This window comes from Pseudomonas sp. 14A, assembly GCF_018132745.1.
Taxonomy (GTDB): domain Bacteria; phylum Pseudomonadota; class Gammaproteobacteria; order Pseudomonadales; family Pseudomonadaceae; genus Aquipseudomonas; species Aquipseudomonas mercuritolerans.
Genome location: NZ_JAGRQJ010000009.1, coordinates 115,343 through 230,685, shown reverse-complemented (window position 1 = coordinate 230,685; position 115,343 = coordinate 115,343). Strand labels below are relative to the sequence as shown.

Sequence of the window (115,343 nt, the reverse complement as noted above, 5' to 3'; positions counted from 1 at the left end):
GCTACGATCCGGTGTATCAAAAGGCCGAAGCTGACTTGCATAACCTGGTACCGAGCATCGGTGAAGTCAACGGTGACCGCAGCAACTTCAGCTACGGCTGGTTGCCAGTGCAGTCCGGTCAGTACGGTTCCTGCCTGACGCAGGTCGACTTCAAGGCGAAGAAGGTCATGCCCCGCCCTTCGATTCGCGGCATGATCGCCCGCACATATTTTTATATGAGCAAACAATACGGACTGCGCCTGTCCAAACAGGATCGACAGTTGTACGAGGCGTGGGACAAGACCTATCCAGTGCAGGACTGGGAGCGTCAGCGCAACCAAAGCGTGGCATGTGTGATGGGGCGCGGCAACGAATTTGTCGGCTCGGTGAATCTGAAAGCCTGCGGCTGATTGCAGCATAAATAAAAAGGCCTCGAGCGTTATGCTCGAGGCCTTTTTCATGTCTCTTCAACCTGTTTTGAAGGCGCTTCGCTTATGGCGTGAGCGGATGCTCGATCACCACCGATTCGATATTTTGTTTCTTGGCTTTTACCAGCGCTGCATCGACCTGCACCTTTCGCGCCTCGGCGTCAGCCTGGGAATTGAACGGACCGATCAGAATTCGTGTTTTACCGCTGCCGTCCTTGACGACCGTCGGAACGAAAGCATGCTCGATCAACCAGCCGCTCAGGTCACTGACTGCCTGCGGAGTTTCGCCACGCACTTCCAGATCCCACTGTGGCGCGGCGGCCGCCGGCGCTGCCGCGACCTTCGTCTCAGGCTTCGGCGCATCTACATTCCTGCCTTCACCGCAGCCTGCCAATGCCAGTGCCGCTACCAGCCAAACCAATTTGCGCACAACGCTTTCCTCGGAATTCACAAAGCAGGGATCTTAGCATTCAAAAATACTTCGCGAGCCCCGCAAAATGGGCACAAAACAACGAGAATGATGATTGCAGCCTCTGTATAGTTACGCCCTGGGAATTAATGCCGCTTCTGCGCGTCAGAAAGAGGCACCCAAACCGTGAGACTTCGCACTAATCTATAGATACCACCGACCTCTGCACTGTCTGAATCAGGTGCCCTACAAAGCAATCAAGGAGAAGACCATGCTGATACTCACCCGCAAAGTCGGTGAAAGCATAAACATTGGTGATGACATCACGATCACCATCCTCGGAGTCAGCGGCCAACAGGTCCGCATCGGCATCAACGCTCCGAAAAACGTGGCAGTGCACCGTGAAGAAATTTACCAACGCATCCAGGCCGGCCTGACCGCTCCGGACAAGCCGCAAACGCCCTGAGCCACTTAGCATTACGTAGCCAGTCCTATTGCCGTCGCGCAAGACTGGCTAAAGATTCACGCGCCGTTTAGCCATCCGCATTTCACCCCGCTGGGCACGGCGCCTGAAGCATGCTGACTCCTTTCACTTGCCTCTCCCTCTTTTCTTGCGCCGATATTACCTTTCACTTCTGGAGCTGGCTGTCGGACGTTTCCGATAGAGCGCGGAGAATTTCGCCTTTTCTCGTACCCGCCAAACGCACGCATCGCTCCGGTGACCAGCAGCGTCAACGCCGAAAGCCCCCACAGGTTATCGGCGAGCAGAACGCGCTTGGCCGCTCCCGTACCCGACGCCAATAAGCTGGACGCTCTGCCACGCGCCAGCACTGCCCAAAAGGCCAAGGCAAACGCAAACAGGTGAATCGCCGCAAGAATCCACTGACTCAGCATCGACGCGCTCCTCTATAAAGAGTCGAAAATCGGCCAGTCATTAGTAGTCGAAAAAACGGCGCCTCGCTCGGAGGTGGTGGAGCGACGGATTGCCAAATGCCAAATCGCAGGCAAAAAAAATCCCAAGCAGCTGATGGAAGCTTGGGATTTAAAAATGCATAAACCGTGGTGGTGAACGCGAGGCAGATGTTACTTAAGTTCACAACCACCAACAAGGCTTTTTCGATAACCGGTTGGAGAAAAAAATCTGTAAGTCTTTCATTAGTCACATTTTTTTAACGAAAAATCAGAAAAACAACCGTCTGCCAGCCGATGAAAGCCGGAGTCGAATGCAATCCCCCCCCCGGGGACAACAGAAAATTGTTTCAGTTTTATGCTTCAGAAAATATTTTTCCCGTAGAATATCCACCTGAACAGAAACAGATCGAAAATCAGGTCAAGGAAGAATTCGTGGGACGCATTACCGCTGCTGTATGGCCTCTACTTTCCATCTTCGCTTTCTCCGCCAGTGCAATTGCTGCACAGGACGATTACTACGCGGGCTACTCTATCGTGAGTGTTGATGGCGACATGCCGATCCGCACCGTGATAGTGAAGCGGGTCAGTCAGGATTTCGTTTCCTATCGCGGCTTTCAATTCGATTGCACCAATCAGGCGCTGAGTCAGAGCGGATTCTATAACGCCCCTGATCTGGCTCTTGGCGAATTGGCCAAGGTTACCCCTTCGTCAGGCAACTACACATTCATGACTGACCGCGCCCGCGCTAAAGCTTGTGACATCGAGAGCTCGCAAACTCTAGGTGGACTGAATCAGCCGCAGCCTCAAGGACCTTCCTGAATCTGCTCGCAAATCCACCCCGGCGTGACATGAATCAGCACAGTTTGCTCGAGTGACTGCCCGGAATGGCTGATCAGGCCCAATCTGATCAGCCATTCGCCAAAATCAACAGCCAGACGAAACCGGAGCCATCGCCATTTTCCGCGCCATGGGCTTCGCCAAGTACGCCGCCGCTATCTAAGCCCCACCCCACCGAACCGATCAAATTATCATCTCAGCCAGTCGACCTTCTGACGACGCATGAAGGGCTGTTCCATGCCGTTTGCTGCAAATGAAAAAGGAACGCACTGAGCGGAAGATGTGTTCGTTGGTCGCCTGCTTGAAGTTTGCCCAAACATCAGACAACAAAAAAGGGCTCACCTTTCGGTGAGCCCTTCCAGACCGCCCAGCAGAGCGGATTTTGTTTGGTAGGCGCGATTGGACTCGAACCAACGACCCCCACCATGTCAAGGTGGTGCTCTAACCAACTGAGCTACGTGCCTGCTGTGAGGCGGCATTCTACGGAATTCCGGAGGGGTGTCAACACCTTTTTTTCACCTAACCCTATGAATATGCAAAATATTTAATTTCGCCTCAGCGACGAAGATTTTCCGGTGGCTGGCGGAGGTTTTTCAACTCGGGTAGGATCGACGCACTCGTAAAATATATTAAACAGAGGCGGCAGGATGGCGAACACCCAATACCCAGAGTCTTATTACGCTGCGTCGGCCAATGCCGTACCACCACGCCCTGTGCTGCAGGATGATGTGGAGACGGACGTCTGTGTGATCGGCGCCGGGTATACCGGGCTGTCGTCCGCCCTGTTCCTGTTGGAGAACGGTTTTCGCGTAACCGTGCTGGAAGCGGCGAAAGTCGGTTTTGGCGCCTCGGGCCGAAACGGCGGGCAGATCGTAAACAGCTATAGCCGCGACATTGATGTCATCGAACGCACGGTCGGCTCCAAGCAGGCGCAACTGCTCGGCGAAATGGCCTTTGAAGGCGGCCGGATCATTCGCGAGCGCGTGGCCAGATACAACATCCGGTGCGACCTGAAGGACGGCGGTGTATTCGCCGCCCTTTCCTCCAGACAAATGGGTCACCTGGAATCGCAAAAGCGCCTGTGGGAACGCTTCGGCCACACCCAGCTGGAATTGATGGATCAACGCCGCATCCGTGAAGTGGTGGGTTGCGATCAATACGTCGGTGGCATGCTCGATATGAGCGGCGGCCACATCCATCCGCTGAACCTGGCGCTCGGTGAAGCGGCGGCAGTCGAGTCTCTCGGCGGCACCATCTATGAGCAATCACCTGCCGTGCGCATCGAGCGCGGCGCCAATCCGATTGTGCATACGCCGCAGGGCAAGGTCAGGGCCAAGTTCATCATCGTCGCCGGCAACGCCTACCTCGGCAATCTGGTGCCGGAACTGGCGGCCAAATCGATGCCGTGCGGTACTCAGGTGATCACCACCGAGCCGCTGGGCGATGAGCTGGCAAAGGCGCTGTTGCCGCAGGATTATTGCGTGGAGGACTGCAACTATCTCCTCGACTACTATCGCCTGACCGCCGACAAGAGTTTGATCTTTGGTGGCGGCGTGGTTTACGGCGCTCGCGATCCGGCGAACATCGAAGCGATCATCCGCCCGAAGATGCTCAAGGCCTTCCCGCAACTCAAGGACGTGAAGATCGACTACGCCTGGACCGGCAACTTCCTGCTGACCCTGTCGCGCTTGCCGCAAGTCGGTCGCCTGGGCGACAACATCTATTACTCGCAGGGTTGTAGCGGTCACGGCGTCACCTACACGCACCTGGCGGGCAAGGTCCTCGCCGAAGCGTTGCGCGGTCAGGCCGAGCGTTTTGATGCCTTTGCCGACCTGCCGCACTACCCGTTCCCCGGCGGGCAGTTGCTGCGCACACCGTTTGCCGCGCTGGGGGCTTGGTATTACGGGTTGCGGGATAAGTACGGCCTATAAACACCATTGTGGCGAGGGGATTTATCCCCGTCGGGGGTGCGCAGCGCCCCTCTCTTGAGCAGGAGGGGACTGCTGCGCAGTCCAACGGGGATAAATCCCCTCGCCACAGTAGATTCAGCAAGGCTTTGGATCAGAGCTGATCCCGAGCGATCCCGCTGCGTATCCGCAGGATATCTGCCAGCACCGCCAGCGCAATTTCCGCCGGTGTCTTGCTGCCGAGGTTGAGGCCGATCGGCGCATGAATCCGCGCCAGCTCCGCCTCACTCAAGCCACCAATGCGGCGCAAACGCTCGAAGCGTTTTTGCGACGTTTGCAGCGATCCCATCACACCGATGTAAAACGCCTCGGTGCGCACCGCTTCCATCATTGCCAGATCGTCGATACGCGGATCGTGAGTCAGCGCCACCACCGCCGTGTCGCGATGGCAGCCACCATCGGCAATGAACACCGAAGGCAACTGCCGACGGATCTCCACGCCATTGAGCACCACACCTTCAAGCACTTCATCGCGCGGATCGCAGAGAATCACTTCAAAGCCAAGCCCCACCCCGAACTTGGCACAGGCCTGCGCCACACTGGAGTAGCCGGCGAGCAACAAACGCTGTGCTGCACCGACACGAATGCGCACCCGATCGATCTCACGCTCGATCCGCGCGCCCTGCTCGCGATCAGCAAACAGAGCGCGAGCACCGCTGGCCAGATCGACTTCGCGAAGCAGACGACGCTGACCCAGAAGCGCCGATTCCAGTTCACGCAGGTGCGCCTGCACCGCGCAGTCGGCGTCAAGTTTCTCAACCAGCACATCAAGAATGCCGCCACAAGGCAGGCTGACCCGCGAACGCGGATCATCCCCTTCGCCGTAACGCACGACGCTGACCGCTTCGTGAAATGCACCTTCGGCGACGCGCTGAAGAAAATCCTCCTCGACGCAACCGCCCGACAGCGAACCGATCCACTGTCCGCCTTCGTTCACCGCCAGCAGCGAACCCGGCGCGCGCGGCGCCGAGCCGTAGGTGCTCAGCACGGTGCACAGCCAGATTCGCTGTCCGGCCACCGACCATTCCAGCGCCCGACGCACCACTTGCAGATCGAGATGCTGCATATCAGTGGGCCCTGTGCTCGACGCTCGGTGCGTCGGCTTGAAGCTTCTGCACTTCGCTCACCGCCAGTTCAGCGCCCTGCCCGCCCCAACCCTGACGCAGGTAGTTGAGCAGATCGGTCAATTGCTCAGGACTGAGCTTTCCAGCAAAACCCGGCATCGGCTGCATGTGCTCGAACCCGGAGAACTTCTGTTCGCCGATGCCGTCCTCGATCACTCGCAACAGATTGCGCGGATCTTCCAGACGCAACGTCGTGTTGCCACGCATGGCCACGGCGATGTGCGGTTTGCCTTCACCGCCAGCCGCGTGACAACCGGCGCAGACGTTCAGGTATTCCTGACGGCCGCGCTGAGCACTCGGACTGAGCTTGTCCAGCGGCACTTCGACGAGCTCTTTGGCTGGCGGCGGTTGCTCGCCAAGGAGGAACGTCGCCATTGCCGCCAGATCCGTATCGCTCAGCCCCTGAGTGCTGTTGTGAAACACCGGGAACATCTCGTTGAACATCGTCCCTTGCGCGCTCATGCCGTGCTTGAGAAACGTGCTCAGATCCTGCTGATTCCAGCCGCGCGCGGCCAGGTCGGTGGCCAGCAGGCTTGGCGCCAGATAACCGTTGAGGATGCCGCCGGTCATGCGCTTGTCCAATTGCATCGCGCCGGGCAGGCCGCGTGGCGTATGGCATTCGCCGCAGTGACCGAGAACGTCGACCATGTACTGGCCGCGCTTCCACGCCGCACTTTTGCCTTCCGCCGATTCCAGCTTGACGTCTTTGCCGTAGAGCATGTTCCAGCCCGTCAGGCCCAGACGCACATTGAACGGAAAGCTCAGGCTGGTCACCGGCGCGGCGCGTTCGATCGGCTCGATGGTTTTCAGATACGCGTGAATCGCATCGGAATCGGCGCGCGGCATCAGGTGATAAGAGGTGTACGGCATCGCTGGATACAAATTCGCACCGTCGCGCCGCTTGCCTTCGGTCAGCGCAGCGAAGAACTCGTCATCGCTGTACAGACCGATGCCGTGCTCTTTGCTCGGGGTGATGTTGGTGCCGTAGATCGTGCCGAATGGCGAGACGATCGGCAGGCCGCCGGCATAGGGCGCGCCACCCGGTGCGGTGTGGCAGGCCATGCAGTCAGCGGCGCGGGCGAGGTATTCGCCGCGCTTGATCTGATCGTCGGCGTGGGCCGCCATAAGCGGCGCAGCCAGTCCGACCGCGAGGGCCAGGCGGGTCAGTAAACGCTTCATGCTCAACCCTCCTTGACCAGACCGAGATCGGTCAGCACGTTGCGCGTGGCGTTGTAATAACGCACGTAGCCGGTGCAGCGGCAGACGTGATGGCCGAGGCTGTCCTCGATCACCTGTTCCAGCTGACTTTTGACGATCGGCTGGCGCTGCAGCTTCTCGACCAACACCGTCGCGGCGTTGACGAAGCCTGGCGCGCAATAGCTGCACTGGAAGGCGAACTCGTCGACAAAGCGCTGCTGGATCGGATTGAGCTCGGTGACCTGACCCTGCTCGTCGCGAGTGGCGTGGCCTTCGATGGTGCGGACTTTCTTGCCCTCGAAGTAGTGCGCGCCGGTGATGCAGGTGCGCACTTCTTCGCTGGTACCGTCTGGGTTATCGACGATCACCACGCAGGCGTGGCAGATCCCCTGACCGCAGCCCAGCCGCGAGCCGGTGAGGTTTTTGTATTCGTGCAGGTAGTCGATCATCGGCAGGTCATCAGGGATGTCCACCGGGCCGACGGATTGACCATTGAGGGTCAGTTGAAGCGGACGGTTAGCCATTGAGGGCCTCCTTGATGCGCGCAGCAGTGATGGGCAGGTCGCGAACACGTTTACCGATGGCATGCGCCACGGCGTTACCGATGGCACCGACAATCGGGATCATCACCACTTCGGCGATGCCCTTGGACGGATCGCTCGGCGACAGGGGCGGCAGGATCTCCGCAGTCTGCTTCCACACCGCTACGTGACGCGCCATCGGCAGACGGTAACGGTTGAAGTTCCAGTCACCCTCCCCCGGCCCGCCTTCGTACAACGGCATTTCTTCCATCAGCGCATGGCCAATGCCCATGGCGATACCGCCTTCAAGCTGACCCTTGACCAACTCTTCAACCAGCACGCGACCGCACTCGATCCACGAATGGTGATTGAGCACCTGGACTTCCGCCGAGCCTTTATTGACCTTCAACTCGACCAGCGTCGCGACCGGGCTGTAATAGGTCACGGCAGCGTTGTTCAACTGCACTACCGGGTAGTTGACGTTCTGCCGATCGAGCAGGTGGAAACCGGCGCTGTTCATCTGCGCTTTCTTCGCTTGCGGCGCGCCATCGCCGTATTTCACCGCCAGACCGTCGAGCGGCAGGCGCTCGCGCACGCCGTCGATGCTGTATTCAGCCTCGGCCCAGCTCCAGCGGTTGAAACCGTGCACCGTGGCGCCTGTAACCAGACCGCGCTCGTGGGCGCGCTTGGCCAGCTCTTCGAAACTCAGCGGCTGCATGCCGTTGGCGGTCAGCTTGCCGTCGATCCAATGCGCATCTTCGCGGCGCACCACGTAAGGGTTGGCCTGACCGCCATACGGACCCTGACGCCAGATCTCCAGTGCCGCCGGCCACAAGCCGTGGTTGAACAGCACACGTGCCGCTTCCCGGGTTGCATGGCTGAAGTAATAGGCGGAGTTGGTCGCCGAGGACGCCGACGCCAGCTTGCCGACCCAGCGCGGATTGCGCAGCAGATTGTCCTGCTCGGCCTGGCTCATGATGTAAGGGTTGCCGCTGGTGATCAGCTGCATTTCCTGCCATTCGGTTTCGCCGGTCTTCACCTCATGCGCGGGGCTGCCGAGGAAATCGGCGACGACCAGGGCTTGCGAGGTGGACATGCCGGTACCGATTTCGATGCCGATGTGGCGCAGGGTGATGCGCCCGTCAGCGGTGAATTCGATGCTGGCCATCGGCGCTTCGGAGCCGGTGCCGAAGTCTTTCTGGCAGATGGCGAAACCGACGCCGTACCAGTTATCCGGGTCTGCCGCTTCACGTTGTTGCTTGATCGCGTCGCGGTTTTTCCAGACTTCGTGCACCGAGGCCTTGTCGAGAATTTCGTGCAGGCGCAGTGCACCGGCCGGGACTGCGCCCTGGGTGTTTTTCATGCCGGAACGCAGGGCATTCCTGCGGCGCAAGTCGATAGCGTCGACACCCAGGCGATTGGCGATCTCATCGACCATCATTTCGGTGGCCGCCATGCTTTGCAGGGTGCCATAACCGCGCATCGAACCCGCCTCGACCGCGCGCGAGTGATACGCGGTGACTTGCAGGTCGTTCTGCGGCATGTAGTAGATCGACTGCGCAGCCGTGGCGCCAACCGCCGCCACCGATGGGCTGTAGTTGACCCGACCGCCGCCGTCGACGCTCATTTCTGCACGGAAAATCTTGAAGGTGTAGTCGTTCTTGTCCACGGCCAACTGGTAGCGGATGTCGAACGGGTGACGCTTGATGCCGCTCTGGAATTGCTCATAGCGGTCGTTGGCCAGACGCACCGGCACACCGGCGCCGTACAGCGCGGCCAGGGCTGCGTAGTAGACGAAAATGTTGTGGTCTTTGGAGCCATACCCGACGGTGTAGCCAGGGTGCATGTTCAGGTTGGCCAGGCCGAAACGCGACGGCCCGATCATCTTCGCGGTCTCGGTCGCGACTTCCAGCGGGCATTGCGTCGCCACGACGAAATGCAGGGTTTTGGTTTTCGGGTCGTACCAGCCGTTGCCGTTGTCCGGCTCGAGGGCGGCCGGTTCGATCGACGGCGTCTTGTAGCGCTCATCGAACACCAGCCAGTTGTCTGGCGGCGTGTCGATTTCCTGCTTCATGCGGTCGGCGTAGAACAGGCCGCGCTCGGTGAGGTTGCCATGAAGGTTCGGCGATGCATTCCACACTGGACGGCGGTTCTTCAGCATCGGAAACAGGATCGAATCCTTGAGGCTGGCGAATTCGTCTTCGTCCGCCGAAGTCGCGCCGCCGACGCGCACGTAGCGGAAGCTGCCGTAGGGGTCGCCTTCGTAGAACGGCACTTTGGCGCCGTAACGAATCGCTTTGTCATTGAATTTGAGTTGATTCTTGGCCTGACGGAAACGCTCGAAGTCGTTCCAGATCAGAATCGCTACCGGGTGCCCGATGAACATCGGCACTTTGCCTTCTGGCAGCAATGGATCAGGCGCGTGCTCTTCGGGGAAGACGATACCGTCCTTGTCCAGATCGGCAGCGGTAACGATGTGGTCCGGCTGCAGATCAGCGCCGAGCCACGACAGGTCGTAACCTGCGTAGATACGGTCGGCCTTGATGGTTTTCAGCAGCATGGCGTGGCCTTGTTGTTCAGGCCAGCCGGGCATGTCCTTGGCGCGGATGTCGCGGGCAAACACTTTGCTGCCGCAGACCTTGGACAGAGCATCGTTGCGTTGCCGCGCCTTGCCGTTATTGCCGAGCCATTTCTCGGACGGCACGGTGACGCTGTTTTCCATCAAGGCAGCCAGCGCCTGACTGCTGAGCGGCGTAAGCGTAACGCTCACACCCGCCACCAGCCCGCCCTGGAGGAACGAGCGCCGGGATATTTCACGGTTGGACATGGATCATCCTCTGGGCGGTTATAGGTCCGCCCTTGTGGTTATCTACTGGGGATCTCGAGTCGTGCAGAAGCTCTTTCTGGCGAAGCAAAGAGCTGTATTGACAGTGCAAAGCTGACCGAAAGGTTAACTTTAAAGGTTTCTGCGCCCACAGCAAACAACCAGTTACAAAAACCTGACTAAATAATCAAAAAATCAATGCGACGTGGCACCGCACGCGTCTTGAAGGCTTTCTTGTAGGAGCTGTCGAGTAAAACGAGGCTGCGATCTTTTGATCTGGATTTTTTAAGAGCAAGATCAAAAGATCGCAGCGTGCCGCAGCTCCTACAGGAGGATTTGTGCAGGAGTTCGAGAGGGGAATAGCCAAATTTCAGACACAAAAAACCCCGGTCTTTCGACCAGGGTCTTTGCTATCGATCCGACTCAGCCGATGGCTGGTTTCGGCGCTTCAAGGCGTTCAGTGGTCCTTGAAACAGATATGGCGCAGCGGACGGGACTCGAACCCGCGACCCCCGGCGTGACAGGCCGGTATTCTAACCGACTGAACTACCGCTGCGTATCGCTTTGAGCTTGCGCTCAAGTAACTCGTTTTGATTGCCGGCTTCGGTGCCTGGCAATCGCGAATCAGATGAATCTGATTCGTAAAATATGGCGCAGCGGACGGGACTCGAACCCGCGACCCCCGGCGTGACAGGCCGGTATTCTAACCGACTGAACTACCGCTGCGCGTCGGTGCAGGCACTTTCAGCCTACTCTCTTGCTTGCGCAAGCTTCTCGGGAGTGGTGGGTGATGACGGGATCGAACCGCCGACATTCTGCTTGTAAGGCAGACGCTCTCCCAGCTGAGCTAATCACCCGTTTGCATCTCCGAGGCCGCGAAATTTACGCAGGTGGCGAAGCTAAGTCAATAGCAGGGTTGGAGTTTTTCTGAAAAAGACGAAATTGCTTCATTCCTGAAGAAGCCATCGACCGATGGACCGCATTCGCGAGCAGGCTCGCTCCCACAGCACGCGGCTTCGCTTGTTATTCCGTGTAGATCATTTTCTTGGTCATGCCGCCGTCGACGACAAATTCCTGCCCGGTGACAAACCCGGCATTCCTCGACAGCAACCACGCCACCATCGCCGCCACGTCTTCGACCGTCCCCACCCTGCCCGCCGGATGCTGAGCGTGATCGGCATCGGCCAAAGGCTCGGCGCGACGCACCGAGGGATCACGCGCATCAATCCAGCCAGGACTGACTGCGTTCACGCGGATTTCCGGTCCAAGGCTGATTGCCAGCGCATGGGTCAGCGCCAACAGCCCGCCCTTGCTCGCCGCATACGCCTCGGAGTCCGCCTCCGACTGTCGCGCACGGGTCGAGGCCAGATTGACGATCGAACCGTTGTGCGCACGCAGATACGGCGCACAGTGCTTGGCCAGCAACATCGGTCCGCTGAGGTTTACCGCCAGCACACGATTCCAGTACGCCAGATCGAGGCTTTCCAGGGTGATGTTGTGCGGATCGGCCACCGCCGCGTTGCAGACCAGCGCATCAAGGCGACCAAACTGCCCCAATACCTCGGCCACGCCCAGCGCGACCTGGTTTTCGTCGGCGACGTCCATGGCGATGAACCAGGCGTTCTCGCCGAGCACCTTCGCCACTTTCGAACCACGCACCCGATCAAGATCGGTCAGCACCACCTGCCAGCCTTCGCTGATCAGCCAGGCGGCAATTCCAAGGCCGATACCGCGCGCAGCCCCGGTGACCAGCGCCACGCGGCCATGGGTATTGGTCGCCGGTGTGGACAACTCGATCACAATGCCGCCAGACCGCGCGCCAGGTCAGCCTGCAGGTCAGCCACATCTTCCAGACCGACCGCGACGCGGATCAGACTGTCGCGAATCCCCGCCGCTTCACGCTCCTGTGGCGCCAGACGGCCGTGGGAGGTGGTGCTTGGATGGGTGATAGTGGTTTTGCTGTCGCCAAGGTTGGCGGTGATCGAAATCAACCGCGTGGCATCGATAAAGCGCCAGGCACCTTCTTTGCCGCCCTTGACCTCGAAGCTGACCACCGCACCGAAGCCCTTCTGCTGGCGCTGGGCCAACTCGTGCTGCGGGTGGCTCTTGAGGCCGGCGTAATGGACCTTCTCGATGCCGTCCTGCTGCTCCAGCCATTCGGCCAGCGCCTGAGCGTTGGCGCAATGCGCTTTCATGCGCAGGTTGAGGGTCTCGAGGCCTTTGAGGAAGATCCACGCATTGAACGGGCTGAGAGTCGGCCCGGCGGTCCGCAGAAAACCCACCACTTCTTTCATCTGTTCACCGCGACCGGCAACAACGCCGCCCATGCAGCGGCCCTGACCGTCGATGAACTTGGTCGCCGAGTGCACGACAATATCCGCGCCGAGCTTCAGCGGCTGCTGCAACGCTGGAGTGCAGAAGCAGTTGTCGACCACCAGCTGCGCGCCCTTGGCGTGCGCGATTTCTGCCAGTGCGGCGATATCCACCAGTTCGGCCAACGGATTGGACGGCGATTCGACAAAAAGCAGTTTGGTGTTGGATTTGATTGCCGCATCCCAGGCCAACAGATCGGCCAGCGGGACGTAATCGACTTCGACGCCGAAGCGCTTGAAATACTTCTCGAACAGGCTGATGGTCGAGCCGAACACGCTGCGCGATACCAGTACATGATCGCCAGCACTGCACAGGCTCATCACCACCGCCATGATCGCGGCCATGCCGGTGGCCGTGGCGACGGCCTGCTCGGCGCCTTCCAGCGCGGCGATGCGCTCTTCAAACGCACGCACGGTCGGGTTGGTATAACGCGAATAGACGTTGCCCGGCACTTCGCCGGCAAAGCGCGCCGCAGCATCGGCAGCGGTGCGGAACACGTAACTGGAGGTGAAGAACATCGGATCACCGTGTTCGCCTTCCGGCGTGCGGTGCTGACCGGCACGGACGGCCAGGGTATCGAACGCTACGCCTTCGAGGTCGCTGTCCAGCCGACCGGCATCCCATTCCTGACTCATGCTGTCTCTCCTTTGTTCACGAACAATAAATATCAGATACAAAACCGGCCCCTCAGGGCCGGTGGAAACTCAGTTGTTGTACAGATCGATGATCGCACTGACTGCCTGGGTCTTGACCTTCGAGGCATCGTTGCGCGCCTGTTCGATCTTGTTCAGGTAAGCCTCGTCGACGTCACCAGTCACGTACTTGCCGTCGAACACCGCGCAATCGAAGTGCTCGATCTTGATCTTGCCGCCACCGACCGCTTCGATCAAGTCAGGCAGGTCCTGATAGATCAGCCAGTCAGCGCCGATCAGGTCGGCCACGTCCTGGGTCGAACGGTTGTGCGCGATCAGTTCGTGAGCGCTCGGCATATCGATACCGTAGACGTTCGGGAAGCGCACCGCAGGTGCCGCCGAGCAGAAGTAGACGTTTTTCGCGCCGGCTTCGCGGGCCATCTGGATGATCTGCTTGCAAGTGGTGCCGCGCACGATCGAGTCATCGACCAGCATCACGTTCTTGCCACGGAATTCCAGCTCGATGGCATTGAGCTTCTGGCGTACCGACTTCTTGCGCGCAGCCTGGCCCGGCATGATGAAGGTGCGACCGATGTAACGGTTCTTGACGAAACCTTCGCGGAATTTCACACCCAGGTGATTGGCCAGCTCCAGCGCGGCAGTACGGCTGGTGTCCGGAATCGGGATGACCACGTCGATGTCGTGCTCAGGGCGCTCGCGCAGGATCTTCTCGGCGAGCTTCTCGCCCATGCGCAGACGCGCCTTGTACACCGACACGCCGTCGATGATCGAGTCCGGACGCGCGAGGTAGACGTGTTCGAAAATGCACGGGGTCAGGGACGGGTTGGTTGCGCACTGACGGGTGTGCAGCTTGCCATCTTCGGTGATGTACACCGCTTCGCCTGGCGCGAGATCGCGGATCAGGGTGAAACCGAGCACGTCCAGGGAAACGCTTTCCGAGGCGATCATGTACTCGACGCCTTCGTCAGTGTGACGCTGGCCGAACACGATCGGGCGAATGCCGTGCGGGTCGCGGAAACCAACGATGCCGTAACCGGTGACCATCGCCACAACGGCGTAACCACCCACGCAGCGGTTGTGCACGTCGGTCACGGCGGCGAACACGTCTTCTTCGGTCGGCTGCAGCTTGCCGCGCTGGGCCAGCTCGTGGGCGAACACGTTGAGCAGCACTTCCGAGTCGGAACTGGTGTTGACGTGACGCAGATCGGATTCGTAGATCTCTTTGGCCAACTGTTCGACGTTGGTCAGGTTACCGTTGTGCGCCAGGGTGATGCCGTACGGCGAGTTGACGTAGAACGGCTGGGCTTCGGCCGACGTCGAGCTGCCGGCAGTCGGGTAACGGACGTGGCCGATACCCATGTGGCCGACCAGACGCTGCATGTGACGCTGCTGGAACACGTCACGCACCAGGCCGTTATCCTTGCGCAGGAACAACCGGCCATCATGGCTGGTCACGATACCGGCAGCGTCCTGGCCGCGGTGCTGGAGCACGGTTAGCGCGTCATACAGCGCCTGATTGACGTTCGACTTACCGACGATACCGACGATGCCACACATGCGACGCAACCCCTACTTAATGGATCTGAACTGAACAACACTCACTGAGGCGTTTTCGCCGTCGGCAAGAGCTGCTCCTTGAACGGAATCTCAGCGGGTACGCTGATTCCGCTGGCAAGCCACTGACTGCTCCACCCGAGTATCAGGTTTTTGGACCAGTCGGCGACCAATAGAAACTTGGGCACGAGCTGTGATTCTTTCCACCACCCGTCCTGCTGTACCGGCCCCAGGCTCAACAGCCCGACCGCCACGACCACCAGCAACACGCCACGCGCTGCGCCGAAGGCCATGCCGAGGAATCGATCGGTCCCGGACAACCCGGTGACGCGAACCAACTCGCCGATAAGATAATTGATCATTGCGCCCACGATCAGTGTGGCGACAAACATGATGGCACAGCCCGCGATCACGCGAGCCGATGGGGTTTCGATGTATCCGGCGAGGTACTCGGACAGTGAGCCACCAAACATCCAGGCAACCGCTCCTGCGATGATCCAGGTTAGCAGCGATAACGCTTCCTTTACGAAGCCGCGGCTCAGACTGATCAATGCGGAGATGGCGATGATTGCAACGATCGCCCAGTCAACCCAGGTAAATGGCACAGTGCAGCCTACAGACGGATAAGGCGGCGCATTTTAGCAGAGCGCATGGCTGTCGGTAAGCTGCGATTGTCAGTGGTTTTCAATCGAGGTGATAGATTTCAGCCACGTTCAGGCTGAAAACGGACAACGAAGCCCTTGAGGTTCTGTTGACGGCTCAGCAGATCACGCAGACGATCGGCCTCGGCACGCTCGATCAGCGGACCGACGAACACCCGGTTCTTGCCATCGGCCGAACGAATGTAGGCGTTATAACCCTGGCTGCGCAGGTTCTTCTGCAGGCTTTCGGCGCTGGCGCGGCTCGACAGACTGGCCAGTTGCACCGACCAGCTCACCGACAGACCGTTGGCATCGACGCGGCTCTGCGTGGTGTCAGGCTTGCTGGTTGTGGAGGCGATTGGCTGAGCCGGCGCCGGAATCGGCTTGGCCACCGGTGGCGGCGTTGCCGGGCGGGCAATCTGCGCCGGGATGGTCGGTGCCGGGGCGGCCGGAGCAGCAGCCGGAGCAGCAGGCACCGTTTCTTCAACGACCTCTTCGTCCGTTGGCACCGGCTCTTGTGGCAAAGCCTGGGGCTCAGGCACGGCGACCGGTTCCATTTGCACTTGCGGCATGGCCGAAGGCTGAGGCGCAGCCGGGGCCTCGACGGTCACCTGACGCTGCTCGTCCTGACGGGAAAACAGCATCGGCAGGAAGATCACCGCCAGCGCCACCAGCACCAGCGCGCCAACCATGCGCTGCTTGTACGCTTTATCCAGCAAAGCCATTTGCCGCTTCCTCCGTGGAGCGCCGGGCCAGCCATTCAAGGGCCTCGGCGACACAATAAAATGATCCGAACAAGAGAATCTCGTCGTCGCTGGTTGCTATAGCGCACTGCCCTTCCAGAGCGGCCGCAACGCTGGCGTAAGACGTAACCGAAGCACCAAGGTTCTGCAGCGCTGCCTCAAGCTCAGCTACGGGACGCGCGCGCGGCGAATCCAGCGGCGCGACAGCCCAATGCGCGACACTAGCATTCAATTCGCCAACAACACCATCCAGATCCTTGTCCGCCAGCAACCCGAACACCGCCAGACGCTTGCCAACCGGCGGCCGCGCAGCCAGACGTCGCGCGAGATATTCAGCGGCATGCGGATTGTGACCAACATCCAGCAACAGGTTCACGCGCTTGCCGTTCCATTCGAACGAACGACGATCGAGGCGTCCGACCACGCGCGTCGCCTGCAAAGCAGGGACAATCTGTTCGGCATTCCACGGCAAACCGGTCAGCAGATAGGCTTGCAGCGCCAGCGCGGCGTTTTCCATCGGCAGATCGAGCAGCGGCAGGTCGCGCAATTCGACCGATTGGCCTTGGACATCGGTGCCGCGCCATTGCCAGTGTTGGTCAGTGATGCCGAGATCGAAATCGCGTCCACGCAGGAAGAACGGGCAAGCCAGTTCACGCGCCTTGTCGAGCAGCGGTTGCGGAGGATTCAGATCGCCACACAAGGCAGGTTTGCCCTGGCGAAAGATACCGGCCTTCTCGAAGGCGACGGATTCGCGGGTATCGCCCAGATAATCGGCGTGATCGACGCCAATGCTGGTGACCAGCGCAATATCGGCATCGACCACATTGACGGTATCCAGACGCCCGCCCAACCCGACTTCAAGCACCACAGCATCAAGCGCGGACTGTTGGAACAGCCAGAACGCCGCCAGGGTGCCCATTTCGAAGTAAGTCAGGGAAGTCTCGCCGCGGCCCGCCTCGACCGCAGCAAAGGCTTCGCACAGCTGGGCGTCAGTGGCTTCGACGCCATTGAGTTGCACCCGCTCGTTGTAACGCAGCAGGTGCGGAGAATTGTAGACACCAACGCTCAGGCCCTGCGCACGCAGCAAAGAAGCCACGAACGCGCAGGTCGAACCCTTGCCGTTGGTGCCGGTGACCGTGATCACCCGAGGCGCCGGCTGGCCCAGCCCCATGCGGGACGCTACCTGTTGCGAACGCTCCAGGCCCATGTCGATGGCCGACGGATGCAACTGCTCGAGGTAGGCGAGCCATTCACCAAGGGTGCGCTGGGTCATACGTTGGCAGGCACCGGCGGAACCACGATCGGCTCGATTGGCGCGGCGACGAACTTCGGCGTCGGCTTGCCGGTCATCTGCGCCAGCAGGTTGCCCAGACGCGGGCGCAGTTCCTGACGGTGGATGATCATGTCGATGGCGCCGTGCTCCAGCAGGAACTCGCTGCGCTGGAAGCCTTCCGGCAGTTTTTCGCGCACGGTCTGCTCGATCACCCGCGGACCGGCGAAGCCGATCAGAGCCTTCGGTTCGCCAACGATGACGTCACCGAGCATCGCCAGACTGGCGGAAACACCACCGTAGACCGGGTCGGTCAGTACGGAAATGAACGGAATGCCTTCTTCACGCAGACGCGCCAGCACGGCCGAAGTCTTGGCCATCTGCATCAGCGAGATCAGCGCTTCCTGCATGCGCGCGCCACCGGAAGCGGCGAAGCAGATCATCGGGCAGCGGTTTTCCAGCGCGTAGTTGGCAGCGCGCACGAAGCGCTCACCGACGATGGCGCCCATGGAACCGCCCATGAAGTTGAATTCGAATGCCGAAACCACTACCGGCATGCCCAGCAAGGTACCGCTGACCGAGATCAGCGCGTCTTTCTCGCCGGTCTGCTTCTGCGCAGCGACCAGGCGGTCCTTGTACTTCTTGCCGTCGCGGAATTTCAGACGGTCAACCGGCTCCAGGTCAGCACCCAGTTCGTTGCGACCTTCCGGGTCGAGGAAGATGTCGATGCGCGCACGTGCGCCGATGCGCATGTGGTGGTTGCACTTGGGGCAAACGTCCAGGGTCTTTTCCAGCTCCGGACGGTACAACACGGCCTCGCAGGACGGGCATTTGTGCCACAGACCTTCAGGCACCGAGCTCTTCTTGACCTCCGAGCGCATGATCGAAGGGATCAGTTTGTCTACTAACCAGTTGCTCATGCTTTCTTTCTCCAGTACCGGCGGCCCGAACGCTCTGGTTCGCAGCCCCGCGTATGCCCTTGAGCTAAATTCATGTGTGTGGCGATGATTGATGAACAGTCGCGGTCAGCGCGGAACATGACCTGCGTACGATTCAGCAACCCTCAGCCGCGCCTGCTTTGTGCAAGTGCATTGATGGACGGCGGCAGACTGCCAGCCGTCACATCGACGATGTATTGCCGCGCACCGCGTTGATGAATGCGCGAATCTTGTGGTGATCCTTGATGCCTTTGCTCGCCTCTACTCCGCCGCTGACATCCACCGCGTAAGGCTTGACCCGTGCCACCGCGTCGGCAACGTTCTGCGGCGTCAGGCCACCAGCCAGAATCAGCGGCTTGCTCAGGTGTGGCGGAATCAGTGACCAGTCAAACGCCTCGCCGGTTCCGCCGGGCACCCCTTCGACATAAGTGTCGAGCAGTACGCCACTGGCGCCGGGAAAGGCATCGCAGGCGGCGGCAATATCATCGCCAGCCTTGACCCGCAGCGCCTTGATGTACGGACGATGCCAGCCTTCGCACTCCTCCGCGCTTTCGTCGCCATGAAATTGCAGCAGATCCAGCGGCACCGCATCGAGGATTTCTCCCAGCTCGCAACGACTGGCATTGACGAACAGCCCCACGGTGGTGACAAACGGCGGCAGCGCCTTGATGATCGCCCGCGCCTGCTGCACGTTCACCGCTCGCGGGCTCTTGGCGTAAAACACCAGACCGATCGCATCGGCACCGCCTTCAACGGCGGCCAGCGCATCTTCGATGCGGGTAATGCCGCAGATCTTGCTGCGAACAGCTGACATGTCAGGAAAACCTCAAGGCAAAATCCGAAAACGTCCCGGATAGTAACAAAAGCGTCCGAGGGCGTCAGCCGTCAAGTTCGGAGAAACCCGTAAGGAAATGTGGCCCGATAAAGCGCTCGGGCAACGGGAATTCGTCGTGGTACTCAACCTGCACCAGATAGAGCCCATATGGATGCGCCGTCACCCCGCCGGAGCGACGCTCGCGACTCTCCAGCACTTCTTTCATCCACTCCACCGGGCGCTCCCCGGCACCGATGGTCATCAGCACACCGGCAATATTGCGCACCATGTGATGCAGGAAGGCATTGGCCCGAATGTCGAGCACGATCATCTTGCCGTGACGGGTCACGCGCAGGTGATGCATCTTTTTGATCGGCGACTTGGCCTGACATTGACCAGCCCGAAACGCGCTGAAGTCGTGCGTGCCGATCAGGTACTGCGCGGCTTCGGCCATGCGCTCGGCGTCGAGCGGGCGGTGATTCCAGGTGATTTCTTCGTTGAGGTGCGCCGGGCGAATCTGATCGTTGTAGATCACATAGCGATAACGCCGGGCGATGGCCTTGAAGCGCGCATGAAAATGCGCCGGCATGACCCTGGCCCAACTGACGCTGATGTCGTGAGGCAGATTGATGTTGGCGCCCATGACCCAGGCTTTCAGCGAGCGATCAACCTGGGTGTCGAAGTGCACCACTTGGCCGCAGGCATGCACGCCGGCGTCGGTACGCCCGGCGCATTGCAGGGAAACCGGTGAATTGGCGACTTTCGACAGGGCTTTTTCAAGCTCTTCCTGCACCGTCGCCACACCGGTCAACTGACGCTGCCAGCCGCTGTAGCGCGAGCCTTTGTACTCAACGCCCAGTGCGACGCGGTAAAAGCCGTCGGGCGCCATTTCGGCGACCGGGTTATCTATGTTTGCCAAGGTGGGACAGCCTGCTGATTTTGCAAAGGCGGGCATTATAAGGCGGTGGGCCGGGGATGCCAGAGTTCTCTATCGGCAGTACCGCCGCCTTCGCGAGCAGGCTCGCTCCCACATTTGCAATGCATCCCCCTGTGGGAGCGAGCCTGCTCGCGAAAGCAATCGATCAGACACCGCCGAATCCGGCACCAACAAAAACGGCAGCCCCACCGGGCTGCCGCTTGTTGTTTACCGCTGAACTTACGCCAGGTTGGAAAGCATTTCCTTGGCCTCGCCCCGCTGCTTCTCGTCACCCTCGGTCAACACTTCGTTGAGGATGTCACGGGCACCGTCGGCGTCGCCCATGTCGATGTAGGCCTGGGCCAGATCGAGCTTGGTCGCTGCTTCGTCAGTGCCGGCGAGGAAGTCGAAATCGTCTTCGCCCAAATCATCACCCAACGCTGCGTCCGCTTCGGTGAAGCTCGGTTCGGCCATGCTTTGCGACAGGCGATCCAGCTCGGCATTGACGTCGTCCAACTCGGCCGAGAAGGCATCCGGCTCAGCAGCCGGGTTGCTGTCCATTTCGTCCGCCAGCGACAGGTCGAAATCGGCTGGCAATTCCAGATCGTCCTGCGGCACGTCGGCGACTACCGGCGTCTCGACCGGCGGCAGATCTTTCACGCCGTCGTCCAGATCCAGCAGGAAGTCATCTTCAGCCAACGTGGCCGGCGATGGTTCGGCGCCGAGATCCATGTCCAGATCGAAGTCCGACAGATCGTCGAGATTGTCTTTCATCTCGGTCTGTTCCTGCAGCACCGAGGCGAAGCTCAGATCGTCTTCGGCCGGAAACGCGTCGAGCTCGACCGGCGCTTCTGGCTCGACCACTGGCGCAGGATCGACCGGGGTGATGTTGTCGAGATCGTCCAGGCTCAAATCGAACGCAGTGTCGAGGTCGTCAGCGGCAGTCTCGGGCGCTTGCGGCTCGTCTTGCAGCAGTTCCTTGACGTACTGCGCGTCCAGCTCGGCAGCGACGGCGGCAGCCGCCAGCCCACCGGCAGCAACCACGGCCATGGCCGGGAAGCGGCTTTTCAGCGCTTCGACCTTGGCGAAGTTATCGCCATTAGCCACCAGTTGACGCTCCTGCGCGACGAACGCATCGCGATCGCCCTGCTGGCCGTAGACTTCCATCAGCTTCAGGCGCAGATCGCTGCGCTCAGGCTCAAGGCTGACGCCCTCTTCCAGCAGCGCGGCGGCCTGATTCAGGCGACCGGCATTGATGTGCGACTGTGCCTTGTCGAGCACGTCATCAGAGCGTTCACCGGCCGGGGCCACCAGAGGTGCGGCAATCGGCGTGGCCATCACCACCGGAGCAACGACTGGCGCTGGAGTTGGCGCAGGTGCCGGAGCTGGCGTATTGAGTTTGACGCTGGCCGCTGGGGTTTCCAGGCCAGAGAAGCTGCTTTCCGGCAGATCCTGCTCAGCGGAGAACTCTTGCTCTTCAGCCAGAGCGCGGGCCATGCGCAGATGCTTTTCGGCTTCCTGCTGGGCTTTGCGACGACGCGCCAGCAGCAACAACAGAAGCAGCAGAACCACCGCACCGCCGCCGATCAGGCCGAGCAGGATCGGATTGGTCAGCAGTTCATTGAAGGCTTTGTCGTCATCGACGGCAGCAGGCGGCGTCGTTTCAACCACTGGCTCGACGACCGGCTCAACCGGGGATTCCGCTGGCGGCGCGATGGCCGACTCTGGAGTCGGCGAAGCCGCTGCGGCGTCGGCCGGAGTGGCTGGCGGTGTCGCAGCCAGATCGGCAGTGATCGCCGGCACCGGCGGCACAGCAGCAGTGGCGCCAGGCGCAGCGCCGGCGCCGGCGCCGTCGGCCTGCATCTTCGCCAATTGATTGTTCTTCAGCTCGATCAGCTTTTGCAGCTTGTCCAACTGGCTCTGCAGATCCGCCATGCGGCTTTTCAGTTCCTCATTGTCACGACGGGTCGTGTCGAGGTTTTCCTGAGTGATTGCCAGTTTGTTGCTCAGCGCCTTGGCGTCGCCGGCCGGGCCTTTCGCACCGGGCTTGGCGCTTTCCGCCGAGACCAGACTCAGGTTGTCCTGGGTGTTGGCCGCTGCACCGGTATTGCCACGACCACGATTGGTCGCATCCAGTTGCTGCTGACCGGTGCCAGGCTTGGCCACGTAGCGACGGCCCTGACGCCAGGCTTCGTTCTGCGCTGCTACTTCAGCGATGGCTGCCGACTGTGGCAGCGCCGTGCTTTGTACCGGATCCGGCAGGCGCAGCACCTGGCCGGTTTTCAGACGGTTGATGTTGCCGTCGATAAAGGCATTCGGATTGAGCGCCTGAATCGCCAGCATGGTTTGCTGCACCGAGCCGCCGTTGCGCGCCTTCGCGGCGATTTCCCACAGGGTGTCGCGCGGCGTGGTGGTGTACTGATTGCGATGGGTCGCGCCAGTGGTTGGCGCGGTGATGGTCTGCGACGGCGCCGGTTGCGCGGCGGCGTCTGCGGTCTGCGGCGAGAATTTCGACGGATCGAGCAGCACGCTGTAATCACGCAGCAGGCGGCCATTGGGCCACATCACCTGCACGAGGAACTTCACCATCGGTTCCGACAGCGGTTGGCTCGAGGTCACGCGCAACACGCTTTTGCCGCTGGCGTTGAGTACCGGGGTGAACGTCAGATCATTGAGAAAGGCCTGCCGATCGACGCCAGCCTTGGCGAAGTCTTCAGGGGAAGCCAGGCTCGGCACCACCTCGGCGGCGGTGAGATCCTTGACGTCGAGCAGCTCGATTTCAGCCACCAACGGCTGGTTCAGGGTCGACTTCAGGGTCAGCTCCCCGAGCCCGAGGGCATGCGCCATACCGGAGGACAGCGCCGAGGCGGCCGCTATTGCTAACACCAGTTTGCGAACTTGAACCATAGCCTCATCCTTTGTTTGAACGTTCCTCGGCCAGCGAGAAGCTTTTGAATACCGCTGCCGTAAGGCATTGCGCGCGACGACGGAAGTCGCCGCGCGCGATCATTTCTGTGCTGCCCCGGAAAGTCCCGGAGGGTGACTCGTCATCGACGCGCTTCGGGCAAGCATAGCGCTCACCTAGAATCAGTCGACAAATTGTTGCCAAGTATCTTTTACAGCAGGTCTTTTATCAACAACTCAGCCAATTGCACGGCATTGAGCGCCGCGCCTTTGCGTACGTTATCTGACGTCAGCCAAAGATTTAGTTCCGCCGGGTCGTCGACGCCACTGCGCACGCGACCGACGTAGACCACGTCCTGCCCCACCGCATCGCCGACAGCGGTCGGATAATCGCCGGCCTCGACCAGCTCGATGCCCGGTGCAGCCTCGAGCGCGGCGTTGACCTTTTCCAGGTCAACAGCGCTGCCTGACTGCAAGGTCACGCTAAAGCTATCGCCAAAAAACACCGGGGCTTGAACGCAAGTGGCAGAAATCTTCAATAAAGGTTTTGCCAGCACCTGGCGCAACTCGCGCACCAGACGCTTTTCCAGCAGCGTATGGCCTTGCGCATCAGGCGTACCGACTTGCGCCAGCAGGTTGAACGCCATCTGCCGGTCGAAGAACGTAGGCTCCAGCGGACGCATATTAAGCAGCTCGGCGGTCTGCCGCGCGAGCTCGGTTACCGCCTCGCGACCTTGCGCAGAAACGGCCAGGTTGGCGGTGACGTTGACGTATTGCAGATCGAGCAGATCAAGCAACGGCGCCAGCACCACGGCAAGCGTAGTGGCCGAGGGGCTTGGGCTGCTGACCTGGAACGGGCTTTTCAGACTGGCGAGAATATCGGCATTGGCCTCGGGCACCACTTGTGGCGCCTGCTCCGCAGGCAACGCGCCGGATAAATCGATCAGAGAGCAACCGGCAGCGTGGGCGCGACCGGCGTAGCTCAGCGACACCGCAGCGCCTGCGGCGAAGAACACCAGTCTGACCTTGCTGAAATCGAACTCGTCGACCTCGCGCACGCGGACGTTTTTGTTGCGGAACAGCACCGAGCTGCCGGCCGATTCGCTGCTGGCCAGCAGGTGCAGGTTGCCGACCGGGAAGTCGCGCTCTTCGAGAATCTGTACGAGGGTTTCGCCGACAGTACCGGTGGCGCCGATAACGGCGATATCGAAAGTCTGGGTCATGGAGCTACCTCTGGCAAAACGGGGGGAGCGGCACTTTACCGGGTGGGTGGCGCACAGGCAATTTCTGCGGGATTTGCGGCGGCTGTGCCGGCCCTTTCGCGAGCAGGCTCGCTCCCACAGGGACCGCATTTCAATGTGGGAGCGAGCCTGCTCGCGAAAAAGGCAGTACAGACACCCGAGAAATTCTTGGCATAAAAAAACCCGCACCCTCTCACAAGGCACGGGCTTCTTCATTGCTTCAAGCGATCAACGCTCCAGCAGGATCCGCAGCATGCGCCGCAGCGGTTCGGCCGCGCCCCACAGCAGTTGGTCGCCGACGGTGAAGGCGCCGACGAATTGCGAACCCATGTTCAACTTGCGCAGACGACCGACCGGTACGTTCAGGGTGCCGGTGACCTTGGTCGGGCTCAGCTCCTGCATGCTGATTTCGCGGTTGTTCGGTACCAGCTTGACCCACGGGTTGTGCTGGCTGATCAGCCCTTCGATATCGGCGATCGGTACGTCTTTGTTCAGCTTGATGGTCAGTGCCTGGCTATGGCAACGCATGGCGCCGATGCGCACGCAGATGCCGTCGACCGGGATCGGGCTCTTGAAGCGGCCAAGGATCTTGTTGGTCTCGGCCTGGGCCTTCCACTCTTCGCGGCTCTGGCCGTTCGGCAGTTCCTTGTCGATCCACGGGATCAGGCTGCCGGCCAGCGGTACACCGAAGTTTTCGGTTGGGTACGCTTCGCTGCGCATGGCCTCGGCCACGCGACGGTCGATGTCGAGGATCGCGCTGGCCGGGTCGGCCAGCTGATCGGCGACAGCGGCGTGGGTCGCACCCATCTGCTTGATCAGTTCACGCATGTTCTGCGCGCCGGCACCGGAGGCCGCCTGATAGGTCATGGCGCTCATCCACTCGACCAGACCGGCCTCGAACAGACCGCCCAGGCCCATCAGCATCAAGCTGACGGTGCAGTTGCCGCCGATGTAGTTCTTGGTGCCCGCGTCCAGCTGCTGGTCGATGACCTTGCGGTTGACCGGGTCGAGAATGATCACAGCGTCATCGTTCATGCGCAGGCTCGACGCCGCGTCGATCCAGTAACCCTGCCAGCCCGCTTCGCGCAGCTTGGGGAATACTTCGCTGGTGTAGTCGCCGCCCTGGCAGGTCAGGATCACGTCGAGGGTCTTCAGCTCGTCAATGCTGTAAGCGTCCTTGAGCGGAGCAATGTCCTTGCCCACGGACGGGCCTTGGCCACCGACATTGGACGTGGTGAAAAACACCGGCTCGATAAGATCGAAATCCTGCTCTTCCAGCATCCGCTGCATGAGCACGGAACCGACCATCCCGCGCCAACCGATCAGACCTACACGTTTCATCGCAACTACACCTTCTTGAAAAGTGGGCCGCTGCTTTGTATTGAATTTCGCAGCGGGCCCGAGAGATTACAGATTCCGCAGCGCGGCGACTACTGCGTCGCCCATTTCCTGCGTACCGACTTTGGTACAACCGGCCGAGTGGATGTCACCGGTGCGCAAGCCCTGATCGAGCACGACGCTGACGGCTTTTTCGATGGCATCGGCAGCGTCGTGCAGATTGAAGCTGTAACGCAGCATCATCGACACCGACAGGATCGTCGCCAGCGGGTTGGCAATGCCTTTACCGGCAATGTCCGGCGCCGAACCGTGGCACGGCTCGTACATGCCCTTGTTGTTGGAATCCAGCGAAGCCGACGGCAGCATGCCGATCGAACCGGTGAGCATCGACGCTTCGTCAGACAGGATGTCGCCGAACATGTTGTCGGTGACGATCACGTCGAACTGCTTGGGTGCGCGCACCAGTTGCATGGCGGCGTTGTCGACGTACATGTGGCTCAGTTCGACTTCCGGGTAATCCTTGGCCACCTGCTCGACCACTTCGCGCCACAACTGGCTGGATGCCAGGACGTTGGCCTTGTCCACCGAGCAGAGCTTCTTGCCACGAACCATGGCCATGTCGAAACCGACACGGGCGATGCGGCGGATTTCGCTTTCGCTGTACGGCAGGGTGTCGTAGGACTGACGCTCGCCGTTGTCCAGCGTACGGGTGCCACGCGGCGCGCCGAAGTAAATGCCGCCGGTCAGCTCCCGGACAATGAGGATGTCCAGACCGGCAACGATTTCCGGTTTCAGGCTCGAAGCGTCGGCCAGTTGCGGATACAGGATCGCCGGCCGCAGGTTGCCGAACAGGCCCAGTTGCGCGCGGATTTTCAGCAGGCCGCGCTCAGGGCGGATGTCACGCTCGATGGTGTCCCATTTCGGCCCACCGACAGCGCCCAGCAGCACAGCGTCGGCAGCGCGGGCGCGATCAAGGGTTTCGTCGGCCAGCGGCACGCCATGCTTGTCGATGGCCGCGCCACCGATCACGTCGTGGCTCAGCTCGAAGCCCAGGCTGTACTTGTCATTGGCCAATTCCAGCACCTTGACCGCTTCGGCCATGATTTCCGGACCAATACCGTCACCCGGGAGAATCAGAATCTGCTTGCTCATGCTTTCCTCGTGTCTTCAAGCGGTGCGCCAGTGAACGGCGCGCCGGGAAAAATTCTTATCGCTCAGCCATCAGTACGATCACATCGGTACTGAACGAGCCGTCGGCATCAATTTCGAAATATTCACCCACTTCGTTGCCCATCGACTGCTGCAACTGGCGGATCGCCGCGCGCATCACCTCAGGTGTGCGCATGCGCTCGACCCAACTGCTGTACTCCAGACGCAGGCGCTGACGGGTGGTACTGCGCACATGCAGACCGGCCTCGCTGACCTGACGCAGCCATTCGGCGGCGGAGTAGTCGCGGACATGGCTGGTGTCGCGCAACACCTCAACGCTTTGCAGGTAAGTGTCGAACAACGCACTGCCCGGTGACAACACATCAACGAACGCCGCCACCCCGCCCGGCTTCAGCACACGACGCACTTCGCGCAAGGCCAGACCGAGGTCGCTCCAGTGATGCGCCGAATAGCGGCTGAACACAAAATCGAACTCGCCATCGGCGAACGGCAAGCGCTCGGCAGCACCGTTGACGGTAATGATGTTGCTCAAGCCGCGATCGACGGCAGCGCCGGCAACCACATCAAGCATTTGCTGCGACAGGTCGTAAGCCACCACTTCCCTGACCAGCGGTGCCACATGAAAGCTGACGTGACCGGCGCCACAACCCAGATCCAGCACCCGTGCCGCGCCTTGCCCGGCCAGCTCAGCCTGCAGCAGCGCGAATTCACTGCCTTGGGCATGAACGGCGCTGCTCAGGTAAGCGGCGGCCTGTTCGCCGAATTGCTTCTGGACGACCTGAGTGTGCTGGGGGGTGCTGGTCATGGGTCACATCCTGTAAGCAGTGTTGTTTGAAATACATTCCCTGTGGGAGCGAGCCTGCTCGCGAAGAGGCCCGCCCTGACTACATCAATCTCGAATCACGCGTCGCGAAACAACCACGGCTGGCTAACTCGATGCTTGGCCTCGAACGTCGCGATCGCATCGCCGTCCTGCAAGGTCAGGCCGATATCGTCCAGACCATTGAGCAGGCAGTGCTTGCGGAACGCGTCGATCTCGAAGCTGTAGACCTTGCCATCCGGGCGGGTCACGGTCTGCGCTTGCAGGTCGACCTGCAATTGATAACCCGGCTCGGCTTCAACCTGCTTAAACAGTTCATCAACTTCTGCATCGCTGAGGATGATCGGCAGCAGGCCGTTCTTGAAACTGTTGTTGAAGAAGATGTCGGCGTAACTCGGCGCGATGATGCTGCGGAAACCGTACTCTTCCAGCGCCCACGGCGCGTGTTCACGGCTCGAACCGCAGCCGAAGTTCTCGCGGGCGAGCAATACGCTGGCACCTTGGTAACGCTCGGCGTTGAGGACGAAATCCTTGTTCAACGGGCGCTTGGAGTTGTCCTGATACGGCTGGCCAACATCCAGATAACGCCACTCGTCAAACAGATTCGGACCGAAACCGGTGCGCTTGATCGACTTCAAGAACTGCTTGGGAATGATCTGATCGGTGTCGACGTTGGCACGATCCAGAGGCGCGACAAGACCAGTGTGCTGGGTAAAAGCTTTCATGCTGCGCTCCTTTTAGATCAATTCACGAACGTCGATGAAACGGCCGTTCACCGCTGCCGCCGCTGCCATCGCCGGACTGACCAGGTGGGTACGGCCACCGGCACCCTGACGACCCTCGAAGTTACGGTTGGAAGTCGACGCACAATGCTCGCCGGACTCCAAACGGTCCGGGTTCATCGCCAGGCACATCGAGCAGCCCGGTTCACGCCATTCGAAACCGGCCTCGAGGAAAATCTTGTCGAGGCCTTCGGCTTCGGCCTGCGCCTTGACCAGACCCGAGCCCGGCACCACGATCGCCTGCTTGATGGTCGAGGCGACCTTGCGGCCCTTGGCGATCACCGCAGCGGCGCGCAAGTCTTCGATGCGCGAGTTGGTGCAGGAACCGATGAACACGCGATCGAGCTGAATGTCAGTGATCGCCTGATTGGCGGTCAAACCCATGTATTTCAAGGCGCGGACGATCGAGTCGCGCTTGACCAGATCCATTTCCTTGGCCGGGTCCGGCACGTTCTGATCCACGGCCAAGACCATTTCAGGCGAAGTGCCCCAGCTGACTTGCGGCTTGATCTGCGCGGCGTCGAGCTCGACCACGGTGTCGAATTTGGCATCGGCATCGGAAACCAGGTCTTTCCAGGCTTCGACGGCCATGTCCCACTGCTCGCCCTTCGGCGCGAATGGACGACCTTTGACGTAGTCGATGGTCTTCTGATCCGCCGCCACCAGGCCCACGCGGGCGCCGGCTTCGATGGACATGTTGCAGATGGTCATGCGGCCTTCGACGGACAGATCGCGGATCGCGCTGCCGGCAAATTCGATGGCGTGGCCGTTACCGCCGGCGGTGCCGATCTTGCCGATCACCGCAAGGACGATGTCCTTGGCGGTCACGCCGAACGGCAATTGGCCTTCGACGCGCACCAGCATGTTTTTCATTTTCTTGGCCACCAGGCACTGGGTGGCGAGCACGTGCTCGACCTCGGAGGTGCCGATGCCGTGGGCCAACGCACCGAATGCACCGTGGGTCGAAGTGTGCGAGTCGCCGCAGACTACGGTCATGCCCGGCAACGTCGCGCCCTGCTCCGGGCTGATCACGTGAACGATGCCCTGACGCACGTCGTTCATCTTGAACTCGACGATGCCGTATTCATCGCAGTTGTCGTCGAGGGTCTGCACCTGCAAACGCGAGACCTGGTCGGCAATGGCTTCGATGCCGCCCTTACGCTCAGGGGTGGTCGGTACGTTGTGGTCCGGGGTCGCGATGTTGGCATCGATGCGCCAAGGCTTGCGCCCGGCCAGACGCAAGCCTTCGAAAGCCTGCGGCGAAGTCACTTCGTGGATGATGTGACGATCGATGTAGATCAGCGCCGAGCCATCGTCGCGCTGCTTGACCAAATGCGAATCCCAGAGCTTGTCGTAGAGCGTTTTGCCGGCCATCAGACGGTTCCTCATCAGCTTGTTTCTATGCCCTGGGCTTATCAATAACCCTTTGGCTTGTGAGGCCGATCCTATGGGGTTAGATTAAATAACTCAAATTCATATTTTTTATGCTTTGGATAACCAACTGGAATGCGACATGGACTTGGCTAACCTCAACGCTTTTATTGCCATCGCCGAGACCGGCAGCTTCTCCGGCGCTGGCGAACGCCTGCACCTGACACAACCGGCGATCAGCAAGCGCATCGCCGGTCTTGAGCAGCAATTAAAGGTGCGCCTTTTCGATCGACTGGGCCGCGAAGTCGGCCTGACCGAGGCCGGTCGTGCCCTGCTGCCACGGGCTTATCAGATTCTTAACGTGCTCGACGACACCCGCCGCGCCCTGACCAACCTGACCGGTGAAGTCAGCGGCCGCCTGACCCTGGCCACCAGTCACCACATCGGCCTGCACCGCTTGCCGCCTCTATTAAGGGAGTTCACCCGCCGCTACCCACAGGTCGCGCTGGATATTCAGTTCCTTGATTCGGAAGTGGCCTACGAGGAAATTCTCCACGGCCGCGCCGAACTGGCGGTCATCACCCTCGCGCCGGAGCCGCATACCCTGGTCAAAGCCACGCCGGTATGGGACGACCCGCTGGATTTTGTTGTCGCCCCGGAGCATTCGCTGATCAATAACGGCGCCGTCAGTCTGGCGGACATCGCCGGTCATCCGGCGGTTTTCCCCGGCGGCAACACCTTTACCCACCACATCGTCCAGCGTTTGTTCGAAGCCCAGGGCCTGACGCCGAACATCGCCATGAGCACCAACTACCTGGAAACCATCAAGATGATGGTCTCCATCGGCCTGGCCTGGAGCGTGCTGCCGCGCACCATGCTCGACGAACAAGTGGCAAGCATCGCATTGCCGGGCATACAGCTCACTCGCCAGCTAGGCTATATCTTGCACACCGAACGGACGCTATCGAATGCAGCACGCGCCTTCATGGCCCTGCTGGATGCACAAATCGATCGGCCAGGGATCCCGGCCTGACTTGTGCTACTTCTATAGAGCCGCTCCTGTGCCTAACGCCACTCAGCTCAAGGCCCGCTGACAATGCCGAAATCTGTTGACCGAATTCCGCCGATGCCGCGAATCCAGGCTGTTGATCCGCGCCATTCCGAGCAGAGCTGGGAAAGCGCGCCGCAATTGCTCGCCGCGCTCAACGGCGCGCGGCTCGGTGCCTGGTATTGGGACATCGAGCGCGGGCAGATCAGCTGGTCGCGAGGCACCCAGGCGTTGTTCGGTTTCGATCCACGGCAGCCATTACCCGCCGACCTGGAATACCTCGACCTGTTGCCACCGGAGGACCGCGCAAAAACCGTGCGTGCCTTCCACGCGGTGATCGCCGGCGCCCCGCTGGAGCAGGCGATGCATCACCGCATCCGCTGGCCCGACGGCAGCCTGCACTGGCTGGAGATCAGCGGCAGCCTGCTGCCGGACAAGAACGGCCGGCCCCGAATGATCGGGGTGATTCGCGAAATCACCCACCAACGCCAGCGCGAGCAGGCCCTGAGCAGCTCGGAGAAACGTTTCGCGACACTTTTCCACCTGTGCCCGAACATGGTTCTGCTGACCCGTCAGGATGACGGTCTGATCAGCGAGGCCAACCAGTATTTCGAAAGCCTGTTCGGCTGGCCGGTGCAAAGTGCGATCGGCCGCACCACCCTGGAACTGGGCTTGTGGGTGCACCCCGAGCAACGCGCCGAACTGGTGAAGAAAACCAAGGCCAAAGGCGAACTGATCAGCATGGAAGTGCAGTTCCGCGCCAGCAATGGCCAGGTGCACGACGGCATCCTCAGTGCACAGAAGGTCGAGCTCGAAGGCCAGCCCTATCTGCTCAGCACCTTCCTCGACACCACCGAACGCAAAGCCGCCGAACTGGCCTTGAAGGACAGCCAGGAACGCCTCGACCTGGCGCTGGACTCGGCGCAACTCGGCACCTGGGACTGGCACATCCCCAGCGGCATGCTTTACGGCTCGGCGCGCGCTGCGCAATTGCACGGGCTGGAGCCGATTCCATTCCATGAATCATTCGAGGAGTTTTTCGAAGGCGTGCCGGGCGAGGAACGCGACAGCATGCGCGATGCCTACCGCAGCCTGCGCGAAGGTCCGGCCGGCAATTATCAACTGACCTATCGCGTGCAACTGCCCGACGGCAGCTCGCGCTATCTGGAAAGCCGCGCGCGTCTCTATCGCGACGACAACGGCGCACCGCTGCGCATGGCCGGCACGTTGCTGGACATCACCGATCAGGTCGAGCGCGAACAGCGTCTGGTGGCCTCGGAAGAGAAATTCGCCACGCTGTTTCAGGTCAGTCCCGATCCGATCTGCGTCACGCGTCAGGAAACCGGGGAATTCATCGAGATCAATTCCAGCTTCAGCCAGACCTTTGGCTGGAGCGCCGCCGATGTGATTGGCCACACCGCCGAGGAAATCGGCCTGTGGGACGCCTCGGCGAAAAGCCTGCAACGCATCGAACGGGTGATTCGCGAACAAGGCCTGAGCAATGTCGCCATTCTCGTCCAGCACAAGGACGGCCAGTCGCTGACCTGCGTGATTTCCAGCCGGCAGATCAGCGTCGGCGATCAGCCGTGCATCGTCACCACCCTGCGCGACATTACTCAGCAACAGCGCTCGGAAGCGGCGCTGAAGGCCAGCGAAGAAAAATTCGCCAAGGCGTTTCACTCAAGTCCAGACGCGATCACCATCACCGAGCGCGACACCGGGCGATATCTGGAGGTCAACGACGGTTTCTGTCGCCTCACCGGCTACCGCGCTGACGAAGTGGTGGGCAAAACCGTTTATCAGGTGGGTATCTGGGCCGAAGAGAAACAACGCTCGACCTTGCTCGCCGAGTTGCAGATCAAGGGCCGCGTGCATCATCAGGAAATGCTCGGGCGCAACAAACGCGGCGAATTGCTTACGGTGGAAGTCTCGGTCGAGCCGATCACCCTCAATGAAACCGCGTGCCTGCTGCTGACCGCGCGCGACGTCAGCCTGTTGAAGAACGCCGAAGCGCAGATTCGTCACCTGGCCTATCACGACCCGCTGACTAACCTGCCCAATCGCGCGCTGCTGATGGATCGCTTGAGTCAGCAGATCGCCCTGCTCAAGCGCCACAATCTGCGCGGCGCCTTGCTGTTTCTCGACCTCGACCACTTCAAACACATCAACGATTCCCTCGGTCACCCGGTCGGCGACACCGTTCTGAAAATCATCACCGCGCGGCTCGAAGCCAGCGTGCGCATGGAAGACACGGTGGCGCGCCTCGGTGGCGATGAGTTTGTGGTGTTGCTCAGCGGCCTCGAAGGTTCGCGCAGTGAAGTCAGCGAACAAGTGCGCGCGCTGGCCGACACCATTCGCGAATTGCTTTCGGAGCCGATGTTCCTCGATGGCCAGCGCCTGCAAGTGACGCCGAGCATTGGCGTCGCGCTGATCCCCGATCACGGCTCGACCCCGACCGACCTGCTCAAACGCGCCGACATCGCCCTGTACCGGGCCAAGGACTCCGGGCGCAACACCACGCAGATGTATCACAACACCATGCAGAAAGCGGCCAGCGAACGCCTGCGCATGGAGACCGACCTGCGTCTGGCGCTGTCACGCGGCGAGTTCAACGTGCACTTTCAACCGCAGGTCGATGCCCGCGACAACCGCATCATCGGCGCCGAAGCCCTGGTGCGCTGGAACCATCCCGAACTTGGTGCGCAGTCGCCCACCGAGTTCATCAAGGTGCTGGAAGACAGCGGCCTGATTCTCGAAGTCGGCACGTGGATCCTCGATGAAGCCTGCAACGCCTTCAAAAAACTGATGGCATTGAAACTGGTCGACCCGCTCAACTTCAGCCTGTGCGTAAACATCAGCCCGCGGCAGTTCCGCCAGAACGATTTCGTCGAACGCATCGAACACAGCATGACCAGCCACGGCCTGCCCTGCTCGCTGCTTAAACTGGAAATTACCGAAGGCATCGTCATCCAGAATCTGGAAGACACCATCAGCAAAATGCGCCGCCTGAAAAAGCTTGGCGTGAGCTTCGCCATGGATGATTTCGGCACCGGTTACTCATCGCTGACCTATCTGAAACGCCTGCCGGTGGACACCTTGAAAATCGACCAGTCGTTCATCCGCGATGCGACCACCGACTCCAATGTCGCGGAGATCATTCGCGCAATTGTCGCGATGGCGCGCAGCTTGGAGCTGGAAGTGATTGCCGAGGGCGTGGAGACGCCGGAACAGTTGGCGTTCTTGCAGGGGCTGGACTGCCATTTGTATCAAGGTTATTTGCATAGCCGGCCGGTGGGGTTGGAGGATCTGAAAAAACTGCTGCCCTGAATCGGCGGTCGCACGGCCTGGCAACAGAGCAACAATTGCCACGGTTTGCGTCAGCCTGTAGGGTCGCGTTTTTTGCGCCGCTTCGAGATCAACCATGCAGGATGCATCCCTTCCCCGCCCGGCCCTGCTGGGCATCGACCTTGGCACCACCAACAGCCTGATCGCCGTCTGGCGTGAAGGACGCGCCGAGCTGATCCGCAACGCCCTCGGCGATGTGCTGACACCGTCGGTGGTCAGCCTTGATGAAGACGACACGATTCTGGTCGGCAAAGCCGCCCGCGCCCGCCTGACCACGCACCCGGAACGCACTGCCGCCGCGTTCAAGCGCTTCATGGGCAGCGACCGGCAAATCCAGCTCGGCTCTCGCCAGTTCAGCCCGGAAGAGTTGTCGGCGCTGGTACTTGGCTCACTCAAGCAAGACGCGGAAGCCTTTCTCGGCCAGGCGGTCACAGAAGCGGTCATTTCCGTACCGGCATATTTCAGTGACGAGCAGCGCAAGCGCACCTTGTTCGCCGCCGAACTGGCCGGGCTGTCCGTGACGCGCCTGATCAATGAACCGACCGCTGCCGCCATGGCGTACGGCCTGCACGAACAGAAGTTCGAACGCACGCTGATTTTCGATCTCGGCGGCGGCACGTTCGACGTCACCGTGCTCGAATACGCATTGCCGCTGATCGAAGTGCACGCCTCCACTGGCGACAACTTTCTTGGCGGCGAAGACTTCACCGCCGCCCTGTTGCAGGCCTGCCTGAAACACTGGCAACTCACCCCCTCAACAATCGATGCACAAGCCATGGCCAGCCTGGGCGATGCCCTGGAACAGCTGAAATGCAAACTCGGCGAAGGCGCGCAGCACTTGAGCTGGCGGTATGCCGAGCAGACATTCGAATGGGAACTGGATGAAGCCGCTGCGGTGAAAATCTGGGAGCCGTTGCTGGCCCGCTTGCGCGCGCCAATCGAACAGGCTCTGCGCGATGCCCGACTGAAACCGCGCGACCTCGACAGCCTGGTGCTGGTCGGTGGCGCAACGCGCATGCCGGCGGTACAGCAAATGGTCGCCACGTTGTTTGGACGCCTGCCTTATCGGCATCTTGATCCGGACACCATCGTGGCGCTGGGCGCAGCGACGCAGGCGGCATGCAAGGCGCGGGACGGTGCGGTGGAAGAGTTGATTCTGACGGATGTCTGTCCGTATACGCTGGGGATTTCGACCAATCGTGGCGAAGGCGTCAGTGGCGCGTTCTCGCCGATCATCGAACGTAACACCATCATCCCGATCTCAAGGGTGGAGCGTTACCACACGACATCTCCACGACAGGAAGTCGTCCGTATTGCGGTCTATCAGGGCGAACGTCCGTGGGTACGCGACAACATTTTTATCGATGCTTTCGATGTCACGCTGACGCCCAGCGATGATATCCAGGCGCTGGATGTGCGATTCAGTTATGACATCAACGGCTTGCTCGAAGTTGACGTTACCCTGCCAGGGACGGGCGAACGCCACAGCCACAGCATTGACCGCAGCCCGACCGGACTCGATGCGCAATCGCGGCAAACCAGTCATGAACGCTTGAGTACGCTGAAAATTCACCCCCGCGACACTCTGCCCAATCGAACCCTGCTGGCTCGACTGGAACGGGCGTGGACGCAAAGTCTGGGCGAAGAACGCCAGCGGATTGCCGACTGGCTGGACAGTTTCACCACGGTGCTGGGCGACCAGCGATCGGAAGAAATCGCCAGCCACCGCGCACAACTCAACAAGGTACTGGATGAGTTACGCCTCTAACCGATAAGTCGCCGCAAGGTCGCCTGCAAACCACCGGACAACGTATCTTCACCGCCACTGTCCGGTGGCACGCCATAACGATTGGGCAGCTTCTCTCCGGGAAAACCGAACAGTATCAGCGGCAGGAACGGCAATACCGGCGACAGCATTACCAAAACCAGCAACATCGGAATGCCCCGCCCCATGTCATGCAAACGGCGCAGGACCGCACCGAGCAGAAACGCCAGGCCCAGTAGCAACACGACGATGCCGGATACAGGCGTACCGCTGAGCAACGCCGCCACGGGTGTCACCAGCAACGCGCCAATGACCTGCCAGATAAACGCCCCGCGCCCCAGCCGGGTACCCAGGCTCCAGAACGCAGCGGCAGGGGTTGGACGGGTCGTTGCCTTGGCTAACAGCAAACGCTCGGACCACGACAGCAATGCGCTGAATGCGAAGCGCAAACCGAGTCCATTTTCCGAGTCATCCTTGGCCCGCTGCATGCGCAACAGAACCTTCTGCCTTGGCAAGCCCAGATTGCCAAAACGCACCAGATCCTTCAGCACATCCAGCGCCAGGTAAAAGGCGTCGCTGACACCCTCCTCCGCGAGAGCCTCACGGGGCGGGTGAACAGGCTCACCCTTGATCAGACTGTGACGGAAGCCGTCGAACCAGTCCTGTGGATTGACCACCTCGGTGATACTTTCCAGCAGGTATTTACGCTGTTGCGCAGTGAGCAACGGATCGTGGTAAAGGACTCCACCCAAGAGCATGCGCCCGAGCAAATCTTCGTTGAAGCTGGCGATGTCGCTGCGCATGCACTCGAACAAACGGTCATTACCCAACAGCCGAGTGCTATCGAGCGCCTCATGCACACTGAACAACTTGCGCGCGAGCAGCGAGTGCACCGGATCCGCCGCTTGCAGCCAGCCGAGCAGGCCACTGGCGCTGCCCTGCTCGCGACTCAGGCGACAGAGCAGCGGCTGCAAACGGGCCAAGGGGTGTTCACGCGCAATGTTCATGGCGTCGACGCAGTGTGCCGATTGCGCGCCCAGCCAACGCGTCGGATCGTCGAGGGTGGCCAGCAGGTAAATTGCCTGACGATGCCATTCCCAGACATCAGAGTAGCTATCGACGGCCGGAAGCAGCATGCCTTGCGCGGCCAGTTGCGCTTGCAACTTGAGCCCCGCAAGCCGTTCGTCACGTTTGTCGAGACTGAACGCTTCGGCAAGCCGCGCCAGCGATCGGGCGTCGTAAGCGCGCAAACGGCGCATCCACAGCAGGCTGAGCTCAAGCGGTTCGCCCTTTTCCAGCGCCGACGGCAGTGTCGATGCCGAGTCGCTGGCCAGAAACGCTTCCAGGGCCTGAGGAATCGGCGCTCGGGTCAACCAGCAGATCTGCTGCCCGGCCTGATACTGCAAGCCTTCCAACACCAGTTGATCGAGCACATCCTCCGGCTCGGATGCCTCCATGATGCGTCGCAGCAATGGCACATCACCGCGGTGCAAAGCCCAGGCATGCTGGTAGAGCGTTTGCAACGGACGGTCATCACTGTCAATGATCAGCGCCGCCAACAACGGCAACTCGTCACCACTGACACGCCATTCGACAAATGCACCGGCAATGTCCTGCAACTCGAGCTGCCTGGCCCTGAACCAACGCCCGAGTGTTTCCGGGCGCTGTGATGGACTGCCGTACTCTTGAGTGACATCGCCTAGATCCTCGGACCAGTCGCGGAAGTTTTCCAGACGATCAAAGGCCTGAATCAGCAGCGGCAGGCGCTGAGGCTGATGTCGCGCGCACAATGCCAGTAACCACGTCGCCGCTTTCGGATGCTGATGTTCGCGCCAGAGCCGCACCCACGCCTGCAGTGCCAACTCTTCCATTCCCAGCGCACTGCGCTGACAGGCCAACAGATACAGCCAGTCGACATCTTCAGGCGCAAGCCGATGCTGCTCGCTGATAATGTCGAGAAAGTCTTTGTTGGCGATATCAGCCTGACTGAACTGTATGGCCAGGCGTTGCAATAACCCGTCATCAGCAGGCAGCGGGATGCAAGTGTGCAGGCCGGCGAAATGACGGTAGTCGTCGAGCGACGCCTCTCGGTGCAGGTGATTCAGGGTTCGCACATACCAGAGAGTTTCCAACTGCGCGACAGCGGGCCAATGGCTCATCAACGAGGTGTCGAACGGATCCGCCGCGCTGATCCGCTGCAAAAACTCGTCGACATGCCGTGCGTTGTCGAAATCCAGATCCAGCATGCGGCTTGCCCAGCCCAGGCGCTGGGCCAACAAACGGGCGCAGACATGGGAAATCGGGCCGGCGTCGAGCAACTCGCGCAGCAATGGCCAGCAAACTTCGTCCAGCACCTCCAGCGGCAGGCGGTCCAGCTCAAGGTTGAATGCATGCCAGGCCACCGGCTGGAAGCGACGCGCTGGATCAAGCAGCAGTGCTTCAAAGTCGGCCATCGTCTGATCGGCAGGACTGATCTCATCAGCAACCGGTTGATCCGACTCCACGGCTTCCTCGCGGGCAAAGCGTAATGCCAGCTCATAAGCCGCACGCAACGCCTGAAAACCTTCCGGATCGGTTTCCGGATGGTGCTGCGGCAAGCGCGCGCGATAGGCGCCGCGAATGACGTCGTTGTCTTTGGTGGGCTCGATACCCAAGCGAATCCAGCAGCTCATGACCAGTCGAACTCCCCTAGCGAATCAGGCCGCTCGGGTGGATGCAAGGGCATGTCCCAGGGCAACTGTGCGAACAGCGCGCGCGCATCACGATCAAGCTTTCTGATGACCACGGTGGTGCCTATGTAATCGCCTTGCCGGTCATATTCGTGCTCCAGCTCTTCATCTTTGTTGCCCAGGCAATGCCAGAAGGCTTTGCCGAAGACAAAGCCGTTAAGGTAGCTCGTCCAACTGTCGTAGTAGTAGCGCGCGCGTGCCGCCATGCGACCATGCAGCCAAAGGCTTTCGGTGAGATCAATCCAGCCGTGCAGCACTGCAGAACGCAGCAGAAAACCCATGCGACCAAGGTCCCAGGCACGGATGCCACCTGAACCGCACTCGCCAAATGTGCGACTGGCGAATTCGTAAAAAGCTCGCTGGCGAGTGTCGAGTGTTGCGAGCAAGGCCTGCCATTCGGACGGCAGACACCTCTGCCACTGCCGATAGGCTTCGTTCAACTGCGTAGCGTGGCCGTCATCGGCAGTACGCAGCATGTCCAACAGCTGTTCGCGCGTAGTGATGCCCCAACCACCTTCGACATCGACATGTTTGAGGTCAAAGCAATAGGTGGGCGCGGTGTAATCGGCGTCGGGATTGAGGGCGACCAAAGGCGCAGAAAGCGCGTATAGCCAGCGCTGTTCCATTTCGTCCATGAACAAAGGCTCCGGGGCCAGCGGGAATTAGGGGGGGCTGGCCTTGTTGGCGCGGATTGTAAAGAGCCACAAAGCCAGCGGCAAACGTTGCGTCGGCTTTCTTTGCGCGCACAAAAAAGGCCCCGACGGATCGGGGCCTTTCGTTCAGCGGCTTATCGCCGGTTCGGGCGATTGTGTGTCAGCACATGAATCAATGCTGCAACGCCGGCTGCTGCGCTCCATTGATCGGGATGCGCTTGGCTTTCGCTTCTTCCGGGATCACACGGAGCAGGTCGATGCTCAGCAGGCCGTTGCGCAGGGCAGCGTCCTTGATCTCGATGTGATCGGCCAGACGGAACGACAGCTTGAAGGCTCGCTGGGCGATGCCTTGATGCAAGAACGTGACGCTCTCGTCAGTGTCACGCTTGCCGCCACTGATGGTCAGCACACCCTTCTCGACTTGCAGGTCCAGGTCTTCTTCCTGGAAACCGGCGGCCGCAACGACGATACGGTATTGGTCATCACCGTGTTTTTCGACGTTGTAAGGTGGGTAGCTGCTGCCTGGCTCGTTGCGCAGGGCGGTTTCGAACAGGTCGTTGAAACGGTCGAAACCTACCGAGGAACGGAACAGTGGTGCGAGAGAAAATGCAGTACTCATGATTCAAATCTCCTGAAAACAATCAGCAAGGTTTTGTGTCTCCGCGACCCGAATTCGGCATCGCGTAACCCTTAGATAGGGACCGCTGTTTTGATTTCAAGAGAATATTTTGAGATTTTTTATGCGGCTTCGACGAGCGGCAATCCGAGCAGACGCGAGACCTGATCGGGCTCGGTTTCGCGGCGCAGAACGGTGAAAAGCTCGGCGGCTTCCGGGTAGTTGCGGGTCAGCATGGCCAGCCATTGCTTGAGGCGACCGGGCGATTGGCGCGCGGTCATTTGCGCTTTGGCCTGCAGCCAGAAGTCCTGAATCAGCGGCATCAGCTCGGCCCAGGTCATCTCGACGACCTCTTCGCCAGCGCGAGCCGCAGCGATCTGCCGAGCGAGATCCGGGCGGGAGACCAGACCCCGACCGAGCATAATGTCTTCCACGCCACTGATTTCGCGGCAACGGCGCCAGTCTTCGACGCTCCAGATATCGCCGTTGGCGAACACCGGCACCTTGACCACGTCCTGCACGCGCGGGATCCACTCCCAATGTGCCGGCGGTTTGTAGCCGTCCATTTTCGTCCGCGCATGTACGACGATGTGCTCTGCCCCGCCTTCGGCCAGCGCCGTGGCGCAGACCAGCGAGCCGTCAGGACTGTCGAAACCCAGGCGCATTTTCGCGGTGACTGGGATATGCGCCGGTACGGCGCGACGGACATGCTCGACGATCTGGTTGAGCAGCTCCGGCTCCTTGAGCAGCACGGCGCCGCCGCGGGATTTGTTGACGGTCTTGGCCGGGCAGCCGAAGTTGAGGTCGATCACTTCCGAGCCCAGCTCGCAGGCCAGCGCGGCGTTTTCCGCCAGGCACACCGGATCGGAACCGAGCAATTGCACGCGCAGCGGCACGCCGGACGCGGTGCGAGCGCCGTTGAGCAGCTCGGGGCCGAACTTGTGGAAATACGCCGGGGTGAGCAACTGGTCGTTGACCCGAATGAATTCGGTCACGCACCAGTCGATGCCGCCAACGCGGGTCAGCACGTCGCGCAGGATGTCGTCGACCAACCCTTCCATGGGCGCCAGAGCAATTTGCATGGGGAAACACTACTTGAAGAAAAACGTGCGGCAGTTTACTGGATATCGCCCAAATCCGCAGAACTACACATATCTCTGTGGGAGCGAGCCTGCTCGCGAAGACGGTCTTTCAGCTCATGCATGCGTGACTGACCTGACGCTTTCGCGAGCAGGCTCGCTCCCACAGGGTGAGATTTACATCGCCTCTGCAATCTGGATCGCCGGGCCATAGCCTTCGATAAATTCTGCCGGCATGCGCTTCGGCTTGCCGGTCGACAGTTCGATGCAGACAAAGGTGGTCTGCGCGCGCAGCAGGGTGGCGTTGTCGCTGGGGCGTTTGAGCTGGAAGTGCCGGGTCATTTTCAAGCGCTGATCCCAGTCGACGATCCAGGTCGCCAGTTGCAGTTCATCACCTTCATAGGCGGCGGCCAGGTAATCGATTTCGTGGCGGACAACGGCCATCGCCCGATCCAGTCGCCGGTATTCGACCAGGTCCAGGCCGAGGCGCTGCGAATGGCGCCAGGCGCAGCGCTCGAGCCAAGTCACGTACACCGCGTTATTGGCGTGCCCGAGCCCGTCGATGTCTTCGGCGCCTACTTGCAGATCAATGGTAAACGGCGTTGCCCGATCCCAGCCCATGCCCCACTCCCGGTCAAAGTATTCAACCGGGCCAGTGTAACGGAGCTCAGGCCGATTGGCGCGCCTGAAGGCTGCGACCGGCAAGCAGTGATAACACACCATCAATCACTCGAGGGTCGGCCAGCACGCGTTGATGGCCGCCGCTTTCCAGACGCAGCAGGCGGCTGTCGAACCAGGCTTCGTGAATCAATTGCGATTCCTTGACCGAGACGAAGTTGTCGTCCTCGGCATGCACGATCAGGCCGGGCATATCCAGTTGATAGTGGGCCACGTCCAGCGTCGCAGCGCGCATGCCGACGTCCTGCTCGACTTGACGGATGAACGCAGAACGCGCGCGCGGCGGCATGCCGACCATGCGCGCAAAACCGCGCAGCACGCCGAGAATCCGCGACGGTGCGGCGATGCTGACCAGAGTTTCCGTGCGCAGGCCCAATTGCACAGCGAGCATCGCGCTGGCGCCGCCCATGGAATGGCCGATAACCGCTTGCAGCGGCGGCAATTCGGCAGCCGCTTCGAGCATGGCGCGGGCGAACAGCACTACATTGGCTTCTCGCCCAGGGGAGCGACCGTGAGCCGGACCGTCGAGCGCGACGACGGTATAGCCGGCATCGACCAGAGCATTGATCAGCGAAGCGAATTGCGTTGGCCGCCCTTCCCAACCATGCATCAGCAACACCGTAGGGCCTTGACCCCAGCGCAGCGCCGACAGGCCGAAGCGCAACGTGATGCGTTCGGAGCTGGCCAACAGCGGCAGCTCCCAATCCCGCAACGGCAGCGCCCGTGGCGTCATGAATGCCAGGCGCATTTTGCTCGCCACCAGTTTCGGTGCAAACCAGCCCAAGGTACCGTTAACGCCACGAACCCACTTCAACGCGTTCATCGCACTCTCCTCAGGCTTGTTGCCTTCAGGTCAACGCACCGCCGACTTGGCAGCGCGCAGCAATCGATCGGATAACTCTCCCGGACCCAGCGCTCTGGCCAAGGCCAGACCACCGACCATCAACGCGACATCGGCCAGAGCCTTGTCGGTGTCTTCAGGGCTGGCCGCCAGTTGCGCGACCATCAGCTCCAGATGCTCGTTCAGTGCAATGCGGAACGACTCTGGCAGACGGCCCAGCTCGCCAATAGACGCCGGAATCGGGCATGCGGCTTCGCTGGAATCCCGGTGTTTACGTGACAGGTAGAACGCCGCTACAAGCGCGCGGCGCTCTTCGCCGGTCAGATCGGCGTCCATGTCGGCAATCAGGTCGCGACGCCGGCCCAGCAGTTGCTTGAACGCTTCGAGCATCATCGCGTCCTTGCTTTCGAAGTGGGCGTAGAAACCGCCAACCGTCAGGCCGGCGGCGCCCATCACTTCGCCCACGCTCGGGTCTGCCGGGCCGCGCTGAATCAACGCGGCGCTGGCAGCCCTGAGGATGCGTTCGCGGGTTTGAGCTTTTTTATCGTTCATCGTTGCCTCCGAATATTACGACTAGAATATTATTCGCATAATAATATTCCGCAAGTCATGAATATGACCGCTGGTCTGAAGCACAGTGTAAGGAAAAAGGAGAGTTGGCCAAACGCCAGACAAACAAAAGGGCCATTCAATAATTGAATGACCCTTATAAAATCCCGCAGAGCGGGTAATCGTGGCGTCCCCTAGGGGACTCGAACCCCTGTTACCGCCGTGAAAGGGCGGTGTCCTAGGCCACTAGACGAAGGGGACACAAACCCTTCTATACAACTGATCAGTGCTGAGAGCTGATCGATTCAAGGCCGGTGTGGCCAGACCTTGAACTGTAAAATTGGTGGAGCTAAGCGGGATCGAACCGCTGACCTCCTGCATGCCATGCAGGCGCTCTCCCAGCTGAGCTATAGCCCCGGATTTTTCGCCTCACGGCGGAGTGATCTCTTGCAACATCACTTCTGTAAAACTGGCGTCCCCTAGGGGACTCGAACCCCTGTTACCGCCGTGAAAGGGCGGTGTCCTAGGCCACTAGACGAAGGGGACGCAAACCCTTCTATACAACTGATCAACGCTGAGTGTTGATCGCTTCAAGGCCGGTGTGGCCAGACCTCGAAGTGTAAATTGGTGGAGCTAGACGGGATCGAACCGTCGACCTCTTGCATGCCATGCAAGCGCTCTCCCAGCTGAGCTATAGCCCCTCATCGCTGAGGACGGGGCGAATCTTAAGGGCGTATCGAAAGCCTGTCAAACTTATTTTTGAAAAATTTCAAAATTTTTTGCCGGGATAACAATCACTTACCGCCCTCCCCCGTAAATACGGGAGAAACACCGAAGGCAGGATCAAAAGATCGCAGCCTTCGGCAGTCCTGCACAGAAGCAGAAGCAATCAGGCGATGGCGCCCAAGAGCTTTTCCCACTCTTTGTTTTCTTTCTTCGACACGCCGCCCAGCAGGTCAATCGCCTGGCGCAAGCGGAAACGGGTGAGATCCGGGCCGAGGATTTCCATCGCATCGAGCACCGACACCGAACTCGCCTGCCCGGTGATCGCAGCAAACATCAGCGGCATGGCGTCGCGCAGTTTCAGCTCAAGGGATTCGACCACCGCCTGAATCGTCGCGGTGATGCTGTCCTTCTCCCACTGCCGCAGACTTTCCAGTTTCCACAGGATCAACTGCATCAACTGGCGAACCTGATCGCCGGAGAGCTTTTTCGACTCGAACAGCCTGGCGTCCGGATTAACGCCGCCGGCAAAGAAGAACCCCGCCAGCGGTGCGACCTGGCTGAAAGTTTCAACCCGGCCCTGCACGTGCGGCGCGATTTTCATCATGTATTCAGAGTTGAACGCCCACTTCTGCACGCGGGCGGCAAACTCTTCCACCGGCAGATCGCGCAGCCACTGGCCGTTGAGCCACGATAGCTTCTCGATGTCGAAGATCGGCCCGCCGAGGGAGACACGCTTGAGGTCGAAGTTGTCGACCATTTCCTGCAGCGAGAACTTCTCGCGCTCGTCCGGCATCGACCAGCCCATGCGCCCGAGGTAGTTGAGCATCGCTTCCGGCATGAAGCCCATGCGCTCGTAGAACGTCACCGAGGTCGGGTTCTTGCGCTTGGACAGCTTGCTCTTGTCCGGGTTGCGCAGCAGCGGCATGTAGCACAGCTCCGGTTGTTCCCAGCCGAAGTATTCGTAAAGCAGGATCAGTTTCGGCGCCGATGGCAGCCATTCTTCGCCACGCAGGACGTGGGTGATGCCCATCAGATGGTCATCGACGACGTTGGCGAGGAAGTACGTCGGCAGGCCATCGGTCTTCATCAGCACCTGCATGTCCATACGATCCCACGGGATCTCGACGTCGCCACGGAGCATGTCCGGCACCACGCAGACGCCTTCGCTCGGCACCTTCATGCGGATCACGTGCGGTTCGCCAGCGGCCAGGCGCGCCGCGACTTCTTCCTTCGACAGCAACAGTGCGCGACCGTCGTAACGTGGAGTTTCGCCGCGAGCCATTTGCTCGGCGCGCATCTGGTCCAGCTCTTCAGCAGTGCAGAAGCACGGGAACGCATGGCCCATGTCGACCAGTTGCTGGCAGTAGTTCTGGTAGATATCGCCGCGCTCGCTCTGCCGATATGGGCCGTGCGGGCCGCCGACGTCCGGGCCTTCGCTCCAGTCGATGCCGAGCCAGCGCAGGGCGTCGAAGATCTGCTGTTCGGACTCGCGGGTCGAACGCAACTGATCGGTGTCTTCGATGCGCAGGATGAACTCACCGCCGTGCTGCTTGGCAAAGCAGTAGTTGAACAATGCGATGTAAGCGGTACCTACGTGGGGGTCCCCGGTAGGCGATGGCGCGATGCGAGTGCGGACGGTGGTCATGGCATGTCTCGAAAAGAATGAAAAGCAAAACAATCAAGCGGCGAATGGTAACAGGCGACACCCGCCCCGCTCCAGCGGGCAGGGCATTTAAGCCGGAAGCCCTAAGGCCTTCCGATTGTGTGAAGGCCATTCGCGAGCAGGCTCGCTCCCACAGGAATATGCAATTGCTATGTGGGAGCGAGCCTGCTCGCGAAGAGGCCCGGCAAGGCGATCAAGATCAAACGGTGAGAAGTCGCTCGCGCAGTTTGGCAATCTCGTCGCGCATCTGCGCCGCCGCTTCAAACTCCAGATCCCGCGCCAGTTGGTACATCTTCTCTTCCAGCGCGCGGATGCGTTTGGTGATTTCGCTTGGCGAGCGCAACTCGGCTTCGTACTTGGCGTTCTCTTCGGCGGCCTTGGCCATGCCTTTGCGCTTCTTGCTGCGCGAACCCGGCACGGTGGCGCCTTCCATGATGTCGGCGACGTCCTTGATCACACCTTTCGGGGTAATGCCGTTCTCAAGGTTGAAGGCGATCTGCTTCTCGCGGCGGCGCTCGGTCTCACCAATCGCCCGCTCCATCGAACCGGTCATGCGATCGGCGTAGAGAATCGCCCGGCCGTTGAGGTTACGTGCCGCGCGACCGATGGTCTGGATCAGCGAGCGCTCGGAACGCAGGAAGCCTTCCTTGTCGGCATCGAGAATCGCCACCAGCGACACTTCCGGCATGTCGAGGCCTTCACGCAGCAGGTTGATCCCGACCAGCACATCGAATACGCCGAGCCGCAAGTCGCGGATGATCTCGACGCGCTCGACGGTGTCGATGTCCGAGTGCAGATAACGCACGCGCACGCCGTGGTCGGCGAGGTAATCGGTCAGGTCTTCGGCCATGCGCTTGGTCAGCGTGGTGACCAGCACACGTTCTTCGATCGCCACGCGCTTGGTGATTTCCGAGAGCAAGTCATCGACCTGGGTCAGCGCCGGCCGCACTTCAACCTGCGGGTCGACCAGACCGGTCGGCCGTACCACTTGCTCAACCACGCGGCCGGCGTGCTCGGCTTCGTAGTTGCCGGGCGTTGCCGAGACGAAGATGGTCTGCGGGCTGACCCCTTCCCACTCGTCGAAACGCATGGGCCGGTTGTCCAGCGCCGAAGGCAGGCGGAAGCCGTACTCAACGAGGGTTTCCTTGCGCGAACGGTCGCCCTTATACATTGCGCCGACCTGCGGCACGCTGACGTGGGATTCGTCGATCACCAGCAAGGCGTCGGCGGGCAAGTAGTCGTAAAGCGTGGGTGGCGCCGCGCCGGCCGGACGCCCGGACAGGTAGCGCGAGTAGTTTTCGATGCCGTTGCAATAGCCCAGTTCGAGGATCATTTCCAGGTCGAAACGGGTGCGCTGTTCAAGACGCTGGGCTTCCACCAGTTTGTTGTTGCTGCGCAGGTATTCGAGGCGCTCCTGCAATTCGACCTTGATGCCTTCGATGGCGTCGAGCAGGGTTTCCCGAGGCGTCACGTAGTGACTTTTCGGGTAGAAAGTGAAGCGCGGCATCTTGCGGATGACTTCGCCGGTCAGTGGGTCGAAGGCGGAAATGCTCTCGACCTCGTCATCGAACAGCTCAATGCGGATCGCTTCGAGGTCGGATTCCGCCGGGAAGATATCGATCACGTCACCACGCACGCGGAACGTCGCCCGGGCAAAATCCATATCGTTGCGGGTGTATTGCAGGTCGGCCAGGCGCCGCAGCAGAGCGCGCTGATCAAGCTTGTCGCCGCGATCAACGTGCAAGACCATTTTCAGATAGGTTTCCGGACTGCCCAGACCATAGATGCACGACACCGTGGTGACGATGATCGCGTCCTTGCGTTCCAGCAACGCTTTGGTCGCGGACAGGCGCATCTGCTCGATGTGGTCGTTGATCGACGCGTCCTTCTCGATGAAGGTGTCGGACGACGGCACATACGCTTCGGGCTGGTAGTAGTCGTAGTAGGAAACGAAATATTCCACCGCGTTGTTCGGGAAGAACGCCTTGAACTCCCCGTACAACTGCGCGGCCAGGGTCTTGTTCGGCGCCAGTACCAGCGTCGGACGCTGTACCTGCGAAATGACGTTGGCGATGCTGAAGGTCTTGCCCGAACCGGTCACACCGAGCAGCGTCTGGTGCGCCAGCCCGGCGTCAATGCCCTCAACCAACTGGCGAATGGCTTCCGGCTGATCGCCGGCGGGCTCGAAGCGGGTGACTAGCTGGAATTCCGACATACACACCTCTGGAATCGCGGCGTTCCGCGTCAGACGGAACACCACGAGGACGACCGCAAACGACCGATGTCGCGCAAGAAAAAACCTGGATTGTGCTGAATGTGGTGGCGATTGCCTGACCTTTCAAGGCAAACGTCCTACATCCGGTAAAGAATCTGACAAAGTCAATCGACTAACGGTCAAGAAATAATCGGAAAAACTTACCGTAAAAGCCGATTCGCCTGTCGCCATTGCGCGGTGATGGCCTCTATACTAGCTCCCCGTTTGTGCACCGCTCTAGTGCATTCGGCTGGAGCGCTACACGTCCCTCCACTCTCCATTCAGAGCCGCCGTAATAATGAGCCTGTTCTCCGCTGTCGAAATGGCACCCCGCGATCCAATCCTGGGCCTCAACGAAGCATTCAACGCCGATACCCGGACCACCAAGGTCAACCTGGGCGTGGGCGTGTACTGCAACGAAGAGGGGCGAATTCCACTGCTGCGTGCGGTGATCGAAGCCGAGACGATTCGCGTCGCGCAACACGCTTCGCGCGGTTACCTGCCGATCGATGGCATCGCCGCCTACGACCAGGCCGTGCAGAAACTGCTGTTCGGCAACGATTCGCCGCTGATCAGCGCCGGTCGCGTCATCACCACTCAGGCCGTCGGCGGGACTGGCGCACTGAAAATCGGTGCCGACTTCCTCAAGCAACTGCTGCCGAACGCGGTCGTGGCGATCAGCGACCCGAGCTGGGAGAACCACCGCGCGCTGTTCGAGACCGCTGGTTTCCCGGTGCAGAACTACCGTTACTACGACGCTGCCACCCACGACGTGAACCGTGCCGGCATGCTCGACGACCTCAACGCCCTGCCGAACGGCTCGATCGTTGTCCTGCATGCTTGCTGCCACAACCCGACCGGCGTCGACCTGACCCCGGCGGACTGGAACAAGGTGCTGGAAGTGGTCAAGGCCAAAGGTCACGTGCCGTTCCTCGACATGGCTTACCAAGGTTTCGGCGACGGCATCGACGAAGACGCCGCCGCTGTGCGCCTGTTCGCCGAATCCGGCCTGACCTTCTTCGTCTCGAGCTCGTTCTCCAAGTCGTTCTCGCTGTACGGCGAACGCGTTGGCGCACTGTCGATCATCAGCGAATCGAAAGAAGAAAGCGCGCGGGTGCTGTCGCAGGTCAAACGCGTGATCCGCACCAACTACTCCAACCCGCCGACCCACGGCGCCAGCATCGTCGCTGCCGTGCTCAACAGCCCGGAACTGCGCGCGCAGTGGGAAGCCGAGCTGGCCGAGATGCGCCTGCGCATTCGCGGCATGCGCGAGCAGATGGTTGCCCTGCTGGCGGAAAAAGCCCCGGGCCGCGATTTCAGCTTCGTTGGTCGTCAGCGCGGCATGTTCTCCTACTCCGGCCTGACCACTGAACAAGTGCATCGCCTGCGTAACGAGTTCGGCATCTACGCCCTGGACACCGGCCGCATCTGCGTGGCCGCGCTGAACCAGAGCAACATCAAGGCTGTGACGGACGCGATCGTTCAGGTCATCTGATTTCGGCCAGTGATGAAAAACGGGAAGCCTTTTCGGCTTCCCGTTTTTATTTGTCTCTGGAAACGCCTTGCAACCTCTAGACTGCACACAATTCAGAACCGTAGGAGCTCGTAGGAGCTGACGAGTGAAACGAGGCTGCGATCTTTTGATCTTGTTTTTTAAGATCAAGATCAAGATCAAGAGCAAGATCAAAAGATCGCAGCGTTCCGCAGCTCCTACCGGTTTTGTGTACACCCGAGATTTTTGAAGAGAACCCACATGAAAAACGACAACCTGCGCGCTGACCGTGACGACCTGGATGATTTCATCCCGCGCGCTCCGGCCAAGCGTGAAAAGAGCCTGGTGCTGCAAGTCGCCACCGGGGTATTTCTCGGTGGCCTGGCCCTGTGGCTGGTGCAACTGGCGGCGACGGTGGTCTATGCCAAGCTGATGCTCGGCACGATTACCTTCGGCAGTTAAGCCAGCTCGGCCGCGCGTTGAGTGGCAGCATCGTCGTAAATCATATACAGCGATTCGGCGACCTGGCTCTTGATGGCCTTGCTGCTTTCCAGACCGAGGACAAAACCTTCAGCCTTGCCGCCGGCGCGGTTCAATTCTTCGGCAGTGCTTGCCCCGGTGATTGCATCGAAAAGTTTTTCGGCGTGCGGGCCGATGCCCTTGGGCAGGCTGATCTGTGCAGTGCTCATGCGAGCACCTCGCTGTTGCGGGTGATTTGATTCATGGCGCGTACCTTTGCGGCGAATGGCCGGCAGCGCGTGTGACCACTTCCGGGCTGCCATGGTAGACCTCTGAGGCCTTTCTGGTAACCGCCAATCGCTGACAAAATGGCGTCCGTCCCGACGAATCGCAAAAGTTGCCAGGCGATGCTTGACTTCTCTTTTTGAATCAGTAACATACGCACCAATTCCGCAATAGCTCAGTTGGTAGAGCAAGTGACTGTTAATCACTGGGTCCCTGGTTCGAGTCCAGGTTGTGGAGCCAAATAGCAAAGCCCCTGAATCGCAAGGTTCAGGGGCTTTTTTGTGGGCGCACGAAAAATACCAAAAGGCCGATCTGTTTGGGCAGATCGGCCTTTTCTGTTTCAGACGCAGCGGTCAGACATGTTCGCTGCTTTTCACCTGCACCTTCGGCGCGCCGTGGCCATGATCATGGTCATCCGGCTCGATCACCGGCACTTCCTTGCCATCGCAATCATGCAGCTTGCCGTCGCTGAAGTAATCGCCTTCACGCAGCGCGGCGAGATCGCGATAACGCAGGGTGCGCTCTTCCGCGGCGGCGAACACCGATTGTTGATCCGAATTGCCGGTCGTGAAGTGGTTGAACGCCAGGTTGAGCAGGATCGCCATGATTGCCGACGAACTGATGCCCGAATGGAAAATCGTCGCGAACCAGCTCGGGAAATGATCGTAGAAGTTCGGCGCGGCGATCGGGATCATGCCGAAACCGATCGAGGTGGCAACGATGATCAGGTTGACGTTATTGCGGTAGTCCACCTTCGACAACGTGCGGATGCCGCTCGCAGCCACAGTACCGAACAGCACGATCCCGGCGCCGCCAAGTACCGAAGTCGGCACGGCGGCAATCACCCGGCCCATGAACGGCAGCAGGCCGAGCACCACCAGGAACAAGCCGCCGGTAGCGACCACGAATCGGCTCTTGATCCCGGTCACCGCCACCAGGCCGACGTTTTGCGCGAAAGCACTTTGTGTAAAAGAACCGAAGATCGGCGCGAACATGCTCGACAGCATGTCGGCACGCAGGCCGTTGCCCAAGCGTTTCGAGTCGACCTTTGTGCCGATGATCTCACCCACCGCAAGGATGTCCGCCGAGGTTTCCACCAGCGTCACCATGACCACAATGCACATCGACAGAATCGCGGCGAAATGGAAGGTCGGCATGCCGAAGTGGAATGGTGTCGGAAAGCCAAACATGGGACCGGTGGTGACGCTGGAGAAATCCGCCATCCCAAGGAACACCGCCAACACCGTGCCGATGACCATGGCCAGCAGAATCGACAGCCGGGAAATGGTCGCGCTGCCAACCTTGCTCAGCAGCAACACCAGCACCAGCGTGACCGCCGCCAGACCGATGTTCTGCATGCTGCCGAAGTCCGGCGCGTGGCTGTTGCCGCCCATCGCCCAGCGTGCGGCCACAGGCATCAGCGTCAGGCCAATGGTGGTGATCACAATGCCGGTGACCAGGGGCGGAAAGAACTTGGTGATGCGAGAGAAAACCGGCGTGATCAGCAAGCCGATCAACGAGGCGGCAATCACCGCACCCAGCACCGATTGGAAACCGCCCTCCCCGCCGCTGCTGACGATCGCGACCATGGTCGCCACGCCGGAGAACGATACGCCCTGGACCAGCGGCAGCTGACAGCCAAAAAACGGTAGACCCAGGGTTTGCAGCAACGTCGCCAGCCCCCCCGCAAACAATGAAGCAGCAATCAACAGACCAATGTCCGCCGGCGACAGACCGGCCGCCTGGCCAATGATCAGTGGCACCGCAACGATACCGCCGTACATGGTCAGAACATGTTGCAGGCCGTAAGCCATATTCGCGCCGACCCCGAGGTTTTCGTCCTCGGGCCGTTGGTGTGAAACATGGGGCGTTTTCATGGTGGGGGGTTCCCTGGTTTTTGTTATGCGCACACTGTATTCAATACTCAGGACAAATGTCCATAGAGTTGTATACAACTTATCAGTCACATAATGGTTAGGTAGCCATCCAACCTTCTAGCCTGCGCTTCTTGCCCCAACAAATCCGGCAACACATCCCCGCTGCGTCCGCGCCAGTGCCCACCAGGCTGAAGTGTTCACGGCGACCGACGGTGCAGTCGCGCTCTTTTAGCGGCCATCGGCGAAATCCGTCGCGTATTGGAGCCTGGTGTAAAGCCTTAGATGGAGGCTGGCGCGATGACCCGAGCCAGCGCTTGCCGTACACGCGGTGAATCAGGCACCTGAAGGTCGAACTCGCGGCGCAGCAACTCCATCAGCTCGTCGACGTCCGCCACCTCGCGCCGCTCACTGTCCGCGCCCATGTGATGAATGGCAAAACTGCCGTTGTTCAGGGTTTTGCGCCAACCAGCGCCGGTGCGCGCAACCATCAGGCGCTGGGCAAAAGGTGACTCGGGATGGGTGGAGACGTACCAGTTGCCGACGGTGTAATCGATGTCTTCCTGGCGCTGCAAATCGAACAGGTACATCGGCCGCCATTCGCCTGCGACTTTGGCGCGCAGCAGGTAGCCATCGGTCTGTTTGTCGATGCGGTAGGGTTCGTGCGGGGTGGGTTGCTCATCCTCACTGTCGAGCAACAGCGGCGCGGTGGGCACCATGCCACCGAAGCCGACGTCGGTGATGTAACGCACTGCGTCGATGGTCACCAGACTCAAACGATGGGTTCGCGCCGTCCAGCTGCCTTCCGGCTGATTCATCACCACGCGCCCGCTGATCGCCCGCGCGTCGAAGCCCAATTCAAGCAGCAGCGCATAGAACAAATGATTGAGCTCATAGCAGTAGCCGCCCCGCCCCTGCTGCAACACCTTGTCTTCGATGGAGACCAAGTCGATCAACACCGGCTCTGCACTGATCGTTGCCAGATTTTCGAAAACAAACTGAGCGGTGTGGCGCAGTTGCAACTGATGCAAGGTTTCCAGCGTCGGTGGCGGCGGCGCATCGAAACCCAGACGTTGCAGGTACAGATTGGTATTGGTCAGCCGTGGCGCACTCATTGCTCGATCCTTATGCATGGGCCGCAGAACACTGCGTTGATGTTGCCCTGTATACGGGATCAGGCACGGCTTTCGACAATTGATTTCGCCAATCGCCCGTTCAGCGCTTCTTCCGCGAAGCGATGCGAATCCACGTCGGCGCATGGTCACTGGCGTGCGGTTCGTTGCGCACCCAGGCGTCAACACCGGCGTCGTGCAGATACGGGCTCAATGCCGGGTTGAGCAGCAAATGGTCGATGCGCAGGCCGGAATTGGTTTGCCAATGGTTACGGAAATAATCCCAGAAGGTGTAGAGGCGCTCTTCGGGATATACGTGGCGTAGGGAATCGGTCCAGCCCTGATCCAGCAGCCGCTGGTAGCACTCGCGGCTTTCGGGTTGCAACAAGGCATCCTTGAGCCAGGAGCGGGTGTTGTAGATGTCCATGTCGGTGGGCACGACATTGAAGTCACCGGCGAGCACCACCGGGTGATCGCTGCTTTGCAGGTCTTTGGCGTAATTGATCAGACGCTCGAACCAGGCCAGTTTGTAATCGAATTTCGGCCCCGGCTGCGGGTTGCCGTTGGGCAGATACAGGCAACCGACCAGCACACCGTGCACCGCCGCTTCGATATAACGGCTGTGGGTGTCATCGGCATCGCCGGGCAAACCGCGCCGACTCTCCAGCGGCTGCGCATCGCGCGCCAGAATCGCCACGCCATTCCATGACGCCTGGCCCTGCCAGATCGCGCCGTAACCGGCGGCTTCCAGTTCGGCGGCGGGAAATGCGCTGTCGACTGATTTGAGCTCTTGCAGGCAGGCGATGTCCGGCTGCTCGCGCTTGAGCCATTCCAGCAGATTCGGCAGCCGCGCGCGCATGCCGTTGACGTTGAAGGTGGCGATTCGCAGGTTTTTCATCGTCTGCAACTCCTGCCCGGTGGGATTGCAAATTGTGACCCTGAGAACGCCGCGCAGGTTGCATCGAATCACAAAGCGACAGCTCAGACTCGGTTACGCAGCCATTGCAGAAAGCCTCTTTTCGGCGCGACCACGGGCGTTTCCTCGGTCAGCGACTGCGCCTTGTGCAGGCGGAAATCGAGCAACGCCTGCATCGCATCGTGGATGTCATGGCGCGCGTCCAGGCACGGTTTCAGGTAGGACTTCTCGATGCGATACAGGGCGCAGAAAGTCTTCGCGGAAAAATCCGCCGGCAAGGCGGTGTCGGAAAGAATCCCGGCCTCGCCGATCACCTCACCCGGCCCCATGCGCCCGGATTCCAGGGGTGCGCCGTGGCGCTTGAGCGTCACCGAAACCACGCCGGATTCAATGATGAACAAATGATCGCTGACCTCCCCGCCCGCGAGAATCGTTTCGCCGGCGCGGAAGGTTTGCAGAGTCATGTTCTGGCTGAAGGTGTCTTTCTCTTCTTCACGCAGAGTCGAGAAGATCGGTGAGCTTTCCAGCAGCGCCCGTGGCCGCGACAACTGCGGTGCGGCGCTGGTCTCGTTGCTCGACAGCAGGTTGACCCCGGAGGCCTGCAAATGCCGGTACGCGAGATCGAACAACTGATTGCGCACCACGCGCTTCTCGCCCATCGAGGCGACAAACCCGCTGATTTCGTACTCCGCGCCGCCGCTGGCAGAACTCTTCAACGATACGCTCGGCGCCGGCGTGTCGAGCAATTGCCGGCAGCCTTGCATCGCTCGCTCCAACGCCTCGATCACTGAGCTGGGCCGGGCATGGGGGCTGACGGGCACGCTGACGGAAACGCCGAACATGTTGCTCGGCCGACTGAAGTTGATGATCTTGGCTTTAGCCGCCAGTGAATTCGGAATGACCGCCATGCTGCCCTGACTGGTTTGCAGACGCGTGGCGCGCCAGTCGATGTCGGTGACGCGGCCCTCGGTGCCGTCGATGGAGATCCAGTCATCGAGTTGATAGGGCTTGGTGGTGTTGAGGACGATGCCGGAGAACACGTCGCTCAACGTGCTCTGCAAGGCCAGGCCGACGATGATCGCCAACGCGCCGGACGTCGCCAGCACACCTTTGACTGGCAGATCGAGCACGTACGCCAGCGCCGCAATGATCGCGATGAGGAAAATCACCGCGCCGAGCAAGTCCTGCAACAGCCGGCCGGTATGGCCGACCCGCTGCATCATCACCGCGCCGATCAGCACCGTCAGGGTCCGCGCACCAAACAGCCACCAACCGATCTGCAACCCGGTTGCCGCCAGATGCAGCGGCACGTTGTCGGCCCACGGTGCCGGTTCCATCGGGTTGAGGCCTTCGTTGAACAGCACAATGCTGAACAAGGCGAAAATCAGCACCCGCACCAACAGCTTCCATTCGCTGCCGCGAGAGCTGATCAGCCGCCACAGGCCAAGATCGAGCAGGATCAGGATCAACGCGCTAAACAACGGGTGTTCGGTCAGCAGAGACAGCATCAAACAACTCCGACAAAGGCCAATCGCGAGAAGATCGCACAGATTGGCACAGTGTAGGAGCAATTGATTTCGGTGGATGAACAGCGTCTCGAAAACGCTGAAAAACCTGTAGGAGCGAGCCTGCTCGCGAAGGCGTCCTGTCAGTCACTACCTCTTGGACTGAAACAGAGCATTCGCGAGCAGGCTCGCTCCCACAGGGGGGGTCAGTTGCCAGTAAAGCTCGGGGTCAGGGGTGCATCTGGCCAAAGCGCCCGGACTGGAAGTCGGCAAAGGCCTGATGGATTTCCTGCTCGGTGTTCATCACGAACGGGCCGTGGCCGACGATCGGTTCGTCGATCGGCTCGCCACTGAGCAGCAATACCACCGCGTCTTCGCTGGCCTGGAGGGTGAGTCGATCACCGTCGCGTTCGAACAGCGCCAACTGCCCTACTTCCACCGATTCCGCGCCGTTGACCTGCACCGAACCTTTTAACACCACCAGCGCCGTGTTGCGTCCTTCGTGCAGATCAAGCGTCAGCAGCTTGCCGGCATTGAGGCGCAGATCCCACACGTCGATCGGCGTGAAAGTCCGCGACGGTCCGGTGTGCCCATCGAATTCGCCGGCGATCAGACGCAGGCTGCCGGCGTCGTCCTTGAGCGCGATGCTCGGAATGTCCCGGTCGAGAATGGTCTGGTAACCCGGCGCGGCCATTTTGTCCTTGGCCGGCAGGTTGACCCACAACTGGACCATTTCCAGCTTGCCGCCGGTTCGGGCGAAGTTTTCCGAGTGGAATTCCTCATGGAGGATGCCGGACGCTGCGGTCATCCACTGCACATCACCCGGGCCGATGGTGCCGCCACTGCCGGTGGAGTCACGGTGCTGCACTTCGCCGTCGTAAACGATGGTCACGGTTTCGAAACCACGGTGCGGGTGCTGGCCGACGCCACGCTGTTCAGTGGTCGGGGTGAATTCGGCGGGACCGGCGTGATCGAGCAGCAGAAACGGGCTGATGTGCTTGCCCAGGTTGTCATAGGAAAACAGCGTGCGCACCGGGAAACCATCGCCGACCCAGTGGCCGCGCGGGCTGGTGTAAATGCCGATGATATTTTTCATGGGGTCTCCAATGTGTAAGTGCATTGGATTAAGCGTAAGGGCATATCGAATATTCGACTAGAGGGTGCAAACCGGCTTGAGTGTTCCATATAAAGAACAATTGATTTGGCGGTGCGCTCTTCGCGAGCAGGCTCGCTCGCACAGAAGACTGCACTGGCTTACAGACATCGCGCGAGGCCGTGCATGGCTTCGCGCAACTTGTTGATGGCGTGGTCGATAACTGCGTTTTCACTGTCTCGGCACACCGTATCCAGATCTGCGCACGCCGCTACGACCCGCGCAGCCCCGACCATCTGCGCGCCACCCCGGATGCGATGGGCCAACTCCCGCAAGTCTGCGCGGTCGCTCGCCTGCAAGCGATCCAGTGCTTGCAGATCATCGCGCAGGCTATTGCCGACTTCCTTGCGCAAGCGTTCGATCAACGAATGATCGGCACCCGCCATCTGTTCAAGAACACTGAGATCAATCTCGACCGGCTCGGCACCTGGCGGTTCATCTTCGTGCGGCGCGCAAGGCTGCGCGCCGGTCAAGGCCTGTGCCAAATCGCGCAAGCGAATCGGTTTGAACAAGCAGTCATCCATGCCGGCATCCAGACAACGCAAACGCTCTTCGACCTGCGCGTTGGCCGTAAAACCGAGGATCAGACAGGGTGCGCGGCCGCTGGCGGCCTCTTCATCGCGAATGGATCGCGCCAGCTCATAGCCATTGCGTCGCGGCATGTTGCAGTCGGTGATGACGACATCGAAGGCCTGGGTTCGCCAGCGGTCCAGCCCTTCATCGCCATCGCCGACATCAGTCGTGCGATGCCCCAGTTCGCTCAGTTGCCAGCACATCAGCAAGCGGTTGACCGGGTGATCGTCTACCACCAGCACGTTCAATACACAGGCGGCGAGCGTCACGTCGGGCGTAGCCGCTGTGGTCGTCATCGCGGTCAGCAGTGGCAATTGCAGATGGACTTCCACTCGCGTGCCCTGCCCCAGGTCACTGTCGAGGCGCAGCGTGCCGCCCATCATGTCGCAGAGGTTGCGGCTGATCACCAGCCCCAGACCGGAACCGCTGCGCGCCGTTTGCGAACTGTTGCTTGCCTGGACGAAAGGACTGAACAGAAGCTTTTGATCTTCGACACTGATGCCGATGCCGCTGTCTTCGATGCGCACCAGCATGTCCACTTCAGCGTCGGTCATGGCGATGACCTGCAAGCGCAAACTCACCTCACCCACCTCGGTGAATTTGATCGCATTGCTCAACAGGTTCGACAGCACCTGTTTGAAGCGCGTCGGATCAATCAGCACATCCACGTCGGCGCGCGGATCAAGTTCGATGCGCCACACCAAGCGCTTCTGCCGCGCCAGCCCTTCGAACACTCGGCATACCGATAACACCGTCTCGCGTAAATTGGCCCGGTCGGGCGAAAGGGACAAATGCCCCGATTCGATGCGGGCGATGTCGAGAATGTCGCCAATCAACGCCAGCAGTTGCTGGCCGGCATTCGAAGCCACTTGAATCGCCAATCGGTCGGTCACGCCCTCCTCTGCGCGCATGAGCGCCAATTCGAGCATGCCGATCAGGGCGTTCATCGGCGTGCGGATCTCGTGGCTCATGGTCGCCAGGAAAGTGCTTTTGGCCCGATTGGCCTCATCCGCTGCGTCCTTGGCCTGTTGCAGTTGCAACAACCATTGCTGGCGCTGATGGATCTGCCGACGCTGCCAGCCGATCCAGATCAAGGCCAGCAGCAGCAACACCGCCGCGCTGGCAAAGCCGAGCAGAATCTCCTGACGATGGCGCGACCAATAGCTGTCTTCAACCACCACATCGTGGCTCCAGCGCTCGACCAGTTCATCCATTTGCTGCGGCGCGATGCTCAGCAACGCCTTGTTCAGGATCGAGTGCAGCAGCGCCGACTGCGGCGCCGTGGCCAAAGCGATGCGCGCCGGCTGATCGCCAACGGTGCCGGTGATGCGCAGGCGGTCGCGATACTGGCGGGCGATCAGAAAACGCGCTACCAGCAACGAGCTTACCGTCACGTCGACCTGTCCTCGGGCAATCAGCGCCATGCCTTCGGCTGGGCTTTTGACCTCGACCAGACGCAGACCGGGAACCCGTTGCAGCAAATAATCGCGCAACGGGTGCCCCCGATAGATCGCCAGGCGTTTGCCCGCCAGTTCGTCGAGCGGCAATGGATGTTGCCCGTTCGCCGCGCTGACCAGCACGAACGGATTGTTCAGATAGGCGCGAGTGAATTGCAGCTGCGCTTCACGCTCGGTGCTCGGCGTCACCACCGGCAGAACATCGAGTGCGCCGGCCTGGAGCTGCTCGAACTGATCGTTCAGGGAGGTGCCACGCACGATCTCGAAATTCAGCCCGCTGCGCTGTGCAATCAGGCTCAGCAACTGCGCTGCCAGCCCTTTGAAGCGTCCGTCGGCATCGAAAAACGCCAACGGCGCGAAGTCTTCGACAGCGCCGACCCGCACCACCGGGTGCTGATCCAGCCACTGCTGCTCGGCGGCGCTGAGCTGTACCCGCGACTGTTCGGCCATCTCGGCGAGGCCGACGCTCCAGCGCTGTTCGATCAGATGGCGACGCTCCATGGGCACGGCCAGCAAGGCCTTGTCGACGATGCGTTTGAGCACCACATCGCTGCGCAACAACGCAAAAGCGAACGGATTGGCATCAAGCCCCGACGGCCCGGCCAGTTGCAAATCGTTGCGGTAATTGGTGTTGATCAGATAGTTGGCGCTGATGAAGTCGCCCAGGTACACATCGTCGGCACCGAAGGCGACCGCGCCGAGTGCATCCATTGCCGAAGCATAAAGCTGCACGTAGGCGCCGGGGTAGAAGGCCTGAACGTGGGCCAGCGGCAGGTAATCCTCGACCATGGCGATGCGTTTGGCCGCCAGGTCGGTGGGCAGTTTCTCGTCGTGGCGCGTAACCAGCATCGGCTGATCTTCAGCGTACGGCCGCGACAGAATGAAGGCCGGATCTGCCGCTTCGAAACTGTTCGAGGTGCCCAGGAGATCGACATCACCGCGCTTGAGTGCCGCCATCAGCGCGGGTCGATCGGTAAAACGCCGCACTTCGATCCTGATGCCGAGCAGTTGTGCCAGCAGATCGGCGTAATCCGCCGTCAGTCCCTCCAGCTCATGCTGATGGCGGGTGATTTCGAAGGGCGGGTAGTCCGGGCCGGAGATGCCCATGCGCAACACCGGATGCTCACGCAACCACTGGCGTTCCCGATCATCGAGGCGGACCTGGACATTGCCCGGTTCGAGGCGGGCCAGCACTTCCAGTGTCTGCGGCCGGTCATCGGCCCAGACCGAGGCGGCCAGCCCCAGCCACAACCCTAAAACCCGCAGTCCCTGCGTCATGTCGGGGCACTCAGATCAAGTGATTGCGCTTGGCGAACTCACGCAGGAGCACCAGTGAACCCAGGCAAAGCTTGGCCATCATGCGGGTTTTGTAGGTGCTGACGGTCTTGTGACTCAAGTGCATCTCCTGGGCGATGGCCTTGTTCGGTTTGCCCAGCGCCAGATTCACGAAGATGCATAACTCCCGATCGGACAGCTGAGCGATCATCTCCTGTTCAGTGCGTTGCACGGCGTTGTACAGACCGCTGGTATTGGGTAACGCGGAGAAATAGGTGTGGCCGGACATCAATGCCTTGATGGCTTCGTGCAGCAGAGTCAGTTGGTTGCTCTTGGTCACGTAGCCCCGTGCGCCGGCACGCAGACAGCGCTCTTGATAATGCGTGGGCTCATGCATGCTGAACACCAGGATTCGGCAGCGCGCCGTCGGCGCCTTGATCTGAATCCGCGTCAACACTTCCAACCCATCCATGGACCCCAGCCCGAGGTCGAGTACGACGAGCTGCGGATCATGGGTGCAAATCAGCGGCACGACTTCGTTGCCATTGGACGCTTCATGAATATTGGTGAAGCCTTGGGCCTGCAGAACGATCCGAATGGCCGCGCGCACTACTGGATGATCATCGACGATCAGCGCTGACTTCATTGGTACTCCTGCAAAATCGAAGACGCCGCAACAATCTGTTCCGGAGTCGGTGGCTGCGCAGGCACTGTTACATGGATGAGCAAGAGAATCACCTGTCAGGTCTGACAGTTGTGCAGCATGGTTTTTTATGCATTTGCATGGCGCAATGACGCGTGTGAATCAGGCGCAGCCTGGCGCTCGCCGTGAGCTTCGACCCTCGCCATCACCTGGCCGATGAGTTGTAGATTGGGCAGTGGCGTCGGACTGATCTGCGCACTTTCCTGAGCAAAACCTGCAAGTGCCTGCAAAGGTGCTGATTGTTCGTTGTAGATCAGAGCATGGCGGACCTGTGGGTTATCGAGCAGAAAGCTCAGCAGATCGAGGGAGCCTGCCGCCAGTTCGGAATTGATCACCAGCACATCAAACGGCTCGCAGCCGTAGTCGACCAGGGTCAACAATTCGCCGAGAGTCTGCACCGGGGCGACGCGGTAGTAGCCGAGCGCATTGAACAGGCGCTCGATTTTCATGCGATGAAAATGCTGCGGGTCGGCGATCAGGATGCGCAACGCTTTGTTGCTCATGGTCATTCTCCCGGTGAGGTTTGGGGAGGGCAAGACTACGCAAGCGTCGGCGATAGCTCTGTAGGACTTTTCCTAAAAATTTGGTCATTCATCCGGCGGCCCTGACGCACCAATATCCCCTGTGGGAGCGAGCCTGCTCGCGAAGGGGCTATACCAGTCAGAGATGTACTGACTGACACGAAGCCTTCGCGAGCAGGCTCGCTCCCGCAGGGGAAAGCATTCCATGGCGGTTATTGCCAGCCGAACCGGCGGATGTAGAAGCCTTTAACGGCTTGGGTCAGCGCCATGTACGCCAGCAGAATCATTGGCAGAAACACGAAATACAGCGACGGCAGCGCCTGCAATTTGAAGTAATGCGCCAGCGGGCCCATTGGCAGGAAGATGCCGACAGCCATGATGACCCCGGTCATCACCAGCAGCGGCATGGCGGCGCGGCTTTGCAGGAACGGGATCTTCGGCGTGCGGATCATGTGCACGATCAGCGTCTGGGTCAGCAGACCGACCACGAACCAGCCGGACTGGAACAGTGTCTGGTGATCCGGGGTATTGGCGTCGAACACGTACCACATCAAGGCGAACGTCGTGATGTCGAAAATCGAGCTGATCGGACCGAAGAACAGCATGAAGCGCCCGACGTCAGCCGGCTGCCAGCTCTGCGGCTGTTTCAGCATCTCGTCGTCGACGTTGTCGAACGGAATGGCGATCTGCGAAATGTCGTAGAGCAGGTTCTGCACCAGCAGGTGCATCGGCAGCATCGGCAGGAACGGGATGAACGCGCTGGCAACCAGCACCGAGAACACGTTGCCGAAGTTGGAACTCGCGGTCATCTTGATGTACTTGAGCATGTTGGCGAAGGTGCGCCGCCCTTCGAGCACGCCCTCCTCCAGCACCATCAGGCTTTTCTCCAAGAGAATGATGTCCGCCGCTTCCTTGGCGATGTCCACCGCGCTGTCCACGGAAATGCCGATGTCGGCGCTGCGCAGCGCCGGCGCGTCGTTGATGCCATCGCCCATGAACCCGACCACGTGGCCGTTGCCCTTGAGAATGCCGACGATGCGCTCTTTGTGCGATGGCGTGAGTCTGGCGAAGACGTTGGTAGTCTCGACCGCCGCGGCCAGTTCGGTATCGCTCATGCGCTCAATGTCATTGCCCAGCAGCAAACCCTGTTGAGCCAGGCCGACCTGACGGCAGATTTTCGCCGTCACCAGTTCGTTGTCGCCGGTCAGTACCTTGACCGCCACGCCATGCTCGGCCAAGGCCTTGAGCGCTGGCGCGGTGCTTTCCTTCGGTGGATCGAGGAATGCCACGTAACCGATCAGCGTCAGTTCCTGTTCATCTGCCAGGCTGTAAATCTCGCGCCCTTCTGCCATTGAGCGAGCCGCGACCGCCACCACGCGCAGACCTTCGGCGTTGAAGGCTGCGGTAACCTGGCGAATCCGCGCCAGCAATTCATCGCTCAAAGCCTCATCAACTTCGCCGTGACGCACGCGGCTGCACACCGCCAGCACTTCTTCCACCGCGCCTTTGCAGATCAGTTGATGGGGCTGACCGCGGCCCTCCACCACCACCGACATGCGCCGGCGATTGAAGTCGAACGGGATCTCATCGACCTTGCGAAACACGCTGCCGACCTTGAGTTCGCGATGGACTTCCACGTGTTCGAGCACGGCGACATCCAGCAGGTTTTTCAGGCCGGTCTGGTAGTAGCTGTTGAGGTAGGCCAGTTCCAGCACAGCGTCAGAGTCCTCGCCCCAGACGTCGACATTACGCGCCAGAAAGATCTTGTCCTGAGTCAGGGTGCCGGTCTTGTCGGTGCACAGCACATCCATGGCGCCGAAGTTCTGGATCGCGTCGAGGCGTTTGACGATGACCTTTTTGCGCGACAGGAACACGGCGCCTTTGGCCAAGGTCGAGGTGACGATCATCGGCAGCATTTCCGGAGTCAGGCCGACGGCAATCGACAGCGCGAAGAGTAGCGCTTCGCTCCAGTCACCCTTGGTGAAACCGTTGATGAACAGCACCAGCGGCGCCATGACGAACATGAAGCGGATCAGCAACCAGCTGACCTTGTTGACGCCCTGCTGAAACGACGTCACCGCGCGGTCCGTCGCGCCGACCCGTTGCGCCAGCGCACCGAAGTAGGTGCTGTTGCCGGTGGTGAGAATCAGTGCAATCGCGCTGCCGGAGACAACGTTGGTGCCCATGAACAGAAGGTTGTCCAGCTCCAGTGGGTTACGCGTGTCGCGATCGGTCTGCCGGGTGAATTTTTCCACCGGCATCGATTCACCGGTCATCGCTGCCTGGCTGACGAACAGGTCCTTGGCGCTGAGCACGCGGCAATCGGCAGGAATCATGTCGCCAGCCGAGAGCACGATGAGATCGCCGGGCACCAGTTGTTTGATCGGCAGTTCCCGCCGTGGCCCATCCCGGCGCAGCACCGTAGCGGTGTTGCTGACCATGGCTTTGAGCGCATCGGCCGCCTGATTGGATTTGCTCTCCTGCCAGAAGCGCAGCAGCGTCGACAGCACCACCATGGAAAAAATCACCACGGCCGCCTTGAGGTCTTCGGTCAGCCAGGAGATCACAGCAAGCAGAGTCAGCAGCAGGTTGAACGGGTTTTTGTAGCAGTGCCACAGATGGTTCCACCATGGCAGCGGCTGCTCGTGTTCGACTTCATTAAGTCCGTGTTGCGCGCGCAGTGCATCGGCCTCGACCTCGGAGAGCCCCTCGCCGTGCGTGCCCAGCGATGACAGCAACGCAGCGCTGTCTTCATGGGCGGCAGCGACCAGCGTGTTGGCCAGCGTCGGCGGTACTTCACGGCTGACCGTGGTGTCATTGATCGAATCCAGCAGCGCCAGGCGACGGAAGTGCCGGGCGATGTGGCGGCTGCGCAGAAAGCCTGCAAAAAATTCCTTGAGCGTGAGTTTCATGGCTGTGTCCCCTGTGGTCAGCCGGGAAACCGTCGAGCAGGTACCGCCGCGCCCTGGCACCGGGAAAACCGGCACGGCAAGGCGTGGCACGCCGGTCAGGAACAGGCGTGTCGATAGGCTGCGATGACGACTGAGGTCGCCATCACGCCTGGTTCAGCGTCGATGAGAAGGACGTCGAGACACGATCCGGAACGGGTCGTGCACGGGATGCCGCTGCTCGCTGTTACGGCGAGACAACGGCAGGGAAAGGCTGCGCGTTATCTTGCCGAGAATCTGCCGGTGATCGAGACCGGCCGACAACTGTCATTCGAACAAGTACCCACTGTGGGTCTCCGCAATTGATGAAAACGCGCGCAGCTTACGCCCGCAGCGAAACGGCTGGAATAGGTGTTTTCGGGGAATGTGGGGGGTGTTCAGGAAGGGTTCAGATTCAGGATCTGTGGGGCTTTCCATGGCCCCTTCGCGAGCAGGCTCGCTCCCACATTCTGGCCTGCGTTCACAGAACCATTGTGGGAGCGAGCCTGCTCGCGAAAGCGGTATGTCAGGCAATGCAGATTCAGCTGGCAGTGGCTAGTAACAACTCCGCCACCGAGCGGCTGTGCCCGCGCTGTTTGCCATGCTCGTACAGCGAGCCAGCGATTTCGTCGGCGCGAATCGGCAGCACCGACAGCAGCGTATCGCTCAGGCCATGGCTGGCCTGGCAGAAGCCCTGCATATAAATGCCGGCCTTGCAGCGCTCGTCGGTGATCAGTTTGTAGTTACGATCGACTTCGAATTCGCCGAGGTATTCCTCCAGCGGCGCGAGCAACTTGCGGTGCATCTGCCGCTCGTAACCGGTGGCCAGCACCACGGCGTCATAGATTCGCACCGTGACTTCGCCGGTGGCATTGTTGCGCACTGCCAGTTCGATACCGTTTGCCGTGGCAGTGGCGCTCTCGACGGTGGTCAGGGTGCGGAACGCATGGCGCGCAATTCCGGAAACCTTCTGCCGGTAGAAGATGCCGTAGATGCGTTCGATCAGGTCGATGTCGACCACCGAATAGTTGGTGTTGTGGTACTCATTGACCAACCGCTCGCGCTCGACGCTGTTCTGCTGGAACACCAGATCGGTGAACTCCGGCGAGAACACTTCGTTGACGAACGGGCTGTCGTCCGCAGGCTTCAAGGCCGAGCCGCGCAGGATCATGTCGACCTGCACCGACGGGAACGAATCGTTGAGATCGATAAAGGCTTCCGCCGCGCTCTGCCCGCCACCGATGATCGCGATGCTCATCGGTTGATTGTTCACGCACGGCTGCCTGGCCATTTGCGACAGGTATTGCGAATGGTGGAACACCCGATGATCGCCCTTCAGTGCCTTGAACGCTTCTGGAATACGCGGTGTGCCGCCAGCGCTGACCACCACCGAACGTGTGGTACGCACGAACTGCTGGCCGTCGCTGCCCCGGGAAATCACCCGCAAGGCTTCGACCTGCTGGTTGTGCAATACCGGTTCGATGAACTGCACTTCTTCGCCATAACGGCTCTGCGCGGTGAACTGCCCGGCCACCCAGCGCAGGTAGTCGTTGTACTCCATGCGGCATGGATAAAAGGTGCCGAGGTTGATGAAATCGACCAGACGCCCGTGGTGCTTGAGGTAGTTGACGAACGAGTAAGGGCTGGTCGGATTGCGCAGGGTCACCAGGTCCTTGAGGAAGGAAATCTGCAACTCGCTCTGCGTCGACAAGGTGTTGCCGTGCCAGCTGTAAGTGGCCTGCTTGTCGAGGAACAGCACATCCAGTTCGCCATGGGTGGCGCCGCGTTCCTGCAGAGCGATGGCCAGTGCCAGGTTCGAAGGGCCGAAACCGACGCCGATCAGGTCGTGAACGATGGGCGATGCAATTGCCTGTGTCATTTCCAGTGTCCTCTGGATGAACCCCTCAACGCGGGGAAATAAAGCCTGGGTGGCCTGACCGGCCTGAATCAGGTCAGCAGGTCGTCTGTTGAGTAGGAACGAGGACGATGAAAGGAAATTTAACCGGCGCGGCTCACTGGCCGTCCCATTGCTGGATGCGCAAGCGGCAGTGCTTCATGGCGTTGACGATGTGTTTTTCCACCAGCGCCCGGGAGATGCCGAGGGTCTGGGCGATTTCCGAATGGGACAGGCCTTCGATCTTGCGCAGCAGAAAACTGTCGCGGCACAGCGGCGGCAGCTCGGCCAGTGCGCGCTGGAGCATTTCCAGGCGCTGTCCGTGATCGAGGGTGCCGTGGGGGGACGGGGTGAAATAGCGCTCTTCATTGTCGAGCACGTCCAGCGATTCGACCTGGCGCAGCGCGTTGCGGCGGTGATCGTCGATAACCAGGTTCAACGCGGTGCGATAAAGGAAGGCCCGGGGTTGTTCGATCGGCACCTCGCTGGAGCGCTCCAGCACCCGTACATAGGCGTCATGCACCACATCCTCGGCGACCTGACGGTTGCCCAGTCTGGCGTTGAGGAAACACACCAGCTCACGATAGTAGTTTTCCAACATGACTCCCGACCGCATCGATGCCGTTTCTGTCCTTGAGCGCACTGATCAGACCTGCAAATCACGCAGTAGCAAGATAGTGGCAACTTGAGGTGCGTAATTTATAGTAATTCTCATATAGATTTAAAGAGTTGATTCCATATCCCGGACAAATAGTCGTGGCCCGGCTGCGGTAACTCGATGTGTCTGCGGCTAAATTCCGTCGCCCATGCCTCGTTTACAGGACAGCCCCTGTGTCTGTCGTGCCTTGCGACGGGCCGCAACCACTGGCCGGAACCCTGCATGAATCGTCCCCGCCCCGCCCGTCGCGCGCTGTTCGCCGCCCTCTGTCTGATTCCCGTGATCGCCGTTGCCGCCTGGCAAGTCTTGCCACCCGGTCGCGACGCCGTTGCCACTGTGCAGGTCAGCCGCGGCGATATCGAAAACAGCGTGACGGCGCTCGGCACCTTGCAGCCGCGCCGCTATGTGGATGTCGGCGCACAGGCTTCGGGGCAGATTCAGAAGATTCACGTCGAAGCCGGCGATACGGTCAAGGAAGGCCAGTTGCTGGTGGAAATCGACCCGTCGACACAGAAAGCCAAGCTCGATGCCGGGCGCTTTTCCATCGAAAACCTCAAGGCGCAGTTGCAGGAGCAACGCGCCCAGCACGATCTGGCGCAGCAGAAATACCAGCGCCAGCAGAAACTCGCCGCCGGTGGCGCCACCCGCGAAGAAGACGTGCAGACCGCGCGCGCCGAGGTTCGCGCAACCCAAGCGCGCATCGACATGTTCCAGGCGCAGATCCGTCAGGCCCAGGCCAGCCTGCGCAGCGACGAGGCCGAACTCGGTTACACGCGCATCTATGCGCCGATGAGCGGCACCGTGGTCGCCGTCGGTGCGCGCGAAGGCCAGACCCTCAACGCGCAGCAACAGACCCCGCTGATCCTGCGCATCGCCCGGCTGTCGCCGATGACCGTGTGGGCCGAGGTGTCGGAGGCCGACATCGGCCACGTCAAACCGGGCATGACCGCCTACTTCACCACCCTCAGCGGCGGCACTCGGCGCTGGAGCAGCACGGTGCGGCAGATCCTGCCGGTGCCACCACGTCCGCTTGAACAGAATCAGGGCGGCAGTCCTACCAGCGGCCGCAGCGGCAGCGAACGCGTGGTTCTTTATACCGTGCTGCTCGACGTCGACAACGCCGATCACAGCCTGATGACCGACATGACCGCCCAGGTGTTCTTTGTCGCGCAACAGGCGCAAGACACTTTGACCGTGCCGACTGCTGCCCTGCAACCGGGCTCGCATCCGCAGTGGCAGCGAGCGCAGATCGTCGCTGCCAACGGTGATATTCAGGCGCGCGAAGTACGCACCGGCATCAGCGATCGCCTGCGCACCCAGGTGCTGGAAGGTCTGGCCGAGGGCGAGCATGTTCTCAGCGCGCCGGCCACTGGTCATGGAGGCTGAATGCATACGCCCCTGATCGACCTGCGGCAGATCCGCAAAGCCTATGGCGGTGATGACAGCCCGCTGGTGGAAGTGCTGCGCGGGATCGATCTGTCGATCCACGCCGGCGAGTTCGTCGCCATCGTCGGCGCCTCCGGTTCGGGCAAATCGACGCTGATGAACATTCTCGGTTGCCTCGACCGTCCCACCAGCGGCGAGTATCTGTTCGCCGGGGAAAACGTCGCGCAGCTGGACAGTGATGAACTGGCCTGGCTGCGCCGCGAAGCCTTCGGTTTTGTCTTTCAGGGCTATCACCTGATCCCGTCCGGCTCGGCCCAGGAAAACGTCGAGATGCCAGCGATCTATGCCGGCACCCCGGCCGCCGAGCGGCATGCCCGAGCCCACGCGTTGCTGAAACGTCTCGGCCTCGGCACTCGCACCGGCAATCGCCCGCATCAGCTTTCCGGCGGCCAGCAACAGCGGGTGTCGATCGCCCGTGCGCTGATGAACGGCGGCCATATCATCCTCGCCGACGAGCCGACTGGCGCCCTCGACAGCCACAGCGGCGCCGAGGTCATGAGCCTGCTCGACGAACTCGCCGATCAAGGCCATGTGGTGATCCTCATCACCCACGACCGCGAAGTGGCGCAACGGGCCAAACGCATCATCGAAATCCGTGACGGCCTGATCATCAGTGACAGCGCCGAGCACGCCTGCGCGCCGCCTGTGGCCAATCCCGGCGCGTTGCAAGCGGTCGATCTGCGCCAGCGCCTGAGCAACGGCAGCAGCCAGACCGGCGCCTGGAAAGGTGAACTGCTCGACGCTGTACAAGCGGCGTGGCGGGTGATGTGGATCAACCGCTTTCGCACGGCGCTGACGTTGCTGGGCATCGTGATTGGCGTGGCCTCGGTGGTGGTCATGCTCGCCGTTGGCGAAGGCAGCAAGCGCCAGGTCATGGCGCAAATGGGCGCGTTCGGCTCCAACATCATTTACCTCAGCGGTTCGGCGCCGAACCCGCGCACGCCGGAGGGCATCATCACCCTCGACGATGTTGCCGAACTGTCCACCCTGCCCCAGGTGGAACGGATCATGCCGGTCAACGGCTCGACCGCCGGGGTGCGCTTTGGCAACGCCGACCACAGCAGCTACGTCGGCGGCAATGACACCAACTTTCCGCAGATTTTCAACTGGCCGGTGATTCAGGGCAGCTACTTCACCCAGGCCGACGAGGACAGCGCCGCCGCCGTCGCGGTGATCGGCACCAAGGTCCGCGACAAGTTGCTCAAGGATGTCGCCGACCCGATCGGTCAATACATCCTCATCGAAAACGTGCCGTTCCAGATCCTTGGCGTGCTTGCGGAAAAAGGCGCCAGCTCCGGCGACTCCGATAGCGACAACCGCATCGCCGTGCCTTATTCGGCGGCGAGCACGCGCCTGTTCGGCAGCCGCAATCCGCAATACGTGGTGATTGCCGCCAAGGACGCGCGCAAGGTCAAGGACGCCGAACAGGCCATCGAACAGGCGATGTTGCGTCGGCACCACGGCAAGAAGGATTTCGAGCTGACCAACAATGCCGCGATGATCCAGGCCGAAGCGCGCACGCAAGGCACGCTGTCGCTGATGCTGGGGGCTATTGCGGCGATTTCCCTGCTGGTCGGCGGTATCGGCGTGATGAACATCATGCTCATGACCGTACGCGAACGTACCCGCGAGATCGGTATTCGCATGGCCACCGGCGCCCGTCAGCGCGACATCCTCCGTCAGTTTCTCACCGAAGCGGTGATGCTTTCGGTGGTCGGCGGTGTCGCCGGGATTGGCTTGGCGCTGCTGGTCGGCGGCGTGTTGTTGCTCAGCGGCGTGGCGATTGCCTTTCAAGGGCTGGCGGTGATCGGTGCGTTTGCCTGTGCGCTGGTCACCGGCGTCATCTTCGGCTTTATGCCGGCCCGCAAAGCTGCCCGGCTCGACCCGGTCACGGCCCTTACCAGTGAATGATCGACCTATGAAAGTGCGACTGACCTTCCTCGCCGCCAGCCTGCTACTGGCGGCCTGCAGCAGCCCGGCGCCGCGCCTCGACAGCGGCGTACAGCCACCGAGCGCGTGGCAGTCCGACAAAAGCCACGGCGCGCTGCAAAGCAATCGGCAATGGTGGATGCAATTCGGCAGCCCCGAGCTGGCGCGACTGGTCGAACAGGCGCGGCTGGGCAGCTACGACCTCGCCGCCGCCGTGGCGCGGGTCAGGCAGGCCGAGGCCAGCGCAACCATCGCCGGCGCCCCGCTGTTGCCCGAGCTCAAGGCAGGTTTGAATGCCAACCGGCAGAAACTGATCCACGGCAAGGGCTACAGCCAATTGGATGTCAGTCCGGAGAATCGCTCGCTGGACTACTACGATGCCGAGCTCAGCGCCAGCTACGAAATCGATTTCTGGGGCGGTAAGCGAGCCGCCCGCGACAGTGCCGTGTTCGGTGTGCAGGCCAGCGAATTCGATCGCGCCACTGTCGAGCTGACCTTGCTCAGCGGCGTCGCCAACAGTTACACCCAGGCCCTGGCCTTGCGTGAGCAGGCGCGCATTGCCGCACTCAATCTGGCCAATGCACAAAATGTGCTGCATCTGGTGCAGACCCGTTTCGACGCCGGCAGCGCCACCGCGCTGGAGCTGGCCCAGCAGAAAAGCCTGGTGGCCGAACAACAGCGCCGCCTGCCGCTGGTGCAGCAGCAGGCCCGCGAAGCACAGATCAGCCTCGCCGCCCTGCTCGGCCGACCGGTACAAACGTTACCGTTGCCCACGCAATCCTTCGCCCAATTGCACTGGCCGGACATCGCCAGCGGCGTGCCGAGCGAATTGCTCAGCCGCCGCCCGGACATCGCCAGCGCCGAGGCCAAGCTCGCCGCAGCCCAGGCTGATGTCACTGTCGCCCGCGCCGCGATGCTGCCGAAAATCACCCTGACCGCCAGCCTCGGCAGCGGCGCTGATCTGGCCGCCGATTTGCTGCGCACGACGTTCTACAACCTCTCCTCGGGGCTGACCGCGCCGATCTTCAACAACGGCCGCCTCAGCGCCGAACGCGACAAGGCCAAGGCGCGGCAGGACGAATTGCTGGAGACCTATCGCGGGGCAATCATCAACGGCTTCGCCGACGTCGAAAAAGCCCTCAGCAGCATTCGTGGCCTCGACGAACAACGGCAATGGCAAAGCGAAGAACTGAACCAGGCACAAACCGCCTTCGACATCGCCCAAAGCCGCTACCAGGCCGGCGCCGAAGACCTGCTCACCGTCCTGCAAACCCAGCGCACGCTGTATGCCGCGCAAGACCTCAACGTGCAGCTGCGCCTGTCGCGATTGCAGGCGAGTATTGCCTTGTACAAAGCGTTGGGGGGTGGCTGGGAGGTGATCTGAGGGCAACGCGTCGACTGAACTGACGCCTTCGCGAGCAGGCTCGCTCCCACAGGGAGCCTTGGTCGTGCCGAAAATTTCTGTCCAGACCGAATTTCATTTGTGGGAGCGAGCCTGCTCGCGAAGGGGTCCTGTCAGGCACTGATGCATCTGAATGACACACCGCCTTCGCGAGCAGGCTCGCTCCCACAAGGGGATTGCGAACTATTCTGGATATGTGTGTGTTGAACCCTTCTAGAGCTGTCGGCCCTTGACCTTCAGGTGCCGCGCATACCAGGGGCGCTGTGGCACTTTGCGGAACAGTTCGGTCATGTTGTCTTCGTCGCCAAAAGTGATGCGCAGCGCCAGTTTCATGGTTTCCGGATCCATCTCCACTGAGCGGCCGACTTGCAGGCCGGGCACGGTGCTGCAGCCGTGGGTGTCGGGGCCGAGCCAGGGGTCGGCGACTTCCACCCAGCGTCCCGGTGCAAACCATGGCACGCCGTTGACTTCCAGACGGCTCACTTCGCCCGGATGAAAACGTTCATGGGCGCGGAACCAATCTTCCAGGCGATCATCGATCCAGCCATGAAAGCGCCAGAACACCGGGTTCACATGGGAGGAAAACGGATCACCGAGAAAGTCGTTTTCCGGCGCATACCAGCGCGCAGCGAAGTCCGCCTGATCGCGCGCCATCGGCACCGGAATGTCGTTGGACGGATCACGCGCCACCGAAGCCCAGCGCATGTGCAGCCAGTCGTGCAGGCCCAGTTCGACTTCCGAACCGAACTGGCCAAGGGTCAATTTCGACAAATAACGCGGATCACGGTACTGCGATTCCCAAACCAGAAAATTGCTCTGAAAAGTCTCCGCCGCTTTGATGTCGCTGACCCATTTGGTGTACTCGTCATCACCCTCTGCCAGCCAGGTCGGCGGCAGTGAGTTGCCGTCGTGATTGTCGAAATAACGCGCGAAGCCTTTCCGGTCCCGTTCCAGCTCAGGCTGCGGCTGCGGAAACGCCGGCCACGACGGTAAATCCTGCAGCGAGCGGGCTTTGCCGAGCATGTGCCGATGCATAAAGAAAAAGTCCACGCCCGAGCCATTGCGATCCTTGCTCGGCCCACGTGCGTCGCGTTCCTTGTCACGTGGCCCGGGCTGCCAGCCGATGCCGCGCAGCGCTTCGCGTTTTTTCTCCGAGAGCTTGTGCCACTTGTCGCGGGTGGCGTGCCAGAGTTGGTGGAACAACCGATGCTCGGGCGCCACCAGCCAGGCCAACAGTTGCGGATTAAGCCCGGTGCGTTCACGGGCCTCGGGAAAACGCCGCTTGATAGCGATGAACTGATTGTCCAGCTCGGGCAACGCCAACGGCCGGTCCAGACGCAGCACTTGCCCGGTGAACGTGGCGCTGCCGGCATTGCCGAACGCAGCCCAGACTTCATCCAGTTTGACTTTGAATTCATACACCGGCGGCGCAAGTGGCGCATCGGTGCGCAGCAGGCGCCAATACATCTCGGCGCCGTTGCCCGGTGCCAGATCGCCAATCACTTGATAACGCACAGGCCCTTCGGCACGCAGATTCGCTCCGGTGTCGAGATAACCACGCAAGCCGCGCCCACGATGGGCAATGTCGAGAAACAGCTCCAGGCCTTGCGCCGGCAGACCATCAAGCCCCGCCGCCGCACCGGTAAAGCGAATGTCCCAGACCCCACGCAAATTGTCCGCCAGCTGTTGCCCGGCGGTGTCCGCCAGATCGACCGTGGCCTCGCCCGGGGTGATCGGAAACTCCTCGCGAGTCAGTTCACGATGTGCATAAAAAGCGGCAGGCAGCGCGGCGCCCGTGAGTGCCATGCCCGCCATGAACCAGCGTCGAGAGATCGTCATTGCCCTACCTGTGTCAGCCATGAAGCAGGCTTTATCCAAGCTAGAACGTTTGCTCGACGGGGAAATTTACGCCGTCGGCAAACATCACCCGCGCCGCTGCCGGGCATTTGTAACGCACACCTAAATTAGCCGTGCAGCCACTCGTTCTTCCCAGATAGCAAAGGCCCCTGCGCCTGCACCTCGACGGCGAACCTGAATGAGATGGCAATGACAAAACCGCGTTGGAAAAAGGCTCTATTCATCGGCCTGCCGCTGGCCCTGGCGATCAGTGCCGGCGCAGGATTTCTGGCCTGGGATTACCTGAACAACCCCGGCTACCCGGTGAAGGTGATGAAACAGGCGAGCGAGTTGCAGGATCGCCTGCTGTCGTTCGACAGCCACATCACCGTGCCGCTGAGTTTCGGCAGCCACGACCACGAAGCCGACAAGGATGGCTCGGGCCAGTTCGACCTGGTCAAGGCCAATCGCGGACGCTTGTCCGGCGCAGCATTGACGGTGTTTGGCTGGCCGGAAATGTGGAACGGCCCGAATGCCCCGCACCGTCCGACCGAGGGCTTTGTCGAAGAGGCGCGCAACCAGCAGGAAGTGCGCTACAAGATCATTTCCGGGATCGTCCGCGACTTCCCCAATCAGGCCGGCATCGCCTACACGCCAGATGATTTCCGCCGCCTGCACGGCGAAGGCAAGTTTGCGATTTTCATCAGCATGCTCAACGCCTACCCGCTGGGCAATGATCTGAGCAAGCTCGACCTGTGGGCCGGGCGCGGCATGCGCATGTTCGGCTTCAGTTACATCGGCAACAATAGCTGGGCCGACTCGTCGCGACCGCTGCCGTTTTTCAATGATTCGCCCGATGCCCTCGACGGTCTGTCGGACATCGGTAAACAAGCGGTGCAGCGCTTGAACGATCTGGGCGTGATCATCGACGTGTCGCAGATGTCGACCAAGGCCCTTGAGCAAGTCGCCGAACTGAGCCGCACACCGCTGGTGGCCTCGCACTCGGCGCCAAGGGCGGCGGTGGATATTCCGCGCAACCTCAGCGACAAAGAGCTGCAACTGATCAAGAACAGTGGCGGCGTGGTGCAGGTCGTCGCCTTCTCGCAGTATCTGAAACCGTTGACCCAGGGCACGCAGGACAAACTCAATGCGCTGCGTGCGCGCTTCGATCTGCCGCCACTGCCCAACCTCGCCATGGCACTGATGCCGGGCGATCCGATCATCACCGCCTGGTCGGAACAGAAGCTCGGCCAGTACGCCAGCGGCCTCTACGCGATCCTCGAAGAAGAACCGAAAGCCACTCTCAAGGACTTCGGCGACGCCATCGATTACACAGTGCGCAAGATCGGTATCGACCACGTCGGCATTGCTTCGGATTTCAACGATGGCGGCGGCATCAAGGGCTGGGAAAACGTCGGCGAGATCCGCAACGTCACCGCCGAACTGCTGCAGCGCGGCTACTCCGAAGCGGACATTGCCAAGCTCTGGGGCGGCAACTTCATGCGCGTCTGGGACCAGGTGCAGAAAGCCGCGAAACCGGCGCTGGCGGCACGCCAGGAGGTGGCGCGACCATGACCGATCGTCGCACTTTCCTGAAGCAGGCCGGCCTGCTCGCCGCCGCCCTGCCCCTGGGCGCCAGCCTGACTGCACCGGCGGCCATCGCTGCTGCGCCCACTGCGTCGCGGGACAAATGGGCGCAGTTGCGTCAGTTGTTCGATCAGGATCCTCAGGCGATTCACTTCGCCAATTTCCTCGTCACCTCGCACCCCAAACCGGTGCGCGAAGCGATCGAACGCCATCGCGCGGCGCTGGATCTGAATCCGGGTCTGGCGATGGATTGGGATCTGGGCGTCACCGAGAAGCGCGAAGAAAACGTGCGCCACTGGGCCGGCCAGTATCTGCAAGCCAAACCGGCGCAGATCGCGCTGACTGGCAGCACCACCGAAGGCCTGGCGATGATCTACGGCAGCGTGCAGGTGCGTGCGGATCAGGAAATTCTCACCACGGTTCACGAGCATTATTCGACGCGCAACATCCTCGATTTCCGCAGCCGGCGTGACGGCACGCGCGTGCGCAAACTCACCCTGTTCGAAAACCCGCAGAGCATTTCGCTGGATCAGGTGCTCGACACGATCAATCGCAATATCCGCCCCGAGACCCGCGTGCTGGGCATGACCTGGGTGCATTCCGGCAGCGGCGTGAAGCTGCCGATCAGCGAAATCTCGCGGGTAGTCGATGAGCACAACCGTCAGCGCGACGACCAGGATCGGCTGATCTACGTGGTTGATGGTGTGCACGGTTTTGGCGTCGACGACTTGAGTTTCCCGCAGATGAACTGCGACTTTTTCATCGCCGGCACGCACAAGTGGATGTTCGGCCCGCGCGGCACCGGCATCGTCTGCAGCCGCACCGAAGAACTGAAATACGTCAGCCCCAGCGTGCCGACCTTCTCCGAGGCCACGGCCTTCTCGACCATCATGACCCCGGGCGGCTACCACGCCTTCGAGCATCGCTGGGCGCTGGACGAAGCCTTCAAGTTGCACCTGCAGCTGGGCAAAGCCGAGGTGCAGACGCGCATTCATCAGCTCAACAGCTACCTCAAGCAACGCTTGCAGGAGCACCGCAATATCGAGTTGGTGACCCCGCTCGACTCGCAGTTCTCCGCCGGTTTCACCTTCTTCCGGATCAAGGGCCAGGACAGCGACGCAGTGGCGGCCTGGCTAATGCAGAACCGGGTGATCTGCGACGCGGTCAGCCGCGACGTCGGGCCAGTAATTCGCACCGCGCCGGGCTTGCTCAACAGCGAAGCCGAAGTGGATCGCTTCATGGACATCCTCGGCAAAAAGCTGCGCGCCTGACCCTCGACTGCCGTTTTCCTTTCAAAGAGACGACCCATGAAAAAGCCTCACGCGTCAATCCTCTCCAAAGCCCTGCCCGCACTGGCGCTAAGCGCCCTCTGCACTGCGCTGTTGCCCGGCACCGCGCACGCGGCGACAGCACCCGCTGCGGGCAAGGTGTTCAAGGATTGCAAGGACTGCCCGGAAATGGTCGTGCTGCCGACTGGCAGCTACACCATGGGCACGCCGGACGATGAAGTCGGCCGCCAACCCGACGAAGGCCCGCTGCACACCGTGACGTTCAGCAAACCATTCGCTATCAGCCGCTCGCAGGTGCTGGTGGGCGAATGGGACGCCTATGTGCGCGAGACCGGCAACAAGCCCTACGACTTCGATGATCGCCCGGGGCGCCGTTGCACCGCCGGCAAGCCGGAATTCAAACAGACGCCACGTGACCCGGCCGTATGCATGAACGTCGCCGAAGCCCAGGGCTACATCGACTGGCTGTCGAAAAAGACCGGCCACGCCTATCGCCTGCAAAGCGAATCGATCCGCGAATACGCCGCCCGGGGCGGCAGCACCGGGCCTTTCCCGTTCCCGTTCGATGAGGGCAAGGATTACCAGATCTCCAAACACGCCAACACCTATGGCGCAGCCGACGGCTACAACTTCACCTCGCCGGCCGGCACCTTCCCGGCCAATGCGTTTGGCGTGTTCGACGCCCACGGCAACGTCTACGAATGGACCGCCGATTGCTATCACCCGGACTACTCCGGAGTGCCCGCCGACGGTCGCCCATGGACCCAGGAAAACTGCGAACGCCAGGTCATGCGCGGCAACGACTGGGGCGAAGCGCCGATCTTCTCGCGCTCGGGCAACCGCAACAGCAGCTGGCCGACCAGCAAGGGCGACTGGCTGGGCTTTCGCGTAGTACGCGACCTCTGATCCCGCCCTCGACGAGCGCAGCCACGCCTGCGCTCGTTTAAAGAAACTCCGCGACCATTCGTTTTCCTTAAGTACCGGCACTCCCTCCGCATCGAAGCAGGAATCCTCCATGACCAAGCCTACGCGTGGGGCGATCAACGAATTGTTCGCCCTGCTCAAGCCCTTCCGCCTGATCGTCTCGGCGTCCATCGTGCTCGGCATGCTCGGCGGCCTGAGCGTCACCGTGCTGCTGGCGACCATCAACAACGCCCTGCATTCCGATGACGGCCTGACCCGCACCGTGGTGATGATCTTCGCCGGCCTCTGTGCCCTGGCCCTGCTGACCACGATCCTGTCGGACATCGGCACCAACTACGTCGGCCAGCACATCATCGCCAAACTGCGCAAAGAGCTGGGGGAGAAAGTCCTGTCGGCGCCGATCGACCAGATCGAACGCTATCGCAGCCATCGCCTGATTCCGGTGCTGACCCACGACGTCGACACCATCAGCGACTTCGCCTTCGCCTTCGCGCCGCTGGCGATTTCGATGACCGTGACCCTTGGTTGTCTCGGCTATCTGGCCATGTTGTCGTGGCCGATGTTCCTGATGATGCTGGTCGCCATCGCCATCGGCACCACCATCCAGGCGATTGCGCGGGCCAAGGGCATGCGCGGTTTCTACGCCGCCCGCGATTCCGAAGACGAACTGCAAAAGCACTACAACGCGATTGCCGAAGGTGCCAAGGAACTGCGCATTCACCGCCCGCGCCGCCAGCGCATGTTCGTCGCCGGCATTCAGAAAACCGCCGAGAAAATCTGCGACACCCAGATCAGATCGATCAACACCTTCGTCATCGCCAAGTCGTTTGGCTCAATGCTGTTCTTCGTGGTCATCGGCATGGCCCTGGCCCTGCAATCGCTGTGGCCGAGTGCCGACAAAGCGGTGATGAGCGGTTTCGTTCTGGTGCTGCTGTACATGAAGGGGCCGCTGGAACACCTGATCAGCACCCTGCCGATCATCAGCCGCGCACAGATTGCCTTCCGCCGCATCGCCGAGCTGAGTGAACAGTTCTCCTCACCGGAACCGCACCTGTTGCTGCAGGATCAGGGCAGCAAGCCGGCCGCCGTCAACAGCCTGGAACTGCGCAACGTGCGCTACGCCTTCCCTCCCGTGGAAGGCAGCGAGCCGTTCCGCCTCGGCCCGGTGAACCTGCGCATCGAACAGGGCGACATCGTGTTCATCGTCGGTGAGAACGGCTGCGGCAAAACCACGCTGATCAAACTGTTGCTGGGGCTGTACGCGCCGACCGAGGGCGAAATTCGCGTTAACGACAAGCCGATCACTGCGGTCAACCGCGACGATTATCGGCAGAACTTCACGACGATCTTCGCCGACTACTACCTGTTCGATGACTTGATCCAGGGCGATCGTGAAGTGCCGCAGGATGCCACCCGCTACCTCGAACGTCTGGAGATCGCCCACAAGGTCAGCGTGCGCGACGGCGCGTTCAGCACCACCGACCTGTCCACCGGCCAGCGCAAACGCCTGGCACTGGTCAACGCCTGGCTCGAAGAGCGCCCGGTGCTGGTGTTCGATGAATGGGCGGCGGATCAGGACCCGACCTTCCGGCGGATTTTCTATACCGAGTTGCTGCCCGACCTCAAGCGCCTGGGCAAAACCATCATCGTGATTTCCCACGACGACCGTTACTTCGACGTCGCCGATCAACTGGTGCGCATGGAGGCCGGCAGGGTCAGAAGCGAACTGCAAACCGCTTGATCGAGGCAGCCGCGACCGGGCCGGAAAAAAAACTTTTCCGGTTTGCCGCGGCTTCCTCGTCTTAATGAGATGAATAAGAACCATTAACAACTATACCTGCCAAGGTCTTAACCTCATGTCCGCATCCCGTTTCATGCTTCGCCCTCTGACTCGAGCCCTGCTGATGCACGGCGCGACCCGCACACGCCTGGCCGGTAGCGGCCTGGGTCTGGCACTGACCCTCGCGGCAGCGCCGTATGTCCAGGCCCAGGAATGGACCCTGAACATCCCGGCCCAACCGCTGGCCCAGGCCCTGCAAACCCTCGGTCAGCAGACCAGCCTGCAAATCGTCTACAGCCCGGAAAGCCTGCAAGGCCTGCGCTCCAGCGCCCTCAACGGCCGCTATCAGGATGACGAGTCGCTCAAGGCCATGCTCAGCGGCACCGGCATTCGCTATCAGCGTGACGGCAACACCGTCACCGTGCTCGGCCCGGCCACCAGCGGCAGCGCGATGGAACTGGCGCCTACCAACGTCAACGCCAACCGCCTCGGCGCCACCACCGAAGGCAGCAACTCCTACACCACGGGCGGTGTGACCATCGGCAAGGGCGTGCACTCGCTGAAGGAAACGCCGCAGTCGGTCACGGTGATGACCCGCAAGATGCTCGATGACCAGAACCTCAACACCATCGAACAGGTGATGGAGAAGACCCCGGGCATCACCGTCTACGACTCGCCAATGGGCGGCAAGTATTTCTACTCGCGCGGTTTCCGCATGACCGGCCAGTACCAGTATGACGGCGTGCCGCTGGATATCGGCAGCAGCTACGTGCAGGCGGACAGCTTCAACAGTGACATGGCCATCTACGACCGCGTGGAAATCCTCCGCGGCGCGGCCGGCATGATGAAGGGCGCGGGCGGCACCGCCGGCGGCGTCAACTTCGTGCGCAAGCGCGGCCAGGACACCCCGCACACACAGCTGTCGCTGTCGGCCGGCACCTGGGACAACTATCGCGGCCAGGTCGACACCGGCGGCCCGCTGAACGACGCCGGCACTGTCCGTGGCCGCGCCGTGGTGACCCAGCAGACCCGTCAGTATTTCTACGATGTGGCTGAACGCCGCGACCAGATCTACTACGGTGCGCTGGACTTCGACCTCAGCCCCGACACCACCCTCGGTCTGGGCATGGCCTATGAAGACGTCGACGCCACCCCGTGCTGGGGCGGCCTGCCGCGCTACGCCGACGGCTCCGACCTGCACCTGAAACGCTCCACCTGCCTGAACACCTCGTGGAACAACCAGCGCAGCAAACGCGCCACCTACTTCGCCGACGTCAAGCACCAGTTCAACGACGATTGGTCGCTGAAACTTGCCGGTGTCTACTCGCGCAACACCCAGGACATGGAATATTCCTTCCCGAGCGGCGCGGTGCCGGTCGGCGCCACTGCCACCAACACGCTGATGCTCGGCAGTACCTATGACTACGATCAGCGCGACTACGGTTTCGATGCCTACGTCGACGGCAAATTCGACGCCTTCGGCCAACAGCACGAACTGATCGTCGGCGCCAACGCCAGCCGTTCGCACAAGGACGACTTCTACGCGGTGGCGGCATTGCCGCAGCGCCAGAACGTGTTCAACCCGAACCACAACATCCCGCAGCCGGATGAAAGCTACTACCTGGCCAACGCCTCCCGTGGCGGCCCGGTGGACATGCACATCAAGCAATACGGCGCTTACTCGATCGCCCGCCTGAAACTCGCCGACCCGATGACCCTGGTACTCGGCAGCCGGGTCAGCTGGTACAAATCCGACACCGACTCGGTGCAGTACTTCCGTGGCGAAGGCACCGAGGTCAACACCCAGTCCACCGAAACCGGCCAGGTCACGCCGTTCGCCGGCCTGCTCTACGACCTCAACGACAACCTGACCGCCTACGCGAGCTACACCGACATCTTCACCCCGCAAGGCTCGTACAAAACCATCGATGGCAGCACGCTCAAGCCACTGATTGGCCAGAGCTACGAATTGGGGATCAAGGGTGAATGGTACGACGGTCGCTTGAACACCACGTTCAACCTGTTCCGCACCATCCAAAAAGACGCGGCGCAGGATGACCTGCGGTGCGAAGACAGTTCCTGCCAGATCAACTCGGGCAAAGTCCGCGCCCAGGGCTTTGAAGCTGAAGTCAGCGGTGAAGTGATCGACCGCCTGCAATTGCTCGCCGGTTATACCTACACCCAGACCAAAGTACTGGAAGACGCCGATGCTACTCAGGATGGCGCGGTCTACAACTCCTACGTGCCGCGTCACCTGTTGCGCGTCTGGGGTGATTACGCCCTGAGCGGGCCGCTGGACCGTGTCACCATTGGTGCGGGTGTCAATGCACAGACAGGCACCTACCGCGTTTCGCCTCTGGGCGGGGACAATGTCAATGGCGCGGGTTATGCGGTCTGGAACGGTCGCATCGGTTATCGGATCGATGACACCTGGTCGGTGGCGTTGAACGGCAACAACCTCTTTGACAAGCGTTATTACGCGACCATTGGTACCGAGGGGTTCGGTAACTTCTATGGGGATCCGCGCAATTTTGTGATGTCGGTGAAGGCTGATTTCTGATTTTTTGATTTGAGCTGTGAGAGAGCCCCGCATTGTGAGATGTGGGGCTTTTTTGTTTTTTGGGATTGAGGCATATCCATTGCTGCGGGTGTTGCCGCTGGCGGTTTCGCTCTTACAGCGACTCACTTTTTCAAACGCCGGAATGCCGGCCCAGCAAAAAGTAAGCAAAAGGCTTTGCCCCGGCGTACGGCCCACTCGCTGGGGCTCGGGGTACCTTCGTTACGGAACCGATCCTGGCGCAGCGTCTACGGTTGGCTTCGCTGCACCTACAATCGCTGTGTACGACTGCGTCGTACGGTCGCTGCGCTCCCACGCCCGGATCGATCCCGTAACGAAGCCTGCCGAAGGGGCAAAAGATCAAGAGCCGGATCAAAAGCCAAAGCCAAAGCAAAAACAAAAGCAAAAGCCAGATCAAAAGATCGCAGCCTTCGGCAGCTCCTACAGTTGGATCAGGCGCGGGCATAGAGAAATCGGTCGGCTGTCAGGCCGCCTTCGCGAGCAGGCTCGCTCCCACAAAAGCAAAAGCAAAGCAGCGCAGCTGCCCGCGGCGAAGCCGCACCACTCAACAATGAGCGTTAGCTCGAGTGCTTTTGATCTTGATCCACCGGCGACGTCGGAAGGCTGAGTGGAGGGATTGATCCGGGCGTGGGAGCGCAGCGACCGTCTGGCGCAGCCAGACACAGCGGAAGGAGGTGCAGCGAAGCAAACCGTAGCCGCTGCGCCCGGATCGATCCCGCAGCGAAGGAACCCGAGCCTGCGAGGGCCGAACGTAGGAGCAAGCCTTTTGGGTTACCTTTTTGGCGTTTGAAAAAGGTGACCCGCCGTAAGGGCGGAACCGTAATCCGCAACACCCGCAGAAACGGATATGCACACTAAACCAGAGCCCGCGCAAGCGCCCCACCCACCCGCAAATACACCTCCAGAACCCCAGGCACCACCGCCCCCAACCGCAACAAATCATGAGTCAACCCGGCACAAACCTCGACATCGACCTCAACCCCCTGCCCGCGCAGCCTGTCGACATAAGCCTGCCCCTCATCCAGCAACGGATCAAACCCGGCCAATACCACAATGGCCGGCGCAACCCCACGCAAATCCTCCGCCAGCAACGGCGAAAAACGCCAATCCAGATAATCCTCCGGCCCTCGCGCATAGTGCTGATAAAACCACTCCAGCGTGTCGTTCTCGAGCAAATACCCCTCGCCAAACAACAGCCGCGAATCATGCACCCGCGAAGCATCCGTCACCGGATAACACAACAACTGCGCCTTGGGCGCGATAGCCACCGTGTGCGGCTGCCGCACGGCCTGAATCGCCAGCACCGTCGCCAACGTGGCGCCCGCGCTGTCACCACCAAACGCAACGCGCGAACCATCCAGGCCGAGGCTCTCAGCCTGTTCGGCCAGCCACGACAACGCGTCCTCACCATCCTCCAGCGCCGTCGGAAAGCGATGCTCCGGCGCCAGTCGATAACCGACCGAAAGCACCGCACACGGCGTGCGCTGGCAAAACTCGCGGCAGACACCGTCGTGGGAATCCAGACTGCCAACGACAAACCCGCCACCGTGGAAATACACCAGCACCGGCAGCGGCGATTCAACACCGCTTGGCCGATACAAACGCAACGCCAGCGCCGCACCGTCACGGGCCTGTGTTTCGATCTCGGTGACTTCAAGATCCTGCGGCGCCGGCCAGCGCAGTTGCGCGGTGGTCTGCTCGAAGGTGGCGCGGGCCTCGCTCGGGGTCAGTTGGTGCATGGCCGGCAGGCCGGCGTCCTGGCTGTCTTGGGCCAAGTCGAGAAACGCTTCCAGATCAGGGTGCAACGACATCGATAAAAATCCTTGTATCCGCAATAGGACGGGCGCGCCTGGGCAGCGCCCGCGCAAAAGGCCGGGCGATCAACCCACCCGAGCCATGCAGTGCTCGATCAACGCTTCAAGCTCGCGCTGGTAATCGCTCATCAGCGCATCCATGGTGCCGGCGCGGTAACGCTGACTGCTGTAGATGCAGCGCAACGCCAGTTGCCCGTCATAGACCTGGCCGACGATTTCCAGCCAGTTGCCCAGGTTCGCCTTGAGGCTGTAGTTGTCGCCGGTCTCTTCCAGTGCCGGCACCAGCAACGCCTGTTCATCGAAGCTCTGGTCGAACTGCCCGAGGTAGTTGAAGGTCACCCGTGCCTGCGGCAATGCAGCCAGTTGCGCCGAGATTTCCGGCCCGGCCAGATGACGCAGCACGCCATAGCCGATGCCCTTCTGCGGTACGCCCGCCAGTTGCGCCTGCACATCGATGATCGACTGGCCGATGTCGTCGCCGTCCGGGCGCAAACGCACCGGGAACATGCTGGTGAACCAGCCGAGGCTGCGGCTCAGGTCGATCGATTCGAAGAGGTCTTCGCGACCGTGACCTTCAAGCAGAATCAGCGCCGACGGTTGCTGACTCCAGCGGCACAGCGCGCGGCTGAGCGCTGACAACAGCAGGTCGTTGATCTGCGTGCCGTACACCGCCGGGGCCTGTTTGAGCAGTTGTTCGGTGTGCTCCCGGGACAGCTTGAGCCGTGCCTGCGCCTGTTGCCGCACGAGGTTCTTGCCGCGCGGGTTGTCGCACGGCAGATCAACGCCGGGCTGATCCAGTTGCTCCAGCCAATAGCTCAATTCCTGCTCGGCAATCACCGGCGCCTGCGCCTGCAATGCCTCGGCAAACGAACGATAACTGCTGGTGCGAATCGGCAGTTGCGGCGCCAGCCCCTGCACGCAGGCCTCGTAAGCGACTTTCAGATCGTCGAGCAGAATCCGCCACGACACGGTGTCGACCACCAGGTGATGAATCACCACCAGCAACCGCGCCTGACCATCCGGCAACGCCACATGCATGACCCGCCAGACCGGCCCGTCATCGAGTTTGAGGCTGCGCTGCGCGAGGTTGGCCAAGGCTTCGACCTCTTCGCTGCTTTGCGCTTCGCGGCGCCACAGCACAGCCTCGTCGGAGGCGCTGGTGCTGTAGCGCTGCAACCAGCGCCCGCCGTCGTTGGAAAAACGCAGGCGCAGCGAATCGTGATGTTGTTCGATCAAGCCCAGCGCCTGTTCCAGTGCATCGAGATTCAGCGGCTGACGTGCGCTGAGCAGCAACGACTGGTTGTAGTGATGCGCCTCGGCCATGCCTTCGGCGAAGAACCATTGCTGGATCGGCAGCAAATTGAACGCGCCCTCTGCGGCAACCTGAGTCAGGTCAGGCGACGCTTGCCCGGCGCCCTCCTTCGCCACTTGCTGCTCGAGAATGCCGGCGATGGTTTGATAGCGCATCAGATCGCGCAGCTTCAGCTCCATTTGCAGCGTCGGGTGGTTTCGCACCCGCGAGATCACTTGCAGGCTGAGGATCGAATCGCCGCCCAGTTCAAAGAAGTTATCGCTGATACCGACCTGCTCGACCTGCAACACCTGCGCCCAGATTTCCGCCAGCAGGCGTTCCTGCTCGGTGCGAGGGGCAACATATTCGTCGCTTTTGAACTCCGGCTCCGGCAGGGCCTTGCGATCGAGTTTGCCGTTGGGCGTAACCGGGAATGCGCTGAGGCAGACGATCTGCGCCGGCACCATGTATTCCGGCAGCGAAGCGCGCAGCCCGGCCTTGAGTTCATCGCCGATATCATCACCCGTGGCGGTGACCACATAACCGATCAGTTGCTTGCCGGAGGCATTGTCGCGGGCAATCACCAGCGCATCGCTGACCGCTGGCAACTGACGCAGGCTGGCCTCGACTTCGCCCAGCTCGATGCGGAAGCCGCGCACCTTCACCTGATGGTCGATGCGTCCGACGTAATCGACCACGCCGTCCGCGCGACGGCGCACCAGATCGCCGCTGCGGTACAGGCGCTCGCCGGGCGCAAACGGGTTGGGCACGAAGCGTTCGCCGGTCAGGTCGGGGCGCCCGTAATAACCGCGAGCGACGCCGTAACCGCCGATGTACAACTCACCGGCAAAACCCGGCGGCAGCGGATTCAGATCGTCGTCGAGCACGTACAGCGAACGCGCACCGACCGCGCGGCCGATCGGCGCGTACGCCGCTTCGCAGTGCTGGCTGATGGCGACTTTCCAGAGCATCGGCGTGACCACGGTTTCGGTCGGGCCGTAGCCGTTGGTGAAGTATTGCGGACGCAACGCGGCTTTGACCTGTTCGAAGGTCTGCTCCGGCACCGCATCGCCACCGAAGCAGTAGATGCGCACCGGAGGCGGTGCAATGCCGCTGGCGGCTGCGTACTCGGCGAGTTGCTTGAGATAGGCCGGCGGGAAGCAGGCGATGGTCACGCCGTAATCGTGCAGGGCCTGATAGGTCTGCTCCGGCGTCCACAGACAACCGTCGCGAATCACCAGACGACCGCCGCTGTACAAGGTACTCAGCCAGCGTTCATGGGCACCGTCGAAAGCGAACGACATGAAGTGCAACTCGCAACTGCTGGCGTCCATTTCGTACAACTCGGCAATGGCCTGGCAGTGCATGCTCAGCGGTCCCTGCGTCACGGCCACGCCTTTCGGCCGTCCGGTTGAACCGGAGGTGTAAACCAAGTACGCCAGGCTCTGCTCGTGAACATCGCAGACCGGGGCCGCATCGCTGTAAAGACTGCGATCGAGTTGATCGATTTCCAGACGCCGCACGCCGTTAGGCGTCGGCAACGTCGCGCGCAGGCTGGTTTGCGTCAGCAGCAGGGCCATGCGCGAATCTTCGATCATGTACGCCAAGCGCTCGGGCGGATAATCGATGTCCAGCGGCACGTACGCCGCACCGCTCTTGAGCACGGCGAGGAAGCTCACCAGCATTTCCAGCGAACGCGGCAACGCCACGCCGATCACCACTTCCGGCCCGGCGCCGTGGGCGATCAGGCACTGCGCGAGACGATTGGCCTGCCGCTCCAGTTCGGCGTAGCTCAGGCTTTCGCCGGCGCATTGCACCGCGATCGCGTCGGGCTGCTGTTGCGCATGACGGCTGATCAACTCCGGCAACAGGCGAGGTTCATGGCGGTGCGCCGGCTCGGCGCTCCAGGCCTGCGCCGCTTGCCATTGTTCGGCGGACAGACGCTGTAAGTTGCCCAGCCGCTCATACGGCGCGGCCATCATCGCCGCGAGGGTGTTTTCCAGGGTCAGACGAATGCCATCTACCGCCTCGGCGCTGAAGTGGCTGCGCAGGTACAGGTACTCGATCGACAACTCGTCGCCGAGCATCACCGCAAGGTCCATCGGCACGTTGGTCACGCCGTGGCCGATGGATTTGCCGAAGGTCAGCTCGGTGTCGGTTTCTTCCTGCAAGCGCTCGTCGATCGGGAAGTTCTCGAACACCACGATGCTGTCGAACAGCGCCTGACCACCGAGGTTCGACCAGCGCTGCACATCGGCCAGCGGTGCCTGGGAGTAATCGCGAATGTCGAGGTTGTAGGCCTGCACTTCACCCAGCCAGTCGGCCAGACGCTGATCGGCCTGCGGCGTCTGAATGATCGGCAAGGTGTTGATGAACAGGCCGAGCATGTTGCCGACGTTCGGCAGGCTTTCCGGACGCCCTGATACGGTGGCGCCGAAGGTCACCGTTTGCTGGCCAGTGTAGCGTTGCAACAGCAGCAGCCACGCGCCCTGGATCAGCGTGTTGGGGGTGATGCGCAAATCGCGGCAGAACTCCAGCAGGCGTGAGGTTTGCGCTTTGTCCCAGTTCGAATAGATAGCATCGTGACCGGTAACGTCGGCGCTGTGACGCGGGTGCATCGCCTGACTCAGCGCGGTCGGTTCGTTGACCACCGCCAGACGCGCCTTCCAGAACAGCTCCTGCGCGTCCTGATCCTGTGCCTGCAACCAGGCAATGAAGTCTCGATAGCGGCCGTTTTCGCCAGTCACCTCGCCCGTGGAGTAGTACTGCAAGACCTCGCCGAACAACCGCGAACTGCTCCAGCCGTCCATCAGAATGTGGTGGCTGGTCCAGATCATCTGGTACTGCTCATCGCCCAGCTGCAACAGGGTCACCCGCTGCAAACGCGCCTCGGCCAAGTCGAAGCCCAGCGCGCGATCAGCGCTGGCGAACTCGGCAATCGCCGCCTCGCTGCAGTCCTGCTCACGCCAATCGAGCACCTGCATCTGCAGCGGCGCCTGGCGATGCACCACCTGCAGCGGTTTGGCCAGGCCGTCCTGCCAATGGAAACTGGTGCGCAGGATCGCCTGACGCACAATGATGAATTCCCAGGCCCGGCGGAAACGCTCAACGTCGAGGCCCTTGATCGGCAGGCTGACCTGTTGCACGTAAAGGCTGCTGCCGTTATCCGACAGGGTGTGGAAGAGCATGCCTTCCTGCATCGGCGACAGCGGATAGACGTCTTCGATCAGCTCCGCCGGTACCGGCAAGGCATCGAGCTGCGCCTGATCCAGTTGCGCCAACGGGTAGTCGCTGGCGCTGGCGGATTGCGCGTCTTCAAGCGAAACCACTGCGGCCAGTTTCTGCACCGTCTGCTGCTGGAACAGGTCTTTGGGCGTGAAGCAAATGCCCTGCTGCCGCGCGCGGCTGACCAGCTGGATCGAGATGATCGAATCACCGCCGAGGGCGAAGAAATTGTCGGTCACGCCGACCTGCTCGATCTTCAGAATGTCCTGCCAGACCTCGGCCAGTTGCTGCTCCAGCGCCGTCGATGGCGCGACGTAATCGCGTTGTGCCTGGCTGGCATTCGGTGCCGGCAAGGCCTTGCGATCGAGTTTGCCGTTGGGTGTCAGCGGCAACTGTTCGAGGAACAGCCACTGCGCCGGCACCATGTAGTCCGGCAGATGCGCCTTGAGCGCGGTTTGCAGCGCAGTGCTCAGCGCGTCCAGTTGCGCGGGGCTTTGATCGGCCTCGGTCGGGACCACATAAGCCAGCAGTTGCTGGCCGCCAACGCCGTCGACCGCCAGCACCACGCCTTCGCGCACGCTGGCCTGGGCCAGCAGACGCGCTTCGATTTCACCCAGTTCAATACGGAAGCCACGCACCTTGACCTGATGGTCGATGCGGCCGACGTATTCGATACGGCCGTCGTCCATGAAATGCGTCAGGTCGCCGGTGCGGTACATACGCTCGCCGTTGCTCGCCAACGGGTTGGGCACGAAACGTTCGGCAGTCAGGCCCGGGCGCAACAGATAGCCACGGGTAATGCCGTCACCGGCCAGATACAGCTCCGCTGCGATGCCGAGCGGTGCTGCCTGCAATTGCCCGTCGAGCAGGTACGCGGTGGTGTTGCGCAGTGGCCGGCCGATATTGGCCTGACCGCCGGGTTCGCGACGGGTCCAGGTCGAATACGTGGTGTCTTCGGAAGGCCCGTACAGATCGTAAACGTGGGCGACCGAAGTCTCGCGGTACAGCGTGTCGACCAGCGCCTGCTTCAGCGGCTCGCCGGCCAGATTGATGATGCGCACGCCCGGCGGGATCTGGCCGATGCGTTGCAACGCGGCAATCGCCGACGGCACGGTGTTGATCAGGCGCACCTGATCACGCTCGGGCAAGTCCGCCAGCTCCAGAGCATTGCGCGCCATGACCATGGACCCGCCGCGCGCCAGGGTGACGAAAATCTCCCACACCGACAGGTCGAAGCACACCGACGTCGAGGCCAGCACGCCCTGCAGATCGTCCTCGCTGTAGACCTCGGCGGACCAGTCAATCAGCGCCTGTACGTTGCGATGGGCGATGGCCACGCCTTTCGGTTTACCGGTGGAACCAGAGGTGTAGATCACGTAGGCAAGATTGGCCGAGTCGGCGCGCGCCGGCAGGTTGTCCGGTGCTTGCGCGGCGAACGCCTCACCGCCGGCCTCGACCAGCACTACTTGCGCTTCGCTGGACGGCAGTTGCGCCAGCAGCGCTTGCTGGGTCAGCAGGACTTTCGCCTGGCTGTCATCGAGCATGTAGGCCACGCGGTCGGCCGGGTAGTCCGGGTCCAGCGGCACGTAGGTGCCGCCGGCCTTGAGCACCGCCATCAGGGCGATCACCAGTTCCGCCGAACGCGGCATCGCTACGCCGACGCGCACTTCGGCGGTGACACCCAGCGTCACCAGATGCCGGGCCAACTGGTTTGCGCGGCGGTTCAGTTCGCCGTAGCTCAGGGCCACGCCGGCATGACTCAACGCCCGTGCCTGCGGATGCGCTGCGACCCTTGCTTCAAAGCTCTGCGAGATCAACCGCTCGGCCGGATAAGCGGCGTGATTGTCGTTCCACTGCGCCAGCGTCTGACGCTCGGCCAGCGGCAGCAGACCGATCTCGCCGAGTGCCCGTTGCGGCGCCTCGATAAATAGCTCCAGCACCTCACGCAGATGCGCGGCCAGAGCAAGCACGCTGCGTTCGGCAAAGTGTTCGGTGAGGTAGTTGAAATCGAGGTTGAGCACTTCGCTGGCGCCGGCAATCAGGGTCAGACCGTAGTTGGTCTGCTCGCGATGCTCCAGACCGGAAAAACGCAGCCCGCCCGGATTGGCCTCCAGCGCTTCGGACACCGGGTAGTTCTCGAACACCAGCAAAGTGTCGAACAGCGCTTCGCCACTCAATGCGGCCAGACGCTGAATGTCCTGCAACGGCGTCTGTTCGTAGTCGCGCAACAGCAGGTTCTTGTCCTGCACGCTGCGCACCCAATCGCCGACGCTGAGGCTGGCCTGCGGGCTGGCGATCACCGGCAAGGTGTTGATGAACAGGCCCAGTTGCTCCTCGATGCCCGGCAAATCCACCGGCCGCCCGGAAACCGTGGCGCCAAACGCCACGGTGGCCTGGCCGGTGTAGCGCTGCAACACCAGCAGCCACGCGGCCTGCACCAGACTGTTGAGGGTCACCTGTTGCTGACGGGAGAAGCTGTTCAGACGCTGGGTCAACGCTTCATCGAAATGCAGACGATGCATCCGTTTGCCCGGCCCCGGCACGGTGCGTCCGTGACAAGCCGACGCCAGTCGGGTCGGCTCGTCGAGTTCGGCCAGTTGCCCGCGCCAGAAGTCCTGCGCGGCTGCCTTGTCCTGGCCTTGCAGCCAGACCAGAAAATCGCGGTAGCGGCCCTGTGCGCTCGGCACCGGCTGGCCGGCGTAATCCTGCAGCACCTCGCCGAACATCCGCGAGTTGCTCCAGCCATCCATGAGGATGTGGTGGCAGGTGAAAATCAGTCGATGGCGATCGTCGGCAGTGCGCAACAGGCACAGGCGCAGCAGCGGCGGATTCTGCAGATCGAGCCCGCGTTCACGGTCGGCCTGCGCCCGTGCTTCAAGCACCGCCGGCAGATCAGCGGCATCGCGCACATCGATTTCCGGCATTTCCAGGGTCAGTTGGCGGTTGATCACCTGCAACGGTGCATCGAGGCCCTCGCGGCCCCAGATGAAACCGGCGCGCAGCACTTCATGGCGATCGACCACCCGCTGCCAGGCTTGCTGGAACCGCGCAACGTCGAGGCCGTCGATGTCCAGCAGCATCTGATAGACGTAGGCGCTGGCGTCCGCATCGTACAGGCTGTGGAACAGAATGCCCTGCTGCATCGGCGCCAGCGGATAGATGTCCTCGATGCGCTGGGCGGCAATCGGCAGGCTGTCCAGATGCGCCTGGGACAAACCGGCCAGCGGCACGTCGGACGGCGTGAGGCCGCCCGCATGGCTGAGGCAGTGGTCGATCAATTCGTTCAGTGCCACTTCGTAGGCGCGGGCAAGAGCGGCAATGGTCGCCTCCTCGAAGACGTCGCTGCTGTAGGTCCAGGTCAGGCTCAACTGGCCCTGATAAACCCGGCCATCGATGGTCAGCCAGTTGGCCATCGGCGCGCTTTCGTCCTGACCGGCGCCCTTGTCCTCGGTGGCCGGCCGCCACAAGGCGTCTTCATCGAAGTTGTTATCGAACTGGCCGAGGTAGTTGAACGTCACCTGCGGTTGCGCCAGTTCATGCAACGCCGCTTGTGCGTCGGCGGTGCCGAGATAACGCAGCAAGCCATAGCCGATGCCCTTGTTGGGGATCGCGCGCAGTTGCTCCTTGATGCCTTTGATCGAGCTTTCCAGGCTGGCGTTTGGTGTCAGGCGTACCGGGAACATGCTGGTGAACCAACCCACGGTGCGGCTCAAGTCGATGTCATCGAAGAGGTCTTCGCGACCATGGCCTTCGAGCTGCACCAACGCGCTGTCGCTTGCGGTCCACTCGCACAGCACCCGCGCTAGTGCGGTCAGCAGCAGGTCGTTGACTTGAGTGCGGTAGACCGCCGGAGCCTGTTGCAGCAATTGGCGGGTACGTTCGGCGTCCAGTCGCGTGTCGACGCTGCGTTCGAAGCGGTTGTTCAATTGGCCCTGCGGATTATCCAGCGGCAAACCGAGCGGCGCGTCGCGCAACTGCTCGCGCCAGTAGCTCAGTTCGCTGCCCAGCGCCGCGCTGCGCGCATGCTCTTGCAGGCGCAAGCCCCAATCCTTGAACGCGCTGGTCTTGGCCGGCAGATGCACGCGCTGTCCGCTGCTGATCTGCTGATAGGCGTTCTGCAGGTCTTCCAGCAGGATTCGCCACGACACGCCATCGACCACCAGGTGATGAATCACCAGCAGCAGACGCTGACTGGCGTCCGGCAAATCGATCAGCGCCGCGCGGATCAGCGGGCCGTTGTGCAGGTCCAGGCTGCGTTGCAGGTCCAGGCACAGCGCTGGCAATGCCGCGCTGTCGTCCAGCGTGAAAGTGCGTAACAACGCTTGTGGCTGATCCGCCGCGCCGTGGCTTTGCTGCCAGCCCTGCTCGGTTTGGCGATAACGCAGACGCAAGGCGTCATGCTGCTTTTGCACCTGCGCCAGGGCCTGTTGCAGCGCCGCGGCTTGCAGGGTTTTCGCCGGGGTCAGCAGGATCGACTGGTTCCAGTGATGCCGCGCCGGGATGTCGCTGTGGAAAAAATACTGCTGGATCGGCGTCAGTGGTGCGTCGCCAAGCACCTCGCCCTGCTCCGTCTGCACGGCGTCGCTTTGTTGCGCGACGGTGGCCAGACGCTGCACGGTCTGATGCTGAAAAATGTCCTTGGGCGTAAAGCGAATGCCGGCCTGCCGCGCGCGGCTGACCACTTGAATCGAAATGATCGAATCGCCGCCCAGCTCGAAGAAATTATCGTGAAGCCCGACCCGTTCGACCTTGAGCACGTCCTGCCAGATCTCCGCCAGACGCTGTTCCAGTTCGCTGCGCGGCGCCGCGTAGGCTTCTTGCACCTGGGCAACATCCGGCTGCGGCAGTTGCTTGCGATCGAGCTTGCCGTTGGCGGTCAGCGGCAGTCGGTCGAGGAACGCCCAACTCACCGGGACCATATAGTCCGGCAGGGTTTCGCGCAGATGCGCCTTGATCGAATCGCGCAGCGCGCCCTGCTCGTCCGCGTTCAATGTCTCGACGGGCACGACCCAGGTCGCCAGTTGCTGACCGCTGAGGCCGTCCACCGCCAGCACCACCGCTTCGCGTACGTGTGGATGCTTGAGCAGTTGCGCTTCGATTTCACCGAGCTCGATACGGAAACCACGAATCTTCACTTGATGGTCGATACGGCCGATGTACTCGATCACCCCGTCGCCGCGCAGGCGTGCGAGGTCGCCGGTACGGTACAGACGCTGGCCGGCCTTGCGATTGAACGGATCGGGCACGAAGCGCGTGGCGCTCATGCCAGCCTGATTCAGATAGCCACGGGCCAGACCGGCGCCAGCGATGTACAACTCGCCGATGCAGCCTTGCGGTACCAGGTTCAGCGAGCTGTCGAGCAAGTACCACGACAGGTCGACAATCGGCGCGCCGATCGGGCTGCTGTGATTGCTCTGCAGATCCGCGAGCGACAATGGCCGGTAAGTCACGTGCACGGTGGTTTCGGTGATGCCGTACATGTTGATCAGCGTCGGCGCGCGGTCGCCAAAACGCTCGAACCACGGGCGCAGATTCTGTACTTCCAGCGCCTCACCGCCGAACACCACGTAACGCAGGGCATTGCTGCGGCTCGACTCGCAGGCGACCTGCATCAGTGGTTTGAACGCCGACGGCGTCTGGTTCAACACGGTGACATTTTCATCGCACAGCAGCGTGTAGAAATCCTCCGGCGAACGGCTGACATCGTGCGGCACCACCACCAGTTTGCCGCCGTACAACAGCGCGCCGAAGATCTCCCACACCGAAAAGTCGAACGCGTAGGAATGGAACAGTGTCCAGCTGTCCTGCGGGCCAAAATCGAACCAGTGCGCGGTGGCGCTGAACAGGCGCATCACGTTGCCGTGCGGCAGCAAGGCGCCCTTGGGTTTGCCGGTGGAACCGGAGGTGTAGATGACATAGGCCAGATTGTCCGGCGTGGTCAGGCATGGCGGGTTACTTGCGATGCCATGCTCCGGCGTTTGATTCAGATCGAGGCAGATCAGCCCCGGCGGCAGCGGCAATTGCCCGAGCAAATGCCCCTGGGTCAACAGCAAGTCAATGCCGCTGTCGTCGATCATGTAGCCCAAGCGGTCATCCGGGTAGCTCGGGTCCAGCGGCACATAGGCGCCGCCGGCCTTCAGCACCGCGAGAATGGCGACGATCATGTCCAGCGAACGCTCCACCGCCACGCCGACGCGCACGTCCGGGCCGACGCCCTGCTCGATCAGCGTATGCGCCCACAGGTTGGCGCGGTGATTGAGTTCAGCGTAGGTCAGGCGTTGCCCGGCACAGCTCACCGCCACCGCATCGGCATGCCGCTCGGCCTGGGCCTCGATGGCTTGCTGGAGGCACTGCGTCAGCGGTTGTTCAATCAGCGACGGATTCCATTGCGCCAACAGCTGTTGCTGCTGGGCTGCATCGAGCATTGGCAACTGGCCGATACGCTGGCTCGGCTCGGCGACGATCGCTTGCAACAGCGCGGTCCAGTGTTGCGCCAGGCGCTCGATGGTCGCGGCGTCGAACAGGTCAGTGGCGTACTTGAGCACCGCTTCGATGCTGTGGGCCTGTTCGGTGGTGTTGAGGGTCAGGTCGAATTGCGCGGTCTGGCTCTGCCATTCCAGCGGTTCGATGTTCAGGCCGTTCAGGCGCGTGGCGACGCTCGCACGGCGCTCGGCCTGGTGGTTGAACATCACCTGGAACAGCGGACTGTGGCTGAGGCTGCGGCCCGGTTCCAGCGCTTCGACCAGTTGCTCGAAGGGCAAGTCCTGATGCGCCTGCGCCTCCTGCGCCGTCTGTTTGACCTGACGCAGCAGTTCGATAAACGGCAGTTCTGCGTCGATGTCCGCCTTGAGCACCTGAGTGTTGACGAAGAAGCCGATCAGGCGCTCGATTTCCACCCGGCCACGGTTGGCCACCGGCACGCCGACACGGATGTCGCTTTGCCCGCTGTAGCGATGCAGCAAGGCCTGAAACGAAGCCAGCAGCAACACGAACAGGGTGACGTTTTCCTGCCGGGCAAAGGCCTTGAGGGCATGACTCAGCGCCGGGTCGAGAATCAGGTTGTGGCTGGCGCCGGCGAAGCTTTGATCGACCGCGCGCGGGCGATCCAGCGGCAGTTCCAGCACCGGTTGTTCGCCGCCGAGTTTTTCCTGCCAGTAGGCCAGTTGGCGCTCCTGCTCACCGGCCTCCATCCAGTGGCGCTGCCACAAGGCGTAATCGGCATATTGAATCGGCAGGGCCGGCAGACCGGCGTCGTGACCGAGGTTGAAACCGGCGTAGAGCTGCACCAGTTCCTCGATCATCACTTGCAGCGACCAGCCATCGGAAACGATGTGGTGCAGGGTCAGCACCAGCACATGGTCATCAGGGTTGACCTGCAGCAGCGCGGCACGCAGCAACGGGCCGTGCTGCAGGTCGAAAGTCTTCTGGCTCTGGGTCTGAACGAAAGCCTCGATCGAGTGCTCCGGGTCATTCGCCAGATCAGCGCTCAGGTGATGAATATCGAGGGTAAAAGGTCCTGCGGGCAGGACCACTTGCAAGGGTTGCGCGCTGTCTTGAGAGAACACCGTGCGCAAGGTTTCGTGGCGCTCGATCAGCGCCGCAATGCTGCGTTCCAGTGCCGGCACATCCAGCGGCCCCTGCAAGCGCAGGGCCGTCGGAATGTTGTAGGCCGCGCTGTGCGGTGCCCACTGCCAGAGGAACCACTGGCGCTGCTGAGCGTAGGACAGCAGCAACGGCTCTTCAGCCGTGCGCTTGAAAACCGGGGCAATGTCAAAGAGGTTGACGCCTTTCTGCTTGAGCAGAACCGCCAGAGCCTTTCTTTGCTTAGCCGAAAGTTGTCCTACCGACTCGATTAACTCTTGCACGCGTTTTTCCCTCTCAAGAAATCAGTTTTTCCAGATCATCGAGGGATAGACGTTTGAGGGCCTCCAGTGATTTAGCCAATTCATCCTGAACGGGCGACATTTCGACGCGCAGCGCTTCGATCCGCGCGCAGAAATCCTTGAGCGTGTCGGCCTCGAACAACGCCTTGAGCGGCACCTTGTCGCCCAGACGTTCCTGCACCCGGGTCACCACCAGCGTGGCCAGTAACGAATGGCCGCCGAGCTGGAAGAAGTTGTCCGCCAGCCCTACCCGCTCGACTTCCAGCACCTCCTGCCAGATCGTCGCGACCTCCCATTGCATATCGCTTTGCGGCGCCAGGTATTGCTCCTGCGTCGGGCTCTCGCCCAACGCCATCAGCGCCTTGCGATCGAGCTTGCCGTTGGGCGTCAGCGGGATCGCGTCGATCAGGTGCAGATGCCCCGGCAGCATGTGCGCCGGCAAGCGGCTGACCAGCGCACTGCGCACCCGCTCGGCCAGCGTCGTCCGCTCGCTGTCCGGTGCGGCGACGAGGTAGGCATGCAGGTGTTTGCCTGCGGCGCCGTCCTGCGCCAGTACCACCGCCTCACGGATATCGTCGAGTTCCAGCAGGCGTGCTTCGATCTCGCTGAGTTCGATGCGGAAGCCGCGAATCTTCACCTGATGGTCGGCGCGACCGATGTACTCGATGTTGCCATCGTCGCCCTGGCGCACCAGATCGCCGGTGCGGTACAGGCGCTCGCCGTTGCTCGCGTAAGGATTCGGCACAAAGCGTTCGGCGGTCAGCGCGGCACGACGCAGATAGCCGCGCGTCACCCCGGCACCAGCGAGGTACAGCTCGGCCGCCACGCCCTCGGGCAGCGCCTGCAACTGACTGTCGAGCAGGTAGGCCACGGTGTTGTCCAGCGGCCGGCCAATGTTCGCCCGGCCCTGCGGGGTGCGCAGGGTGAAGGTCGAATAAGTGGTGTCCTCCGACGGCCCGTAAAGATCGTAGACCTGCTGCACCTGAGTGCTGGCATAGAGGCTGTCGACCAGACCCTGCTTGAGCGGTTCGCCGGCCAGATTGATGGTTCCGACCGATGCCGGAATCTGTCCGGCCCGTTGCAACGCGGCAATCGCCGACGGCACGCTGTTGATCAGCGTGACCTGCTCGCGCGCCGGCAAAGCCGCGAGCGCCAGGGCGTTGTCGGCCAGCACCAGACAGCCACCGCAGGCCAGCGTGACGAAGATTTCCCACACCGACAGATCGAAGCAGATCGACGTCGAAGCCAGCACACCGCGCAAATGTTCTTTGCGATAGACCGCCGCCGACCACTGAATCAGCGCCGACAGATTGCCGTGGCTGATGGCTACGCCTTTCGGTTTGCCGGTGGAGCCGGAGGTGTAGATCACGTACGCCAGATTGTCTGCCGCGAGATTAACCAGTGGCGCAGTGGCCGGGTATTCGCTGGCGACGTTCTCGTCCACCAGCAGCACCTGCGCACTCAAGGTTTCGGGCAGCATCGCCAATGCCGCCGGCTCAGTGAGCAGCACCGCCGCGCGGCTGTCGTCGAGCATGTGCAGCAAGCGTTCCTGCGGGTAATCCGGGTCCAGCGGTACGTAGGCGCCACCGGCCTTGAGGATCGCCAGCAAGCCGACCAGCATCTGCGGCGTGCGGCGCATGCACACGCCGACGCGCACTTCCGGCCCGACGCCCATGCCTTGCAGCTTGTGCGCCAGACGATTGGCCCGGGTATCGAGGTCTTGGTAAGCGATGGACTGCTCAGCGAACAGCACCGCGTTCGCCTGTGGCTGTCGCTGCACTTGCGCGGCGATGTGCGCGAGCACCGTGCGATGATCCGGCGCAATCACCGGCGCCTTGCCCCACTCGATCGCTTGTTGCCGTTGTGGCTCGGCGAGCAGTTGCAGCGCGCCCAGCGGCTGCCCGGCGTCGGCGAGGAACTGCTCGAGCAGGCCTTGCAACTGCGCACTCAACACGCGGATCGCTTGAGCGTCAAAGCTGGCCTGATCGTAGCTCACGCCCAGACTCAGCTCGCGGCCGGTGACCGCCACCAGCGTCAGCGGATAGTTGGTCTGCTCCTGCCGGCGGATTGCCGAGAACTTCAGACCCGTCTGCGGGCCCTGCGCCAAGGCCTCGGCCATCGGGTAGTTTTCGAACACCAGGATGCTGTCGAACAACGCCCCGGCGCCCGTACCGGCCCAGCGCTGAATGTCATACAGCGGCGTGTGTTCGTGCTCGCGCAAGGCCAGGTTGAGCGCCTGCACCTGTTGCAGCCATTGATTCACAGCGATCTCGGCCGACGGCGCCGCCACCACCGGCAAGGTGTTGATGAACAGGCCGATCTGCTGCTCGACGCCCGGCAAATCGGTTGGCCGTCCGGCGACCGTCGCGCCAAACGCCACGTGATCCTGGCCGGTATAGCGCTGCAACAGCAGCAGCCATGCCGCTTGCACCAATGTGTTGAGGGTGACTTTCTGCTCGCGGGCAAAGCGGTTCAGTTCGGCGGTCAGCGGTTCGCTGAACACATGCTCGTGATCGGCATAGCCGTTCGCCGCGTGCCTGACCGGCATGGCACTGGCCAGTCGCGTCGGCTGTTCAAGGTCCGCCAGCGCTGCGCGCCAGAACTGCCGACTGGCTTGCTGATCGCGCTGGCCGAGCCATTCGATGTAATCGCGATAACGCCCCTGCCCTGCGCTCGGCGTGATGCCGGCGTAGCGTTGCAGCACTTCGCCGAACAACTGCGAAGTGCTCCAGCCGTCCATCAGGATGTGATGGCAGGTGTAGATCAGGTGATGAGTGTGCTCATCGGTGCGCACCAACGTCACGCGCAACAGCGGTGCGTCGAGCAGATCGAAGCCGTTATGCAGATCTTCAGTGGCGAGATGATCAAGTGCTGAATCCAGGCCGGCGCGACCGCGCCAGTCCTGCACCTGCCACGGCATCTGCACGCGGCTGCGCACCACTTGCACCGGCGCGGCGGCATCCTGCGGCCAGACGAACGCCGTACGCAGAATATCGTGGGCTTCGAGGGTCTGCTGCCAGGCCTGGCGGAAGCGCTCGGCGTCGAGCTGCTCGACGTCGACGCGCAGCTGATTGGTGTAAGCCGGACTGTCCGGCTCGTTACGACTGTGGAACAGAATGCCTTGCTGCATCGGCGACAGCGGGTACAGATCGACGATGTCACGCGGCGCCATCGGCAATGCCGACAGCTGCGCCTGGGTCAGGTTGGCGAGGTTGAAATCCGAGGGTGTCACGCCACCTGTGCCGCTCGCGCAGCAATGTTCGATCAGGCGTTCCAGTTCGCGGCGGTAAGCCTCGGCCAGCGCCTCGATGGTCTCGGCGCGGTACATGCTGGTGCCGAAGGTCCAGGTCAGTTCCAGCTCTCCGCCGAGAACCTGACCGTCAACACTCAGCCAATTGCCCAGCGGCGCCTGCCCATCCTGATTGGCGCCGGTGCTGTCAGCGCTTGGCAGGAACAACGCGCCCTGCTCGGCGCTGAACGCGCCGTCGAACTGACCGAGGTAATTGAAGGTCACCCGTGGTTGCGCCAGCGTCTGCAACTCGGCTGCACGCGTGAGGTAACGCAGCACGCCATAACCGATGCCTTTGCCCGGCACAGCGCGCAGTTGCTCCTTGATCGCGCACAGCGACGTAGCGGGATTGGCCTGTGGAGTCAGGCGTACCGGGAACAGGCTGCTGAACCAGCCGACCGTGCGGCTCAGGTCGATGTCGTCGAAAAGGTCTTCACGACCATGGCCTTCGAGCTGGATCAACACCGACGGCTGCTCGCTCCAGTCACACAACACCCGCGCCAAAGCCGTCAGCAACAGGTCGTTGATTTGCGTGCGGTACGCCGCCGGGGCGACTTTCAATAGCTTGTCGGTCAGTGTCCGGCTCAGGCGCGTACTGGCGCGCGCGGCCTGAGCGCGGGTCTGGCTGTCCTCGGCAAAATCCCGTGGCAGTGACGCGTCGCCGGCCTCAAGGGTTTGGCGCCAATAAGCGCTTTCGGCCGCCAACGTGTCGCTCTGCGCATAACGGTGCAACTGCCCGGCCCAGTCGTGCATCGAACTGCTTTTGCCCGGCGACGCGAGCGCCGTCCCCGCCGCCAATGCCTGGTAAGACTGCTGCAAGTCCTCCAGCAGAATGCGCCACGACACGCCGTCGACCACCAGGTGATGGATGACCAGCAACAGACGTTGCTCGGCATTCGGCAAAGTGACCAGCACAGCGCGCAACAGATGCCCGCGTTGCAGATCGAGGCTGCGCTGTGCCGCGTCGGCCAGCGCTGGCAAAGCGTCGAGGCTGTCCAGTTCGCGCAGCCAGAGCCGTTCGGCATCGCACTGAGTCTGCGGCAACGCCTGCCAGCTATCGCCCGACTGAACGAAACTCAGGGCCAAGGCCTCGTGCTGTTCCACCAACGCTGCCAGCGCCGTACGCAGATGCGCGGCGTCCAGCGCCAGGGTCGGTTGCAACATCACCGCCTGGTTCCAGTGCTGGCGCTGGGCAATCGGCGTGTCGAAGAAGCGCATCTGGATCGGCAGCAACGGCAACGGCCCGCGTGCCACAGGTGCGGCGACGGCAGCCGGTTTGGATTCGATCAGTCTGGCGACGGCGGCCAGTTGGCCGATGGTCTGTTTTTCGAACAACTGCTTGGGGCTGAGCTTGATGCCCTGGCGCTTGGCCCGGGCGATGATCTGCAAGCTGAGGATCGAGTCGCCACCCAGTTCAAAAAAGTTATCGCTGCTGCCGACCCGTTCGAGCTTGAGCACTTCGGCCCAGATCGCGGCGAGTTTTTCCTCGATCTCACCGACCGGCGCGACGAACTGCTGGCTGACCACGCCGGGCACTGGCAAGGCACGCTTGTCGAGCTTGCCGTTGGCGGTCAGCGGCAGCTTTTCCAGCAACACTAACTGCGCCGGCACCATGTAATCCGGCAGCCGCGCCTGCAATTGCTCGCGCAGATCCTGCGCCTGCACCTTCGCGCCCACTGCCGGCACGCACCACGCCAGCAGTTGCAGGCGCGCCGGATCGTCATCCAGTGGCAGCGCGAGCACGGCGGCTTCGCTGACACCGTCGAGGCTGAGCAACACCCGCGCGACTTCCGCAGGCTCCACACGGTAGCCGCGCACTTTGACCTGATCGTCGGCACGACCGATGAATTCCACTGCCTGCTCGCGGTTGCGGCGGACCCGGTCGCCACTGCGGTACACCCGCGCGCCGGGGTTCCCAAACGGATCAGGCAGGAAACGCTCAGCGGTCAGCCCCGGCTGATTCAGGTAGCCAAGGGCAACGCTGTCGCCACCGATGTACAACTCACCGGCAACCTGATCGGCTACCGGGTTGAGCACATCGTCGAGCACATAGACATGAGCACCGGCCAGCGCTGCGCCGATCGGAACACTGCGCGCCTGGGCGGCGAGTTCTTCGACCTCGTGGGTCAGCACGCCCACGGTGGTTTCGCTCGGGCCATAGTGGTTGATCAGACGACAGCCCGGTTTCAGTTGCTGCACACGCTCGACCAGCGCCGGCGAACAGGCTTCGCCGCCGACGATCAGTGCGTGTTCCGGCAGCACATCGGCAGGCTTGGCCGCCTGCAACAGCGCGGCGAGATGCCCGGGGACGATCTTCAGCACGCCAACGCGATGGCAGGCCATGTATTCGGCAAAACGATCCGGGTCGAAGCCGAGTTCTTCCGGCAACACATGCAGCAGTCGGCCCGAGCACAACGCACCGAACAGCACGGTGAAGCCAAGGTCGGCGGCGATGGTCGAGACCAGCGCCATGCTGGCCTCGGGCGCCGGCGCCAGACGTTCGAGTACGCCGCGCACGTAACTGCCCAGCGCGCCGTGGCTGACCAGCACGCCCTTCGGTTGCCCGGTGGAACCGGAGGTGTGAATCACGTAGGCCGGCGACTGCGCATACAGCGTCAGTTCAGGCGCGGACGTCGGCAGTGACTGCCATTGCCCCGGTGCAAACTCCAGACCCTGACAGCCCTCACCCGCCAATTCGCTGACCCGCACATCGCCTTCAGCACCGATCAGCGCCCGCGCCTGCGCAGCGCCGAGCATCTGCTTCAGGCGCGCGCTCGGCGCCTTGACGTCGAGTGGCATGTACACAGCGCCAGCCTTGAGAATCGCCAGCAGGCAAGTCAGCCAGTCCAGCGAACGTTCCAGCAGCACCGCCACCGGATCGCCGACATTGACGCCCTGCGCTCGCAAATAATGGGCGAGACGATTGGCCTCCTCATCCAGCGCCTGGAACGTCATTGTCTTCTGTAAATCACGAGCCGCCAGCGCCTGCGGCTGCCGAGCCACTTCACGCGCCCAGTGTTGCAACACCGTCAACGCCGGTTCGCGTTGGCTGGCAAGCGCAGCAGGCCGTGGTGTGGCAACCATGTGCAATGGCGCCTGCGGCGAGTTGAGCAACTGGGTAAACAGATCCAGCAACATCGGCACAAAACCGGCGACCGTTTCCGCCCGATAGAGATCGCTGGCATAGGTCATCTGACCGTGGATCAGTGCGCTGTCGTCGGTGATGTCCAGGGCCAGATCGAAATGCGTGCCGTCCTTGGCCAGCGGATATTCACTGACGGTCAGGCCGGGCAAGGCCATCGAGCGCTGTTTCTGCATGCCGACGTTCTGGTTGAACTTGGCCTGGAACAGCGGGTTGTGGCCCAGGGTGCGTTCGGCGACCAATTCGTCGACCAGTTGCTCGAACGGCAACTCCTGATGTGCCTGTGCGCCGAACGCCGCTTCTCGCACCTGCGCGAGCAAATCGGCGAAACTGCCGCGCTCATCGACCTGGCAACGCAGCACCTGGGTGTTGACGAAGAAACCGATCAGCCCCTCGACTTCGGCGCGGCCACGGTTGGCATTCGGCACGCCGACACGAATGTCGCGCTCGCCGGCCAGACGCGAAAGGAACAGCGAGAACCCGGCCAGCACCAGCATGAACAGGCTGATGCCCTGGCTGCGCGCAAAAACGTTGAGCTGTTGCGACAGGACGGTGCCGAAATCAAAGCTCAGGGTCTGTCCTGCAAAGCTTTGCGTCAGCGGTCGGGCAAAGTCCGGCGCCACTTCCAGCAGCGGATGTTCGTCGCCCAATTGCTGACGCCAGTAGTCGAGCTGGCGTTCACCCTCGCCGGCCTCCAGCCAGCGCCGCTGCCAGATCGCATAGTCGGCGTATTGCAACGGCAGCGCCGGCAATTGCGGCTCGCGCTGCAGGCTGAACGCCTGATAGCACTGCACGAATTCCTTGACCATGACGTCCATCGACCAGCCATCGGAGACGATGTGATGCATGCTCACCACCAGCACGAACTCATCGTCGGCCAAAGCAAACAGGCTGGCGCGCAACAGCGGGCCGTGGCGCAGATCGAACGGTTGCGCGGTGACGTCTTGCACGTGTTGCGCGAGCAGTTCTTCGCGCTCTTGCGCGGCGATGCCGGTCAGATCGAAGCGTTCCAGCGCAATACTTTGTTGCTCGAGAATCAGCTGATGCGCTTGATCGCCGTCGGTGTGAAACACCGTGCGCAAGACTTCGTGGCGCGCCAGCAGATGATCGAACGAGCGGCTCAGGGCCGACTCATCCAGCCGGCCTTTGAGACGCAAGCCAGCGGCCATGTTGTATGCCGCGCTGTGCGGTTCCAGTTGCCAGAGAAACAGCAGGCGTTGCTGGGCGAATGAAAGGGGAATCTGAGCGCAGTCGTGGCGGCTGACCGGCAGCGGCAACAGGCTGAAATCCTTGCCCTCCTCGCGCAGCTTGGCGAGAAACAGCCGACGCTGTTCCAGCGGCAGGCCGACGAACCTTTTTGCAATACGTTCCGCCATCGTGCCGCTCATACTTCTTCTCCTTGCAATGCATTCATGAACTGATCCAGGTCGGACCAGTCGTCGTCGCCGCTCGTCTCGGCCAGTTGCCCGAGCACCTCGGCGAGATCCGCCAGCAGCGGTTTTTCGAACAGGCTGCGCAGCGGCAGCACCACGCCCATCTGCTCCTTGACCCGGGCAATCACCTGCGCGGCCAGCAACGAATGGCCGCCCAGTTCAAAAAAGTGATCGTCCAGGCCCACACGCGGCACGTGCAGCACCTCGGCCCAGACCTGTGCCAGACACTGCTCGGCCGGCGATTGCGGAGCGCGGTAATCGCCCTGCAACTGCGCCGGATCCGGCGTCGGCAAGGCCTTGCGGTCGAGCTTGCCGCTCGGCGTCAGCGGCAGGTTCGCCAGCAACAGCAGATGCCCCGGCACCATGTAATCCGGCAGGCTGGCTTGCAGCACGGCCCGGGTCTGCTGGCGGAACGCCGTTTGCGTTGCCGTGCTGGCAAGCACCGCAGGTTCTGTCACCACGTAAGCGACCAGTTGCGCTCCACCTGCGAATGGCACCGCCAGCACCACTGCCTCGCGAACGCCCGGAGATTGCTGCAGGCGCGATTCGATCTCGCCCAGTTCCATGCGGAAACCGCGAATCTTCACTTGATGATCGACCCGGCCGACATATTCCAGCGCGCCATCGCCGCGCAGCCGCGCACGGTCGCCGGTGCGGTACAGGCGCTGGCCGTCGGCGAAAGGGTCGGCGATGAACCGCTCAGCGCTGAGGCTCGGCTGACGGTGATAACCGCGCGCCAGCCCCGGCCCACCGATGTACAACTCGCCCACCGCGCCTTGCGGCAGCAGGTTCAGATCATCGTCGAGCACGTACAGGCGCCGCGCCGCCAGGCCCTTGCCGATCGGCATGCCGCGCCACGACACGTCCTGCGCGGTCAGCGCGGTGCAGTCATGGATCGTCGAGACCACCGTGGCCTCGGTCGGGCCGTAGGTGTTGAGCAGGCGCACATGGCCGAGCCCGGCCTGTTGCCACAAGCGCAAACCGTCCACCGCCATGGCTTCGCCGCCGACGTGAATCTGCCGCAGCGCGCCGAAACTTGCCGGGGGTTTCGCCGCGTATTCTTGCACCAGCCAATACCAATAAGCCGCCGGCAGGTCGGCCAGGGTGATGCGCTGATCGACGATGACCTGATGCAAAGTCGCGCTGTCCCACAACGGCGCGTCGCGCATGACCACGCTGGCGCCGTGGCACAGCGGTGGGAAAAACTGCTCGACGAAGCCATCAAAACTGCTGGTGGCGAATTGCAGAACACGGTCGCCTTCGCGCAGATCGCTGTAGTCGATGGCGCGGGCGATGAACTCGCTGAGCGCGCCATGACTGACCGCCACGCCTTTCGGCCGCCCGGTGGAGCCAGAGGTGTAGATCACGTAAGCGAGGTTGTCAGCCTCGACCGTGACCGGCAGGTTGTCGCTCTGCTCGCTGTCGGGCAATTGTTCCAGACACAGGCACTCGATGCCATCCAGTGGCGGCAGCTTGGCGAGGCTTTGCTGATCACTGAGCAACAGTTGCAAACCACTGTCAGCGAGCACATGGCGCAAGCGTTCGGCCGGGGTTTGCGGATCCAGCGGCACATAGGCACCGCCAGCCTTGAGCACCGCCAGCAGCGCCACCGCCAATTCCAGCGAACGCCCCAGCGCGACGCCGACCAGCACGTCCGGGCCGACACCCTGTGCGCGCAACTGATGGGCCAAGCGATTGCTGCGGCTGTTGAGTTCGTCGTAGCTGAATGCCCGTGAAGGCGCGGTGGCCAACAGCACCGCCGGCATTTGCGCAGTGCGTGCGACTTGCGCTTCGAACAGGCTTTGCACGCTAGTGAAACGAGGCGCTGGCGCGGTGGCCTGGATCAACCCGTGGCGTTCGCTGTCGGCGAGCATCGCCACTTCGCCGATCAACTGCTGCGGATCGCGGCACACCGACTGGAGAATGTTGCGCCAATGCCCGGCCAGCGCGGCAATGGTTGAGGCATCAAAAATATCCGTGGCGTACGTGAAGGCGGCGAACAGTTGCTCGCCCTCCTCGCGGGTGTCGAGCATCAGGTCGCTGGTGGCCGCGTGTTGCCGAGCGCTGCCGGCCAGTTGCTCTTCGCTCAAGTAACCCACGCGCAAGCCTGAAGCGAGTTGCACCTGATGCAAATCGGTAACCAGCGGCTGGTGGTTGAACATCACTTGAAACAGCGGATTGTGGCTCTGGCTGCGCGCCGGTTGCAGGGCTTCGATCAAGGCGTCGAACGGCAGATCCTGATGGGCCTGGGCGCCGAGGGCGGCCTGGCGCAGATTGTGAAGCAACTCGGCGAATGGCGTTTGTGCAGTAACCGCGCTGCGCAGAATCTGCGTGTTGACGAAGAAACCGATCAACCCTTCGGTTTCACTGCGGGTGCGGTTGGCAATCAGGCCGCCGACACGAATATCGGTCTGGCCGCTGTAGCGATGCAACAGGGTCTTGAACGCCGCCAGCAACACCACGAACAAGGTCACGCCCTGACGCTGGGCAAGGTTTTTCAGTTCTTCGCGCAGAGCTGCGTCGATCACCGTTTCCAAGCGTGCGCCTTGATGGCTGGCTTGCGCCGGATAAGCGCGGTCGGTGGGCAATTCCAGCACGGGATGTTCGTCGCCCAGTTGCGTGCGCCAGTAGTCCAGTTGCCGCTCGCGCTCACCGGCCTCCAGCCAGCTGCGCTGCCACAGCGCATAGTCGCGGTAATGCACGGTCAACGGCGCCAGCGTCGGTTCACGCCCGGCGACCTGCGCGTCGTAAGTGCGCATGAATTCGTCGATCAGAATGTTCATCGACCAGCCGTCGGCGATGATGTGATGCAGGGTCAGCAGCAACACATGTTCCTGCGCGGCCAGGCGCAACAGCCGCAGGCTCAGCAACGGGCCGTTGTGCAGGTCGAAGGCCTGGGTCGCCTCGGCCATCATGTGCTGCTGCGCCAGCGACCAGCGCTGGGCTTGGGGCAACTCGCTCAGGTCAGTCACGGGCAACTTCAGTGGCTTTGGTTCGGCCACACGCTGGAAGGCCCGCTCGCCGTCCTGGCCGAAGGTGGTGCGCAAACATTCGTGGCGCGCCGCCAAACGGCTGAAGGCTTGCTCCAATGCTTCGACTTGCAGATCGCCCTCCAGACGCACCGCCATCGGCAGGTTGTAGGCTGCGCTGGTCGGCTCCAGTTGCCAGAGAAACCACATGCGCTGCTGCGCGTAAGACAGGCCGTCACGCTCGGCGATGCCGTCGCAGGCGGTCATGGGAAGCTGCGCAAAATCGATGCCTTCGCGGGCCATGCCGGCTAAGAACAGACGGCGTTTGTCCTGAGGCAATTCGATAAAGCGGCGGGCTAGTTTCTGTGCGTCTGCGGCATTCATGCTTGGAGTCCTTGCTGATCGGCGGCGTGACCTGGAGACCCGGTCGTATCAACAAGAACGAATGGCCCGCGTGACGATTTAGCGCGCCAGCGGCAATCACGGCCCGACGGTACAAAGGCCAGACAGACAAATGCCGAAGCCGGTACATGACCGGATTCGGCATTTGAGTTGAAGGGTTGCGAACAGGTCAGCGCGCGTCCTGCGAATGCCCCTCGGCCATCGCCACGATGACTTTGCGCGGCCCTTCGAACGGTGAGCGCGCGTGAGCCGAAAGCATGTTGTCGAGCATCAGCACATCGCCCTCCTGCCAGGGGAAACTGATCGCACAATCGTCGAGCACCGCACGAATCTGCGCCAGCACCTCGTCTTCGATCGGCGAGCCGTCGCCGTAGTAGACGTTACGCGGCAGGTCTTCTTCGTCAACGATGTCGAGCAGGCTTTCGCGCACGTCCGCTGGCAGGTTGGAGATGTGAAACAGGTGCGCCTGATTGAACCAGACGTGGTCGCCGGTCACCGGGTGCACCGCCACCGCCTGACAGGTCTGCCGCGTGCGCAGCTCACCGTCGTCCTTCCACTCGCAGACAATGCCGTGGGCCTTGCAGTACGCCTCGACGACTTCGCGGTCTTCGGTGTTGAACACGTCTTCCCAGGCCACATCGAGGCCATTGCCGAAGTTGCGCACGTACATCAGGCCTTTGCTGACGAACCGCTCGCGGATCGCCACGGGAATGCGCCGGTAGACTTCGCGGCTGTCGGCAATCGGCGTCTCGCCGCCGGACCTGGCGGCGATCATGCTGTAGAACCAGATCTTCATCGGCCAGTCGCGGGAATAGGCCTGTTCGTTGTGCAGCGGAATGCTCTGGTGCGCCGGGTATTCGGTGGAGGTGTACACGCCTTGAGTGACGTTGGTGCGCGGCGTCGAGCCGAACTCGTAGTTCAGCAGCGGATGGCCGAAGCTCGCGGCAAACTGGCGAAACTGCTCGGCGCCGTCGAGGCGAAAACCGCGAAACAGCACGCCACCGTCGCGCAGCAGATGCTCGTCGACCAAGGCCTTCAATTCATCGAATACCGCCAACAGATCGGTGTCGGCATCGCCCGCCTCGACCAACAGCGGCAAACGTCCGCGCTGCGGCAGCAACGGCCGCACGGAAAAGCCCAGAGCAACAGCCATGACTGGCCTCCTGAAAATGATAGATGAGGCGCGTCTCAGAACGCCGGTTGCACAGCCTGCGCATAGCGCCGGTGATGCACTTCCAGATGGGTCTTGATCGTGCGAATGACCCGCGCTTCGTGCTCATGAATGAAGAAATGCCCGCCGGTCATCATGTCCACCGAGAAACTGCCCAGGGTTTCTTTGCTCCAGCCGATCAGTTGTTCGGTCGTGGCGCGGTCTTCCTTGCCACCGAGCACGTGCACCGGGCAATTGAGCAAGGGCCGCTCGGCAGGCGTGAAGCGCCCGCACATCATGAAGTCGGCGCGCAGCACCGGCAGGGTCAGGCTCATCAATTCCTCATTGGCGAGGATTTCTTCGCTGGTGCCCTGAAAGGTGCGCAACTGTTCGATGAGCTCTGCATCGCTGCGCGGTTCGGCAAAGCCGCGGTCGTAATCGCTGCGCATGGACGGTGCGGCGGTGCCGGAGGCGAACAGCGCCAGCGGCTCCGGCACACCCAACTCGCGAAAGGCATGGGCCAGTTCGCAGGCGAGCAATGCACCGAGGCTATGCCCGAATAACGCATACGGGCCTTGCAACCCCGGCTTGTGCTCGCGCGCCAGTTGCCGCGCCAGTGCGCGCATGTCGGTTTGCAGCGGTTCATCGAACCGCGCGCCACGCCCCGGCAGTTCCACCGGTTGCAATTGCAGCCACGTCGGCAGTTGACGCCGCCAGCGGCTGTAAACCATGGCGCTGGCGCCCGAATAGGGCAGGCACAGCAATGTCAGCTTGGTCACCGCGCTTTCCTTGAAAAATGTGTCTGCAAGAAAGACGGATCACTGGCCGGACAAATTAGTCGCCAGGTCGCTAAATTCCCCCGCCAGCCGCTCGTTGCCTGTTCAGGAAAAAAACAACAATCGCGAGGGAATCACCGTGGACCTGCAGAGCATTCTGGGCAAATTGTTCGCCAACGCCGGCGCGGTCGGCATCGAGGGGGTTTTCCAGTTCATCTTCAGTGGGCAACAGGCGTACTGGTACGACATCAAGACCAGCCAGCGCACGGAAATCGGGCGCCATCCAAGCCCGGACGTGACCATCGAAGTCGCGGAAAAAGATTTTCTCGGGATCATGGCCGGCGTGGTCAATGTCGAGGAACTGTTCGCCAGCGGTCGCTTGAAGATTGGCGGCAACATGGGCCTGGCGACGATGTTGCCGCAGATCATCGACCACGCCCGCCAGGGTGGCGGCACGGTGGAAAAAGTCGATATGAACAAGCGCTACCCGACGCCGCCACGCTTCAGCGAAAAGCTCACTGCCGCGCTGCCTCGCCAGACCAGCGTCGAACGTCGTGCGCGCGCCGAGTTGAGCCGGCACGAATTCGAAACTCGTTATTTGCCCAACGGCATTCCGTTGGTGATCAGCAATGCCCTGCACGACTGGCCGTTGTTCAGCCTGAGTCGCGAAGAGTCGCTGGTGCATTTCGCTGAACTGCAAGGCATCACCCGCCACGGCGATTACGTGAAGAAGACCTTTTCCACTGAGCGTGATTTCCGCTCGACCTCGATGGCCGAGTTCATCGCCTCGCTGGACAGTCCGGCGGTCAAAGGCGCGGATGGCGAGCCGCCGGCGTACATGGGCAACAACATCCTGCCCGCGCAGTTGTTGCAGCAGATCCACTACCCGCCCTACTTCGACACGTCGCTGTTCATCCCGCCGCGCATCTGGATCGGCCCCAAGGGCACGCTGACGCCGTTGCACCGCGATGACACCGACAACCTCTTCGCCCAGGTTTGGGGGCAGAAAAAATTCACCCTCGCCGCGCCACATCACCGCGAAGCGCTGGGCACCTGGTCGACCGCGCCCAAGGGTGGCCTGGATGGCTGCGATTTCAACCCGGACGCGCCGGACTATGAACGCTTCCCGGCGGCGCGGGAGGTGACGTTTTTGCGGGTGACGCTGGAGGCTGGGGATCTGCTGTTTTTGCCAGAGGGCTGGTTTCATCAGGTGGAGTCGGTGTCGACCTCGCTATCCGTCAACTTCTGGATCAACTCTGGCCGAGGCTGGTAACACCGCAAAATAACTGTGGGAGCGAGCCTGCTCGCGAATGCGTTGTATCAGGTATGAAGATATTTACTGACACACCGCCTTCGCGAGCAGGCTCGCTCCCACAGTGGAATTTCATTTCAAGTGACGGAAACTTTGAAACGCGGAAATCAGCACCACCGCCCCCGCCGCAATCGCCAGCCAGAATCCGCTACGCGCGCCAAACGCATCGACCAGCGCGCCGGAGCCAGCGGCGCCGATCGCCACGCCGATGCTCAGTCCGGTCACCAGCCAGGTCAGGCCTTCAGTCAGTTTGGCCGGGGGCACGATGCGTTCGATCAACGCCATCGCGACAATCAGCGTCGGTGAAAAGAAAAGCCCGGCGATAAATACCGCGATCGACAAGCCAAGGATGTTGCTCGCCAAAAGCAGCGGCAGCGTGGTCACCGCCGTCGCCACGCCGCCGTAGAGAAACAGGCGCGGCAGCGGCAGTTTCGAACGCATCGCACCGAAGGCGATGCCGGCCAGGCATGAGCCGATCGCGTACACCGACAAAACAATACTCGCCGCTGCCGGCTGCCCCTGATGTTGAGCGAAAGCGACGCTGACCACATCGATCACCCCGACAATCACGCCCATCGCCAGCATCAACGCCAGCAACCATTGCACGTCGGTGGAGCGAATGATCGAGCCCTGATGCTGCGACTCCTGCGCGTGCACGGGCGGCTCAGTGCTGCGCTGGGCGACAAACACCGTTACCCCTATGGCCAGCGCCAACAACGCTGCCAGCGGCCCGGCCTCGGGAAACACCGCGACCGACAAGCCCACCGACAGCGGCGGCCCGACGATAAAACACACTTCGTCGAGCACCGACTCCAGCGCATACGCCGTCTGCAATTGCGGCTGGCCACGGTAGATTTCGGTCCAGCGCGCCCGCACCATCGCCGACATGCTCGGCATGCACCCGGCCAGCGCGGCGAACAAAAACAAGGTCCAGTTCGGCGCCTGCAAACGCGTGCACAGCAGCAACATCAACAACCCGCCGCCACCGGTCAGCGCTGCGATCGGCAGCACCCGCCCCTGCCCGTAACGGTCCACCAACCGCGATACCTGCGGCGCGCAAAACGCCGTGGCCAAGGCAAACGTCGCCGCCACCGCCCCCGCCAGCGCATAACCGCCGTTCAACTGCGCAAGCATGGTGATCAGGCCGATGCCGGTCATGGAAATCGGCATGCGCGCCAGCATCCCGGCCAGCACAAACGCACGGGCACCGGGGGCGGTGAACAATTCGCGGTAGGGGTTTGCCATCGATTGCAGCCTCATCAGGGGCGGCCAAGTTGCCATAGGCTTGAATGCCGTGGAAGCGCGCAATTGTTGGTGGAATGTGAAAGCCCCTGATCTTTCCAGTGCTGAACAACGATGACCATTGGTCGAAAACCAACGCTGACCTGTCAGACCTGACAGGTGCGCTTCCTTGTCGTTTGCGCTCTGATGAGGCCTTGGATCTTCGCGTATCACCGTGGAACCCTGTAAACGCACTCAGGAGTCTCGTCATGGACGAATCGTCAATGCTCGTCTCACCCGAAGCGCAAAAGGCGCCGTGGGCCGTGCCCGCCCTGTATGGCCTGGCGCCATTTCGCAACGACGTCGCGCTGGCGGCTCAGGTGGATGATCGGCTGATGCCGTGGATCGAGCGGGTGGGGATTTTCCCGGGTCGGCACGACAAGGTCCGCGCCATGGGTTTCGGTCGCTTCGCCATGCTGTGTCATACCGACACCGATGAGCCGGATCGGCTGCTGCTCGCGGCGCAATGTTTCGCCGCGCTGTTCGCCGTGGACGATTACTACTGCGACGATGAGCGAACCGGCTCCGAACCCAGAATGGTCGGGCCGCGCCTTTCCCTGGCGCTGGCGGCGCTGGAGCCGGTTTACCTGAGCGCACGGTTCCGCCCGGGGCTCGAGCAGGCCTTGAGCGGCGATCCGGTGCTGGTCGCACTGCGGGCCTATCTGAGGCGGGTCGAGACTTTTGCAACAGCGGCGCAGGTTGCCCGCGTACGCCATGAAATCATTGCCATGTTCGTCACCATGACCGCCGAAGCGGCCTGGCGGATCGAAGGGCTCACGCCCGCGCTCTGGGAATATCTCGCTCAGCGTCAGGTCAACAGTTTCCTGCCGTGCCTGTCGCTGATCGACATCATCGGTGGGTATGAATTGCCCGCCAATGTCTACAGCGCACCCGAGGTGCGCAAGGTCACGACGCTGGCCGCCAGCGCCACGATCATTGCCAATGATCTTTTTTCCGCGCTGAAGGAACAGCAGGCCGGTATCGGCGATTTCAATCTGCCTATGTTGCTGATCCAGGAACAGGGCTGCTCCCCCGCGCAGGCCATGGCGCAAAGCGCTGCCGTTCACGATGACATCATGCATCTGTATGAGGCGGCGGAACGGGCGGTATTGCCGCACGCCTCGCCGCTGCTCAAACGCTATCTGCGCGGAATCAAGAGCTGGCTGGCCGGCAACGTCGAATGGCATCGCAGCAGTGGCCGCTATCAGGTCTGACGCTGGCGAACTTTTCATGGTTGCAGATGAACTCTCGCCGCAGGCCATCAGTCAGCTACTTAAGTCTCTTGAACCAAGGCGTGAATCGTCATGCAGATTTCCCTCGCTCATCAGGTGGCGCTGGTCACTGGCGCCAGCTCCGGCATCGGCCATGCTGCCGCCAAAGCACTGGCCGCCGCCGGCGCTGCGGTCGTGATCAATTACAACAGCAGCGCCAAACCCGCCGAAGAACTGGCTGCGCAAATCAACGCCGAAGGCGGCAAGGCCCTCGCCATCGGCGCGGATGTTTCGAAAGAGGACGAGGTCGAGCGACTGTTCGCCAAGACCGTCGAAGCCTTCGGCTCGCTGGACATTCTGGTGGCCAACTCCGGTCTGCAAAAAGACGCCGCTGCCGTGGACATGACGCTCGACGACTGGAACACGGTAATCGGCGTCAACCTCACCGGGCAGTTCCTTTGCGCGCGGGCGGCGTTGCGGATTTTCCAGCGTCAGGGCGTGCGCGAAGGCGTGTCGCGCGCGGCGGGCAAGATCATTCACATGAGTTCGGTGCACCAGCGCATTCCATGGGCCGGGCATGTCAATTACGCGGCGTCCAAGGGCGGCGTCGATCAGTTGATGCAGAGCCTCGCCCAGGAAGTCAGCCACCAGCGCATCCGCATCAACAGCATCGCGCCCGGTGCGATCAGCACAGCCATCAACACCGAAGCCACTGAAGGCGCGGCCGGCGACAAACTTCTTGAGCTGATTCCCTACGGACGCATTGGCGATGTCGAGGATGTTGCCAACGCAGTGGTTTTCCTCGCTTCCGATTTGTCCGATTACATCGTCGGCACCACCCTGTTCATTGATGGCGGGATGAGCCTCTATCCGGAGTTTCGCGGCAATGGCTGAGGCTGAAATGGAACAACAAAGTCCCATCGGTGCCCACGGCATCATCGGCGACATGCGCAGCGCCGCTCTAGTCAACGATAAAGGCAGCGTGGATTTTTTCTGCTGGCCGGAGTTCGACAGCCCGACGATCTTCTGCTCGTTGCTCGACACACCTGAAGCAGGGATTTTCCAGCTCGCGCCGGACTTGCCCGATGCGCGCCGCGAACAGATTTACCTGCCCGACACCAACGTTTTGCAGACCCGTTGGCTGAGTGAACACGCGGTGGTGGAAATCACCGACCTGTTGCCGATCGGCGACGATGTCGACGCCCTGCCCCTGCTGATGCGCCGGGTGCGCGTGGTCAGCGGCTCGGCGACGTTCAACCTGCGTTGCGCGGTGCGCCACGACTATGGTCGTGCCGACACCCGGGCCGAGATGGACGCACAGGACGTGACGTTCCACGCCGCTGGCCAGCCGTCGATACGCCTGGCTTCAGATCAGGCGCTGCAGATCGATGCGCAAGCGGCCGTCGCGCAATTTACCCTCGAGCACAACGAAAGCGCCGCGTTCATGCTCGGCGGCAGCGACGACCCGCGCTTTGCCGAGGGTGCCGCCGAATTGTGCATGGAGCGTACCTTGAAGTACTGGCGTGGCTGGATCGGCCAATCCAACTATCGCGGACGCTGGCGGGAAATGGTCAACCGTTCCGCCCTCGCCCTGAAACTGCTGACCTCGCGTCGCCAAGGTGCGATTCTCGCCGCTGCCACTTTCGGCCTGCCGGAAACTCCCGGCGGCGAGCGCAATTGGGATTACCGCTACACGTGGATCCGCGATGCCTCGTTCACCGTTTACGCGTTCATGCGCCTGGGCTTCGTCGATGAGGCCAATCACTACATGCAATGGCTACGCGGGCGAGTCAGCGATTGCTGCGGCAAACCGATGAAACTCAACATCCTCTATGCCATCGACGGTCAGCAGGAATTGCCGGAAACCGAACTCACGCACCTGTCCGGTCACGGCGGTGCGCAACCGGTGCGCATTGGCAATGGTGCTTATGATCAGATCCAGCTGGACATCTTCGGCGAGCTGATGGATGCGGTGTATCTGGTCAACAAGTACGGTGATGCGATTTCCCACGAAGGCTGGCGGCACGTCGGCGAAGTGGTCGATCAGGTCTGTGAGAACTGGCAGAACGAAGATGTCGGCATCTGGGAAATGCGCGGTGAAACCCATCATTTCCTGCACTCGCGGCTGATGTGCTGGGTGGCGCTGGACCGCGCCATCCGGCTGGCTTCCAAGCGTTCGCTGCCGGCGCCGTTCGCCCGTTGGGATCAGACACGCCAAGCGATCTACGCCGACATCTGGGACAACTTCTGGGACGAAGAACGCGGGCATTTCGTCCAGTACAAGGGCGGTACCGCACTGGATGGCTCGATGCTGCTGATGCCGCTGGTGCGTTTCGTCAGCGCCAAGGATCCGCGCTGGCTGTCGACTCTGGAAGCGATCGAAAAAACCCTGGTGCGCGACGGCATGGTCTATCGCTATCGCAACGAAGACGCCAACATCGATGGCCTCAGCGGCACCGAAGGCGCGTTCGCCGCCTGCTCGTTCTGGTACGTCGAATGCCTGGCCCGGGCTGGTCAGGTGGAAAAAGCCCATCTGGAGTTCGAGCAGTTGCTGCGATACGCCAATCCGCTGGGACTGTATGCCGAAGAGTTCGACAGCCATGGCCGGCATTTGGGCAACACACCGCAAGCGCTGACGCATCTGGCGTTGATCAGTGCAGCGAGTTTTCTTGATCGCAAATTGAGCGGGGAGAAGAGTTCCTGGCAGCCATAGCGCTGTTTTTTCGTCAGCGCATGTCAGACCGATCCCTGACTGGACGGGATTTTTCCACAACGGGCCTGCCCGCCAGCCAACGGGTACAGGCCCATGCCCAACGTGAAACCTGCGCGGCGGTTACGTCTGGCGACAGTCTGTGTAAAAACTGCGCCTACAAACACCACTCACGTCAGGTTGAAACGCTTGCCGCAACGTGTGCTTA

General features: G+C 61.5%; 72 protein-coding genes and 9 tRNA genes (1 of these 81 cut by a window edge). 22 read left to right on the top strand and 59 right to left on the bottom strand.

What is annotated here, in order from left to right:
• Positions 1-389, top strand: the 3' portion of a protein-coding gene (locus PS14A_RS09000; protein ID WP_137215737.1) for an endonuclease I family protein. It extends 301 nt beyond the left edge of the window; the window shows 389 of its 690 coding nt (coding positions 302-690); its start codon lies beyond the left edge, outside the window; its stop codon occupies positions 387-389.
• Positions 390-471: 82 nt separating this feature from the next.
• On the opposite strand, the gene PS14A_RS08995 is transcribed toward PS14A_RS09000, so the two are convergent.
• Entirely contained in the window at positions 472-837 is a 366-nt protein-coding gene (locus PS14A_RS08995) for an SPOR domain-containing protein (RefSeq protein WP_137215738.1), read from the bottom strand.
• A 250-nt stretch (positions 838-1,087) separates the two neighbouring features.
• Here PS14A_RS08995 and csrA point away from each other — a divergent pair, with 250 nt between their 5' ends.
• Positions 1,088-1,282 carry a carbon storage regulator CsrA gene (gene csrA / locus PS14A_RS08990; RefSeq protein WP_003179932.1) on the top strand — a complete coding sequence of 65 codons (195 nt, stop codon included), beginning with the start codon at positions 1,088-1,090 and terminating at the stop codon, positions 1,280-1,282.
• Between the two features lie 56 nt (positions 1,283-1,338).
• Here the strand turns inward: csrA and PS14A_RS08985 are convergent, their stop codons facing one another.
• A complete protein-coding gene (locus PS14A_RS08985) occupies positions 1,339-1,710 on the bottom strand; it encodes a DUF2214 family protein (RefSeq protein WP_212615796.1) in 372 nt (123 codons plus the stop codon).
• A gap of 360 nt (positions 1,711-2,070) precedes the next feature.
• On the opposite strand from PS14A_RS08985, the gene PS14A_RS08980 reads away from it, so the two are divergent.
• A complete protein-coding gene (locus tag PS14A_RS08980) occupies positions 2,071-2,547 on the top strand; it encodes a hypothetical protein (protein WP_212615795.1) in 477 nt (158 codons plus the stop codon).
• A gap of 405 nt (positions 2,548-2,952) precedes the next feature.
• Here PS14A_RS08980 and PS14A_RS08975 read toward each other — a convergent pair.
• A tRNA-Val gene (locus PS14A_RS08975) sits at positions 2,953-3,029 on the bottom strand.
• A gap of 183 nt (positions 3,030-3,212) precedes the next feature.
• Here PS14A_RS08975 and PS14A_RS08970 point away from each other — a divergent pair.
• The gene (locus PS14A_RS08970; protein ID WP_212615794.1) at positions 3,213-4,496 is read left to right on the top strand and encodes an FAD-binding oxidoreductase; all 1,284 of its coding nucleotides are present in this window, start codon (positions 3,213-3,215) and stop codon (positions 4,494-4,496) included.
• A 130-nt stretch (positions 4,497-4,626) separates the two neighbouring features.
• On the opposite strand, the gene PS14A_RS08965 is transcribed toward PS14A_RS08970, so the two are convergent.
• From PS14A_RS08965 to leuC, 23 genes are all read right to left on the bottom strand, one after another.
• On the bottom strand, positions 4,627-5,598 hold the full coding sequence (locus PS14A_RS08965; RefSeq protein ID WP_212615793.1) for an XdhC family protein: 972 nt from the start codon (positions 5,596-5,598) through the stop codon (positions 4,627-4,629).
• A 1-nt stretch (position 5,599) separates the two neighbouring features.
• Positions 5,600-6,835, bottom strand: coding sequence for a cytochrome c (locus tag PS14A_RS08960; protein WP_212615792.1), 1,236 nt, complete (start codon positions 6,833-6,835; stop codon positions 5,600-5,602).
• 2 nt (positions 6,836-6,837) lie between these two features.
• On the bottom strand, positions 6,838-7,377 hold the full coding sequence (locus tag PS14A_RS08955; protein ID WP_016773947.1) for a (2Fe-2S)-binding protein: 540 nt from the start codon (positions 7,375-7,377) through the stop codon (positions 6,838-6,840).
• On the bottom strand, positions 7,370-10,201 hold the full coding sequence (locus PS14A_RS08950; protein WP_212615791.1) for a xanthine dehydrogenase family protein molybdopterin-binding subunit: 2,832 nt from the start codon (positions 10,199-10,201) through the stop codon (positions 7,370-7,372). The genes PS14A_RS08955 and PS14A_RS08950 overlap by 8 nt, the downstream gene beginning before the upstream one ends.
• 476 nt (positions 10,202-10,677) lie before the next feature.
• Positions 10,678-10,754 (bottom strand) — tRNA-Asp (locus PS14A_RS08945).
• A gap of 93 nt (positions 10,755-10,847) precedes the next feature.
• A tRNA-Asp gene (locus PS14A_RS08940) sits at positions 10,848-10,924 on the bottom strand.
• A 55-nt stretch (positions 10,925-10,979) separates the two neighbouring features.
• Positions 10,980-11,055, bottom strand: a tRNA-Val gene (locus PS14A_RS08935).
• Positions 11,056-11,221: 166 nt separating this feature from the next.
• Positions 11,222-11,998 (bottom strand): SDR family oxidoreductase, encoded by a 777-nt coding sequence (locus PS14A_RS08930; RefSeq protein WP_130928991.1) that lies wholly within the window; start codon positions 11,996-11,998, stop codon positions 11,222-11,224.
• A complete protein-coding gene (locus PS14A_RS08925) occupies positions 11,995-13,206 on the bottom strand; it encodes an O-succinylhomoserine sulfhydrylase (RefSeq protein ID WP_130912340.1) in 1,212 nt (403 codons plus the stop codon). The genes PS14A_RS08930 and PS14A_RS08925 overlap by 4 nt, the downstream gene beginning before the upstream one ends.
• Positions 13,207-13,275: 69 nt before the next feature.
• Positions 13,276-14,781: an amidophosphoribosyltransferase gene (purF, locus tag PS14A_RS08920; RefSeq protein WP_016773943.1), complete on the bottom strand. Its 1,506-nt coding sequence runs from the start codon at positions 14,779-14,781 to the stop codon at positions 13,276-13,278.
• 41 nt (positions 14,782-14,822) lie between these two features.
• The gene (locus tag PS14A_RS08915) at positions 14,823-15,383 is read right to left on the bottom strand and encodes a CvpA family protein (RefSeq protein ID WP_016773942.1); all 561 of its coding nucleotides are present in this window, start codon (positions 15,381-15,383) and stop codon (positions 14,823-14,825) included.
• Between the two features lie 98 nt (positions 15,384-15,481).
• Positions 15,482-16,144, bottom strand: coding sequence for an SPOR domain-containing protein (locus PS14A_RS08910; RefSeq protein WP_130912339.1), 663 nt, complete (start codon positions 16,142-16,144; stop codon positions 15,482-15,484).
• On the bottom strand, positions 16,128-17,435 hold the full coding sequence (gene folC / locus PS14A_RS08905; RefSeq protein ID WP_212615790.1) for a bifunctional tetrahydrofolate synthase/dihydrofolate synthase: 1,308 nt from the start codon (positions 17,433-17,435) through the stop codon (positions 16,128-16,130). Before folC ends, PS14A_RS08910 begins: the two co-directional genes overlap by 17 nt.
• Complete coding sequence (gene accD, locus PS14A_RS08900; RefSeq protein ID WP_016773939.1) at positions 17,432-18,352, bottom strand: acetyl-CoA carboxylase, carboxyltransferase subunit beta; 921 nt, start codon at positions 18,350-18,352, stop codon at positions 17,432-17,434. Before accD ends, folC begins: the two co-directional genes overlap by 4 nt.
• A 199-nt stretch (positions 18,353-18,551) precedes the next feature.
• A complete protein-coding gene (locus PS14A_RS08895; RefSeq protein ID WP_212615789.1) occupies positions 18,552-19,184 on the bottom strand; it encodes a phosphoribosylanthranilate isomerase in 633 nt (210 codons plus the stop codon).
• A gap of 64 nt (positions 19,185-19,248) precedes the next feature.
• Entirely contained in the window at positions 19,249-20,073 is an 825-nt protein-coding gene (gene truA, locus PS14A_RS08890) for a tRNA pseudouridine(38-40) synthase TruA (RefSeq protein ID WP_016773937.1), read from the bottom strand.
• Between the two features lie 267 nt (positions 20,074-20,340).
• The gene (locus PS14A_RS08885; protein WP_212615788.1) at positions 20,341-23,007 is read right to left on the bottom strand and encodes a FimV family protein; all 2,667 of its coding nucleotides are present in this window, start codon (positions 23,005-23,007) and stop codon (positions 20,341-20,343) included.
• A gap of 209 nt (positions 23,008-23,216) precedes the next feature.
• On the bottom strand, positions 23,217-24,227 hold the full coding sequence (locus tag PS14A_RS08880) for an aspartate-semialdehyde dehydrogenase (protein WP_212615787.1): 1,011 nt from the start codon (positions 24,225-24,227) through the stop codon (positions 23,217-23,219).
• A 246-nt stretch (positions 24,228-24,473) separates the two neighbouring features.
• On the bottom strand, positions 24,474-25,586 hold the full coding sequence (asd, locus tag PS14A_RS08875) for an aspartate-semialdehyde dehydrogenase (RefSeq protein WP_071171651.1): 1,113 nt from the start codon (positions 25,584-25,586) through the stop codon (positions 24,474-24,476).
• 66 nt (positions 25,587-25,652) lie between these two features.
• Entirely contained in the window at positions 25,653-26,735 is a 1,083-nt protein-coding gene (gene leuB, locus PS14A_RS08870) for a 3-isopropylmalate dehydrogenase (protein ID WP_016773933.1), read from the bottom strand.
• 55 nt (positions 26,736-26,790) lie between these two features.
• Positions 26,791-27,558 carry a class I SAM-dependent methyltransferase gene (locus tag PS14A_RS08865; protein WP_137215749.1) on the bottom strand — a complete coding sequence of 256 codons (768 nt, stop codon included), beginning with the start codon at positions 27,556-27,558 and terminating at the stop codon, positions 26,791-26,793.
• Positions 27,559-27,653: 95 nt separating this feature from the next.
• Positions 27,654-28,298, bottom strand: coding sequence for a 3-isopropylmalate dehydratase small subunit (gene leuD / locus PS14A_RS08860; protein WP_007913445.1), 645 nt, complete (start codon positions 28,296-28,298; stop codon positions 27,654-27,656).
• Between the two features lie 12 nt (positions 28,299-28,310).
• Positions 28,311-29,729, bottom strand: a complete 1,419-nt coding sequence (gene leuC, locus PS14A_RS08855; RefSeq protein ID WP_016773930.1) for a 3-isopropylmalate dehydratase large subunit — start codon at positions 29,727-29,729, stop codon at positions 28,311-28,313.
• Between the two features lie 139 nt (positions 29,730-29,868).
• On the opposite strand from leuC, the gene PS14A_RS08850 reads away from it, so the two are divergent.
• The 3 genes from PS14A_RS08850 to PS14A_RS08840 all read left to right on the top strand — a co-directional run bounded on the left by PS14A_RS08850 (position 29,869) and on the right by PS14A_RS08840 (position 35,887).
• Entirely contained in the window at positions 29,869-30,759 is an 891-nt protein-coding gene (locus PS14A_RS08850; protein WP_024012384.1) for a LysR family transcriptional regulator, read from the top strand.
• Positions 30,760-30,822: 63 nt separating this feature from the next.
• Positions 30,823-34,101, top strand: a complete 3,279-nt coding sequence (locus PS14A_RS08845; protein ID WP_212615786.1) for a PAS domain S-box protein — start codon at positions 30,823-30,825, stop codon at positions 34,099-34,101.
• Between the two features lie 94 nt (positions 34,102-34,195).
• Positions 34,196-35,887, top strand: coding sequence for a molecular chaperone HscC (locus PS14A_RS08840; RefSeq protein ID WP_212615785.1), 1,692 nt, complete (start codon positions 34,196-34,198; stop codon positions 35,885-35,887).
• Here PS14A_RS08840 and PS14A_RS08835 read toward each other — a convergent pair.
• The 13 genes from PS14A_RS08835 to uvrB all read right to left on the bottom strand — a co-directional run bounded on the left by PS14A_RS08835 (position 35,884) and on the right by uvrB (position 47,633).
• Entirely contained in the window at positions 35,884-38,556 is a 2,673-nt protein-coding gene (locus PS14A_RS08835; RefSeq protein ID WP_212615784.1) for a DUF805 domain-containing protein, read from the bottom strand. The genes PS14A_RS08840 and PS14A_RS08835 overlap by 4 nt on opposite strands.
• A complete protein-coding gene (locus PS14A_RS08830) occupies positions 38,553-39,239 on the bottom strand; it encodes a DUF1266 domain-containing protein (RefSeq protein ID WP_349251717.1) in 687 nt (228 codons plus the stop codon). Before PS14A_RS08830 ends, PS14A_RS08835 begins: the two co-directional genes overlap by 4 nt.
• A 199-nt stretch (positions 39,240-39,438) precedes the next feature.
• A complete protein-coding gene (locus PS14A_RS08825) occupies positions 39,439-39,885 on the bottom strand; it encodes an Hsp20 family protein (protein WP_016773925.1) in 447 nt (148 codons plus the stop codon).
• A gap of 119 nt (positions 39,886-40,004) precedes the next feature.
• Entirely contained in the window at positions 40,005-40,964 is a 960-nt protein-coding gene (locus PS14A_RS08820; RefSeq protein WP_016773924.1) for a tRNA-dihydrouridine synthase, read from the bottom strand.
• A 174-nt stretch (positions 40,965-41,138) separates the two neighbouring features.
• Complete coding sequence (locus PS14A_RS08815; protein WP_016773923.1) at positions 41,139-41,582, bottom strand: thioesterase family protein; 444 nt, start codon at positions 41,580-41,582, stop codon at positions 41,139-41,141.
• Between the two features lie 46 nt (positions 41,583-41,628).
• Entirely contained in the window at positions 41,629-42,462 is an 834-nt protein-coding gene (locus PS14A_RS08810) for an alpha/beta fold hydrolase (protein WP_016773922.1), read from the bottom strand.
• Positions 42,463-42,492: 30 nt separating this feature from the next.
• Positions 42,493-43,032 carry a TetR/AcrR family transcriptional regulator gene (locus PS14A_RS08805; RefSeq protein ID WP_212615783.1) on the bottom strand — a complete coding sequence of 180 codons (540 nt, stop codon included), beginning with the start codon at positions 43,030-43,032 and terminating at the stop codon, positions 42,493-42,495.
• 182 nt (positions 43,033-43,214) lie between these two features.
• Positions 43,215-43,290: transfer RNA gene (locus PS14A_RS08800), tRNA-Glu, on the bottom strand.
• An 80-nt stretch (positions 43,291-43,370) separates the two neighbouring features.
• A tRNA-Ala gene (locus tag PS14A_RS08795) sits at positions 43,371-43,446 on the bottom strand.
• A gap of 53 nt (positions 43,447-43,499) precedes the next feature.
• Positions 43,500-43,575: transfer RNA gene (locus PS14A_RS08790), tRNA-Glu, on the bottom strand.
• A 79-nt stretch (positions 43,576-43,654) separates the two neighbouring features.
• Positions 43,655-43,730, bottom strand: a tRNA-Ala gene (locus PS14A_RS08785).
• A gap of 188 nt (positions 43,731-43,918) precedes the next feature.
• On the bottom strand, positions 43,919-45,400 hold the full coding sequence (gene gltX, locus PS14A_RS08780; protein WP_212615782.1) for a glutamate--tRNA ligase: 1,482 nt from the start codon (positions 45,398-45,400) through the stop codon (positions 43,919-43,921).
• Between the two features lie 217 nt (positions 45,401-45,617).
• The gene (gene uvrB, locus PS14A_RS08775; RefSeq protein ID WP_024012378.1) at positions 45,618-47,633 is read right to left on the bottom strand and encodes an excinuclease ABC subunit UvrB; all 2,016 of its coding nucleotides are present in this window, start codon (positions 47,631-47,633) and stop codon (positions 45,618-45,620) included.
• 337 nt (positions 47,634-47,970) lie between these two features.
• Between uvrB and PS14A_RS08770 the strand changes: the two genes are divergently transcribed.
• Positions 47,971-49,167, top strand: coding sequence for an amino acid aminotransferase (locus PS14A_RS08770; RefSeq protein ID WP_016773918.1), 1,197 nt, complete (start codon positions 47,971-47,973; stop codon positions 49,165-49,167).
• Positions 49,168-49,425: 258 nt separating this feature from the next.
• Positions 49,426-49,626 (top strand): hypothetical protein, encoded by a 201-nt coding sequence (locus PS14A_RS08765; protein WP_212615781.1) that lies wholly within the window; start codon positions 49,426-49,428, stop codon positions 49,624-49,626.
• Here PS14A_RS08765 and PS14A_RS08760 read toward each other — a convergent pair.
• Entirely contained in the window at positions 49,623-49,853 is a 231-nt protein-coding gene (locus PS14A_RS08760) for a hypothetical protein (protein WP_212615780.1), read from the bottom strand. The genes PS14A_RS08765 and PS14A_RS08760 overlap by 4 nt on opposite strands.
• 219 nt (positions 49,854-50,072) lie before the next feature.
• Here PS14A_RS08760 and PS14A_RS08755 point away from each other — a divergent pair.
• Positions 50,073-50,148: transfer RNA gene (locus PS14A_RS08755), tRNA-Asn, on the top strand.
• Positions 50,149-50,261: 113 nt separating this feature from the next.
• Here PS14A_RS08755 and PS14A_RS08750 read toward each other — a convergent pair.
• The 11 genes from PS14A_RS08750 to PS14A_RS08700 form a co-directional block, all read right to left on the bottom strand.
• Entirely contained in the window at positions 50,262-51,785 is a 1,524-nt protein-coding gene (locus PS14A_RS08750) for a nucleobase:cation symporter-2 family protein (RefSeq protein ID WP_130911608.1), read from the bottom strand.
• A gap of 278 nt (positions 51,786-52,063) precedes the next feature.
• Positions 52,064-52,897, bottom strand: coding sequence for an arylamine N-acetyltransferase (locus tag PS14A_RS08745; RefSeq protein WP_212615779.1), 834 nt, complete (start codon positions 52,895-52,897; stop codon positions 52,064-52,066).
• Between the two features lie 100 nt (positions 52,898-52,997).
• Positions 52,998-53,792, bottom strand: coding sequence for an exodeoxyribonuclease III (gene xth, locus PS14A_RS08740; protein WP_137215758.1), 795 nt, complete (start codon positions 53,790-53,792; stop codon positions 52,998-53,000).
• Positions 53,793-53,875: 83 nt separating this feature from the next.
• On the bottom strand, positions 53,876-55,318 hold the full coding sequence (locus tag PS14A_RS08735; RefSeq protein WP_024012372.1) for a mechanosensitive ion channel family protein: 1,443 nt from the start codon (positions 55,316-55,318) through the stop codon (positions 53,876-53,878).
• Positions 55,319-55,544: 226 nt separating this feature from the next.
• Positions 55,545-56,411 carry a pirin family protein gene (locus PS14A_RS08730; RefSeq protein WP_212615778.1) on the bottom strand — a complete coding sequence of 289 codons (867 nt, stop codon included), beginning with the start codon at positions 56,409-56,411 and terminating at the stop codon, positions 55,545-55,547.
• A 158-nt stretch (positions 56,412-56,569) separates the two neighbouring features.
• Complete coding sequence (locus tag PS14A_RS08725) at positions 56,570-59,776, bottom strand: transporter substrate-binding domain-containing protein (RefSeq protein WP_212615777.1); 3,207 nt, start codon at positions 59,774-59,776, stop codon at positions 56,570-56,572.
• 10 nt (positions 59,777-59,786) lie between these two features.
• Positions 59,787-60,419 (bottom strand): response regulator transcription factor, encoded by a 633-nt coding sequence (locus PS14A_RS08720; RefSeq protein ID WP_212615776.1) that lies wholly within the window; start codon positions 60,417-60,419, stop codon positions 59,787-59,789.
• 125 nt (positions 60,420-60,544) lie between these two features.
• Positions 60,545-60,979 carry a chemotaxis protein CheY gene (locus PS14A_RS08715; protein ID WP_212615775.1) on the bottom strand — a complete coding sequence of 145 codons (435 nt, stop codon included), beginning with the start codon at positions 60,977-60,979 and terminating at the stop codon, positions 60,545-60,547.
• A 230-nt stretch (positions 60,980-61,209) separates the two neighbouring features.
• Positions 61,210-63,909: a magnesium-translocating P-type ATPase gene (gene mgtA / locus PS14A_RS08710; RefSeq protein ID WP_212615774.1), complete on the bottom strand. Its 2,700-nt coding sequence runs from the start codon at positions 63,907-63,909 to the stop codon at positions 61,210-61,212.
• Between the two features lie 556 nt (positions 63,910-64,465).
• Positions 64,466-65,803: a SidA/IucD/PvdA family monooxygenase gene (locus PS14A_RS08705; protein ID WP_212615773.1), complete on the bottom strand. Its 1,338-nt coding sequence runs from the start codon at positions 65,801-65,803 to the stop codon at positions 64,466-64,468.
• Between the two features lie 133 nt (positions 65,804-65,936).
• On the bottom strand, positions 65,937-66,419 hold the full coding sequence (locus PS14A_RS08700) for a sigma-70 family RNA polymerase sigma factor (protein ID WP_282961463.1): 483 nt from the start codon (positions 66,417-66,419) through the stop codon (positions 65,937-65,939).
• A 279-nt stretch (positions 66,420-66,698) separates the two neighbouring features.
• Here PS14A_RS08700 and PS14A_RS08695 point away from each other — a divergent pair, with 279 nt between their 5' ends.
• Genes PS14A_RS08695 through PS14A_RS08685 form a run of 3 tightly spaced genes read left to right on the top strand, consistent with a single transcriptional unit; the run spans position 66,699 to position 71,235 of the window.
• A complete protein-coding gene (locus PS14A_RS08695) occupies positions 66,699-67,862 on the top strand; it encodes an efflux RND transporter periplasmic adaptor subunit (protein WP_212615771.1) in 1,164 nt (387 codons plus the stop codon).
• Entirely contained in the window at positions 67,863-69,833 is a 1,971-nt protein-coding gene (locus PS14A_RS08690; RefSeq protein ID WP_212615770.1) for a MacB family efflux pump subunit, read from the top strand.
• Between the two features lie 7 nt (positions 69,834-69,840).
• Positions 69,841-71,235, top strand: a complete 1,395-nt coding sequence (locus PS14A_RS08685; RefSeq protein WP_212615769.1) for an efflux transporter outer membrane subunit — start codon at positions 69,841-69,843, stop codon at positions 71,233-71,235.
• Positions 71,236-71,466: 231 nt separating this feature from the next.
• On the opposite strand, the gene PS14A_RS08680 is transcribed toward PS14A_RS08685, so the two are convergent.
• On the bottom strand, positions 71,467-73,092 hold the full coding sequence (locus PS14A_RS08680) for a PvdJ/PvdD/PvdP-like protein (protein ID WP_212615768.1): 1,626 nt from the start codon (positions 73,090-73,092) through the stop codon (positions 71,467-71,469).
• Positions 73,093-73,299: 207 nt separating this feature from the next.
• On the opposite strand from PS14A_RS08680, the gene pvdM reads away from it, so the two are divergent.
• The 5 genes from pvdM to PS14A_RS08655 all read left to right on the top strand — a co-directional run bounded on the left by pvdM (position 73,300) and on the right by PS14A_RS08655 (position 81,229).
• A complete protein-coding gene (pvdM, locus tag PS14A_RS08675) occupies positions 73,300-74,664 on the top strand; it encodes a pyoverdine-tailoring dipeptidase-like protein PvdM (RefSeq protein WP_212615767.1) in 1,365 nt (454 codons plus the stop codon).
• Positions 74,661-75,947 carry an aminotransferase class V-fold PLP-dependent enzyme gene (locus tag PS14A_RS08670; RefSeq protein ID WP_212615766.1) on the top strand — a complete coding sequence of 429 codons (1,287 nt, stop codon included), beginning with the start codon at positions 74,661-74,663 and terminating at the stop codon, positions 75,945-75,947. The genes pvdM and PS14A_RS08670 overlap by 4 nt, the downstream gene beginning before the upstream one ends.
• Before the next feature lie 36 nt (positions 75,948-75,983).
• On the top strand, positions 75,984-76,871 hold the full coding sequence (locus PS14A_RS08665; protein WP_137215769.1) for a formylglycine-generating enzyme family protein: 888 nt from the start codon (positions 75,984-75,986) through the stop codon (positions 76,869-76,871).
• 109 nt (positions 76,872-76,980) lie between these two features.
• Entirely contained in the window at positions 76,981-78,630 is a 1,650-nt protein-coding gene (locus tag PS14A_RS08660; protein ID WP_212615765.1) for a cyclic peptide export ABC transporter, read from the top strand.
• A 115-nt stretch (positions 78,631-78,745) separates the two neighbouring features.
• Positions 78,746-81,229 (top strand): TonB-dependent receptor, encoded by a 2,484-nt coding sequence (locus PS14A_RS08655; RefSeq protein ID WP_212615764.1) that lies wholly within the window; start codon positions 78,746-78,748, stop codon positions 81,227-81,229.
• Between the two features lie 872 nt (positions 81,230-82,101).
• Here PS14A_RS08655 and PS14A_RS08650 read toward each other — a convergent pair.
• The 6 genes from PS14A_RS08650 to PS14A_RS08625 all read right to left on the bottom strand — a co-directional run bounded on the left by PS14A_RS08650 (position 82,102) and on the right by PS14A_RS08625 (position 108,624).
• Positions 82,102-83,058, bottom strand: coding sequence for an alpha/beta hydrolase (locus PS14A_RS08650; RefSeq protein WP_212615763.1), 957 nt, complete (start codon positions 83,056-83,058; stop codon positions 82,102-82,104).
• A 69-nt stretch (positions 83,059-83,127) separates the two neighbouring features.
• A complete protein-coding gene (locus PS14A_RS08645) occupies positions 83,128-95,442 on the bottom strand; it encodes a non-ribosomal peptide synthase/polyketide synthase (protein ID WP_212615762.1) in 12,315 nt (4,104 codons plus the stop codon).
• A 13-nt stretch (positions 95,443-95,455) separates the two neighbouring features.
• Complete coding sequence (locus tag PS14A_RS08640; RefSeq protein ID WP_212615761.1) at positions 95,456-103,279, bottom strand: non-ribosomal peptide synthetase; 7,824 nt, start codon at positions 103,277-103,279, stop codon at positions 95,456-95,458.
• Entirely contained in the window at positions 103,276-106,677 is a 3,402-nt protein-coding gene (locus tag PS14A_RS08635) for a non-ribosomal peptide synthetase (protein WP_212615760.1), read from the bottom strand. The genes PS14A_RS08640 and PS14A_RS08635 overlap by 4 nt, the downstream gene beginning before the upstream one ends.
• A 187-nt stretch (positions 106,678-106,864) precedes the next feature.
• Entirely contained in the window at positions 106,865-107,848 is a 984-nt protein-coding gene (locus PS14A_RS08630; protein ID WP_129999157.1) for a TauD/TfdA family dioxygenase, read from the bottom strand.
• A 35-nt stretch (positions 107,849-107,883) separates the two neighbouring features.
• Positions 107,884-108,624 carry an alpha/beta fold hydrolase gene (locus PS14A_RS08625; protein ID WP_160769561.1) on the bottom strand — a complete coding sequence of 247 codons (741 nt, stop codon included), beginning with the start codon at positions 108,622-108,624 and terminating at the stop codon, positions 107,884-107,886.
• Between the two features lie 136 nt (positions 108,625-108,760).
• Between PS14A_RS08625 and PS14A_RS08620 the strand changes: the two genes are divergently transcribed.
• Positions 108,761-109,894: a cupin-like domain-containing protein gene (locus PS14A_RS08620; protein ID WP_212615759.1), complete on the top strand. Its 1,134-nt coding sequence runs from the start codon at positions 108,761-108,763 to the stop codon at positions 109,892-109,894.
• Positions 109,895-110,005: 111 nt separating this feature from the next.
• Here the strand turns inward: PS14A_RS08620 and PS14A_RS08615 are convergent, their stop codons facing one another.
• The gene (locus PS14A_RS08615; protein ID WP_212615758.1) at positions 110,006-111,178 is read right to left on the bottom strand and encodes an MFS transporter; all 1,173 of its coding nucleotides are present in this window, start codon (positions 111,176-111,178) and stop codon (positions 110,006-110,008) included.
• 245 nt (positions 111,179-111,423) lie between these two features.
• On the opposite strand from PS14A_RS08615, the gene PS14A_RS08610 reads away from it, so the two are divergent.
• The 3 genes from PS14A_RS08610 (at position 111,424) to PS14A_RS08600 (ending at position 115,138) form a co-directional block, all read left to right on the top strand.
• The gene (locus PS14A_RS08610; protein WP_212615757.1) at positions 111,424-112,428 is read left to right on the top strand and encodes a family 2 encapsulin nanocompartment cargo protein terpene cyclase; all 1,005 of its coding nucleotides are present in this window, start codon (positions 111,424-111,426) and stop codon (positions 112,426-112,428) included.
• A 90-nt stretch (positions 112,429-112,518) separates the two neighbouring features.
• Positions 112,519-113,319: a glucose 1-dehydrogenase gene (locus tag PS14A_RS08605; RefSeq protein WP_130909809.1), complete on the top strand. Its 801-nt coding sequence runs from the start codon at positions 112,519-112,521 to the stop codon at positions 113,317-113,319.
• Positions 113,312-115,138: a glycoside hydrolase family 15 protein gene (locus PS14A_RS08600; protein WP_212615756.1), complete on the top strand. Its 1,827-nt coding sequence runs from the start codon at positions 113,312-113,314 to the stop codon at positions 115,136-115,138. The genes PS14A_RS08605 and PS14A_RS08600 overlap by 8 nt, the downstream gene beginning before the upstream one ends.
• Positions 115,139-115,343: the final 205 nt, after the last annotated feature.

What these genes read in the sequence shown, in the direction of transcription:
- csrA (WP_003179932.1), top strand. Translation starts at nt 1,088, where the DNA reads ATGCTGATACTCACCCGCAAAGTCGGTGAAAGCATAAACATTGGTGAT.
- PS14A_RS08985 (WP_212615796.1), bottom strand. Translation starts at nt 1,710, where the DNA reads ATGCTGAGTCAGTGGATTCTTGCGGCGATTCACCTGTTTGCGTTTGCC.
- PS14A_RS08970 (WP_212615794.1), top strand. Translation starts at nt 3,213, where the DNA reads ATGGCGAACACCCAATACCCAGAGTCTTATTACGCTGCGTCGGCCAAT.
- PS14A_RS08965 (WP_212615793.1), bottom strand. Translation starts at nt 5,598, where the DNA reads ATGCAGCATCTCGATCTGCAAGTGGTGCGTCGGGCGCTGGAATGGTCG.
- PS14A_RS08960 (WP_212615792.1), bottom strand. Translation starts at nt 6,835, where the DNA reads ATGAAGCGTTTACTGACCCGCCTGGCCCTCGCGGTCGGACTGGCTGCG.
- PS14A_RS08955 (WP_016773947.1), bottom strand. Translation starts at nt 7,377, where the DNA reads ATGGCTAACCGTCCGCTTCAACTGACCCTCAATGGTCAATCCGTCGGC.
- PS14A_RS08950 (WP_212615791.1), bottom strand. Translation starts at nt 10,201, where the DNA reads ATGTCCAACCGTGAAATATCCCGGCGCTCGTTCCTCCAGGGCGGGCTG.
- PS14A_RS08925 (WP_130912340.1), bottom strand. Translation starts at nt 13,206, where the DNA reads ATGAGTCAGGAATGGGATGCCGGTCGGCTGGACAGCGACCTCGAAGGC.
- purF (WP_016773943.1), bottom strand. Translation starts at nt 14,781, where the DNA reads ATGTGTGGCATCGTCGGTATCGTCGGTAAGTCGAACGTCAATCAGGCG.
- PS14A_RS08910 (WP_130912339.1), bottom strand. Translation starts at nt 16,144, where the DNA reads ATGGCTTTGCTGGATAAAGCGTACAAGCAGCGCATGGTTGGCGCGCTG.
- folC (WP_212615790.1), bottom strand. Translation starts at nt 17,435, where the DNA reads ATGACCCAGCGCACCCTTGGTGAATGGCTCGCCTACCTCGAGCAGTTG.
- accD (WP_016773939.1), bottom strand. Translation starts at nt 18,352, where the DNA reads ATGAGCAACTGGTTAGTAGACAAACTGATCCCTTCGATCATGCGCTCG.
- PS14A_RS08895 (WP_212615789.1), bottom strand. Translation starts at nt 19,184, where the DNA reads ATGTCAGCTGTTCGCAGCAAGATCTGCGGCATTACCCGCATCGAAGAT.
- truA (WP_016773937.1), bottom strand. Translation starts at nt 20,073, where the DNA reads ATGGCGCCCGACGGCTTTTACCGCGTCGCACTGGGCGTTGAGTACAAA.
- PS14A_RS08885 (WP_212615788.1), bottom strand. Translation starts at nt 23,007, where the DNA reads ATGGTTCAAGTTCGCAAACTGGTGTTAGCAATAGCGGCCGCCTCGGCG.
- PS14A_RS08880 (WP_212615787.1), bottom strand. Translation starts at nt 24,227, where the DNA reads ATGACCCAGACTTTCGATATCGCCGTTATCGGCGCCACCGGTACTGTC.
- asd (WP_071171651.1), bottom strand. Translation starts at nt 25,586, where the DNA reads ATGAAACGTGTAGGTCTGATCGGTTGGCGCGGGATGGTCGGTTCCGTG.
- leuB (WP_016773933.1), bottom strand. Translation starts at nt 26,735, where the DNA reads ATGAGCAAGCAGATTCTGATTCTCCCGGGTGACGGTATTGGTCCGGAA.
- PS14A_RS08865 (WP_137215749.1), bottom strand. Translation starts at nt 27,558, where the DNA reads ATGACCAGCACCCCCCAGCACACTCAGGTCGTCCAGAAGCAATTCGGC.
- leuD (WP_007913445.1), bottom strand. Translation starts at nt 28,298, where the DNA reads ATGAAAGCTTTTACCCAGCACACTGGTCTTGTCGCGCCTCTGGATCGT.
- leuC (WP_016773930.1), bottom strand. Translation starts at nt 29,729, where the DNA reads ATGGCCGGCAAAACGCTCTACGACAAGCTCTGGGATTCGCATTTGGTC.
- PS14A_RS08850 (WP_024012384.1), top strand. Translation starts at nt 29,869, where the DNA reads ATGGACTTGGCTAACCTCAACGCTTTTATTGCCATCGCCGAGACCGGC.
- PS14A_RS08845 (WP_212615786.1), top strand. Translation starts at nt 30,823, where the DNA reads ATGCCGAAATCTGTTGACCGAATTCCGCCGATGCCGCGAATCCAGGCT.
- PS14A_RS08840 (WP_212615785.1), top strand. Translation starts at nt 34,196, where the DNA reads ATGCAGGATGCATCCCTTCCCCGCCCGGCCCTGCTGGGCATCGACCTT.
- PS14A_RS08835 (WP_212615784.1), bottom strand. Translation starts at nt 38,556, where the DNA reads ATGAGCTGCTGGATTCGCTTGGGTATCGAGCCCACCAAAGACAACGAC.
- PS14A_RS08830 (WP_349251717.1), bottom strand. Translation starts at nt 39,239, where the DNA reads ATGGAACAGCGCTGGCTATACGCGCTTTCTGCGCCTTTGGTCGCCCTC.
- PS14A_RS08825 (WP_016773925.1), bottom strand. Translation starts at nt 39,885, where the DNA reads ATGAGTACTGCATTTTCTCTCGCACCACTGTTCCGTTCCTCGGTAGGT.
- PS14A_RS08820 (WP_016773924.1), bottom strand. Translation starts at nt 40,964, where the DNA reads ATGCAAATTGCTCTGGCGCCCATGGAAGGGTTGGTCGACGACATCCTG.
- PS14A_RS08815 (WP_016773923.1), bottom strand. Translation starts at nt 41,582, where the DNA reads ATGGGCTGGGATCGGGCAACGCCGTTTACCATTGATCTGCAAGTAGGC.
- PS14A_RS08810 (WP_016773922.1), bottom strand. Translation starts at nt 42,462, where the DNA reads ATGAACGCGTTGAAGTGGGTTCGTGGCGTTAACGGTACCTTGGGCTGG.
- PS14A_RS08805 (WP_212615783.1), bottom strand. Translation starts at nt 43,032, where the DNA reads ATGAACGATAAAAAAGCTCAAACCCGCGAACGCATCCTCAGGGCTGCC.
- gltX (WP_212615782.1), bottom strand. Translation starts at nt 45,400, where the DNA reads ATGACCACCGTCCGCACTCGCATCGCGCCATCGCCTACCGGGGACCCC.
- uvrB (WP_024012378.1), bottom strand. Translation starts at nt 47,633, where the DNA reads ATGTCGGAATTCCAGCTAGTCACCCGCTTCGAGCCCGCCGGCGATCAG.
- PS14A_RS08770 (WP_016773918.1), top strand. Translation starts at nt 47,971, where the DNA reads ATGAGCCTGTTCTCCGCTGTCGAAATGGCACCCCGCGATCCAATCCTG.
- PS14A_RS08765 (WP_212615781.1), top strand. Translation starts at nt 49,426, where the DNA reads ATGAAAAACGACAACCTGCGCGCTGACCGTGACGACCTGGATGATTTC.
- PS14A_RS08760 (WP_212615780.1), bottom strand. Translation starts at nt 49,853, where the DNA reads ATGAGCACTGCACAGATCAGCCTGCCCAAGGGCATCGGCCCGCACGCC.
- PS14A_RS08750 (WP_130911608.1), bottom strand. Translation starts at nt 51,785, where the DNA reads ATGAAAACGCCCCATGTTTCACACCAACGGCCCGAGGACGAAAACCTC.
- PS14A_RS08745 (WP_212615779.1), bottom strand. Translation starts at nt 52,897, where the DNA reads ATGAGTGCGCCACGGCTGACCAATACCAATCTGTACCTGCAACGTCTG.
- xth (WP_137215758.1), bottom strand. Translation starts at nt 53,792, where the DNA reads ATGAAAAACCTGCGAATCGCCACCTTCAACGTCAACGGCATGCGCGCG.
- PS14A_RS08735 (WP_024012372.1), bottom strand. Translation starts at nt 55,318, where the DNA reads ATGCTGTCTCTGCTGACCGAACACCCGTTGTTTAGCGCGTTGATCCTG.
- PS14A_RS08730 (WP_212615778.1), bottom strand. Translation starts at nt 56,411, where the DNA reads ATGAAAAATATCATCGGCATTTACACCAGCCCGCGCGGCCACTGGGTC.
- PS14A_RS08725 (WP_212615777.1), bottom strand. Translation starts at nt 59,776, where the DNA reads ATGACGCAGGGACTGCGGGTTTTAGGGTTGTGGCTGGGGCTGGCCGCC.
- PS14A_RS08720 (WP_212615776.1), bottom strand. Translation starts at nt 60,419, where the DNA reads ATGAAGTCAGCGCTGATCGTCGATGATCATCCAGTAGTGCGCGCGGCC.
- PS14A_RS08715 (WP_212615775.1), bottom strand. Translation starts at nt 60,979, where the DNA reads ATGAGCAACAAAGCGTTGCGCATCCTGATCGCCGACCCGCAGCATTTT.
- mgtA (WP_212615774.1), bottom strand. Translation starts at nt 63,909, where the DNA reads ATGAAACTCACGCTCAAGGAATTTTTTGCAGGCTTTCTGCGCAGCCGC.
- PS14A_RS08705 (WP_212615773.1), bottom strand. Translation starts at nt 65,803, where the DNA reads ATGACACAGGCAATTGCATCGCCCATCGTTCACGACCTGATCGGCGTC.
- PS14A_RS08700 (WP_282961463.1), bottom strand. Translation starts at nt 66,419, where the DNA reads ATGTTGGAAAACTACTATCGTGAGCTGGTGTGTTTCCTCAACGCCAGA.
- PS14A_RS08695 (WP_212615771.1), top strand. Translation starts at nt 66,699, where the DNA reads ATGAATCGTCCCCGCCCCGCCCGTCGCGCGCTGTTCGCCGCCCTCTGT.
- PS14A_RS08690 (WP_212615770.1), top strand. Translation starts at nt 67,863, where the DNA reads ATGCATACGCCCCTGATCGACCTGCGGCAGATCCGCAAAGCCTATGGC.
- PS14A_RS08685 (WP_212615769.1), top strand. Translation starts at nt 69,841, where the DNA reads ATGAAAGTGCGACTGACCTTCCTCGCCGCCAGCCTGCTACTGGCGGCC.
- PS14A_RS08680 (WP_212615768.1), bottom strand. Translation starts at nt 73,092, where the DNA reads ATGACGATCTCTCGACGCTGGTTCATGGCGGGCATGGCACTCACGGGC.
- pvdM (WP_212615767.1), top strand. Translation starts at nt 73,300, where the DNA reads ATGACAAAACCGCGTTGGAAAAAGGCTCTATTCATCGGCCTGCCGCTG.
- PS14A_RS08670 (WP_212615766.1), top strand. Translation starts at nt 74,661, where the DNA reads ATGACCGATCGTCGCACTTTCCTGAAGCAGGCCGGCCTGCTCGCCGCC.
- PS14A_RS08665 (WP_137215769.1), top strand. Translation starts at nt 75,984, where the DNA reads ATGAAAAAGCCTCACGCGTCAATCCTCTCCAAAGCCCTGCCCGCACTG.
- PS14A_RS08660 (WP_212615765.1), top strand. Translation starts at nt 76,981, where the DNA reads ATGACCAAGCCTACGCGTGGGGCGATCAACGAATTGTTCGCCCTGCTC.
- PS14A_RS08655 (WP_212615764.1), top strand. Translation starts at nt 78,746, where the DNA reads ATGTCCGCATCCCGTTTCATGCTTCGCCCTCTGACTCGAGCCCTGCTG.
- PS14A_RS08650 (WP_212615763.1), bottom strand. Translation starts at nt 83,058, where the DNA reads ATGTCGTTGCACCCTGATCTGGAAGCGTTTCTCGACTTGGCCCAAGAC.
- PS14A_RS08640 (WP_212615761.1), bottom strand. Translation starts at nt 103,279, where the DNA reads ATGAGCGGCACGATGGCGGAACGTATTGCAAAAAGGTTCGTCGGCCTG.
- PS14A_RS08635 (WP_212615760.1), bottom strand. Translation starts at nt 106,677, where the DNA reads ATGAATGCCGCAGACGCACAGAAACTAGCCCGCCGCTTTATCGAATTG.
- PS14A_RS08630 (WP_129999157.1), bottom strand. Translation starts at nt 107,848, where the DNA reads ATGGCTGTTGCTCTGGGCTTTTCCGTGCGGCCGTTGCTGCCGCAGCGC.
- PS14A_RS08615 (WP_212615758.1), bottom strand. Translation starts at nt 111,178, where the DNA reads ATGGCAAACCCCTACCGCGAATTGTTCACCGCCCCCGGTGCCCGTGCG.
- PS14A_RS08610 (WP_212615757.1), top strand. Translation starts at nt 111,424, where the DNA reads ATGGACGAATCGTCAATGCTCGTCTCACCCGAAGCGCAAAAGGCGCCG.
- PS14A_RS08605 (WP_130909809.1), top strand. Translation starts at nt 112,519, where the DNA reads ATGCAGATTTCCCTCGCTCATCAGGTGGCGCTGGTCACTGGCGCCAGC.
- PS14A_RS08600 (WP_212615756.1), top strand. Translation starts at nt 113,312, where the DNA reads ATGGCTGAGGCTGAAATGGAACAACAAAGTCCCATCGGTGCCCACGGC.